We start from the raw sequence: 113692 nt of genomic DNA on the forward strand, positions 1-113692 counted from the left end.
CCGCTCTCCCATGATGGCGATCACCAAACAGAATGTGGATGAGATGAAGAATAAACTCGCCAGGAGGAACTGGAAGAATATCGACTTTACCAGTTACTCCAAGGTCAAGAACCCTTCGATCAAAAAATATGACTTTACCCTGAAGTGACGTATTGCCGTGCAGGTTCTGCCTGCACGGCAACATAGCTCCCCCTGACCTAAACTACAGATAGAGCTTTGAATCAGGATATTCAGCAACATGTGGTTCAGGACACATCTTATTGGCATTGCGTTACTGCTGATGCCAGCAGCAGCTCACTCCCAACCCATTCGTCTGATCCTTAACGACTGGCCCAGTCAGCTGGTGATCAGCCAGATCACGGCTCAGCTCCTGCAAAAACAGGGCTATCAGACTCGCTTTATCCAGGCGCCCACCCTTAAAAACCGAGCGAATGATCAGCAGTGGGGACTCCTTAAATATGATGGGGCCGATTTGCAGATGGAGCTCTGGGAAAGCTCTATGGGAGATAAGTACAGGAAACTGTTACAAAACGGGATGATTCAGTGCCTGGGAGATTATCAAGCCAGGAGCCGGGAAGACTGGTGGTATCCCATCCATGTCGAGAAGCTCTGCCCGGGCCTGCCGGACTGGCGCGCTCTTCGTGACTGCTGGAAGATATTCGTACAGCCTGATACGGCCCCCCTGGGACGCTATCTCGCTGGCCACTGGGAGCAACAGGACATGGCGCGGATCCGGGCGCTTAAGATGAAGTTCAAAGTGGTCCGAGTTGATGAGGATATTTTATGGCAAACACTGAAACATGCCGTAGCCAAAAAACAGGCGATCGTTCTATATAACTGGACCCCAAATTGGACGAGTGCAGCCTACCCCGGAAAGTTTATTGAGTTTCCTCCCTGGCACCCCGAGTGTAAAACCGATCCGAATAGGGGCATCAACCCTGAGGTCACCCATGATTGTGGAGAGGTTTCTCAGGGCTGGATCAAGAAGGTAGCCAATGCCAGGCTTACCCAGCGAGCGCCCTGTGCCATCGAGCTCTTACAAAAAATCGACTTCACCTCTGAGCAGATCGCTCAGATGTCCCGCCGGGTTGTACTGGACAAACTGGATGTGCAAGAGAGTGCCAATCTATGGCTACGTGAACATGCTGCGCTTTGGAAGCATTGGCTCGCTACGAGCTGTAGCCCTTCCCAGATTAAACGCCAGCCGGAGCCATCTTCCCCAGGAAACGGTTCATCGCTGTCCCCTGGTGACTCAAGGAGAAGCATGTGAAACTCACCCTCTACACCGCCATAGCTCTGCTACTGTTCAGCTCCACAAACCTGCACTCCAAAATAAGAGAGGTCTCGGCTGCGGTGGGAGAGTGGCCTCCCTATATCAGCTGTCAGGACGATCAGCCCAGGGGGACTCTCATCGATACGGTCACGGCAGCCTACCGGGAGGTTGGCGTCACACTGCTTGCAAAATGTTTCCCCTGGGCCAGAGCCTTTAACCTGACCCGGGAGGGGATCTATGATGTTACTTTTCCCTGGTATAAGAATGACGAACGGGAGCAGCACTTCCTCTTTGGCAGCCGGGTCTCGCTCGTCAACGAAACCCTGTTTCACCTTAAGCGACGCAGCTTCCCCGAGCTTGCTGAGACAATCACGGTCGATAAGCTTAAAAACTACAAGATTGCCGGCACCATAGGCTATAGCTATGGACCACTGATGGCGGAATTTGATAAGGCATTTGGTCTGGAGCGCGCCATCTCAGATACAAATAACTTCAAGAAACTGCTGCGCGATCGCATTGATCTGTTCGTGATGGACTTTCAGGTTGGCTACCACCTTTTAGCCAAATTGCCCTATTCCCAGCGGGTGCAGATCACCAATATTCAGCAAACCGTCTACAACAATGAGCAATACCTGCTGGTCGGTAAAAAAAATCCGGAGGCTGCACAGATCATCACCCTATTCAACCGAGGCATGGGGATCATACGCAGCAACGGCACTGAGGAAGAGATCTTCGAACGTTATATGCTTCCGAGTATCCGGGTAATGGAGACGGCCCCATAACAAAAAGCTTCGGAGCTAGAGCAACTCGTGATTCTCAGGTGTAGTATCAAACTCAAAATGTGGTCGGCGTGACTGGAATCGAACCAGCGACCCCTTCGTCCCGAACGAAGTGCGCTACCAGACTGCGCCACACGCCGTGATGAGAGCACCATACTCAAAGGAGCCTTTATCCTCAACCACAGAGCCGGCAGGCTGTGATCTGTCGCACAGGCCCTGGCTCTGTTGATGCCACAGAACCTGAGCTTGTGCCTGGATGCAAGTCACCACCAGAGCGATTGCATTGTGTTAAACAGATTGTTTATATTTTCAGGACTGCCGTTGCTTAAGGCCATGCTAAAATAGCCTATACGCCTATCGATTCCAGCCTGCTCATGAGGCTGATCGTTGCGGCCTTGTGCTTATAAACTCAATAAGGATACCCACTCCATGTCTGTAGAGAATAAAGTTCAGGAAACCTGTGATGCATGTGGCGCCTTCGCTGAAATTGGCACCGTCATCGGAGAGGGAGATGATATTCTCGAGCTCTCGCTCAGTGGAGATAACGAGCAGCAGCTCAAAGAGCAGTTTGCCAAGTGTGTCGCCCTGGCAAAAGAGATCTATGCCGATGCCAAGGTGGAACAATCCATTAGCAGCGAAAATGGCACTGTGACTCTCAAGGGTAAGATCCAGTTCGGATGCACTGCAGAGAAGATGATCTTCGAGATGCGTGCCCGTAGCCTGTAATCACAAGTGACTTACTAAAGCAAAGACCGGCTCAGCCGGTCTTTGATCTTTCTATCCGCCCAGCGGCGGCCACTCCCCTTAGTTAAGCCTTTTTCGCTTTAAGCTTTTTATGGGTGTGGGGTTTATAGGCGCTCTTTTTATACAAGCCCTTTTTATGATGTTTGACCTGATGACTGGCCGCTACATGATGGGTTGTTGAAGGCTGGACGGAACTTGCTTGTGCAAACACCGCATTTGAAACCACTAGAGAAGCACCAATCAGAGATAGCGCAAACCATTTTTTCATATCGTTTCCCTCTTTTCGAAGATAATGACTACTGAGATAAGGATGCTCGGTAAAGATATCTGCTCCCCTGTGCCGTAAAAGGCCGGATGGCAGGCTTCAGATACTAGGGGCAGGGTGAGTCAACTCTCTTCACAGAGATTTGCTGAGTTAGAGTCGCCAATCAGAGACGAGCTATAAGAAAGCGCTCCTGAATATAAAAAACGCAAACCGGAGTGAACCGACAGAGAGTACAATGGGGAGTGGCAGGACAGTTAATCCAGAAAAGAGCGGAGCCGACACTCAGCCAGCCCCGCAGGTATCGCTTTAGAACTTGCTGAAGTAATCCAGGCCCATCGCCTTTTTCACATCCGCCAGTACGTTTCCGGATACTTCACGCGCCTTCTCGGTTCCCTGCTTGAGAATCGCCATCAGATGCGCAGGATCCTGCATCGCCTCTTCCCGACGTGCACGGATCGGCTCCAACATGGTCTGCAGGCAGTCATTGAGGATCCGCTTGCACTTCATATCTCCCAGGCCACCGCGCTGATAGTGCGCCTTAAGCTCTGCGACATAATCCTGATCCGGATGGAAAGCATCCAGATAGGTAAAGACCACATTACCCTCGATCTTACCCGGATCTTCAACCCGCAAGTGCTCAGGATCGGTATACATGCTCATCACCGACTGCTTGATCTCATCGGCTGATGCAGCCAGTTGGATCGCATTGCCCAGCGATTTAGACATCTTGGCCGAGCCATCGGCTCCGGGGAGACGGCTCACCTTGCTCAGCACTGGCTTACACTCGGTCAGCACATCACGCCCGGCCAGGCTGTTGAACTTACGAACGATTTCATTGGTCTGCTCAAGCATCGGCAGCTGATCATCTCCCACAGGAACATACTCAGCACGAAACGCCGTAATATCTGCGGCCTGGCTTACAGGATAGGTCAAAAAGCCCGCTGGCAGGCTACGCTCAAATCCTTTTTGCTTGATCTCTGCCTTCACGGTTGGATTGCGCTCCAGACGAGAGATGGTCACCCAGTTCATGTAATACATGGTCAGCTCAGGCAAAGCTGGTAACTCTGATTGCAGACAGAAGGTGGTTTTCTCTGGATCCAGACCGACCGCCAGGTAGTCAGCCATTACCTCCAGCACGCTCTGAGTAACCTTGTCCGGATTATGTCCGTTGTCGGTCAGAGCCTGGAGATCAGCGATCAGGATATATTGACGATAATCGTCCTGCATCTGAACGCGCTGCATCAGGGAGCCGACATAGTGCCCCAGGTGCAGGCGACCTGTTGGACGATCTCCGGTAAGAATAACGGGTTTAGCTGACATTTTATTCTCCAAAATTTTCTGTGAGCCGAAATTTTGAGGCGGGTAAAAAGAAGCCGCCATAATCCCGGCGGCTACTTTCTATCAGATACGATAAGGCACGCCGCGTTAAGAGCAGCGCCACCAAAACAGGTTAAAAGCGGTATCAAATAGCTTCATGGTCGAAATTCTAACCTGTTTGCCAAGCAAGGTGCAATTTTTCGGGGCCCTTTTCTCTGTCCCGGGTAAATTTAAGCCCCAATCTAACATCTCATTTCGGAGCATTTGACCTGTGTGGCAAGCTCAGCCTAAAAGTTGTCAGAGATATCATCCAAGCCCGTGCCAGCATAAGCGCTGGCATCGGGCATACAGGGAGGTATTCACTGGGCGGCCTTGAATGATATCCAGGCAACCAACAATCGGGTTGAAACAATGTACTAGCCCCGGGCCAAGCCCGGGCTATTTATCCAGAGGAACCACCAGAAGATCGCAGGGAACCGTGTTCATCAACTGGCGAGCCGAAGAGGTTAGCAGGCTCCAGAAGCTCTGGCGGTGGCCACAAACCATCAGATCCACTTCATAGTTCTCCACCGCCTGGCAGATCCGCTCACAGAGATCGCCACACACCACCAGCTTCTTATTGATCGGAAACTCAATCTGCGCAAGAAACTCTTCGAGTTTCCCCATGCTCTCTTCAATCACCTGGTTCTGGACATTATCGATATCAATATCGATCATCTCGGTGTAGAGATCTTTGAGATCTACGTCCACATGGATAATCGACAGCTTGGCCTGATTAGCCTTGGCCCTGTCGATCGCCTTATCGATCACTTTGCGATTATCTTCAGCCAGGTCGATCGCAACCAATATATGCTGATAATGATGCCCTTCCATCACTCTCTCCTCTTGAGATCTTTTGATGATGCTGTCTATAAATGTGCTCCGACAACAGGATAATTACAATTTATTTTGGCTCTGTTGGCTGCTCACTCTTCCCCGGGTAGTTACGCAACCAGGCCTTGAGTTCATGGGAGGGGGTTGATGAGCTCGAAGATACAGCGAATGCAGCCCACTCGGTTGCCATCGCCAGGGATTGCTTCATCTCCAGCTTCTGTGCCAGAGCATGGATCAGGCCACCGGCAAATGCATCTCCCGCCCCCGTGGTATCGACCACAGAAACCGGCCGGGCATCCACCCTGATCTTCTGCTCTGCATTGATCGCCTCGGCTCCCCGCTCCCCATAGGTTATCACCAGCCACTCCAGCTTATCACCACCGATGCTGCGGGCCTGCTGCCAGGGATCATCACTCAGGTCGAGATCGCAGTGCGATGCAATCAGGATGTGGGCCGGCCGCAGCTCAGCTGTCCCTGAGGGATATTGGGCTATCACCCGGCAGCATGATTGCATTTTTTGCATATACTCTTTGAGCTCATTGCCCTGCCAGTTGACGTAGAGATAGTCGACCCCCTGCTCAGGTAACCTATGAGGAAGGTCCGGGCGCCGCTGCTGGCGTAGTATGGTTCGCTCACCACTGACATCCAGCAGGATCAATAGCTCACCGGTCTCACCAGTGAAACACTCGACATACTCGGTATCCAGCCCCACTCCCCGGGTCTGCTCAAGCAGCCACTGACCTGTCTCATCGGAACCGACTCTGGCCGCGACCTGAACCCTGTGTCCCGCCCACAGCAAGCCGGTCCCGGTATTCGCAGCACCTCCCCCCAGGCGGCGCCCCTGATCTCTGTAAGTGATCCGTCCTCCGCTATGCAGTTCATGGTTGAGCGATAGCACATGATCGCAATTGAGATTTGCCAGGAGCAGGATGTTGGCCATAGTTTTCTCCGTCTGCTACAACTTCTGTTTCTGTGAAATTAGGGCTTACACAGCTGGGGATCCATAAATATGAGCCAATCGAAACTAAAAGCAAGATCCAGCTCACAAGGGAGGCCCTTCATCAGAGATGATAGGTTTAGTTCAGATCCGGCCCCGTCCTCAGCGGGCGAGTCACCTCATCCACCAGGTAGACGATCGAAGCATACTCAACACCGCTGTAACGGGAGAGGCCGATCTCACAGCTACGGCTATTGGATACCCCCGACGGCACTGCTGCGGTACCTGCTGCTTAAGGTGGCGCAACGCTGATTCATTGAGCTCAGGCCGATTAAAGCCCTTATCGCCCCCCCAGCCACAGCAATCGATCCCCGAAGGCTCAATCACCTCAGAGGCACACATCCGGGTTAACTCACGCATCAGTTCGGCCAGCCCCTTGCGTCGGCTGGAGCAGGTGACATGTAGCATCACAGGCTCTGGGATCGGCGTGAACTCCAGCCTCGGAACCAGATAATGATAGATAAAGGAGAAGGGCTCATAGATCTTCAATGGGAGCTCCCCGGATTGTGCCAGGGAGCTCTTTAGACTACAGGGGCTGGTGTCCATATAGATAGGATACTCCCCCTGGTTACTCGCTTTGAGCAGCGCCTGTTGCAGCTGGTTCTGTTTGTGTTCCGACTGCTCGGGGAACCCCTTAGACCCATAGGGCATGCCACAGCACAGCTCTTGCACCCCTTCGGGAAAGATCACCTCAAATCCGGCCTTGTTCAGCAGGGCCAGGGTCTTATCAATCAGCGGCTCCAGGGATGAACCCTTGGCTGGCCCCATGGTTCGGGAGACACAGCTTGGCAGATACACAACCTTGTCCTTCCCGCTGTGAGCCTGAGGACCAGGGTCGAAGCGAGCAGCCTTTGGCATCTCGGGCAACCACTGACCAAGGCGATCACCGCTCAGGTAGCGAGCCCCCCGGCTTAACTTTTCCATCCCCCTGTTACCGAGCGCCGACTGAAGCAAAGAGGCTCCACTCAGGGCACCTCTCACCCCTGAGCTCACCGTCGCAAAATGATCCGCCGTCCAGCTGGCGATCTTCAAAGAGACAGATCCATGCTGCCGGGCCTTGAGCTTTTTCATCAGTTCGGCGGTATTGATCCCCATCGGGCAACGGTCGGCACACAAGCCAGGCATGGCACAGGTCTCTATGGCCTGGTACTGATAACTCTTTTCAAGCTCTCGCAGACGTTCAAGATCGCTCTCATCCCGGTGCAACTGCTGAATCTCTCGCCACAGGGTGATGCGTTGGCGCGGCGTCATCGACAGATCCCGGGAGGGGCAGACCGCCTCACAAAAACCACACTCAATGCACTTATCCACCAACTCATCGGCAAGCGGCATCGCCTTGAGCTGTTTAAGATGAACCCCCTGATCACGACTGAGAACCACATCGGGATTCAAAATCCCCCTGGGATCGAGCAACTGCTTGAGCTGCCACATCAGTTGATAGCCGCGCGCCCCCCATTCCAGTTCCACAAATGGAGCCATATTGCGCCCGGTTCCATGCTCAGCCTTAAGGGAGCCCCGATATTTAACCGCCACCAGCTGAGAAACCGCCTCAAGAAAACCACTATAACGCTCGGTCTGCTTCGCAGAATCAAAGGACTGGAAAAATACGAAATGCAGGTTTCCCTCCAGGGCGTGACCATAGATCACCGCCTCCGGATAGCCATGGGTGACAAACAGTTGCTGCAGATCGAGCACTGCACTTCCGAGCTTTTCAACGGGCACCGCAATATCCTCAATGATCACTGTGCTACCCTCGGGACGCATCGCACCTATGGCGGGGAAGACACCCTTACGGATCTTCCACAACAGTCCATACTCAGCGGGATCATCGGTAAATGGAACCGAGGCCACCCGGGATAAGCCATCCAGGGCTAAATCGATCTGCCGGATCTGCTCAGCCAGTTGTGACTCACTGCCCGCCCGGGTTTCGACCAACAGGGCTCCACACTCATCGCCCAGCTCCCGGATAAGCTCCGGCACCGAGGGGAGCTCCTCGATCGAGCGCAGCGCCGGCCGATCCAATAGCTCTACCGCAGCCACCGGCGCCGATTTCAAAGCAACAACGGCCTCACAAGTTGTCTGAATGTCCTTAAAAAAGATCAGTGAAGAGGCCTTATGAGGGTGTTCCTCGACCGTGTGATAGGTCACCTCACTAATAAAGCCAAGGGTTCCTTCTGAACCCACCATCAGGTGAGTCAGGATATCGATGGGATCCTCAAAATCGATCAGGGCATTGAGGCTGTAGCCCGTGGTATTTTTAAGGCGATACTTATGGCGAATCAGCTCACAGAGCTCACCATCCTGACGGGTCTTTTCAGCCAGCTGTTGTAGCTCATTAAGGAGCTCACCGTGGGACTGCCTGAATGCCCCCACACTCTGAGGGTCGCCGCTATCGAGCCTGCTACCATCGGCCAGTAACAGCGTCATAGCCGCCAGAGTCTGGTAACTGTTTTGTGCCGTCCCGCAACACATACCCGATGCGTTATTTGCTACGATCCCACCTATCTTACACGCCTCAATTGAAGCTGGGTCAGGTCCGATTTTACGCCCCAAAGGAGCCAGGATACGGTTGACCTCCGCTCCTATCAGCCCGGGCTGAACCGAGATCCTCTGTCCCCCATCTTTAATCTCAAAGTCTCGCCATTCATCACCCAGGGTCAGCAAAACCGAGTCCGTCACAGCCTGACCGCTCAAGCTGGTCCCGGCTGCCCGAAAGGTTAACGGAATATTCATCTGATCCGCCAAGCGTAAAACTTCAGCCACCTGTTGCTCCCGGGTGGTTTTCACCACCAACTGAGGAACCATCCGGTAACAGCTGGCATCTGTGCCATAGGCCATCCGGAGGGAGAGATCGGTAATTAAGGCGCTTTCTGGCAAAAATGAGGCTAAGGCGAGCCGAAACTTTTCATATCGGGAGGAGCTTTCCATGACAATACCCAGTGTGAATCAAAACCTCTCCACTCTACCGAATCTTCCAACAGAATGCACCGATTCTTGGTGTAATAGGTACACCCTTGGCAAATTTTGCGAGCCGCCCGGTGGTTTCACCTCCCGCTCCGGGGATCTGTGCTTTACTTGTCTATGCACAAAACAGTCGACTCACTTCAAAAGAAGCCAGGGAGCCAGGATGGCGATCAACTTATCTCAAAAAACACACTTAAGGCTCATCCCCCCGGCCTGGCTACTGGTCGCCATTGGCCTGCTGTTTAATATCATCTCGGCCCTGCTGACCAATTTTTTTATTGATGGGATGCAGGGCAAAATCAGTGGCATTGAGGTTGAAAAATCCGCTAATCAGAACCTGATCTCCCTGACCTGGCAAAGGGTTGAAACCCTCGAGCGAAAACGGGAGATGTTGATCCTGCTGCTACAGACTCCTGAGCTGACACCGGAAATCAGCTCTCAGATAAAACAGAGCATGCAGCCATGGGTCGGGGAGGTTTCTCTCCCGAAACTTGCGGTGTCACAATTAGGAAATTGGATGAGTCTTATCTCAAAACTGCAACAGCAGGAGAGAGAGCGCATCGATGAGCTCTATCTGAAGAACCTGCAGCTGGACGGTACCCTGCAGCACCTCAATGAGGAAACATCACAGATGAGAAACCTGGCTCTTTTCCTACAGATTATCGGCTTAGGCCTGATCCTGGCCCGCGATCTGAGCCGGGGAGGTTCGGCTCAGAGAAACGAGCGCTGAGCCTTGTAAAAAATTACTGATGCAGGTACCCATACTGACGCAGCATACGAATGGCACTACTGCGCTGTTTCATCACTCTGCGCTCTGAGGTTGGCAAGGTCACCCGGGTAAGCTTTTCCAGCTGACCCGCCAGAGCATCGGTCTGCTCTACTTTTTTGTTCAACTGCTGGAGTTGCTGCCGAAGATGTAGTGCGTAATAACGACTCAATATCTCGGGTTGAGTACCTATCTCATTAGCGATAGTTGCAAAAGACTTCCCCTCATCCAGCATTTGCTCTATCTGTCTGATATATCCCTGTAAGGCCGAGCTCACATCCTGATTCATTCCCTTCTCCTTGTCTGTCTGAATCACTGAGATACTATCGTTATCCTACTTTTCGAGTCATTGCAATCAGAAACGTTCAAAAAAAACACAGCAATTAGCAAAAATAACCCTTTGTTTCTGGATGAAACCCTTTTCTGCTGTTTTTAACTCTATTTCACCCGGACTCCCCCTCAGACAATCAACATAAAGCTTGCAGAAATATTCGTCCTAAATTTGATGAACCTCTAATTATTAAACGATGCCTAAAGTTCGCCAGCCTGAAATTAATCAATCGATGAGTGTACTTACTATCAATAAGCTAGGCTTATTTACTGACAGCCGAGGCAGAAAAGGGTTCCATTGCCGAACTATATGTAAAAAATCTAATACAAAATATAAGAAAATTTTGCACCAGCCATATATATCAGCACTTTCATAAGGGTTACTATTTCGAAGCTTTACGCTGACAGAACGATAAATTTTTGTTAACTCTAAATACCTGAATTCAGATGGATGGTTATAACAATGGTAACATCTCTGTTAATTTTGATTATTTTTGTGCTGTTTAGTTTATTTATTTTCAGGCTGCAACAGCAGAAGATTCGCTTATCCCGCCAGGTTCTTTTTGGCTTACTTATCGGTGTGATCTTTGGCTTTGTCCTGCAGTGGACCCTTGGTCATCAAAATGCCGGAATGGCCAAGGCCATGGAGTGGCTCGATATTGTTGGAGGTGGCTATGTTCACCTGTTAAAGATGGTGATGATTCCTCTGGTCACTGTTTCCATCATGTCGGCGGTGGCTCGCCTGGAGCACGCTCAATCCCTTGGGAAAATTAGCATTAGCATCCTGGCAATCCTGATGATCACCGTGTCTATCGCGGCCTTTTTAGGAGTCGCCTCGGTACATATCTTTGGGCTATCTGCAGCAAACCTGATCAACCATGACAACATGGATGCATTAAACGCCTCTTTGCAGGGACATGTTTCTGAGGTGAAGGGACTCACGATTCCCCAGATGCTGCTGGAGGTGATCCCAACCAATATTGTCAGCGATCTGGCCGGAAGCCGCTCGGTTTCAGTGATTGGGGTTGTTATTTTCTCTGCATTTTCCGGAGTCGCGGCTCTCAAGCTACGCCAGGAGAAACCCGAAATTGGCGACAAGATCCTTAGCTTCATCGAGATGGCCCAACACTGGGTGATGCGCCTGGTGAAAATGGTGATCAACCTCACCCCCTATGGCGTCATGGCCCTGATCATCAAGGTGATGGTTCATTACAACCCCAAGGATCTGCTGAACCTGGTCGGTTTTATTGTCGCTTGCTACGCAGCCATCATCGCCATGTTTATCATCCATGGGCTGATCCTGGTACTTTCGGGAACTAACCCGGTCCGCTACCTGAAAACCGTGTGGCCCCTGCTGACATTTGCCTTTGTTTCCCGCAGCAGTGCCGCCTCGATCCCCCTGAATATTGAAACTCAGATGAAGCTTGGTAACTCGGAAGCCGTTGCCAACTTCTCATCCTCCTTTGGTGCAACCATAGGCCAAAATGCCTGTGCCGGTATCTATCCTGCGATGATCGTTGCCATGACGGCTCCGCTGATGGGAGTTGACCCCTTTAGCCTGCACTTTCTGCTGATGCTGTTACCTATTATCGCGCTGGGCTCACTGGGTGTTGCCGGTGTCGGTGGTGGCGGTACCTTTGCCTCGCTGATCGTACTTTCGGCCCTCAACTTCCCGGTGGCCCTGGTTGCTCTGATGATAGCCATTGAGCCTCTGGTAGATATGGGACGAACGGCTCTGAATGTCAACGGCGCCGTGGTGGCCGGAACACTAACCTCCAAGTTACTTGGCGAACAGGTCGCGACCGAAGCACCTGTTGAGGAGCTGGCTGAGCTCTGATCAGCCTAATGGCCAGAACGGCAGGAGCTCTCCTGCTGTATCTGGCCAATCCCCGTCAAATGCCCCTGGTTGATCCTTCGTAGATCGGATACCCTGCACGGACTCATTTAACCGCGCCCTTTTGTGACACTGTATGAACCGCTTGCTCAGCTACATCAAAGCCATTCACCAGCCAACCCTTTCACTCCATGTTCTTCGCCAAGATAGCTCTACCAACAGCTACCTGGATGATGAGATCAGGGTTCATGAGCAGCAGACACTCTATTACTTTGAAAATGGTGTGGTCATTCGCTACCTGGTGGAGCGAGATGACCAACCCAGTGAACAGATCTGTGAAGAGTGCTGGATTAGCTATGAGGTGGTAGAACCGGCGCAATTGAGTATCACTCCCACCTGTAAGAGGTTTCACAACCGCTGCCAGGAAAAGTACTGGCTCAAGATCCAGGGAATTGTTACTGATTGCACAGAGGCCGCTGCCGAAGCGACTCAGTAGCTAGCTTTCAGGGCTGGCACTCGTTCCCCCCTTCCAGGCACAGAAAATCATACCTCCCCTCACTCGCTTAAGAAAAAGAGTCAATTGGACACAGTGTGGATTGAACTCTACATTTGTAAAAAGCACACAATCCGGCTCATCACTTATGTCAGATATCAAATGGGATGTTCATAATAGGGTCTCACCCGATGAAGTCACCAGAAAGCTTCCCCAGAAGATGCTGTGGCTAACCACAGATAACCGGGCGCTAACCTATATCATTAAGCCTCTGCGCTCATATCAGGAACCCGAGAGCTCCTCCATCATTCACCAGGGTGTGGTCCAGGATATTCTCAGCAGAAATCACCAAATAAAACTCATCCCCAACCACTTTGGAGAAAGTGTCTCTTTTGGTACCCAACACATCATGGCAACCATAGAGCTATTTCACCAGCCACAATCTTTTAAAGTCTGCCCCATGTGCTCCCAAACCTGGAACAACCGTGATGTTTTTTTACAGGATCCGGCACTCACTCTCAATGGCTACCAGGCTGACCTGGAGCAGCTCGATGAGGGCCTTTTTTTATTTACTCACGATAAAGATGGCTGTCACTCAACCATGGCTGTTGAGGTCAGGGATTTCAAAGATCTCTATACGGGAGAAAACTACCAAAAATCCAGATCCGAGATCGCCGATTGCCCCGGCTACTGTGATGATAAGCATGAGCTGAGAGGTTGCGATCACCCCTGTGAAGCGGCTTTTGCCAGAGAACTGATCTCGATTATTCAGGACGCCCCCAAAAAAATTGAGTAGCCCTTAGGCTATCTAAATCAACAGGCCCTACAGGGTCATATGCTAAATTTGTTCATAGATGAGCTCAGGGACATCCTGTGGTATTAAACTGAAAGTCTCAAGGAGGATTCAGTGTGCCTTGCTCCATCACTAATGCCAAAGCCTCTTCAACTATTGCTGCTATCCTTGGGCTTGTTTTTTAGTACGCTCATTCATTCTGCACCCCAAATCACTTTCATTGCTGAAAACTACAGACCCCTGAGCTATCTGGAACAAGGCAAGCTCGAAGGGCCGAGTGCAGATATAGTGCGGATGCTAAAAGCCAGTCATGACAATAACCAGCCAATCCAGGTCTACCCCTGGGCCAGAGCATATAAGAAAACCCTGAATACCCCGGGGACGGCTCTATTCTCTACCACCCGCACCCAAGAGAGGGAGCATGAGTTTAAATGGGTCGGCCCCCTGGCTGAAAAACATTTTGAGCTTTACGCCCTCAGGTCCTCCCGGCTTAAAATTCACTCCCTGAAAGACGCCAAGCAATACCTGATTGGTGTTGAAAGGGGAACCATCAATCAACAACTCCTCAATGCAAGAGGGTTACATCTATTAGATGAAGCCGTTTACCCGAAGCAAAATCTGAAAAAGCTTGTGCTAGGCAGGATTGATCTCTGGTGCGTCGCCAGAAGTACTTTTAGGGAAACTCTGGCACAGCTGAAGCTAAACTCCAGCGAGTTTGAAGCTGTTTTTACTGTAAAAACAGCTAAGTTATATATAGCTTTTAATAAACAGACTCCGGACCCGGTGATACAGAGCTGGCAAGCAAGCTTTGATGAGCTATACCGCAGCGGGACGGTAAAAGCTATCTTTCATCAGCACGGTCAGCTAGCCCTCTATCCATCACTCAAAGGTCCAAGGGGCGACCGGCCCAATGTCAGAAAGGCTCCCCCTGAGTAGAGGCCAGAGTGATCCTAAATCAGAGTAAATCCTGAAGATATCCCTTTACTCTGGAGAGTAGCCACTCAGAGATCTCTCCCTGTTTATGGGTTGGCGACTGCATAATGATGTAATCACTCCATTCGATACTGCGCCTGTGCCTGAGCACCCTGAGCTCCTCCTTACGCAGCAAAGGATTGACCAATGGGGCTGGCAGGTGTGCCCAGCCCATCCCCTCCAGCACCATATCCCGCATCAGCTCAAAACTACTGATCCCTATCTGCCGGGCACTGGGAACGGATAGGGAACGTAGCCCCTCTTCATCAAAGAAGGCTTCGCTGATGTGGGGATAGCGATCGAGATCATCCTGGCGAACCTGAGTCAGCCGGGTCAGAGGATGCTCCCGGGAGGTAACCATCAAAGAGCGGATCTGACTGAGAACAGAGATCTCCAGATTGGCAACCGGCTCATTTGCAGTCCGGATCCCAAATGCCAGATCAACGGCACCTGTGGTCACATACTCCTGGAGTTCTGCGGAAGCTGCCAGGGCAAACACCAGGTTCAACTCGGGATAGAGACGTTTCATCTCAATAATAGTGTTACGCCAAAAATACTCGGGAAGCGCATCATCACGGACGATTCGCAGTGACGACTCAACCCCCTGCAAATGGTGGGAACACTTGAGATCGATATGGTTGGCAAGCTCCAGGATCCGCTCACAATCATCCAATATATCCTGGGCCATCTGGGTCAAATGGGTTCGATTTCCGGTTCTCTCAAACAGGATAACTCCCAGCCTGTCTTCCAATGCACTGATACTCATACTCACAGCACTGCGGCTTCGTCCCAGCTGTATGGCCGCCTTGGCGATAGAACCCTGGCGACAGGTCACTACAAAGTCTTCCAACTGATTGAGCCTCATCATCCCTCCTGGTCAAAAAAAAACCTCAGCATCAATATAGTTGACGCTGAGTGACTTAGAGTTATACATCGGATCCCCCTATGATGAAAGGTAACAGGCAATGACAAGAGGAAGAGGTGAGCTATGTTGATCCCATGGATTTTCTTGATTCTGGCCATAATTACCGAGGTTGCAGGAACCTCCTTCATGAAGCTAACCAGTGCCTCAGGCGGGACAGCAAACGAAGGGTACCTGCTTATGTGGTCGATGATCGGTATCTCCTACTTTTTTCTGTCACTCGCAGTAAAAAAAATCTCCATCGGTGTGGCCTACGCCATCTGGGAGGGGTTAGGCATCGCACTCATCACCCTGATGTCGGTTGTGGTCTTTAAGGAGCACCTGAATACCCAGGCGATCATCGGGCTGGGCATGGCAGTCATAGGTATAGTCATGGTTAACGCTGGTGAGAGCCACGAAGGCAGCAGCTAATTATAAGTTCAGGATGGAGGCTTTATGCAATTTTTTGATATCTACTTTGGTTACGTTGTTCTCGCTGCTGTACTGGATATTATTGCCAACCTGGCCCTGCACAAGTCCCGGGGATTTAAGAATAAAGGCTGGGGTGCATTCGCCATCATTCTGGTTCTGGCCGCTTTTACCCTGCTGGCTCAGGCCGTCAAGGGGATGGATCTTGCCATCGCTTATGCCAGCTGGGGAGCCATAGGTATTCTGGGAACCGCAATGGGCGGGCAGTTCTTTTTTAAGCAACGCCTCAAGCCGATTGGCTGGGCCGGGATAGTGATGGTGATCGCAGCAGTTTTTGTTCTAAAGACCGCCTAATCTATACAAACCCCTCACCGGAACCGGTTGAGGGGTACCTCACTAATGAACGAGCCGCAGCAACTGAGCCATGACAACTCCAACTCACTTTCCGAGCAGCTATTTGTAATGATCACCATAGGCGATGGGCGTAATGTGTGCTATAGCTATGTCGGGGCAGGCTCTCCTACGATCCGGCTAACCTAATACTTCGATGATCTTAAAGATTTATATCACTATTAAACAAGCCATGAGATCTCAAGCTCAGGAGTAAAATTACTGTTGCGCAAACGTATATCTAGGCTTGCGTTTGAGCCCATCATAAATCACTTTTGCTTGTGAATACCAGTATGCCTTATGATCTGGCTCTTGCAACAGATCAATACTGAAATCCCCACCATAGATATGCCTGATTAATCGATGATACTTTTCACTCTTTCCTTCATTACTATTCCGTATTTGCCTAAAATCATCAAGACTTAATCCATCGATTGATTCAAAAGCATAGCGGCGGTGGTCATTTCTAATTAAGCTTAGGGCAGTCTTTGTTTGTTGAAGTTTATTAAGTGGAATATCTTGTTTGAATTTTTTACCTCGAACACACAGGGCTATCTTAGTTGCTGCTTCGAAAACAAGTTTCAATCCATCATCACTGATTATTTTATGCCTCTCACCAGGTTTTCTCCTAATGTTTTCAGCCAGACAAGAACGTAGTTCAATTAATGCTGATACTTTTTTACTACTCTCAAATCGCTTCATACAAGAGGAAGCGCTATTTATCATATCATTTATAAATAACTGCATTTCATGAATTTTTCTAGTTTGCTCATTTAATTTTTTCCGTTGATAATCATCAATCTCAATGAATAGACTTTCCCGAATGGATTCGTAACCTCTTGGCTTGGCAAATGAACCTCTACTTTCAGAAGCAGGAATCAGCCTTTGGCTTTCTAAAAGATGATCATATTTTAAATCATCATGAGGCCATTTCTTGACAAAGGAACCACTATTTCTAGGAATATGGATACTCCTGTTTTTTGTTTTTAGTTTATATCTACTAAGGCTATTAAGATGAAGCTGATACTCTTTCTCAAAACCTTCCATGATATCCATTGGGATTATTGCTCTGGAATTAAAACTATCCTTATTTAGGTTAGTATGTTTATACTCTTTCTCCCCGTTAAAACAAACTCCTGCAGTATAGCACTCTTCAACTCCAAGCTCTTCTGCTCTCAAAATATGAGCTGTTAACTCTGACAAAGGCGTTGCAGCATAGATCCAAGGATCAACAATGACTGCATTATCTAGACCTTGATATGAACGGCTTAAGGTATGCATTGAGCTCGATACAGGTACATCTCTAAGACTAGAATTGACGACTCGTTGATTTAAAGTTCCACTTTGATGTAAAAGCAGAAATGAATGATTGAATATAGATTCAGGATCGCCATGGTAAGTATAAAGATTTGTTATATAGAGATTCTCTGTCAACTCAAAACTATAGGAGTCTGCAATTTCGTAGCATATCATGCAAAGTTCACCACAACACCCAACGCTATGCTCTAAGGCCATCGCTATCTTTTGCGGCCTTTGAACGGTGCTTTTTCTTAATTCATCAAGATGCTGAAACTTTTCATGATACATATATGTATTTCGCTTACTTCGAAGAAGTTGGCGTTCTGAAACCATATTAACTGAGTATTTAATATGCAATCTTGCTACAGTGGTAAGAGCCGAGCCAATTGCCAGAAGCTCGTTGACATCCATCATTTTGATTTCATTTTTATAATAATAACAAAATTTGAAAGGCTAAATTTTTGTCTCAGCCAAACATAACACGTTATCCATTCACCTTGCAGATATACTTTCATTAATTATCATATTTTAACAATACAATTAAATGTTGAGATAAAAATTAAAAACATGACCTATAATCTAAAGCTATCCGGTGAAGTGCTCTTGTAATAGTTTGGTACCAAATAAAAAGCATCTCAACTCGGTTGAGCCCCGTTGCTAAATAACTGTTCCAAATAGTAGATCACTGGGGTAACTGTTGAATTGTGAATAAGCAGACCCTCTGCTCCTATCTGAACCATTCGGCACAAATAGACGGGGCTTAACTCCCCGTGAGCGAGCACGGAGGCGAACAGTAGAGGATTCAGGTCGAATCACATGGATGTGATGAGAGCTTAGCCGTAACAAGGATGTTGCGTCTAAGCGGAGCCTTAATCATCAGGAGAGCCGAGGGTTAAGTGAGATCTGGGGCGCGAGGGGATTGCAAAGGGGAAAGGCGTTTGCCCCTTTGCCTGCCGCCGGCCGGCACTTGCAGCGAAGCTGTAAACAGCCGTGCGCAGCACAATGAAAAGTTCGCTATTGGTTATATAGCGAACCTGGAAAATCAGGCCTTAGGCCTGGAGGAGGCCCCCTCCTCCAACCCCATCAGGCATCTGCACTGGTTTTTTTAATCAGCAAAATACTCAGTCCTGCCACAAACATCAGGCTGCCCATAATAAACAACACATCGTTATAGGCCATGATGGCAGCGTTTGTCTGCATGCTGTTATACAGCACAGCGGTCGCCTGCTGTTTGGCGGTGAAAGCAGGTGAACCTCGCTCCATCAAAAGGGTCGCGGTATCTCGCAAATAGTGCCAAGCGTGCTCACTCACCGCAGGCAGGGAGGCGGTGATATCGTGGTAGTGCTCACGGGTGCGATTTTGCAATGCGGTGGTAATTGCCGCGATTCCCACCGCCCCACCGAGACTTCTCAGGACATTGGTCAGGGTTGAGACATCCGGGATCTCTTTTTTTGGCATACCATAGGTAACCACCAGGGAGAGAGGCACCATGATAAAAGGCATCGCCAGTGCCCGAACGATCAGGGAGGGGATCAACTGGTGACCGCCAAAATTGGGGTCCATGTGCACATCCATCAAGAAGCTTCCCCCCAACACAAAAAAGCCAAAACAAACCAGGTGCCTGGGATCAAAGATCTTGGTTAACTTGGGTAGAAAAGGCTGTACAAAGAGCTGCGGAAAGCCCATCCACATCAACACCATGCCGATCTCAAGTGCGTTGTAGTTGTAGATCTGGGTCATATACATGGGGAACACAAAGATCGCCCCAAACAGTGCAGCACCCAGCAGGAAGAAGGCGATGCAATTGAGGGTAAAGTTACGCTCTCGAAATAACCTCAGGTTTACCAGGGGTTGGGGTGCCTTAGCTCGTTGATCACAAACAATATGATGCCAACCGCTGAAATGATAGAGAGGATCACTATCATCTGTGAGCCAAACCAGTCGTGACGATTTCCCTCCTCCAGGACTACCTCCAGACATCCCAGGCCAACCGCCATGGTCAGGATCCCGAAATAATCGGCGCCCCTGAGTAAGTCTTTTTTGATCGACTCATGCTCCAGGCCAAAGCCAACCATCAGCATCATCAACAGCACGGGTGGAATATTGATATAGAAGATGTAGTGCCAGGAGAAGTTATCGGTCAGCCAGCCTCCGAGGGTCGGGCCAATGGAGGGCGCAAAAGTCGCGGTGATCCCAAACAGGGCCATCCCCAAAGCCCTTTGATTATCTGGCAGCCGGGTCACTATCATAGAGAAGGCGATCGGGATCAGTCCCCCTCCAGCAAGTCCCTGGATACCGCGAAACAGGATCATAGAATTAAGATCCCAGGCCATGGAGCAGAGAATCGAGGAGAGAGCAAAACAGACGCTCAGGGTTTGCAGCACCCTGCGGGTTCCCAGAGCCTTACACAGCCAACCACTCAGCGGGATCACCACCATCTCGGCAACCAGGTAAGCTGTGCTGATCCAGGATCCCTCATCCAGGGTCGCAGAGAGGGCCCCCTGGATCTCTTTGAGGGAGGCGTTGGTGATCTGAATATCCAGGATGGCGACAAAGGCACCGATGATCGCCCCCATCACAGCCAGCCAGTTACGCCTAAGCTCCTCCGGGCTCATTTCGTTCTGTGAAACCATTTTTAACCCCGGGTATCGACGGTCACTTCAGCCGAGAGGCCGGGTCGTAACTCAGAACGAATCCCCGCGGCATCATCGATCAGGATCTTGACCGGAACCCGCTGCACTATCTTGGTGAAATTTCCGGTCGCATTCTCTGCGGGTAGCAAAGCAAACTGAGAGCCGGTTGCCGGTGAGAGGCTATCGATATGCCCGTGCAGGGTGACACCAGACAGGGCATCTATTTTAATTTTGACCTTTTGACCCACCCGCATCTGACCAACTTGCGTCTCTTTGAAGTTTGCCACCAGCCAGATCTTATTGGTCGGTACCAGGCTTAGTAGTGGTTGCCCCACCTCGGCCAGCATCCCCTTACGCAGACTACGCTGGCCGATAATCCCATCAACCGGTGCATGGATCTCGGTAAAAGAGAGATTAAGCTTGGCCTGAGAAACGGCAGCCTCGCTCTTATCGATATTGGCAGTGGCTTCAGCCAGCTGAGTATCCAGCACCTGCAGTTTATCTTTGGCAGCATGAAGTGAAGCCTGGGCCTGCTGCAGACCTGCATTGGTCACCTTGAGATCGGATTGAGCCTGATCCAGGGTATTTTGCGAGACATAGTGCTTCTTACTCAGGCTCTGCTGGCGTACCAGCTCCTTGTAGCTCTGATCGCGCTTCGCCAGGGCCGATTTCACCTCGGCCTCCGCCTGATGGATCAAGGCCATCTGCAGCGTCTTGGTCGCTTTGAGATTGCTTAGCTGAGCCTGGGTCAGAGCCAGGTTGGCGGTTGCCTCATTGAGCTGCTCCCGATACTGGCGCGGATCGATCTGAGCCAGTAGCTGACCCGCCTTGACCTTCTGGTTATCCGTGACATCCGAGCGCATCACGGTACCCGATACCTGAGCACTGATGGTAGTGATGTTACCGTGCAGATAGGCATTGTCTGTCGATTGCATATAGCGGCCATAGCTAAACCAATAAGTCGTTGCTGCAACCACCAGCAGCACCACGATAGCCGCAATCAGTGCGATCCTGTTCTTCGATTTCATAAAAACTCCGGATAGATCGGAAGCTGAATGCACCAAGGTGGCTCTTCCCGTGAGTCGGCATCCAGAAACAGAAAAAAACAATACTCAAAAAAAGAGAGACAGTGATGACTTCTACTGAGTATAGAGAATGAAACTGCATTCTACTCCTGAGCCATTTGCTGATCATTAGCAAAATGAACAAATGTTCATTTCCTGGCAGGAAACAAAAATGCGGAGGATCCCGGGTAGCTGTTGTATTCCCCCCGCTAAAACGCTATCCTCGCTGGGTGCGACCTGCTACTGAAAGGTTGCAGGGGTTAAATGGAGGTTATTAGGATGTCGAAAGCGGGCAATGAGTGGATGCCATTTTATCGGGCCGTTCATATCTTGGAGGCCAATGCACTCAAAGAGGCGCTTGAACTTGAGCAGATCCAGGTACGGATAGAAAAAGGGGCTAATCCCGAAGAGGGAACCCTGTCACCGGAAGAGTTCATTGAGATACTGCTGCTGATCCGCGAACAGGACAAGAAAAAGGCCACCATGGTCATCGAAAGTTACCAGCAGCGTCAGGGCATCGGTTGGTATTGCTCCTGCTGTGGGGAATTTAACCGCCCACACTTCGAAGTTTGCTGGCGTTGTAAGCATGAACCCGGTGAAGCTGCCGATTAACCGATCTGGTCAGCCTAACCAGAACAGATAAAACAAGGGGAAACAGATGAGTCAATCTATTCACGGCCATGATGTCATTGCGATGATTCGGGAATCACACAGAAGCTATCCTCGTGAGGAGCTGATCGCACTGGTCGAACAGGAGTTCGGAGAGGACACCCGTTTCCACACCTGTAAATTACAGGATCTGACAGCTACTCAACTGATCGATTTTTTAATTGAACGTAAAAAGCTTCAATCCAGCCCCGCTGGCCTGTCTATCGATCCCGAGCAGATCTGTAATCACGACCATTAATTGTTAAGTGGTGAGTCAGCTCACCACCTGCTTTAAACCTGAAAAGAGCTTAGCCAAGCTCTTTTACTCTAGATTGATGAGGTAAACCAACTGTGGAGATCACATCCGCTGCGGTGATGCTGTTTCTGATCATGGATCCTCTGGGAAATCTTCCGGTATTCATGTCGATATTGCGTCATGTCGATCCCAAGCGCCGCCGTCAGGTCATGATCCGGGAGTCCCTGTTTGCTCTGGTGATCATGATGATTTTCCTGTTTGCCGGGCAAAGTATTCTTGATTTTCTGCACCTTGGGCAGGTCGCGGTCAATATCTCAGGTGGCCTGATCCTGTTCCTGATCGCCCTTAAGATGATCTTTCCGACCCCAGGAGGAGTAACCGGTGCAGTGGCAGGTGAAGAGCCTTTTCTGGTACCGATCGCTATCCCACTGCTGGCTGGCCCCTCGCTGTTAGCAACGCTGCTATTGTTAGCCCATCAACATCCGGGTCACCTCGGCCCTCTGGCACTGGCGCTGCTTTTGGCCTGGCTGGCTTGCTCCGCCATTTTGATGTTCCAGGAGTTGTTCAATCGCCTGCTTGGTGAGAAGGGCCTGACCGCCGTCGAGCGCTTGATGGGAATGTTACTGATCATGATGGCGGTTCAGATGCTGCTGGATGGCTTTTCTCAATATATCGCAACCCTGCCAGCAAGCTAATCCACTGACCATCGGGGAGCATCGCTCCCCTGCTAACTCCGTTATCCATCCCCCAATGAGAGCTGCTCCCGGAGCTTCAACAATATTCCCCTGATGATGGCTAAAAATTATGCTTGCAATCGGCTGAAACAAGCCATAAGATGAGAATGATTATCATTTACCTCCATGGCACATTTTGCGCGACTCGTCCTGAGACGCGCTTTTTTTTACCCGGTGCACCGACTCAGGACATTGTCAGCAACCAGGTCACTGCCAATATAATCCCGATAATCAGTACTAAGCGCAGCAGTGCCTTGACGTTCATTATGATATTCCCTGGCTATCTCATCTTAAGGATAGCCAAGGGGGTTAGCCCCGTAGGAGTTTCATCCCGGGTTAACAACCCGGGGTCGACTGCAGGCAAGCCTCCAGCACGCCATCCCCCAACTCGAGCTGAGAGTCCAGATCCCTCAGAGCGGTGCGAACCCCCTCCTCGATCACCGGGTGATAGAATGGCATTTGTAACATCTGGGAAACCGTCATCTGCTGCTGGTGAGCCCAGGCTAACAGGTGAGCCAGGTGCTCTGCACTCGGTCCTATCATCTCGGCTCCCAGGAAGCGTCCGGTTCCCTGCTCAGCGTAAAGGTGCAGTATCCCCTTATTACGCAACATCACCCGTGAGCGCCCCTGATCATTGAAAGAAACAGCCCCGGTAGCAAAACAGCCACAGCTTCCCAACCGCTCCGTCAGCTCCCGATAGGTTTCGCCGACCATGGCGATCTGTGGATCTGAAAAGACCACGGAGATCTTAGAGCGGCGCAACCCCGGCATAATCCTGGTCGTGCGGCCGGCATTATCTCCGGCAATCCGTCCCTGATCGGCCGCCTCATGCAGCAGTGGTAACTGATTACTGGCATCTCCGGCCACAAAGATATGGGGAACACTGGTTTGCATCGTCTTGGGATCCGCGAACGGCACTCCCCGCTCATCAAGCTCAATCTTGATATTCTCAAGCCCCAGTTTGTCCACATTGGGTCTGCGGCCGGTCGCTGCCAGCAGATAGTCGACCCACAGCTCTCTGGGCTCTCCCTGTTTATCCTGGTACTTGATATAAACCTGGTCACCTTCACGCTGAACCCACTCAACCCTGGCGTTGGCATCCAGATAGAACTCCTGGTTAAACAGCTCATCGGCACTCGCCATCACCTTAGGATCGGTCAGTGGACCAACCTGACCCCCCATGCCAAACATGGTGACCTTGACTCCCAGGCGATTGAGCGCCTGGCCCAATTCAAGGCCAATCACTCCCGGGCCAAATACTGCAACCGACTCCGGCAAATTATCCCAGTCAAACAACTGATCATTCACCACCAGGCGATCACCGAGCTGATTCCAACTCTCGGGCCAGCTTGGCCTGGATCCAGTCGCGATTACCACTCGGCGGGCTTCAACCAAGGTATGCTGATCAACCTGCAATCGATGAGAATCCAGAAAACGTGCATAGCCAGTGAGTTTATCCTCGGCGGGAATATTGTTGACCCCATCCACAACAAAGCCGACAAAACGGTCTCGCTCACTCTTAACCCGCTGCATCACCTCGGCACCATCCACCCGGATCTCACCCTGAGGATGGATCCCGAATTGAGGAGCCTTTGAGAGTTCATGGGCTGACTCTGCGGCTGCTATCAACAGCTTAGATGGCATACAGCCAACCCGGGCGCAGGTGGTTCCATAGGGACCGCCCTCAATCATGACGACGCTATCCGTATGGGATTTCGCAGCCCGATAAGCGGCCAACCCTGCGGTACCCCCACCAATCACGGCAACATCAACGCTTCGTTTTTTCATAGATCCCCCAATCGATTGCAGTGGCGGGTTTTATCCCGCCTTTATCAGTTATCCCAGATAAGTTTCGAGCTCTTCACTGCCACCAATATGCTTGCCACCAACAAACACCTGGGGCACGGTGGTCCTGCCACTAATCGCTCTGAGGCTGGTGGTGGTTGCATCCTTACCCAGCACGACCTCTTCAAACGCCAGCCCTTTGGACTTGAGCATCTCTTTGGCCTTGGCACAGAAAGGGCATCCGGGCTTAGTAAAGAGTGCGATAGACTCCTGCATCTTATGCTCAGGAGCGATGTGGTTTAGCATGGTATCTGCATCTGAAACCTTGAACGGGTCGCCCGGCTCCTGAGGCTCAATAAACATCTTCTCGACGATTCCATTTTTCACCAGCATGCTGTAGCGCCAACTGCGGGGACCAAAGCCCAGATCTTCTTTGTCTACCAGCATCCCCATCCCCTTAGTAAACTCACCATTACCATCCGGGATAAAGCGGATATTCTCTGCCTCCTGATCCTCTTTCCAGGCATTCATCACAAAGGTATCGTTTACTGACACACAGAGGATGTCATCGACACCATACTCGGCAAATACCGATGCCAGCTCGTTGTAACGAGGCAGGTGGCTTGAGGAGCAGGTTGGAGTAAATGCACCAGGCAGACTGAACAGAACGACCGTCTTATTGGCAAACAGCTCATCTGTGGTCACATCGACCCAGGCATCTCCCTGGCGGGTATGAAATATCACCTGAGGAACGGCCTGGCCTTCTTTATTATCAAACATAATCTTCTCCTTACTCTTGGTTCTTGATTGCGCTGCTTATGCTACATCTGCGTTGTTGATGGAACCATTATTGATCCCAAATTTTGATTTGAAAAATCGTTTAATGCTATTGTTCTGATAGTTATTACCTATTAACAAAGGTGCTTCCGATGAATTTCAGGGATCTTGAGTATCTGGTGGCCCTGGCAAAACACAAGCATTTTCGACACGCAGCCGAAGCCTGTCACGTCAGTCAGCCCACCCTGAGTGGTCAACTACGTAAGTTGGAGCAGGAGCTGGGGGTATCCCTGGTGGAACGTTCGAGCCGCAAAGTGCTATTTACCGAGATGGGGATGCAGCTGGTCCAACAGGCACAGCAGGTCTTGCTGGAGGCAAAAAAATTCAGTGAAATGGCCAGCGCCCAGCACGATGAGATGTCAGGCCCACTCCGAGTGGGGCTGATCCCGACCGTCGGCCCCTACCTGTTACCCAGGATCGTGATCCTGCTGCGAGAGCGCTTTCCACAGCTGGAACTATTTCTCTATGAGGCTCAAACTCACCAGCTGGTAGAGCAGCTGGCAAGCGCTGAGCTGGACTGCCTGATCCTGGCATCAGTTAAAGAGACACAGCACTTTTCCGAGCTGTCCCTATACCGGGAACCTATGCTGCTTGCCCTTCCCAGCCAACACCCTCTGGCAAAATATCCCCCTAAAAACCTGAGTGAATTGGCGGGAGAGTCTCTATTGATGCTCTCTGATGGACACTGTCTTCGCGATCAGGCTCTGGGATTTTGCTTTTCAGCCGGTGCAGGTGAAGATAGTAGCTTTCAGGCCACCAGCCTGGAGACTCTGCGCAACATGGTTGCCGCCGGGGGAGGGATGACTCTGCTTCCTGAGCTGGCGATTTCACAGCATCCCCAGCCCGGGATAGAGTATCTAAGGCTAGAGGATCCTCAGCCTTTTCGCGAGATCGTTCTCGCCTACCGTCCGGGCTCGGCATTGAAGCAGAGGTATCAGCAGCTGGCCCGGGTGATAGGGAGTCATATCCAGCCACAACTATGCTCTGCAGGAAAAGGTAAAGATGGCTGAAGCAAACAGCTAACGGCTCACAGAGAGGGAAGGCCGTTTTCTACATCCGGCATGGGTTGGAGAAGCGATTGCAATAGCCGGGGTTTGGGTGTTTAATCAACAACAGAGTTAAGGACTACAACAGGGCAGGGAACACATGGCAACCTCTGAAAATAATCCAGATCTTTCAAAAATGTCTATCAGTGACATCATCAAGCTACTGACTAACGCCTATGGCAGCGGGGATATGGAACAGGTAAAACTGGCTCAACATGAACTGGTCGAACGGGGCGCTCTTTCTCCCAATGATATTATCGGTGTGAAAAAGCCAAAGAATATTGAAAAAGATTCAGAAAAGCTCGAAAAACTACTGGCGAAAGTTGAAGCCATGCTTGAGAAGAAATAAATAAGACTCAGCCATGAAGGGAGCTCCCCTTTGTGGCTGAGTGAATCCATTATTTTTCAGTGTTCTCCCTGGTACCCTTTGTCTCGCAGGGCCACAGATGATAAATATTATCGGGCACCAGCACATGCCAACGCTCACACAGCTTATGACTCCTGGCCTCGTGACTATTATTGACCTCGTTAAATGTCACATAAGAACCGATAGGCATCATCACGCCCATCTTATCGCGAATATCATGAGTCAACTTATCAATATTCACTCCATTATGGAACATCACAAAGATAACGATCACCACAAAGAGTGCCGCAATAAAACTCACCCCGAGCACCTTAAAAAATGACATACAATCAACCTCCGCTGTTAAATTAATATCCTGTGTTCGGATGTATAGACAGATCCGAAAATCGAATAACTCACAGACTTCCTGTCCCGATGAAACAGTTTATTTCACTTAAGTTAATAAGGTTATTCGAGCATTAGATATAACTTGCACGCAACAGCGAATGACCGAGTCATCCTGCATGGTAGATATCTGCAGAGAATATACTACGCCAACAGTTCACGGTCTGCTTTAGAAAACAGAAGATGATTGCAACTTATCGTAAAATAATCGCTTCCTTTGAAGCTACAGCGAAAGCTGAACCAGCCGCTCAGCAAGCGCCTCGCTAAAAGATTGAAGTTAATTCTATTTATAGGGATAAGACCAAAATAATATCTGGCAATCGAACGGATTATTTTAACTTCAATCGCAGAGTTTCCCCCTAAGGCCACCAAATGAAACCTCCTCCCCCGATGGATTGCATCGGGTTATCAAAAGCTGCCACAATACAGCCCCTGAAAATAAAGAGTTCAGTGCCTCTATTGGGTATGTAGGTCATTCAATGCAAAAAACTAAATTAACACTTGTTACCTCGGGTATCGTCTATATTGAGTGGGTTGAGTATGCCCTGTATATGTATCTTGGTACGACCATCAGCCACTTTATCTTCCCCGAGGATCTCGGCCAATACTCTTTGCTCCTCACCTACGGGATCTTTGCCATCGCCTATCTTAGCCGGCCGGTGGGTGGTTTACTCTTTGGCCTGATGGCGGATCGTAAGGGGCGCCGAAAGCCCCTGATCTATAGCTCGCTGCTGGTCGGGCTCGCAACCATCGGAATAGGCTTGCTCCCGGGCTATGCCACCATAGGAATAGCCTCTCCAATCCTGTTACTGGTGTGCCGGCTGATTCAAAGTATCGCCGTCTCCGGTGAGTTTAATAACTCCTCCATCTTTCTGATTGAGCACGCGGCGCGGTATAAAACCCTGGCTGGCAGCTGGGTTGGTACCGCCTCCTCGGCGGGGATGTTCAGCGGTGGACTCATCGCCTACCTGCTAAGCCTTTCCAGTTACCCTCACAGCTGGCGATTTGCATTTATTCTGGTCGGAGTTGCTTCACTCATTATCATGCTGATGCGAAAATCTCTCGAAGAAACGCCTGATTATATCCACTATCGTCAGCAAGCCAGGGCCGTGCAGCCCCCCTCTTTTCGCAAGCTTGCTTATCACCACCGGGAAGGGCTACTACGAATCGCCATCATTGCCGCGTTTCTCAGCATCTATATCTATACCTGTAACGTCTATTTTGTCAGTTACATGATTGCCGGACTGGGCTACTCCATCAGCTTTGCCACCGGGCATATGATGCTGGTTCAGGGACTGGTGACTGTGTTGATCCCACTGTTTGCACTGCTTGCGGACCGGTTGGGCTACGCCAGGGTGTTACGCAGATCAATCCCGGTGATCGCCCTGATGGCGCTCATCCAGTTTTATGGAGCCAAGACTCACTCCTATCCACTGATCCTGACGGGGCTTGCTCTGTATATCCTGGCTAACGCCGCGATCTCGGCAACCATTTTCCGTTATATGTTTGAGGCGCTCCCGGTTGAGATCCGCTGCAGTGGCAGTAGCCTGGTATATAGCCTGGCAGCCGCCATCTTCGGCGGTACGGCTCCGCTATTGGCAGCAACCCTGATCGACAATGGATGGAGCATGGCTCCGGCCTGGTATGTGTTAGGATTTGCCCTCTTGAGCTACCTGTCGGTCAAGGGGCTGCTTGGTAAGCTACTGTTTACTCAGGAAAACTACCGCCCATCCTCCAGTCGCTAACCCTTTCGCTTGCGTTGATGGCGATTCGAAGCCGCCTGGGGAGGCTTTTGGGGGTCGGGACGCATCTTAATCCAGAGGTGACGAAGCGCAGCCAGAGGATGCCTGAGCAGCATCCGCGGGCCCGCGTAGCCCATGACTTGCCGGACCTCTTCACGCATCCCCTTCCTGTAGCAATGAATCGGGCACTTACCACAGGTCGGTTTTTGCTGGCCATAGGGGCAACGATCCAGCCGCTGCTGAGCGTAGTAAAGCAGGGCCTGGCAGCGGCAGCAGGGCTCCCCGCTCCAGGGCTTATGATGATCCCGACAATAGAGAGTCACCATCTGGCACAGGGTGCGGTACTCGGTGAGCAACCGCCCCCTGAGAAGCATCTTATCTGGCTGAAGCTCCACCTTACTCAAGCTATGCCCCTACTCTTAGTTGCAGATTACAGATGAAGCTCCAGCCACTCCAGCTGCTTAGCCACGACCCTGTCCAGCGCCTCTCCCCGGTAGAGATCATAGTGGCGGGCTCCGGGTTCGATATAGAGCATCTTGGGTTCATTCGCCTTGGCAAACAAAGCCTCGGATTCACTCAGGGGATTCACCCCATCAAGCTCTGCAGCCACGATCAGCAGGGGCTGCTGCATTTTCTGAAGACTCAGCTCCGGCTTGTGATTCAAGGTCTCCCATACGGTCAAAAACGGGATCTTGATGGTCAGAGCCGGGAAATCATCCTTGTGGCTCTCAAAAAACTCCAGGGATTGCTCATCACCCAACACCTTGGCGATAGGAACCATCATCTCTTTGCCGGTCTTTAATTTTTTGGCTCGCATCTTCTCCAGGGTGGCCAGGAATTTTTGTTTTTCCTCCTCGCCCATCTGACCTGTGATCACCCGCTCTCCATCGGCGAATGTAAGCTGAGCCAGCACGCATTTGATCCGCGAATCCTCTGCAGCCGCCACGATCGCATTTGCTCCGCCAAAAGAGCTTCCCCATAGCACGACCCGCTGTGGATCGACTCCGGGCTGAGCCAGTAGCCAGTCCGTTGCGGCATGGATATCCTGGACCTGCATCTCGGGGACCAGGCGTCCGGACTCCCCCTCACTCTCACCAAACCCCCGATAATCAAAGGTCAGAACCAGGTAACCCGCCTGGGAAAATTTCTCGGCATAAGCGGGTAGAAGGAGCTCCTTCACGCCACAAAAACCGTGACACAAGATAATCGCTGCCAGCGGCTGCTCCCGGTTTTGGGGCTGATACAGGTGTCCGGCGATGCGTTGCCCTTTGGATTCAAAGGTAATAGTTTGAGGCTGCATAGTGTGTCCTTGATTGCAGATTGAGCATAAAGCAGACCTGAACCATACCCAGCAGCGACAAATATCGCAATAGCCTCAGTCGAACCTACGTCATCCCAGCCTAAATCCCAGGGAGATAACCCTGAGCGCATAAAAACCACCTGAGTTGTAAGGCCACATGAAGCAAAAGCCGAGACAACAGAGCAATAAAGCACCACTCCCTCTACCATATCTCCTACAAACTCATTACAATGGCGCCCTCATTTGGGAGCCACTATCTATGTCCGTTAGCCAGACCCTACCCCTCGGCCGTTCGGGGTACTACCTTAAACTCTTTACTCTCTACTCCATTGTCTTTCTGGGATCCGCCGGTTTCTTTGTCACGATCCCAGCTTATGTAGAGCTCTTCATGGGACACTCCCAGGCATTGATCCACACCCAGATGCCTCTGGAGCAGCGTCGCGAGTTGTTCGGTATCGTCATGTCGCTGGCCCCTTTTATCTCTATGTTCTTTGCCCCGCTGATGGCTCGCTTTTCCGACAGGTTCGGTCGTAAGCCTCTGATGGCGATCTGCCTGGTCATTGCCGCGATCGGCTTTGCCCTGCCGGTTTTTGCTATCGCGGCAGGCTCGATCATCCTGCTGTTTATCGGCAATATGCTCAACAGCCTGGGCTCTGCAAGCCAACCTATGGCCCAGGCCGTCCTGGCAGAGGGCAGTGATGGTAAACACAAGGCCACCCTGATGAGCCTGGTCGCAGTGGTGATGACAGCGGCCATGTCGATCGGTCCTGCCATAGGCAGTAAGCTCACCGAGATCTATGGCGCCACGGCTCCCTTCTATGCCTGCCTGCTATTGGCCCTTGTTAATCTGAGCCTGCTGTGGAGTATTTCATCTGCACCGGTGGCCAGCTCACAGTCTGAGAGTATCTGGTCTCTGACTCGCCCCCTGGCACGGAGTAAATCAGCATTGCTACCAAGCCTTGGCCTGGTGTTTATCTGCCAATTCTGCTGGAGCCTCTATTTTCAGAGTATCGCCTTCATCCTCCCTGAAAAATGGCATCTTGCAGTCAGTGGCAGCTTCTATCAGGGCCTGATGACAGCAATCGGCATCATCATGATCCTATCCCTGCTGTTGCTCCCTCAATACCTGATGACTCGCTGGTCGCTAATCTCATGTCTGAGGGCCGCACTCTGGGTCTGTGGAGTGGGCATGCTGCTGTTAGCTGTGAGCCCAACTCCCTGGCTGCACGCCTTGGCCATGCTGCCCACCGCAATATCGGCAGCGATCCTATTTCCTCTGTATATCACCCGACTTTCGGATTCAGCCTCGCAACAGGATCAGGGGTGGGCCATGGCGCTAGCCAGTGCGGCGATCGGCCTGGCATGGACCTTGAGTGGCTATCTGACGGCTATCTTGGCTAATATATATCTGTTACTGCCGCTTCTATTAGCCGCCCTCGGGCTATTTGCGGCCAACCTGTTAACCCGGGAGTCCAGATGAACCCTAGTGCCAGCTTTATCCAACAACTCTCTTCACTTAGCTGTGCCCCGATCATACCCGCCGAGCTGCAGTTTGGCCCGGCACTGATCCTTGATCTCTCACCCCAGAGCCCGATGTGGCAGCAGCTAGCAGATCCTGCACAGTTCGAAACCTATGTCGCACAGCAGATGCAACAGCAGCAGACACAGCTGTGCATCGGCCGCTACAATGAACAGCGCCTGATCTATCAGGACAAGCCCCAGTTTTCTGACAGCAGTGACAGGACATTGCATATCGGCCTTGATCTGGGAGTCCCTGCCGGCACTGCGGTGATGAGCCCACTGGATGCAGAGGTGCACGGCTTTGCCAGGCACCAGCAAGATGGCGACTATGGGCCGGTAATCATCCTAAAACACAAGTTGCCAGATCTCTGTTTCTATACCCTGTATGGTCACCTCTCCTCCTGCAGCCTTGAAAATATCTCTCGGGGAAAACAGATCCGTGCAGGCGAAAGATTCGCAGCGATTGGGGATCGTCACGAAAACGGCGGCTGGGCCCCTCACCTTCACCTGCAGATTATTCGGGATCTTGAGGATTACCAGGGCGACTATCCCGGAGTCGTCGCTCCGAAAGAAGCTGATTTTTATCTGGCTAACTGCCCGGATCCAAACCTATTGGTCAGGCGTCAGGATCTGTAAGCCTGCTTCCCGGGGAGTAATCCCCGCCCCCGAGTGTCAGCTCGCTCACAGTTTCACAACAACACCTCCGAGTTTCGATAGAAACCACCATTTAGCAAAGCTTTATCTGTTTATCTCTCTTACCATGAACACTGGATAATTTTTCCCCGGGGCAGCTCAGTATGGAGGCCTAGGGGCTCAATGGTTGTGACGATATGGATATTGATATTTTCAGCTGGTGCGCCAATAGAAAGATCCGGGGCTACTGCCGGGCCGTTATCATCTTGACTCTGCTAATCGGGGTTAGCCATAGCTTCCTCTCCCCCCTCAGGAGCCCGGTTCGACTCAGTACAATAGAAGGTTTTTTTTATAGCGACTGGCCCTTTGTTCTGATAGCTGCCGTTGTTGTCAGCCTGGTTACCCTGATTAGTTATATGGTCTATGAAGGAGAGGAATAATTCTGATTTGAGTGCATTCAGCCAGGAAGCAACCCCTGTTATTCATTAAGCTGTGATCGTTCAGATGGGCCAGGCCTCAACAGCCTGCCCCTTTCGATTATGTTTTTATTCGCAAATGCAAAATATATCTAAGCTGACGAATCCAGCGGTCGGCCACCAGAAGCTCATCAACTCCATTTGGAAAGTATTCCGCTTCAAGACCAATATCCCTAAGCAGATATCGATTACCTAAGGGTAATTGAGCTACCCTACCCTGCCGGGCCCTGGATACTCGTTGTGCTCGCCGTAAGTCGGCTCGAACAAAAAAAGCAGCGAGTTGAAGGTAGATTGAATGGCGCATCATATTTCTCCGTTTATATAGATACTTGGGAAATAAGCGGCCAAATAATATGAGATGAGATGATTTTGAAATTTCTCTTAAGGCCGCTATATTCCGCAGCCTTAAAGGATACGGATTAATTAGTCAGAGGTTTTCATCCCCAGGTTTCGAATTGCATAATCGTGTCGAACAGGCTTATGCATATCAAAACTTATGGATACGTAAACGTCATAAGATACAGAAATAGTATTTCTCATTTTACGCCTCCAGAATAACTAACTAATCCAAGTGAAATTAATCTTGTGAACTTAAGCTCACGGTCACATTGTAATCAAACGAGACTATTAATCAACCACTAATTATAAAAAGTACTAGTGGATTGCTTCTATATAGCTCAAAGAGCTCATAAGGAAATAAAATATAATTTTATTTGTTTCTATATGATTGGCTCATATTATTTTTACTTCGAGAAAGTGCCAGATATCAGGAATTAACAACGGAATTGAAAGGCCAGGATCACTGGCCTTAAACAGATAGGCTGTTTATTGAGGACTAAAAAAAGCTCGCTTGAGCGCCAGCTCTATACCCCGCACCTCGGCCAGTCCCTTGAGACGCCCTATCGCAGAGTATCCGGGGTTGGTCTTCTTATGCAGATCATCAAGCATCTGGTGGCCATGATCCGGGCGCATCGGGATCAACCGCACGTCTCCCTTCTGCTGACGCAGCTGCTCCTGCCTGAGTAGCTCCATCACCACCTGATACATATCGACATCTCCGGTCAGGTGCGAGGCCTCATGAAAGCTCCCCGGGGTTTGCTCACGCTGAGTGGAGCGAAGATGGGCAAAATAGATACGATCACCGAAACGGTGGATCATCTCGGGAAGCTCATTGTCCGCTCTTACCCCGTAAGATCCGGTACACATGGTGATACCGTTCGCCGGACTATCGATCTCTTCCAGTAACCAGGCGATATCATCTGCGGTTGAAACGATTCTGGGTAAGCCAAGAATCGGACGGGGTGGATCATCAGGGTGCACCGCCATCCTGACCCCAACCTCCTCACAAACAGGGATGATCTTCGTCAAAAAGGCACGCATATTCTCACGTAGTCTGGCTTTATCGATCCCCTGATAGCGATCCAGCTGGCCCTGAAACTTACTCAAGGTATACCCCTCTTCTGCGCCCGGCAAACCGGCAATAATATTCGCCGTCAGGATCGAAATATCCCTATCGCTCATCTGCTCATAGTAGCTGCGGGCCTGGTCCTGCTCCTGTGAACTATAATCCTGCTCAGCCCCAGGCCGTTTAAGGATATATAGCTCAAAAGCGGCGAAGGCAACCTGATCGAAGCGAAGAGCTCTTGAGCCGTCCGGGAGCTGATATCCAAGGTCGGTACGGGTCCAATCCAGCACCGGCATAAAGTTATAGCAAACCGTATCTATCCCACACTCGGCAAGATTGCGGATGCTCTGCTGGTAATTGGCGATCCATTTAGCCCAGTCACCACTGCGGGTCTTGATCTCCTCGTGTACCGGGACACTTTCGACCACAGACCACACCATCCCCTTGGCTTCAATCAATGCCTTGCGGGCTTTAATCTCATCAAGCGGCCAGATCTCGCCATTGGCGATATGGTGCAGGGCGGTCACTACCCCGGTTGCTCCAGCCTGGCGAATATCATCCAAAGAGACCGGATCATCCGGTCCATACCAACGCCATGTTTGTTCCATATTCCCCTCAAATTACTCGTAATAACTATGATTTATCGGAAAGCCTGACCGGGGAGTCATTAAACAGGAAGCCATCAAAGTCCGGAGCCTCAATATTGGAAAAGCGCATCATATTACGCTTCACATTCTCAAGATGCTGCCACATGGCATGTTTTGCCTTGGCAGGATCCTTACGCTGTAAAGCCTGCAGGATCAGCTCATGCTCCTCGATGGTGTGCCAATAGTCCTTCTCCTCGAAATGATCATGCAAGCGAACCCACATCCGGCTGTCTTCACGCATCTCCCAGAGCTCACGTACCAACTGCTCCAGGACTGTATTCTGGGTTGCCTTGGCAATAAGGATATGGAACTCCCCATCTGCATCGACTGCATCCTGGTAAACACCATCCCTCAGAGCCTGTTTGGCACGCTCAAGCAACTCACGCATCTGGTTGATGTCATTCTTGGTCACCTGGGCGGCAGCAAACTCACTGACATTTGCCTCAAGCAGCTGGCGAGCCTGAAGCATCTCAAAGGGGCCGGGATCAAAGTCACTGCGCTTAACTTTTCCTGATGAAGGCTCCGCCAACACATAGACTCCCGAGCCCTTACGCACTTCAATCAACTGCTCCAGCTCAAGCATAATCAGGGCTTCACGTACCACGGTACGACTGACCCCAAAACGCTCTGCGATATCCCTTTCCGGCGGCAGTCGACTGCCGACCGGATACAGTCCCCTGGCTAACTCCTGATAAAGTTCCAGGCCAATTTGTTGATAGAGCCGTTTAGGCTGTGTCGTCCGTTGTTGCATAGCATCATCTGATCATTTGATCGGGTGGTGGGATGATACAACAGCCCAAGTAGATCTCTCAACAATTGGCATACCAAAATAACCTGAACAGGATCCAACATATCTCCCTCCCTGGTGTAACAATCCTGTTCCTCTTTGATTAAAACAGCATTAACGCATATCCCAACACTATGCCCACCACAGCAAAATCCGGATCGCCAAAAGTTGTTCCATGGAATCCCATATTCTTTAACAGCGGTATCAGCAGGGCCGGTAGCAAAGTCAGCAAGATACCGTTGATAAATGCCCCGATCATCGCGCCACGCCGACCTCCGGTCGCATTACCATAGATAGCCGATGCCGCCCCGGTATAGAAGTGCGCAACCAGGCCAGGAATGATCACCGCCAGCCCGGCAAATGGCAGAATAAACATGGTGATCAACCCCCCGATGAAGCTGGCAATGAATCCAACAATCACGGCATTGGGAGACAGATCAAACAGAGCTGCCACATCCACCGCAGGGACACTGCCCGGGACTATCTTCTGCGCGATCCCCTTATAGGCAGGCACAATCTCATTGATAAACATCTTTACACCGGTCAGCACGATAAACAGTCCACCGGTGAAAGTGACTGCTTGTATGATGCTGAACAGCAACAGATCCGTACCTCCAGCCAAATGACGGGCAAATTCAGAGTCCGCCTTGAAGGTCACAATCAGAAACAGTACCAGCATGGTGATGGTAACCGAGACCATGGAGTCTTTGAGGAACATCAGCTTTTGAGGCATCTGCACCGTTTCGATCGAGTGATCCGGACTACCTACCCAGCGACCTACCATAGAGGCAATGAAATAGGATAGCGTCCCCGAGTGACCAATGGTGTACTCATCGCTGCCGATGATCCTGCGGCTGGGCTTTCTGAGAATAAAGGGAGCAATCGACATATAGAGACCGAGTATGATTGCCCCTATGATCACCATCCACAGGGATGAGATTCCGTGGCTGAACATGATGCAGGCCAAGACACAGGACATATAAACCAGAATGTGGCCCGACAGATATATATAACGAAGCCTGGTGAAGCGGGCGATCAGGATATTCATCATCATGCCGAACAGGACAATGAGAGCCGTCACCGAGCCGACCTTGGCAAGTGCCAGCCCCACCACGGCCTCATTACTTGGAATGATGCCCTCAATATGAAAACCGTTGGTAAAGAGTTGTCCGAAAATATCCAGATTGTGGCCAATGATTCCCCCGCCAAGGCGTAGCACCACAAACCCCATGATGGTCTTAATGGTGCCGGAGATCACTTCGGTCCAGGGCTTTTTCTGGATGCAGAGCCCGATAAAGGCCACGATTCCCAGCAGGATCGGGGGATTTCGAAAAATATCAGTAACTATGGTTAAAGCGTTCATGATTGAGTAAGACCCACATTGGTATAACATGTTACAGTTTTGGTGCACCTATATTCCGGTTATGCGTACTAAACTTCCAGTATTGATACTGCTGTTATGGGATCCGACTCACAATAAAAGGATTGAATGATTGTTTTAGTGACAAAGATCACATCAAATATGCGAGTAAACGTATGATTTCAGCAAAACATCAAATTGGCATACCAATAGGTGATTCATGACCCAGAATTTATCGACCACTGCTTTGCCTGAAGAGGTTCAGCAAGGACACTACTCCCGAGACAAGTTACGCCCCCGCATCGTGCACCTGGGATTTGGGGCCTTTCATCGCGCTCATCAGGCCCTGGTATTGGATCGCCTGCTGGAATCGGAGCAGGAGTGTGACTGGGGGTACTGCGAAGTGAACCTGTTTGGAGGCGAGCAGCTGATCCGGGATCTCCGGGCTCAGGATCACAGATACAGCGTGATGGAAATGGGGGCAGAGCAGAACACGACCCGTATCATAGGTAGTGTCTGTGCTTCACTTCACCCGGCTCTTGATGGCAGCGAGGCCATCCTGGAGCAGCTGGCCAGTGCGCAAACAGCGATCGTCTCTATGACTATCACCGAAAAGGGCTACTGCCTGAGCAGCGAGACTCACAAGCTTGATACAGCTAACCCCCTGATCGTGAGCGATCTGGAGCATCCGGGCTCTCCTCAATCCGCAGTCGGATACATAGTTGAATCGCTGCGGCGCCGACGGGAGCGCGCCCTCGGGGGCTTCACCCTGATGTCCTGTGATAATCTTCCGCAAAATGGAGTTCTGACCCGGCAGATGGTGCTCGACTACGCGGCTAAACTCGATACCAAGCTGGCGGGCTGGATTGACAAAGAGGTCAGCTTTCCCTCAACCATGGTGGATCGCATAGTGCCGGCCATCACAGAGGAATCCCTTGAACGCCTCACAGAAGCCCTGGGGGTCAATGATCCATGCGGGATCGCCTGCGAGCCCTTCCTGCAGTGGGTGATTGAAGATCGGTTTGTCGCGGGTCGACCTCAATGGGAGAAGGCGGGAGCTCAACTGGTTGAGAATGTTCTTCCCTTTGAGGAGATGAAACTTCGGATGCTCAATGGCAGCCACTCTTTTCTCGCTTATCTTGGCTACCTTGGTGGCTATCAGACGATTGCTGAAACCATGACGGATAGCAGCTATAAAGATGCGGCCTACCACTTGATGCTCAATGAACAGGCCCCCACCCTGACCCTGCCAGAGGGAGTCAGCTCCCGGGATTATGCCGATCGGCTGATCGAACGCTACTCTAATCCGGCGCTCAAGCACAGAACCTGGCAGATCGCGATGGATGGGAGCCAGAAACTGCCACAACGAATGCTGGAGAGTGTGCAGTGTCATCTTGAACGGGGCACAGAGTATCCCTGTCTGGCCTTAGGGATCGCGGGCTGGATGTTTTATGTCAGCGGCAGGGATGAGCTGGGCCAGCCGATAGATGTTCGCGATCCTCTCGCGGCTGAGCTCAAAACGATCTGCGATCGCTGTGGCCGCGACGCCATAGTTGTCCGGGAGCTTGTCAAACTCTCGGGAGTATTCCCAGCCACCCTTGCCAGTAATGCTGAGTTTATCCAAGCCATAACTGAGAGTTACCAGCAGCTCCTTGAGCGGGGGGCTCGCGGCGCTATCGCACAGCTCATCTCACATAAGGAGGGAGCATTATGAGACAGTTCATGGATGATGACTTCCTGCTGATGAGTGATACCGCGCGCCAGCTCTACCATGAGCACGCCAAGCCGCAACCGATCTACGACTATCACTGCCACCTGAACCCACAGCTGATCGCTGAAGATCACCAATTCAGTAACCTGGGGGAGATCTGGCTGGCTGGAGATCATTACAAGTGGCGGGCAATGCGCAGTGCCGGGATAGACGAGCAGCTGATCACAGGAAATAGCAGTGATAAGGCCAAGTATGATGCCTGGGCCAGGACGGTGCCTCAATGTATCGGCAACCCTCTCTACCACTGGACCCACCTTGAACTGAAGCGGCCTTTTGGGATCCGCGATACCCTGTTTGGCCCTCAGACTGCGGATCTCATCTGGCAACAATGCAACGAGATGCTGCAAACTCCCGAGTTCAGTGCACGGGGCATTATCAGCCAGATGAATGTTCGAATGATAGGAACGACAGATGATCCCATAGATTCTTTGCAGTATCACCGCATGATTGCCGATGATAACAGCATAGATGTCGATGTCGCACCCAGCTGGCGTCCGGATCGAGCCTTCAAGATCGAACAGGATGGCTTCAGCGATTACCTCAGGAGCCTGGGAGAGGTTTGTGATCTTGAGATCACAGATTTTGAATCCCTGACCCGGGCACTATCCAAACGCCTGGCCCATTTTGCACAACATGGCTGCCGCAGCGCCGATCACGGTATCGATCGGCTCAGGTTTGCTCAATGTGAAGATGAGAAGGTGCTCAACCGGATTATTCAAAAACGCCTGGGCGGAGAGACACTCTGTGAACTGGAGATCGCCCAATACAGTACTGCGGTACTGATCTGGCTGGGGCGTGAGTACCATAGGCTGGGCTGGGTGATGCAGCTACACCTGGGAGCACTGCGTAACAATAACAGTCGTATGCATCAAAAACTGGGACCGGACTGCGGATTCGATTCGATCAATGACAGAGCCATAGCCGAGCCCCTGTCGGCCCTGCTCAATACGATCGATTACGATGATAAGCTCCCTAAGACCATCCTCTACTGTCTCAATCCCAGGGATAATGAGGTATTAGCCACCATGATAGGAAATTTCCAGGGAGGCGGGATCCCGGGCAAGATTCAGTTTGGCTCGGGCTGGTGGTTCAACGATCAAAAAGATGGCATGGAGCGCCAGATGGAGCAGCTGGCACAACTCGGATTACTCAGCCGCTTTGTTGGCATGTTGACCGACTCCAGAAGCTTTCTCTCCTATACCCGTCACGAGTATTTCCGCCGGATCCTGTGTAACAAGTTAGGAAACTGGGTTGAGCAGGGAGAAGCCCCCAATGATCTAACCCTGCTTGGCAAGATGGTTGAAGATATAAGCTACAACAATGCCCTTAACTATTTTCGCCTGCCGGGAGAGACTCGATGACCCGGGTATCCCTGATGGGTGAATGCATGATTGAGCTTAATGGCACCCCATTCGCTGCCATGAATCAGACTTTTGGCGGAGATAGCTTCAATACGGCTCTATATCTGAGCAGACTGGCTCCCGATCTTGAGGTTGAGTACGTTACCGCCCTGGGAGAGGATGCGATCAGTGACGGAATGATTGAGCGCTGGCAGACAGAAGGGATCGATACCCGGAGTGTGCTGCGCGATCCACAACATCAACCCGGACTGTACCTGATTGAACTGGACCCTCAGGGGGAGCGCACCTTTCTCTACTGGCGAAGCGATTCTGCGGCCCGCTACCTGCTGCGTCATCCTGAATACCCCAGGGTGAAACAATTCATGAAAAGCAGCGATATCCTGTATCTGAGTGGTATTTCTGTGGCAATCCTCCCCGAAGATGATCGCCAACAGTTGCTGGAGGATCTGGAGGAGCTGTCCCGTAGTGGGGTCAAGCTGGTGTTTGACAGCAACTACCGTCCAGCCCTGTGGCAAGACCCGGCTAAGGCTCGGGATTGCTACCAGAGGCTCCTCTCTATCTGCAGCCTGGCGCTGGTGACCGATGATGATGAACAGCTCCTGTGGGGTGATGATGACGCCCAACAGATCATCTCGCGAATACATCAACAGGGTTGCCCTCAGATCATTCTCAAGCAGGGAGCTCAGGGCTGCATCTATAGTCACCAATCAGAGCAACAACATATTCCCACCCTCGAGATCGCCAACCCGGTGGATACCACTGCCGCAGGTGACTCATTTAATGCCGGATTTTTAGCGGGCTGGGCCCATGGACTTTCCCCCGCTGAGTGCTGCAAAAAGGGGCACGCTCTGGCAAAAGAGGTGATTAATCAGCGAGGTGCAATTATTCCACCGGCTAAGATGCAGCACCTCTGCCCGACTCAAGATTAAAGGAAACAAGATGAAACAATTAACCGAACAGCTGGCTGAGCTCAAAGTGATCCCGGTGATCGCCGTTGAGAATGCACAAGATATTATCCCCCTCGGAAAAGCGCTGGCAGACAATGGCTTGCCCGCGGCCGAGATCACCTTTCGCTCCGAGGCCGCCGCTGAAGCGATCCGATTACTCAGGGAATCTCAGCCCCGGATGTTGATTGGTGCCGGAACTGTACTCACGCCACAGCAAGTCCAGGCAGCCAGGGATGCCGGTGCCAGCTTCATCGTGAGCCCAGGGTTTAACCCCACGACCGTCAGAGCCTGTCAGGAGCTGGGGATTGATATCATCCCGGGAGTAAACAACCCATCGGCGATCGAGGCAGCCCTGGAGATGGGACTGACAACGCTGAAATTCTTTCCCGCCGAAGCCTCGGGGGGGATCAAGATGATCCAGGCGTTGAGTGCTCCCTATACCCAGGTCCGCTTCATGCCGACAGGTGGGATCAAGGCTGAGAATATCCAGGACTACCTGGCTCTCCCCAATGTAGTCGCCTGTGGTGGCACCTGGATGGTAGATAAGAAGCTGATCCAGGCACAAGCCTGGGATGAGATCGGCCGGATGACTCGCGAAGCAGTGAGCCTTATCAACGGATAACAATCGGGAAGCTAGCCGTGGATCCATTCATTAAAATCCATCCAAAAGATAACCTTGTTGTCGCACTCACAGAGTTAGAGCCCGGAGAGACACTGCTGATCGAAAAGCACTCTGTGACGGTCAAACAGCCGCTGGCTCCGGGTTCCAAGTTCGCGATAAAGCAGATTGAGCCAGGCTCCCAGGTGATTAAATATGGCGAGCCGATCGGCCTGGCAACCCAGGCGATCGGGATAGGGGAGTGGATTCATACTCATAACCTGAAAACGGCCCTCACCGATACCCATGAGTATCACTATCAGCCAGAGTTTGCCTTTGAGCCAAGTCCTGTTGCAGGACGAGAGATCCAGGCCTATCTCAGGGACAATGGTGATATCGCGCTGCGCAATGAGCTGTGGGTGATCCCAACTGTGGCCTGTGTTAACGGGATCGCCCGCCAGATCATCGAGCGCTTCAAAAAGCAGCAGGCGCTCAACGCGATCGATGGTATTGAGCTGCTGGCTCACCCCTATGGCTGTTCGCAGCTTGGAGAGGATCACCAGAATACCCGCCGGATACTGACCAGCATGGCACATCATCCCCATGCCGGAGCAGTTCTGATCATCGGCCTTGGCTGTGAAAATAATCAGCTTAGCGAGCTCAAGCCTCTGCTCAGTGATATTGACCCCGGACGGATCCGCTATCTGGAGGCTCAGGAGATTGAAGATGAGCTGGAGGCGGGCTGCCAACTACTGACCGAACTGTTCGATAAGATGTCCCGGGATCGCCGCCAGACTGTTGCGGCCTCTCGACTTAAGATTGGCTTGGAGTGTGGTGGATCTGATGGTTTTTCCGGGATCACCGCCAACCCCCTGTTAGGGCTGCTCTCGGACTACCTGCTGACTCAGGGGGCCAGCGTGGTGCTGACCGAGGTTCCGGAGATGTTTGGCGCTGAGCACCTGCTGTTCAACCGCTGCCGCACTCCCGAGATTTTTCAGCAGGCGTTGGGCCTCATCGAAGATTTCAAGGACTACTATCGGGCCCACCAACAACCGATCTATGAGAACCCCTCGCCGGGCAATAAGAAGGGAGGGATCAGCACCCTGGAGGAGAAATCCCTGGGATGCACCCAGAAGGCGGGAGCCGGACTCATCGATGGGGTGCTCAGATATGGCGAGCGACTCCAACGCCCGGGCCTGCACCTTCTCGAAGCCCCGGGCAATGATGCGGTCGCTACCAGCGCCCTGATTGCTGCAGGCTGTCACCTGGTTCTGTTTACCACAGGAAGGGGCACCCCCTATGGTGGCTTTGCCCCGACCCTGAAAATATCCAGTAACAGTGCCATAGCTCACAAAAAGCCCCACTGGATCGATCTGGATGCCGGGGTGATGCTCGATGGAACCAAGCCGGAACAGCTCCTTGAGTCCCTGCTGGATCTATTGTGTGAAACAGCCTCAGGCAAGCTATGTTGCAACGAGAGAAACCAGTTTAAAGAGCTTGCCATCTTCAAGTCCGGAGTCACCCTTTAACTAAGCTCTGTTGACGTTTCAATTTTGAACCTGTTGCCCCTGAAAATGCTCTGTTCGTGACGCGAATTATGCGGTTTAGTTGCTCTAAATAAGTGATGAGCAACAATGAACAGGGCTTTTTCAGGCGCAACCCGAAGGGCAGTGGTCATTTTTCCACCCAACTACGTTATCAGATGCTCATGTAGAACAACTACACCACACATCTTCTGCCTTGCTGGATGAAAAAATTGCCAACTGCAGAACCAAATCTGAAACGTCAACAGAGCCTAAAGCTCTCTCCTGATAGGGCCAGAAGCAGGAGATCTCACCAACTCCTATACTTTTATCAGGATCGCTTTATCGGGACTAGCTCATGAGAGCAACCCTGGCTGCACTGTTGATTCTGATATTCTCTGTGCCTCTGGCTGCAACTCAGCAGATCAGGGTGGTCTCGGAGCAGTGGGAAGATTTTGTTGAGACCGGAGGGTATGGCTATTACATGGATACCCTTCGCCGAATCTATCCGGAAGAACAGTATCAACTCACTCTCAGGATCATGCCTTATCTGCGTGCCATCGATATGGTGGCGCAGCAGCAGGCAGACATAGTTCTGGGGCTTTCCGATGGTGATGAGCCTCCGGAGGTGCTCCTCAGCCACTATCCGGTCGAGGAGGAGCGCTTTGATCTCGTGCTCTCACCCAAGTTTGCCCCTCACTGGCAGGGACTGGAATCTCTTAAGGGTAAAAGAGTCATGGCTAAGGTTGGCTATGATATGGACACTTACCTGGATTTTAAGGCCGACTATCGTGAGAGCAATGATATTCCCAAAATGATCGCCCTGCTCAAGCGCAACCGGGTGGATGCTGTGTTTGGTTATGTCTCAGACTTCAACCGCCTGCCAGAATTCGAGCTGGGGCCAAAGCTGGAGGTTAAAGAGGATGTGCTTAAGGAGAAGACCTTCTTTGGGTTTAGCTCCACCCCCAAAGGGACGGAGCTACGTGAGCTGTTTGATCAAAGGCTCAAACAGCTGATCCTATCCGGTGATCTCAAGAGCATCATGGAAGACAATATCGAGGATAGCTTCGAGTATCCAAGCTACGAGGAGTACCCGGAACTCAACCCAAGTGAGCCTAAAAACCATAGCTCAGATTGATCGAGTTAAATACCTCGTCGTTGCTCTGCCCCTCCGGCACCCGATCGGTGTAGATATACTGGGTACTCAAGACCAGCGCCAGGTTGCCTATCAGGGTGTTTTTGAGATTAAACTCGGCGGTCGATACGGTATTTTTCTCACCCGCATCCGTCATCAGGTTTGCTCCGATCTCCAGGGTGTCACTAAATTTATGATCCCCCTTGAGACCGGCGTGCCCTATCATCTCACTCTCACGCTCCCCCGAGCTGCCATCGCTGGCTTTTTGCTCCTCAGAGAATCGGTAACCCGGGCCTATATCAAAAGTAAGGCTACTGGCATCCGTCTTGACGATTCGAACGCCATAGCCTGCTGAGCCCGTCACTTTCTGGCGAAATGCACCATAGAGATCGTGATCATACTGAAGCCTGCCAAACAGGTATTGGCGCTCGGTCAGGTTGTAATTGTTGACGTTAGTCAACGTGTACTTGTTGGTACTGCTGTCACCGGAAGACTTGGTATAGAAGGTTTGAAAATCCAGGTTACTCCCCACCTCCTCGCCCTGGTAGCCAAACTTTAAGCGGGTATTAAGGGAGGTGGAGGTGGAATCACTCTTGGAGTAGAAATAACCCAACTGGGCGCTCCCCGAATAGGGAGAGTCTTTAGCTTTCTCTGCCGCTTGTACGCAGCTTGCTACAGCCATTAATGGCAATAGAATCATCAGGGACTTCATAGATAGATCTCACTTGTCTCTCTCCCCATTCCGGGGCTTGCATCGTTGATCCGAAGTCCGACTATAGCCGAGAGAAACGTCAACCAATGACCTGTCATATTTGCACAAAACCATCGATTTTACGCTTACTACGAAAGATAAACTGCTCAGAACCTGTCTCTATAAGTATCCCTCTTTTCGGTAGAGCCAATCATGTGCAGCACTCCTAAGGGGCATTCTCAGATTCGGCGAACAAACCCGGACAGCTCCAGCCTTTTCTCAAAGATGACACCCGACTCCAGGATCCGCTTTGCCGAGCTAGCCAACGCCGCCGATGAAAGACGCAGGCATAGAGCCAACCACGCCTCTCTCTCCCATCTGGAAGCCAAAACCAGGTCCGGTACTCGCCTAAGCTTGTGGCTGAAAAAAATTATCGATTGGCTAAAATAGCCGGAAACATCACCATCCGGCTTCCTAAATATGTGGTTCCTATATCTCGTCCGCTGTGCCAATAACACCCTCTATACAGGGATCACCACAGATGTAGAGCGGCGCTTTGCCGAGCACCAGGCTCAGGGAGGACGCTGCGCTAAATACCTCAGGGGAAAACAGCCCCTCACCCTGGCGTTTCATACCCGGATAGGCAGCAAGAGTGCAGCCCTCAAGGCAGAGTTCAGACTCAAGGCGCTCAGCAAGCGGCAAAAAGAGGCCCTGCTCCGCTCCCCCGAGAAACTGATTGAGTTTCTGGCTCTCTCCCCTCAGGCAAACCCCCTTTTGTGATCTCAATCCCAGTTAACGGAAAATAATGTAACCGGTTACAGCAACCGGTTACATTTACCCTAAAACCTCCCTATACTCCTTAAAAAGCGAGCACCGGAGTAGTTGGTGCTTTCATCGAAACGCAAGTCGGTCACAGTAGAGCAAGGATGGAACACAGATGAACAAAATATTTCTTTGTTGCGCCGCGGGTATGTCCACCAGCATGGTTGTCGATAAGATGAAAACCGCTGCGAAGGAGAAAAATATCGAGGTCGATATCATCGCCGTGGGTTTAGAGGAGTTCGATGCCACCCTGCCCGACTATGATCTCTGCCTGCTGGGTCCGCAGGTTCGCTACAAGCATCAGGATTTTGCGACCCGGGCGGCGGCGTATAACAAACAGGTAAAAGTCATTAACGCCATGGATTACGGAATGATGAATGGCGAAAAAATTCTTGGGGATGCACTCAAGGCTCTTATCGATTAGGGAGGCGATATGTCAGCTTTTACCGACTCTGCCTTCAGCTTTATTGAGCAGAAAATCACTCCCATTGCCGGAGCCGCGGCATCCCATAAGCATATCATGGCGATCCGCGATGGCTTTATCTCGGCCATGCCCTTTATGATCGTTGGCTCTTTCCTGCTGGTGTTTGCCTTTCCGCCCTTTTCGGCAGAGAGTCAGTGGGGCTTTGCCCGCTGGTGGCTCTCTGCTGCCCACCAGTATCAGGATGAGATCCTCACTCCCTTTCATATGACCATGGGGATCATGTCCCTGTATATCACGGCAGCGATCGCCTACAACCTAGCCCAAAGCTATAAACTTGAGCCCTTCATGCCAGCCATGCTATCCCTGATGGCTTTTCTGCTGATCGCATCCCCGATGAAAGAGGGGGTGCTCTCGGCAGCCTACATGGGAGGAACGGGGATCTTCTGCGCGCTGCTGATCAGTATCTACTGCACCGAGCTGATCCGATTTTTAAAAATCAAAGAGATAGGGATCAGGCTACCGCAGCAGGTTCCGGCCAAGATCAAGCAATCCTTTGATCTGCTGCTACCGATTCTGATCGTGGTGGTCACCCTTTATCCGCTGAACCTGCTGCTCCAGCACAGCCTGGGAATGGGGATGCCAGCGCTTATCATGACGCTGTTTCAGCCCCTGGTGTCTGCCGCAGACTCTTTGCCAGCGATCCTGCTGGCCGTGGCCCTGGCACACATCCTGTGGTTTGCGGGGATCCATGGAGCCGTCATTGTCAGCGGTATGCTGCAGGCGTTCTGGCTGACCAATCTGGCTGCCAACCAGGCAGCACTGGCGGCCGGGGCCCCTCCTCCTCACATCTTTATGGAGGCATTCTGGACCTTCTTTATCGTCATCGGTGGCTCAGGCGCTACCCTGGGACTGGTGTTGCTGTTTATCCGTAGCCGCTCGGCTCACCTGAGGGCCATCGGCAGGCTCAGCGTGATCCCTTCTGTATTTAACATCAATGAACCTGTGATCTTTGGGACGCCAATCGTGATGAACCCGACCTTTTTCATCCCTTTTGTCGGCGCCCCTCTGGTCAATGGCACCCTCGCCTACTTCGCGGTCAAGATGGGACTGGTGGGTCATATCGTCTCTGTGGTGCCCTGGACAGCCCCGGCTCCTATTGGTGCGGCCTGGGGAGTCGGTTGGGGGGGCACTGCAGTGCTACTGGTCGCTGTGCTGCTCGCACTCTCGACCCTGATCTATTACCCATTTTTTAAAGTCTATGAAAAACAGCTGCTCGAACAGGAAAGAGCGCAGGAGGCCTGAGTATGCAAATCGAAGAAGAGCTGGAGCAGACGGTGATGGAGCTCATCATCAATGCCGGCGAGGCAAAATCCTGTGCCATGCAGGCACTTGGAGCAGCAAAACAGGGTGACTGGAGCCAGGTCGATGAACTACTGACTCAATCCACAGTCGCCAGCAAGCGAGCTCACGGGGTCCAGACCGAGCTTATTGGCATGGATCAGGGACAGGGAAAGATCCCGGTCAATATGATTCTAATCCATGCCCAGGATCACATCATGACCTCCATGCTCGCCCGGGAGCTGATTGATGAGCTGATCATCCTTTACCGAAAACTTGAAACAACCAACCACAGGATCACAGATGCAGCCATTTCCGAATAATTTTCTCTGGGGGGCTGCCACCGCAGCCTACCAGGTTGAAGGGGCTCACGATGTCGATGGCAAGGGCCCCTCTATCTGGGATATCTACTCCCACCAGCCTGGGACCACCTACCAGGGGACCAATGGCGATGTCGCGGCCGATCACTATCACAGGATGGAAGAGGATGTCGCACTGATGGCTGAGCTGGGAATGAGCAGCTACCGCTTCTCGATCGCCTGGGCCCGCATCTTTCCCGAGGGACGAGGCAAGGTGAATGCTGCAGGCGTCGACTTTTATAACCGGCTCATCGATACCTTGCTCAGCTATAATATCCAGCCGATGATCACCCTCTACCACTGGGATCTGCCACAGAGGCTACAGGATGAGGGGGGCTGGGAGTCCCGCGCCACGGCAGAAGCCTTTGCCGAATATGCGATGACCTGTTTTCTGGCGTTTAGCGACAGGGTTTCTTTGTGGTCTACCTTCAATGAAACCGTGGTCTTTATTGGCCATGGCTATATCACAGGACTTCATCCTCCCGGTGTTAACAGCCCGGCGCGAGCCCTCCAGGCCTGCCACCATGTGTTTGTGGCCCATGCAAAAGCGGTGGCAGCATTTCGTCAGATGCAGTGCGATGGCAACATCCGAGGCAAGGGGATGATTGGCTTCGTTAATGTGCTGCAGCCCCATACCCCGGCTTCGACAATGAGTGAGGACCAGAAGGCTACCCGGATTGCCGATGGTATCTACACTCATTGGCTCTACGATCCTGTGTTAAAGGGTGAGTATCCCAAAGAGTTACTGGAGATAGCCCAGTTAACCCTGGGGGCCCCGGAGTTTGTGAAGGGAGATGAGAAGCTTCTCAAAGAGAATATCTGTGATTTTATCGGTCTTAACTACTACAAGCGGGAGATGGTCGCTGCCAACCCTCAGCAAAGCACCTTTGAGATGAACACCTCGGGCCAAAGCAATTCGGCGGGAGAATTTGGCTTTAAGGATCTGTTCAAGTTTGTGCGTAATCCCGAGGGAGAGTACACGGATTGGGATTGGGAGATCTATCCACAGGGACTGACCGAAGGGATCATGCAGATCAAAGCACGCTATGGGGATATCCCTATCTACATCACAGAGAATGGCCTGGGCTATAAAGACCCCATCATTGATGGCAAAATCATCGATGATGCGCGCATCGACTATCTCAGTCGCCACCTGCAGGCCATCGCAGACGCGATAGCCCAGGGCGCCGATGTTCGGGGTTTCTACCCCTGGTCATTTATCGATCTGCTCAGCTGGCTCAACGGCTACCAGAAGCAGTACGGCTTTGTATATATTGATCGCCACGACTATCTAAAACGCAAAAAGAAGAAAAGCTTTGATTGGTACCAGAGAGTCATCCAATCTAACGGCACAATACTCTAAATCAGCCCAGCTTACAGCCGGCACTTGATGAGAACAATGGCAACAATAAACGATATCAGTAAATTAGTGGGTGTCTCCAAGGCAACCGTCTCCAGAGCCATCAATGGCACCGGGCAGGTCAAGGAGTCTACCCGCAACGCAATCTTTGAGGCGATGGCTGAGCTTGGATTCAGACCCAACACCCTGGCCAGGGCCCTGGCAACCAATAGCTCCAATAGCATCGGTCTGGTGCTATCTGATTTTGATGGCAGCTATTTCGGGGCTCTTCTCAAACAGGCAGCCAAGGCCACCGGAGATGCCGGAAAACAGCTGATTGTCACCGATGGGCATAACGATGTTCAAAGAGAGATTGAGGCGATTCACTCCCTGGTGGCACGCCGCTGTGATGCCATTATCCTCTATAGCCGCTCGATGACGGTTCAGGATTTTTGCGATCTCAAGCAGGAAGTCCCGGTGCCGATCGTTGTGATCAATCGCCAGCTCCCGGCAGAGGCGGGTCATAGCGTCTGCTTTGATCAGCGGGATGCTGCCTACCAGGCTGTGTCTGAGCTACTCGAGCATGGACATCACCAGATCGCCTGTATCAGCTGCCCTCTTGAAACAACCACGGGTCAGTTGCGCTTAGAGGGGTACCAGGAAGCGTTGCAGGATAAGGCGATGACGGCAAATCCTCAGTTGATGGTGGAGGGTCATTACAGTCCGGACAGTGGCTATCAGGCTTGCCAGGAGCTGCTCTCTCGTGGGAAGGGATTTTCGGCCCTGTTTGCCTGCAGTGATGATATGGCCATAGGGGCGATTCGAGCCCTCAATGAGGCGGGATTAGGGGTTCCACAGGATGTTTCCGTAATAGGGATAGATAATGTGCCGCTCAGTGGTTTTGTTACACCTCCGCTATCAACCATTAATATTCCGGTCTATGAGATCACGGACAGCGCAATGAAGATTGCGCTGCAGCTCGCCGACGGCCAGCAGGTTGAAGCTGGCAGCCGAATGTTTTGTGGAGAGCTAATTAAACGGGAGTCGATAATACAAGCTACTGATTCTGAAGATTAGCCACGAAATAACTGTTCCAAATAGTAGATCACTTGGGGCAGCTGTTGAATTGTGAATGAGCAGACCCTCTGCGTCAGGGGTGAAATGGTTTTAAGCCATTGAACGAGAGGTATGGATGCCGAACTGGGAAAGGCTATCAGGGATGATAGCCGATGTGGTGGAGCTTCCATGGATGGATTCATAGCGTGTCTGCTAGCACACATCAACAGATGTAGCAGTAATAGGATCAGCTATTTAGATACTTAAAAATTACAGCCCTCTTTTAAAATGCTGCCTTTGGCGGCAGGAGCTTGCTGTATCCAAAAACTTAGATTCCGGGGAGGAATAAATAACCCAGCTGAATATCCCTATCGCAATTAAATATCAATCTGGCTTTTGAATGTCGTTTATTTTCATTTGGATCAAAGGAGGATCAACTGTGAAATATCGTCTGAAAAAATCATCTCTTATCTTTTCAGGAATCATTGCCGGCCTGGCAGCAACAGCGGCGCAGGCGCAGCTGGTCGATGGTTCTGAATTTGCCTCACTACTAAAGTCACCCAATAAGTGTATCAATGGCACTTGCCCTGCCGGTGCATACTTTGTCAAAAGTAGTGATGGTGCTGATGTTCTCAATAAACTGGGAACCAAGATCGGCGGCCCTCAGGATGGCTCACGTCCAGGGTTAACCAGTCAATGGTCTGATAAGCGTTATGCCATTTTGATTGAGGGCTCATCTGCACCATATACCATGGCAAAACCCTTTAAGATTGGCTACTACACCCAGATTCTGGGCGTCGGAACCAGCAAGAATAGCACCACGGTCGCTCCGGGAATCAACGTCCTAAATGAGTGCGATACCACTGCATATACCAAGTCATGCAAAACCGTAGGTGCACTCAATAACTTCTGGCGAGGAATGGAAAATCTCACCATAGATTCAAGCAACCTGAAAAATCCTGATGGCATAACTCCAGCCGGAACTCTACGCTTTGCAGTATCACAAGCTTCACCCATCCGTAATGTCGACTTCAAAGGCAAAGATCTGCTGATGTGTGATTGGAATGTTGGCCAGATTAATGAGAATCCAGATCATAGCTGGCCCTGTGGCTTTGCCAGCGGTGGATTTATGGCAAACAGCCATATAGATAAAGAGCTACAGACAGGATCTCAACAACAATTCTATGTTACAGATACCAGCTTTAGTAATTGGAAAGCCGGGAACTGGAATATGGTCTCCCACAATAACCAGGGACCTCTAACCATAGCTGGTGAAGATGGCTCCACCCAAAATAGCTGGGGTGATTTCCCATTCACCGACATCAAAGATACCCTGACCATTCCCGACAAACCACGACTGGTTTACACCCAGGGCGACTGGAGAGTCGATCGGGGTGATGGCAGCACATCATTGTCGGTGAAAGACTCCTTCGTGGTCATCTCCCCACAGAGTTCAACCACAGAGCAAAATACCCAGGTTGATGCCCAAAAGGTTAGCTCTGAACTTAGCCAGGGCAAGAGCCTCATCGTTATGCCCGGTGTTTATGATATCAATGGCACCATCAAGGTTCCGGCCAATACCACTGTGCTTGGTATCGGAGTACCCTCCCTGGTGTGTAACAGTGGTCAGTGTATTGATGTTGAGGGGGAACAAGGCGTTCGCCTGGCTGGCATCACCCTGGAGGCTGGTACAGCACGCCCTTCGAGCGATCCTGTGAATACCCTGCTCAAAGTGGGTGGGGACACCCTCAATAGCAATGATAACAGTATGAACCCGGACGTACTGCAAGATGTTTACTGTCGAATAGCCAGAACGACGACGGCCATGACAGGAAACCCGGCAGCCAATAGCTGTGTCACAGTCAATGCCAACAACACCATAGGGCAGAATCTGTGGCTATGGCGTGCTGACCATGATGCCCAGAGCGGCACCAGTGCGGATCCCGAAAATAACCTGGTGGGCTGGGATACAGATCAGGCGGAGTATGGTCTGATTGTTAATGGTAAAGATGTGGTGATGAATGGCCTGGCGGTCGAGCACTTCCAAAACTATCAGACGGTGTGGAACGGCCAGGGCGGGCAAATCAACTTTTACCAATCTGAGATGCCCTATCTAATGCCGATCAATGGTGGTAGTAGTGCTCAGGTGAAATGCTCACTGCCGGGCCAAGCCAGCTCAGTCACCAAGCAGGTGTGCCCATCATTGATTGTTACCGATAAGGCGAGCGGTTTTGTGGGTAAGGGGCTTGGTGTCTACAGCTACTTCCCCAATGCTCAGGGGCAAACAACCATCCATGCGCCAACCGCCATCGAGGTCAAAGCGACAGGAGGGGTCAGCATTGAGCATGTAATGACCCGCTGGTTAAATGGCGATAAGCAAAGTGGTATCGATAGCATACTGACCGATGCCAGTGGGAATACGTATCCAGTAAACAGCGCGGTCAATGGAACAACCCTGGGCTATGCCCTGAATTCATTCAGTAGCTAAGCTTTGATTAGCCAGCTCCCCGGCCTGATTCCGGGGAGCGAACAGGTTCCCGAGCTCAAAAACGGTAAGCGACTCCCAGGGTGAGCATCTGAACCGAGGCTACCTTATCGTAGTCACTCAAATTTGTTATATTGCCCTTAAACTGGGGAGCCTTATGACCAAACACCTGGCTAAACTGCAGGTTAGCGCTCCAGTTAGAGGTGAAGTCATAGCCTACCCCAAGAGCAACCTTGGGCAGAATCTTATGCTGGGTATCATCAATCACATTAAAGCCATCCGCATTAGCATTAAGCTTCTGGGTTACATAGGCTGCACCGGCCTTACCAAAGATATTCCAGCCACTGCTGAAACTGTATTTACCTACTCCCAATAGATCAAAATAGTTCCCCTTATATTGGGCATTAAGAGGGATACTATCGTAGTTATATGTGTTATCTGCATAGGTGTAATACCCCATCTCAGCGCCATACTGAAAAGGCGTATCCCCCGCCAGGATCCCGATATTAATCCCTCCGGCAACCCCACCAATACTATCTGAGCTCTGATTAAGTCCATCTATGGGCTTGTCATTAGTCTGCATTCCTCCCCAACCAAGATTGACACCTACGTAGGGGGTTAACTGTGCCATTGCACTACCACAAGCTAAGGCACTGGCAACTGCTGCAACAACTACTAATTTTTTCATCATCACTGTCCTATCTGTTACTGCGTAAAAGACCGATGTTGGCTCTTTAACATCCAACACCTGGATTTATCTGAAATATCAAAGAGATTTAATACCGAAAAAAACCTATATTTATCTCCCCCGAGCAAAGGGGGTCAGTCCACTCAAAATAATGGATAAGATAAAGAATGATTACTCGCTTTATCCCAGTCGAAACATCTATTTTTAGTAGAATCCTGTAGGTATGAGAGCAGCTAAAACGATCGCACATCTCCCCTCCTGGGATATGGGTATATTCCCCAAAGCCTTGGAGCGATATTGAGTAGCCCGGCGGGAAAAAGCAGGGTATAAAGATCCCACGCTAACCGAAAATCCAGGAGCAGAGGATGCTTGCTGTTTGCCTCATCGATTGTGATAGCTCTAAAACCCCGCAGATCCGCACTATCCTTGAGCGACAAGGCAACAAGGTCGAAACCATAAGGCTCAGGGATGCCAACTCAACCAGCTTTGAGCGCTTTTCTGCCTGCATCATCTCAGGTGGCCCACATCTGGTGACCGACCCTCAGCAAGGATCGCTTTTGTACTCTCAGTTCTCCTTCATCGACCCCCTTAAAGTACCAACTCTTGGGATCTGCCTGGGACACCAGGCGATCGCACTGCGCTGCGGGGCACAGGCGTATCGTGGAGCTGAGCGCCGCGAAGCTGAAATCATAAAGCTATGCGACTCTCATCCCCTGTTTAATGGGATACCCGAGAACTTTTCAGCAACAGCTGATCACTGTGAGGGGGTAACTCTGCCCGAAGGTTTCAGAAAACTTGCCAGCTCTCGCTTCTACGAGGTGGAGGCAATGGCATGTGAGAAGAGACCCCTGGTGAGTGTGCAGTTCCATCCCGAGGTCTCCGGAGAGCTTGGTGAGCATATCCTGCAGAATTTTTGTAACTTCGCCAAAGCTTCGCAACCAATGACATAATTGTCCGGCTACGGCCAGAGGGGGTTACCTGCCGGCACCGGCATATACAGTGCAACAGTAAAAAAGCGATCCGCAGAATAAAAAGATTAACCACACAGCAGCTCGTGATGGACGGTTTTAGGTCTATGATTCCCGGCTAAATCCAGATAACGTCTTAGCTCCCCCTCATACACCACCCCATCTCGAAGACCGTTGACGATAAAACGGATCAGTTGCGCCTGGTGATTTGCTCGCTGAGCACCATAGATGTATGGAGATGCCCCGGCTGCATCAAGTTCATCGGCAAGCTCCAGCAGTGCATTGAGCTGTTGTTGGATATCCATATCCCTCTCCTGGTTAAGAGGCAAAGCCTCCTGCTTTGCCATTAATTATCAGTAACAACTATCTGTGACCAAAAAAGCTACACCTTCCATCTCAAACTCTCAACAACCAGAGCATTTTTGCCCGAAAAATGTTCAATAAGTAACAGTAAAGGGAGTTTACGACAGTAAAAACCTCAAAAAATTCAAAATAAATTGCTCAATAAATAGCCCCCACAGATTGCTCTAACCTCCTGTATATAAATAATTTTCTGCAAGTGTCTGCTTTTGGCGACATGATTGGCAAAGATCAATGCGACAGCTACAGGCTTAGGCTCTGCCTATTCTCGTCCCCAAGCTGCTCTCGGGCAGACAAAACGATAACAGCAAGATAAACACTGACTATTAACCAATTTTTAAGGCTGGTACAGATTATGAAAAAATTGCTTATTGCTTCTATGGTGGCAGCAACGGTCGCAGCATCAGGTGCCGCATTTGCTCAGGACACTAGTAACTCAGGTGCTCAGGATACCAATACATCAGGCTCTTCAATTAAGCCGATGGGCCCCTATGTCAAGGGTGAGTTGGGTTGGGCAGATCAAGACTCAAGTGGGGATAACATGCTCAGTGGCAGAACCAACAGTGATTTAGGTGGCCGAGTCGCAGCAGGTTATAACTTCGACCTGAACCCAAAAGTCTCTGTCGCGCCGGAAATTGGTTACGGCTACTATGGTAAAGGCTCGAAAGATGGCACAGATGCAAAATATCATGCTCTGGATCTTAGCGGCGTAGGCACCTACCACCTGAATGAAAAAATCGATCTCTTCGGCAAGGCAGGCATGGCCTATAAGAGTGTAGACTTCGAGCATGGCAGCTGGACGGAGACAAGTGATGACTACAATGGCTGGACACCTCTGGTGGGAGTGGGTGCCGGCTATAATCTAACTCCACAGCTTCAGGCTCAGGTGACCTATACCCATATGTTTGAGCATCAGAGCTATGCGCTGGATAGTGTGATGGCGGGCCTGAAATATAACTTCTAAGCCCAGTTAAGATTTCCCAGCCCCATGCAATATACCTCTCGTTTGCTTGGGGCTTTTTAGTCCTATCATATTAATACACTCCTCACTTGGTGTGTTGTCATTTCTATATCCATTTAATAACTCTATTACACTATCGGCCATTTGCTCAAATCGCTTAATTAATTACTGACTTGTTCTCATAGTCACACCAATAAACAATCAAAACTCACAAACAAAAAGAATAATAAATAAGATTACTTATCAAAAAGCATAAATTGAAACATTGTGCTGAGTAAAACATATATTAATCTTCCTGCTGCTGAGGCGTTTTCTTCAGAGAGCACCTTGATAGGATGCCTTCAAATCATTATTGCCACAGCAAAATAATTACATTAACTCATTTACCATCATAAACATGATGATGGTGCATTATTGAAAATAGGTTTTATTATGAAAAAAATATTAATTGCTTCGGTTATTGCGGCTATGGCAGCCTCCTCAGGTGCAGCGTTTGCACAGAACTCTACGGCATCAAATAGCTCGTTCACTCCCGTTGGCCCCTATGTTAAAGGCGAAATGGGGTGGGTTAATCAAGATATAACCGGCAATGCGCCAAATTACTCTAAAGAACACCTTGGAGGAAGGATTGCGGCGGGTTACACCTTTGATATTAACCGGCAGTTCTCAGTCGCTCCAGAAATTGGCTACGGCTACTATGGTAAAGAATCATTTTCAGGCATGACTCCGTATGGGCACGTATCAGGAGATGCAAAGTTCCATGCCTTTGATATGAGTGGCGTCGGAACCTACCATGTTAACGAGAAAATTGATCTGTTCGGTAAAGCTGGCTTTGCCTACAAGACAATTGATGTTTCAGTTAATGATATTAAAGTGAGCTCAGATGATAATGATGGCTGGACCCCTCTGATGGGAGTAGGCGCTGGCTATAACCTGACCCCACAGCTACAGGCACAAGTCACCTATACCCATATGTTTGAACACCAGGACTATGCACTGGATAGCGTGATGGCGGGCCTTAAGTACACATTTTAAAAATGCCCTATGATTTCCCAGCCCCATGCAACCTCAGATTTGAATGGGGCTTTTTATGCTACGGAATCTCAGCTAACAGGCTGAGCTATTTTGGAGTGTTCCCGAGCTACTGCTGCCACTCAGAACGAAGCAGAGAGTAAACCTGGTGATCCACATACTCACCATTGAGTTTTTCATGGCTGCGCAGGGTACCATCATAGTGAAAGCCCAGGCGCTGGGGGATCACCTGGCTCTTGTGATTACCGGAAGCACAGCGGATCTCCAGCTTATTGAGCCCGAGTGTGTCAAAAGCATAGGCCAGCACGGTCGCCACCGAGCGGGTCATGATCCCCTGTCCCTCGAATCCCTCTGCCAGCCAGTAGCCAACCTCGGCGCGACAGTGTTGTAAGTCGATTAGGTTGATCCCAACCAGCCCGGCAACCTTCTCATCAGACAGGATGATAAACTGAGCCCCCTTGCCGGCGCGCTCCTGCTCAAGGCTTAACTCGATGAAACCCTCGGTATCCTTAAGCTCTGTCGACTGATCGACCCAGGGAAGCCACTGCCGCAAGTGCTGGCGATCGTTATCGACCAAAGCATAGACTTCCTGCGCATGTCCGGTTTGTAGTGGCTCCAACCTCAACTGCGGATCAATCACCAAACTCACCATCTTGTCCTCCCCTGGATCACTGTAGGCCCTCTAGTTTAAGGGCAAGCCTGACTAAAGTCCTGTAAAAAATAGTTAACAGCGATCTGCTGCACAAAACCAAACTTCTTCACTGTTTTCCCATCCCTGAGCCCTGCTCCGGTCTAGATTTTAATCAAACAGTTAAGTTATAACAGAAATGCAACAGCCGTTTGGCAAGGAGCCACGCCGTGCAAGAGCTGATTAATCGCAGTGATACCATCTGGATCAACGCCTCTATAGCCACAATGGAGCCAGCCCCTATCCCCTATGGGCTGATGGAGGATTGCGCCATCGGCATTTATCAGGGAAAGATCAATGCCATTTTGCCAATGAGCGAGTTTGAGGCAACCCGCTACACAGGAAAACTCTGTGATGCCGAAGGCCGGCTCATCACCCCGGGTCTCATCGACTGCCACACTCACCTGGTCTTCGCTGGCTCCCGGGCAACTGAGTTTGAGCAGCGCCTGCAGGGCCTTTCCTATACTCAGATCATCGAACAGGGAGGAGGGATCCACAGCACGGTTCGGGCCACCCGCCAAGCCAGTGAACAGGAGCTCTACGAGCTGGCACTTCCCCGGCTACAGCACCTGATGAACCAGGGGGTGACGACACTTGAGATAAAATCCGGTTATGGCCTGACCGAGCCCGACGAGCTCAAGATGCTACGGGTTGCCCGTAGGCTGGCTGAAGAAAATCCGATTCGGATCTCCACCAGCCTGCTGGCGGCTCATGTGGTGCCGCTGGAATACAGCTCCCAACCTCAGCACTATGTGGATTGGATCTGTGATGAGCTGATCCCGGTGGTTGCCGAGATGGAGCTTGCCGATTCGCTGGATCTGTTTTGTGAAAGCATCGCTTTTGATGCCGAGCAGACCCGCCAGCTCTTTGCGGCGGCACAGATCGAAGGGCTGGCACTTAAGGGACATATGGAGCAGCTCTCCAACCTTGGAGGAAGCCGCATCGCCGCAGAGTTTCAGGCACTATCTGTGGATCATCTCGAGTTTCTCAGCGAACAGGATATCTCGGCTCTCGCTGCAAGCGGAACCGTGGCGACCCTGCTGCCGATCGCCAGCTACTTCCTGCAACAGCAACAAAAACCTCCGGTAGAGGCGCTGCGCCGCGCCAAAATCCCGATCGCGGTCGCCAGTGACTTCAACCCGGGTACCGCGCCCATTTTATCGCTGCGGATGGCAATGAATATAGGGTGCATTAACTATGGATTGACCCCTGAGGAGGCATTGACCGGGGTCACCTACAACGCAGCCAAGGCCCTGGGGCTGGAGCACCTGACCGGAAGCCTGTCTCCCAATCTGGCGGCGGATCTGGTGATCTGGGAGTGTGAACACCCGGCAGAGCTCAGCTATCAGATTGGCCCGGATCTGGTCTATAAACGGATCTTCGGGGGAGTTGAGAGCCATGACTGACAATTTTGTGTGGCAGGGACGAATCGATCAAGCCGATGGCCCCAAGGCTTTGCGCTGGCATCAGCGGATCACGCCCTGGACTGCCGATGCCCCACCGGGCTTTACCCTGCTAGGTTTTTGCTGTGATGAGGGGGTAAGGCGCAACCAGGGCCGACCAGGGGCCGCCGGGGGACCGAATGCTCTGCGCCAGGTGCTCGCATCTCAGCCCTGGCACCAGGAGCCTCCCATCTATGATGCCGGAAACATTGAGTGTCACGATGGCGATCTGGCCCTGGCACAACAGCAGTTGGGTGAGCGAGTTTCACTTTTGCTTAAGCAACAGCATCGCCCCCTGGTCATAGGTGGAGGCCACGAGGTCGCTTTGGGTAGCTGGCTTGGGCTTAGCCAGGCGCTGGCAGGACAGCAGATCGGGATCATCAACTTCGATGCACATTTCGACCTGCGCTCCGATGCCGAAGGTGCCAGCTCAGGAACTCCCTTCTATCAAATCGCCCAACACTGCCAACAAAGACAGCGCCCCTTTCACTACCTGTGCCTTGGGATCTCACAAAGCTCTAATACCCAGGCCCTATTTCTTCGTGCTGCCCAGTTGGGAGCTCACTATGTACTGGATGAAGCGATCGACTGGGACTCTCTTAATCAACTTCAAGCTGAAATTATCCATTTTATCGACTCTGTCGATAGCCTCTATCTCAGCATAGATCTTGATGTATTCCCCGCTGCCATCGCTCCGGGCGTCAGTGCCCCCGCTTGCCGTGGCGTCGAGCTGGCCCTGATTGAGAAACTACTGTCTCCTATCCTTTCAAGCCCTAAGCTGTGCCTTAGCGAAATAGCAGAGCTTAATCCTCTTTATGATCCGCAACAGCAAACGACTCGTCTTGCGGCTCGCCTTATCCACCTAATCACCCGCTCGCCAGGAATTGTCCATGAAACCATCTGATCGAAACGACCCTGACCGCATCATCCAAGCCCCGACAGGCCAACAGATCTCAGCCAAAAGCTGGTTAACCGAGGCTCCTCTGAGAATGTTGATGAATAACTTGGATCCCCAGGTTGCAGAAAATCCATCGGAGCTGGTGGTCTATGGTGGCATAGGACGTGCCGCCCGTAATTGGCCCTGTTTCGACAAGATTATTGAAACCCTCAGGACCCTGGAGGAGGATGAAACACTACTGATCCAATCCGGTAAGCCGGTCGGTGTATTCAAGACCCATCCAGACTCCCCCAGGGTACTGATAGCCAACTCCAACCTGGTCCCCCACTGGGCCAACTGGGAACATTTCAACGAGCTGGATCGTAAAGGGTTGATGATGTACGGGCAGATGACGGCCGGCTCCTGGATCTATATCGGCTCACAGGGCATAGTTCAGGGCACCTGTGAAACCTTTAATGCGGTCGCCAGGCAGCACTTTAACTCGGACGCCAGTGGCCGCTGGATCCTCACCGCCGGATTAGGAGGTATGGGTGGAGCACAGCCCCTGGCTGCGGTGATGGCTGGTTTCTCCATGCTGGCAATTGAGTGCGATGAAAGCCGTATCGATAAGCGATTACAGACAGGCTACCTGGATCACAAGTGCCTGAAGCTTGAGGATGCCCTTGAGCTCATCGAAAACGCCTGCCGCCAGCGCCAGGCGATCTCGGTCGGTCTGTTGGGGAATGCCGCCGAGATCCTCCCCCTTCTGGTGGAACGTCAGATCATTCCCGATGCCCTGACCGATCAGACCAGCGCCCATGATCCACTCAATGGCTACCTGCCAGCCGGCTGGTCCCTTGAAAAGGCAAAAGAGCTCAGGCAAGCCGATCCTGAGCAGGTTCTTGAGAAGGCAACGCATTCGATCGCCATCCATGTCAAAGCGATGCTCGCCATGCAAAAACTTGGGGCAAGAACCTTTGATTACGGCAACAATATCCGGCAGGTTGCCTATGATTCAGGTATTTTGAATGCCTTTGATTTTCCCGGATTCGTTCCCGCCTATATTCGCCCCCTGTTCTGTGAAGGGATAGGCCCGTTTCGCTGGGTCGCCCTTTCCGGAAGCGCCGAGGATATCTATCGTACCGATGCCAAGGTGAAGGAGCTGATCCCGGAGGATAAGCACCTGCATCAATGGTTAGATATGGCCCGTGAGCGCATCCAGTTTCAGGGGCTTCCGGCACGGATCTGCTGGCTTGGCCTCAAAAATAGAGCCAGGATCGCCCTGGCTTTCAATCAAATGGTTGCCAGCGGCGAGCTCAAGGCTCCAATCGTGATCGGGCGGGATCACCTGGATTCAGGCTCAGTCGCCAGCCCCAATCGCGAAACCGAAGGGATGCTTGATGGCTCGGATGCGGTCTCGGACTGGGCCATGCTTAACGCCCTGCTCAGCACGGCTGGTGGCGCAACCTGGGTCTCACTGCATCATGGAGGCGGCGTCGGCATGGGCTTTTCCCAACATGCCGGGGTCGTGATTGTCGCCGATGGCAGCGAACAGGCCGCCCGCAGAATCGAGCGCGTACTGTGGAATGACCCGGCCAGCGGGGTGATGCGCCACGCCGATGCCGGCTACCCAATTGCCATCGATTGTGCCAAAAGGCATGGGCTTAAGCTTCCGATGCAGGAGTGATAATGCCAACATTGACGATAAGACCAGGTAAACTCACCCTCGGCGAACTCAGGGCCATCTATCAAGAGCCACAGCAGATCTCAGTCGCTAGCGAAGCGCAGCAGCAGATCAGAGCTTCAGCCGAGCTTATCTCCCGGCAGCTCAAAAAAAATAAACCCGTCTACGGCATCAATACCGGATTTGGACTGTTGGCGAATACCCGCATCGATACAGAGCATCAGCACCAGCTGCAGCACAACCTGATACTCTCACACGCCTGTGGCATAGGAACTCCTATTCGCGAACCGATCGTCCGCCTCATTATGGTTTTGAAGATCAACTCCCTGGCCCGGGGCTTTTCCGGAGTGCGCCCGGTACTGATCGAGCGGCTGATCCAGCTGGTGAACCATGAGATCTATCCACGGATCCCGGAAAAAGGCTCGGTGGGTGCCAGCGGCGACCTGGCCCCCTTGCCTATCTGGCGCTATTACTGCTGGGCCAGGGGGAGGCAACTTACCAGGACAAACAGATTAGCGGTGCCGAGGTCCTTACCCTGCTTAAGCTAGACCCTCTTGAGCTGGAACCCAAAGAGGGACTCGCTCTGCTCAACGGTACCCAGGTCAGCACAGCCCTGGCGTTGGCTGGCTTATTTGAGTGTGAAGATCTCTTTGCTGATGCCATGGTAACAGGAGCCATGAGCCTGGAGGCCCTTCAGGGAAACTACACCCCCTTCGATCCCCGCATCCATGAGGTTCGGGGACAGTCGGGACAGTCCGACGCTGCCCGCTGTTTTCGGGAGCTGCTTGCGGGCCCAAGTTTAATAAATCAGGCTCATCACAATAGCTTTCGGGTGCAGGATCCCTATTCATTGCGCTGCCAGCCCCAGGTAATGGGAGCCTGTCTGGATCAGATCCGCCATGCTGCCACTATTTTTGAGTGCGAGGCCAATGCAGTCTCCGATAACCCCCTGGTTTTCAGTGATCAGCAGGAGATCCTCTCCGGGGGCAACTTCCATGCAGAGCCGGTGGCGATGGCTGCAGATAATCTGGCACTGGCGATCGCCGAAATCGGGGCTTTGGCAGAGCGACGGGTCGCCCTGCTGGTCGATCCCAACCTATCGTCACTTCCCGCCTTTTTGGTTAAACAGGGAGGAGTGAATTCGGGATTCATGGTAGCTCAGATCACCTGTGCCGCCCTTGCCTGTGAAAACAAGGGACTGTCTCACCCAGCCAGTGTCGATAGTCTCCCGACCTCAGCCAATCAGGAAGATCATGTCTCGATGGCCACCTTTGCAGCCCGCAGGTTAAACGAGATGCTGGAAAACAGCCTCGCCATCATCGCCATCGAGTACCTGGCAGCGGCCCAGGGGCTGGATCTCCGTCTGCCCCTGACCGGAGCCCCCAAGGTGGAAGGTGCCAGGCAACGGCTCAGAGAGCGGGTTCCAGGCTATGAGAAGGATCGCTTATTTGATTTGGATATCAAGGAGGCGCTGGCCCTGTTAAAGGAGCAGTGTCTTGTAAAGATTATCTCACCCGGAGTGCTTCCCTCCCGTTAAGCGACCAAAAGAAGCGCAGATAAAAGATCAAAAAAGGGATGGCTCTGCCATCCCTGTGCGCTGTGATATCAGATAAGTAGATATAAGATCCAGATCAAACTCAGGAGGAAGGTGCAGGTCACAACGACGACTGCCCATACCGACCAGAGGCGCTGCACCCGATTAAAGTGCTCCAGGTCCTCCCATTTGCGGTTGCGCCAGGCCCACTCCCGCCCCTTGAATCCGAGAATGATCATAAAAATAATACCAACGTAGGGAACCAGGGAGAGCAAGCCGATCCAGGTTTGATTGCCGATTGCCCACACCCAGTTGAGCAAAAAAGCTCCCCATGACCATCCCTTGATCTGCCGGGGTACCGGATGCCCCCTGCCTCGCCCTGAGTTATTTTCTTCAAGTGAAAACGGTGGTTTTGCGGTTTTAATGCCGCTACTCATAACATTTCCCCTGTAGTACCAAGTCAGCAATTCCAGGGAAGGAATCACCCGACACTCTCCATCGTTTCAGACAGTGCCATTCGACAATCTATCAATTCACCCAGGTTTAATGAAGTATTTTGTCGCAAACCACTCTCCAGGACTCCCTTTGCGATCGGCTGTGGCTCTATGAAAGATCTCTAAGATGACGGTTCCAGAAGTGCCTCAAACCCCTCTGCGACCTTACCTGGCACAAACTCCTCAACCCTGTATTCGGCCACCCCGGCAACGGCGAAAGGGTCCCGGGCCAATACCGCATCCAATACACTCCTGCTCTCGGCCCTGGCCAGTATCATCCCGCCACTTCTGGGCACCTTGCGTCCGGATGCAACAAAATAACCTGCCCAGTATTGCTGCTCCAGGTACTCGACATGAGCCTCCAGCAAGTTATCGACCTCGGACAGGGGTTTGATATAGGCTCTGTTGACGTTTCAGATTTGGTTCTGCAGTTGGCAATTTTTTCATCCAGCAAGGCAGAAGATGTGTGGTGTAGTTGTTCTACATGAATATCTGATAACGTAGTTGGGTGGAAAAATGACCTCTGCCCTTCGGGTTGCGCCTGAAAAAGCCCTGCTCATTGTTGCTCATCACTTATTTAGAGCAACTAAACCGCGTAATTCGCGTCGCGAACAGAGCATTTTCAGGGGCAACAGGTTCAAAATTGAAACGTCAACAGAGCCTAGTGCAATGACACGACAAACATAATGCTCCTTTTAAGTTTCAGCGAATTGATGTCAGGGGTATGAAATAGCTATATCTCTATAATGCAGTCTATGGTGTTGTGCCGTGAGCTTAAAAAGCGGCTTGTCTAGCTGACGCCCAGCCTCGGCAATACTCGATAAACTGCCGCAGCTGCATTGAGTGATGCTTACTGTGATGCCACACCATGAAAAACTGCCGGCTGAACTCCTGGTCGAGATGAATATGGCTTAGCCGTCCGGCTTGCAGAGAGCGGCGCGCCGCCAGCTCAGAAATGAAGGTGATCCCAAGTCCCTGCTCAACCGAGCGGATCACCGCCTCGGGACTATTCAAAATGAGGCTTCCCTGTTTCGAACTCAACCTGGCTCCAATAGAAACCTCAAATTGCTCACGACTTGCGGATTCATTCTCACGCAACACCCAGCTCTGACCCGCGAGCTGTTCCACCTCATGGGTTTGGCCGTTCGCCAGAGGATGATCCGGATGGACAACCACCAGCATCTTGTCACTGAGCCAGGGCTCATAGCTCAATTCAGACTCACTGACTCCCCCTTCGATGATCGCCAGGTCCATCTCAAAGTTACACAGATGGTGACACAGCTGGCGGCTATTGGTGATAGACAGATTAGTGACCTCACCACACTCCCGGCCAAAATCGGCTAACAGAGCTGGCATCAGGTAGTTTCCTATGGTCTGGCTGAAACCCAGCCTGAGATCAAAATGATGGAGTGCCTGAGGCTGGAATAACCCTTCAATATCGCCGGCCCGGACCAGCAGCTCCTCGGCGTGGGGTTGCAGCCTTCGCCCATCACTATTGAGTATCAACCTGGGATGCACGCGATCAAACAGCTTGGTATCCAGTTGTTTTTCCAGCTCCTGCAGGGCTAGTGAGACACTGGCCTTACTCAGATGCAGTGATTCGGCCGCGATCCCAAGGTTGCCGCTACGGGCGATAGCACAAAAGGCCCTTAACTGTTTGAGCGTGATCCTCACTTGTTTCGTTTCTCATGACAAAAATACACATATGTTTAATAACACAAAATAACCCATGCCTCACCTTGGGATCTGTACGATTTTCATCGAGCTGTTCAGTTCCCCTTCAAGCTGATCACTTTATCATCAGCCGATGTTCGTCAGCGGTCTAAATTTTTTTCATATTATTCTACGTTTGGGGAACTTATTGGATGTTTATTACTCTAATTCAGCACGAATGCAGCACTCCCTGCTGAGTCAGCTGTTAACTTATTGATTAATAACTCCGCATCTATAGCGTCAACTCACTTTAACAACCCGTCCTGGTTGATCTTCGTAAATTTCTCATTATATTTTGGACAGGACGTTATTGAGATTAATTCTCAATTATAAGGGCTGGGTATTCCCCCCGAACAAAAAGTGTGCTAGACTGCGGCGGCGTTACAACTAAGAGGTAATGAATGGGTACACAATTGCAGCAGCAGATGACACTAGTTCCTCATGGCGGCCTGGATGGTTACATTCAGGGGGTGAACCGTATTCCGGTTCTGAGTGCACCTGAGGAGAAGAGTCTGGCTGAACGCTTGCAAACAGAAGGCGATTTGGAAGCAGCACGCCAGCTTGTTATGTCTCATTTACGTTTCGTCGTTCATATCGCGAAGGGCTACTCTGGTTATGGCCTGCCTCAGGCAGATCTCATCCAGGAGGGCAACATTGGGTTAATGAAGGCGGTTAAGCGCTTCGATCCTAGTGTTGGCGTTCGCCTGGTCTCTTTTGCCGTACACTGGATTAAAGCCGAAATTCATGAATACGTACTGCGTAACTGGCGGATGGTTAAAGTGGCCACCACCAAGGCGCAGCGCAAGCTATTTTTCAATTTAAGAAAAGCCAAGAAGCGTCTGGGCTGGTTTAATCAGGATGAGATCGAGCAGGTTGCATCGGATCTGGGAGTCTCCCCCCATGAGGTGGTCGAGATGGAGTCCCGGATGAGCGCCCACGACCAGGCTTTTGATCTGTCCTCTGACGACGATGAAGGGAACAGCAACTTTGCACCGGCTCTCTACCTGGAAGACAAGTCTTCAGACGTTGCACTCCAGCATGAGCAATCAGACTGGGAGCGTAATGCTTCACAGCAGCTGTCCCGCGCGATGTCAGGCCTGGATGAGCGTAGTCAGCATATCATCAGCTCACGCTGGATCGATGAGCAGAAGGCTACGCTCCAGGAGCTGGCTGACCACTACGGCGTCTCCGCAGAGCGGGTTCGTCAGCTGGAAAAAAATGCCATGAAAAAGCTCAAGCTCGCGATGGCAGCATAACCACTTTTTACTACTCCAATAAACCCGCTGCCCTTGTTCAGCGGGTTTTTTTGTGTCAGTCATGAGAAGAGAGATTGCAAGATGGGAAGTCTTCAAAAACTGCTAAAGCGCAACAAAGTTAAAGCCGCATATAAGGCATGTCGTGATCCTGAATATTTTAGTCGCCATGCCAATGTGCATAAGCCGACCTATCTGTGGATCGGCTGTGTGGATAGCCGGGTCGCAGCAGAGCGGATCATGGATGTTGAGCCGGGAGAGATATTGACGTTTCGCAACATTGCGAACCAGTGCCAGCCCGGAGAGTCCAGTATTGAGTCGGTCATTGAGCTTGCCCTGGAGAAGTTCGGTATCGACCAGATCCTGGTCTGCGGCCACTACGACTGTGGTGGGATCACCCAGGCTGTCTGCGGCCATGGCGACTCCCCCCTCAACAGCTGGGTTGATCCGATCCGCGACCTGCATAGTCAGTTTGCCAAAGAGCTTGATTCTCTGGAAAAAGAGAACAAGATCAACACCATGTCACGTATCAATGTGGCAGCCCAGGTCGCTCACCTAGCATCTCACCCAGTGGTGAAGCAGTGCTGGGAGCAGGGCCGCAAGCTGGAGGTTCACGGTGTGATGTTTGATACTGGTACTGGCGACCTGCTCGATCTGGAGATCTCACAATCGGCCCCCAGTACGCTAGAGGATAGCGCCCTGCTTGAAAAGCTGGCCACTCAAGCCATTGCAGAGCCTGCAAGAGCATAACTGCCGATATGACTCACCTGCTGTCATGCCTCTATGGCAGCAGGCGTACATTAAGGGATTGATGGCGGGTAAAGTTGCGCCGGGCCGTCGCCGGCCAGGGCGTAGCGTAACAGTAGCGGCATCCATGCAGACAGCTATGATAACTCCCAATATCAACACTCTTTACACATCCGCACTCGGGACGCTGCCCGGGATCCTTGCGGACCTTGATAGTACGACCACTCACCTTCTCCAGTAATCTCCCATCGATACAGCATCCGGGTGCAATCCCAACCTCCTCAAGGGGAAGCGTCTCAGCGCAGCTACTGATCCTCAGGCCATGGGATGTTGCAATCGCCTCAAGAGAGGCGGCAAACTCCAGGGCTCTATCCCGGGATTGGTGAAGATCCTCTATCTCCAGATTGAGCTTAGCAAGCTGCTGGCTGACCCTGGGATAGAGATCGACAAAACTCACCATCACCTGCCGGCAATGCTCAGCCAGCCCCTTGGCGATCCGCTCAAATGTTCGAAGATGATAATCCAGCGGGGTCATGGAACTTAGCAGGATGGGATCGTAACGCCAGATCACCCGCTCAGGCCCCAGCAATTCACTCAGGGCGATGAAGTTTTTAAGGGCCTGATCCAGAGGTGGGGTGTGCTTCTCAATCTCTTTGGGGTAGTCGAGAATAGTAACCTGAAAGTAATAGCTATAGCCCTGCCGCTCCATCCAGGGAAGATGGCGCAGCAGGGGACGAGGGTTACGGGTCCAGAAGACGATGCCATCGAGCTCCTCGGGTTTAAGCGAGATGCGCCTGACTTGATGGGCGTTAAAAGGGTTGACGGTTTCAACATAGCCCAGCTCAAGTCTGTTTATTAGCCAGGGCGAGTAAAATGCTGGTATATCGGTACGCCGGCTGGCGCTAACTATCATCCCAGCGTCTACCCAGCTTGATCGGTGTCTCCTGATTCTCCTTGGGAGCAAAGGCATCAAATGCTTTACCCACATGATGACAGAACACATCGATCAGCTCCCGATCCGAGTCGGTTAGCTCCATGTTGGCGATCCCCTTCACATACAGGATGTGCTCAGAGCCTTTCGGTGACTGGAAATAGGCCAGGTAATGATCGCCACGAAACATCAGCTTTTTCTTTTCGCGAACCTCTTCAAGCTCCCTGTTGAACTCATCGGGAAGCTCGGTGTGGGTGTGATTGGTATACTGACTGAACTCACCGATCCCCACCAGAACCTCCTTAGAGAGGTATTCATCATCGAGCTTATCGTTCTCAATTTTGTAATAGAGTGCGTCATTACCCAGGTGCAGCAGGGCGGTTAGCTGCTCAAGTACATGAGTGGCAAACTCACGAATCGCCTGGTTGTGATAGAGCTCATGGGTTGAGCGCAGGATCTTCTCCAGGTTCTTCTTGGTATATTCGATGGCGAGGATATCCCGGTAGCTACGCAGTGCTGTGTGGATGGCGACCCGGAGTTTTTTAGTGGTTAGCTCAGTCTTCTCTTTGTAGTCATTGATATCATAGTTGATTACCGTCTCAAGCTCCGGAGCCTGACCGGGCTGGCCGGTTCTGAGCATGATCCGCACTGTCCTGTTTTTCAGATCCTCACGAACAAACTCGGCGACATCCAATCCCTCGTGATCCGTCTCCATCACCACATCCAGCAGGATCAGGGCGATATCCGGATTATCCCTGATAAGCTCCCGGGCCTCTTTGCCTGAAAATGCATTGACTAACTGGACACCACGCCCGAAAAAAGTCAGCCCTTTGACCACCATAGAGGTCAGGGAGTGAATATCCTCTTCATCATCGACTACGGCTATCTTCCAGGGCTTGGTTCCCTCTGATTCAAGATAGTTATCACTGCTATCATCCTCCAGAGGAAGCATCTCTCCCTCGTCATCATCAAGAAGAATAATATCGCCATCATCATTCATAGCATCAGTCCCTCTGAATCTTCCATATCCCCAAGCCACCCCTGGCCGGCGGGCATGATTTCTCAGACAAAAGCCCGCCTCTTCCAATGAGTATAATTGTTAATCAGACTTCTGTGGAACATCCTCCATTGCAGCCGAAGGTGCTCCCGCGCTGTTTTCAGCCTTCTCCTGCTCCTCCTCATCCTCCTGAAGCAGCTCACGCAACATCTCCCGATACTGGATACTATTGCTGATATAGAGCAACTCATCCTGATAGATGGGAGCTTGCTCCCTGAGAAACTCTTCATCGTGTCGCTTAAACAGGCGTGCGGCTCGCGAGGCTCGGTTTTTACTGAATCCCAGCTCCAGCAAGGCCATGGCTCCAAGGTCAGCGGCGGAGGAGAAGGTTTCACGGATCACCCGGGTTACTCCAAGATTAAGCAGCTGATAAGCATGACCACGATCTTTAGCCCGGACCATAAGTTTGAGGTGGGGGTAGTGTTTTTGTGCGAGCTGCACCAGACGCAGAGAACGTACCGGCTCATCGACCGCAATTACCATCAATTTGGCGTGTTCGGCACCCGCCGCCTGCAGGAGATCAAGGCGGGTCACATCTCCATAGAATACCTTGTATTTGAAGCGGCGCAGCATCTCGATCTGGCAGGCATCCTGTTCAAGAACCGTGGTGCCAACTCCATGGCCATGGAGTAATCGTCCGACCACCTGACCAAAGCGTCCAAATCCGGCAATAATCACGGGATTGTGAAGATTCTCCATGCGATCCGATCCGGTAGATTCAGGCTCAGTCGCAAAGCAAGGCTCAACCAGCCGCTCATAACCAATCAGCAAAATGGGAGTGATCAGCATCGACAAAGCAACCACCACGGTAAAGAGCTCCACCCAATGCCGGGGAAGCACATAGCTGCTCCCGGCAAAGGCGAAGAGTACAAAAGCAAACTCCCCCCCCTGAGCCAGAGATAGGGAAAAACGCCATTTTTGAGCTCCACTCATCCGCAAGACGCGACCGATCACTTGCAGAACCAGGATCTTAATCACCACCAGGGCGGCCACCAGTGAGAGCACAGTGCCCAGACTGCTGTAAAAGAGCTCAAAATTGATGTTGGCACCAACCGAGATAAAGAACAGCCCCAGTAATAACCCTTTGAAAGGCTCGATATCCGCCTCAAGTTCATGACGGTATTCACTCTCGGCCAATACCACCCCGGAGAGAAACGCCCCCAGGGCGGGAGAGAGCCCGATAGCATGCGCCGCCAGGGAGACACCAATTACCAACAGCAGGGCCGCCGCTACAAAAATCTCCCGCATATTTGAGGCAGCAATGAAGCGAAACAGGGGACGGATCAGGTAGTGGCCGGTCAGGAAGATCCCACCGAGTAACAGGGCAATCAAACCGCCCTGCTGCCAACCACTGATGTGGGTATTCACCAAAGGAACATCCGTCTTCGCCATCGCTAGCAGAGGCAGTATCGCCATCATGGGGATGATGGCGATATCCTGGAACAGTAACACCGCAAAACCGGACTCACCGGCCTCGGTCTTCATCCAGCCTTTTTCATTAAAGATCTGCAATACCATGGCGGTCGAGGAGATAGAGAGGATCATGGCGATAGCAAGGCTTTGTTGCCATACAATATCAAACAGGGCAGAGCTTAGAGCAAAGAAGACCAGGGTAGTTAATCCAACCTGCAGACCACCGGCTCCCAGAATCGGCCCCTTAAGCCGCCACAGCAAGCTGGGTTTGAGTTCAAGGCCGATGAGAAACAACATCATCACCACCCCAAATTCAGCAAACTGCATCACCGCCTGAGAGTTATCAACCAACCCTAAAATGAAAGGCCCGATGCAGATCCCTGCGATCAGATAACCCAGAACTGAGCCCAACCCAAGCTTGCGGGCCACCGGAACCGACACAACGGCGCAGGCAAGATAGGTAAAGGCATCACTCATTAACTCAATTTTCACTCACACCTCCAAGGGGCCAGATCCATTCAGGTTTATCATCATCCCCAGTCACGATGAAAAACCTTGTGCCTCACGGTTCACTCCGCGATCAAAGCCCGCAACTAAGAGAGTCCAACGAGATAAAACAACTCTCAGCCATCTCCGGCATTAGAGATGAAACACAACTTTAACATGGGAGAACTCCGACAAGGAGCTTCGACTGCAGCATGCTACTGATTGTTATCACAAATTGAAAACTTGTCTGTGAGAGGCCGAGAAACTATAGCAATAGCTTCAATGCTCCTGGCTTAGAGACTCCGGGCAATGGCTGTCCCACTGGCCTCCTTGACAGCTCATCTGTGCTGACTAGAATGAAAGCTCACTTAACAACCAGGGTTTGCTCCATGGGCCAGGATAAGAAAAAGCGCTTGCTGAGTGGTTATCAGCAATGGTGTCTGTTTTCGGTGTTTATCGGATTTTTCCAACAAATGGGGATCTTGCAGCATCAGGGGTGGCAACAATACCTGCTCTATGCCGTTGGGACAGCCATCTGGTATATGGTGATTGGCGGCGGGATCTGCTGGGTGGTACGTCGCTTTAATGCAAGGCGGGCTTCGGTTCAGATGGCAAGCAAGGCTCAGACGGAACAAAAATCCCAGGCCAGTGAAAAAGCCCAGAGCTAATCAGCTCTTGATACAGATCGGAGCGGCTCAAAAACCACAGGGCCTGTTCCGACCTGAGACTCCCCAAGATTCCTCTCTTACGACAGCGCCTTATCAGCGCCAGGCTATCCATTAAGCGTACCGCTCAGATATGCAGCGTAGCGCGCAAAAACCTAACTCCGACGGTCATTATTTAAACAAAGTTGAGTTCTTTGCTTGTTGGAATCAAATTAGCGTGTATAATTCGATCAGCTTGAAAATTTGGCTATAGTTATGTGCACAACCACGAAGCTTACTAGAAGTACCTCGTCCTGTATCTCATAATGTATACCAAAATTTTAAAGCTGATTTTTAATACATTTGTTAGTACAGGATATAGTAATGTCTACAGTTACCGGTAAAGTTAAGTTTTTCAACGAGTCCAAGGGCTTTGGTTTCATCGAGCAAGAGAACGGCCCAGACGTATTCGTTCACTTCAGCGCTATCCAGGGTTCAGGTTTCAAAACTCTGGCTGAAGGTCAGGAAGTTGAGTTCACCATCACTCAAGGTCAGAAAGGCCCTCAGGCTGAGAACGTAATCGCTAAGTAATAGCCAACAACGTTTTCCTATAAGCCGTGCCTATCCAGGCACGGCTTATTTATTTCCCCTTCAAAAACCTCTGCCTCAAGGCCTTATCCAGCCTCTCAATCGCATAACGCAGCATGACCCTGGGCATCTGCTGATGATGGTCCCCCAGAAACGCCAGCAGACAATCCAGATCCCGCTTACCAATCTCTCTGAGCATCCAGCCCGTAGCCTTGTGAATCAGATCCTGTTTATCCTCAAGCATCAGTTTGGCGATCCTGAGAGTATCGGTGAAGTCATCCCGGCGTATGAAGTAGAAGGTTGCGATAATCGCCATCCGCCGCTCCCATAGAGAGTCGGATTGGGCCAGCTGATACAGAGGCTGACGATCCAAGTTAAACAGCTGAGCCCCCAGGATATGAGGTGCTGAGCTATCAACCAGATCCCAGCTGTTGATCCCCCGGGTGTTCTCAAGATAGAGCTGATAAAGAGATAGCCGTTGCTCCTCACTGCCCCGCTGATATTGATCCACCATCACCAGGAGCGCAAGCAATCGACATTCATGAAAAGAGGACTCCAGTAATAAACAGAGATCCTCAAGGGTGAGCTCCCGATATTGCTTCACCTCACGCCGCAGGACCGGGACCCGGATCCCCAAAAACCTATCTCCCTCACCATACTCCCCCGGGCCTGTTTTAAAAAAACCTAATGCGTGGCTGGCAATCTGTGGATCTGCCAGCTCCTGTAATCTTTGGTGAACCCGCTCAACCCGTCCCATCTTTGTCCCCTCTCCAGAGCTCCCGACATAAGTCCAGACTCTATTGCTGCCGCCTGAATCTGACACCCGATCATTGTAACTCACTGCCATTTAAGCGAGTTCCGGCTCTTATAAATGCCATTCACTCCCGAGTGACAATAGACCCTGTAAGATGTGCGACAAATTGAAAAGTTCTGGTTAGAATAGCGCCCTAGCTACACCCTACACAATCAAGAGGAGCCTCAGATGTCTATCGAGCGCCAGGAAACCGGACAACGTATGAGCCGGATTGTTACCCATAACAACACCATCTATCTATGTGGCCAGGTTGCCAAAGATGCGAGTAAAGATATCACAGAGCAAACCGCCACCATGCTGGAAAAAGTGGATGCTCTGCTGGAGCAGGCTGGAAGCGACAGAGAGCATCTGCTGTCTGCAACCATCTATATCAAGGATATGAAACTATTTGCCGAGATGAATGCGGTCTGGGATAACTGGGTTCCTGAAGGACATGCACCTGCGCGTGCTTGTGTTGAAGCATCCATGGCTCGCCCTGAACTGCTGGTAGAGATCTCTGTGGTCGCCGCGGTTAAATAATCTTAGTGACTCTGTTGACGCTTCAGGCTGAGCCTTGGGGAAGGTCAACAGAGTTTATCCTCAGGCAGGTTACACATCTCGCTCTACAGAGATGACCCTTATCTTATGCTCACTCTCTTTTTTTGCCGGAAGCTTGCTGCGTAAGACCTGCAACGGGTTGGTATGAGAGCTCATCTCCCCTGCTGAAACCAATAGCTTCAATGAGTTTTCATCATAGCTGTAGGCATCGGCAGACAGATGATTGCCAGTTGCAGAGTGAATCACCACCACCAGCTCAGAGTGACCATCCCCGTTCAGATCAACAAACTCGGCTCTGGCGATAAAACCATCCCTGGGTTGAATCAGCCCAGAGATATATTGATTGGGCTCTGCGATTGAGGACTCACCATCGTAGAGGCGGACCGAATAGCTTCCACCACTTCGAGGCTCAAACTCTCCCTCGGCGATCGACAGGATCTGCTCGGTATCCGGTGATTTTAGCTTCTGTACAAAGCCATCGTTCAAGACAACAGCACCTGCGATATGGCTCAGCAACAGCCAGCTCAAACCAACCAAGCTAATAAGCGCCTTCATGCAACTCCTTTGTGTAACCAGATACCGGGGCCAGGAATTATCCGCTATTCGCAGCCGGCACTCAATCCGTTAATCAGGATTTGCCGATGAATTAGTTGCCGCAAACAACTCAAACAGATCGCAGATTTCTTAAACACCAGCTATCACTTTTACAATCCCGCTTTAGATTTTTTACATCGTTCCCTGGGGGAAATTATTGCCCGACAGAACAGATCTGGTGTACCCTGCGCGAGCTTGCTTGAAAATTCAACGAATTTAGGTTTCCCAATGAAGAAAATTAGTTATCTCATATTAGGTGGGATCATTGCCGCCACCCTTTCCGGCTGCGCGTCCCATAAGATTGCAGTAATTCCCGGCTCTTTAGATGTTATCCCTATGACTCCAACCGAGATCGCTTCCGGCCAATGTAAGTGGGTTGGGACAGATACCATCCAAAAAGAGCAGCCAGCTAATGTCTATCGTAAGCTCAGAAATGACACTTACCAAAGAGGTGGCAACCGCTATCGGGTCACCAGCATTCTCTCTACCCAGGGCTCACTACCGACAGGCCTTGTCGCCGAACTTTACCAGTGCCCGGTTGCTTCGACCGATAGTGGCAATACAACAGATTCAGACACTAGCTCAGGTACTCAAACCGGCAATGCGCTTATCCAATATATTCCGGGAGCAGAAAGTGTCCAGCCCGTGCGTTTTCGCGCCGATCAGCACTGTAAAATCGTAGGCAGCAGTGTGGTGCGCGATGATAACCCTAAGAACATGGAAGTGAAACTGGCTAATGAGAGCTATATGCTGGGTGGTAATCGCTACCACATCACTAAGATCCTCAAGACAAAAGATGCCCAGCCAGTATCGGTGATATCAGATGTATACCGCTGCAAACTATCCGACATGAACATGGAATAAACTCTGAGTTAACCCTCAAACATAAAAAAACCACCTCCAATCGGAGGTGGTTTTTTATTGATGCCGGTATGCCGAGAGTCAACTCCCCTTTTGGGAGAAACGCTCTAGCTGGCAACCAGCACCAGAGAGGAGCGAGCCGGGATGGTGAGCTGTAGTTCTCCATTGACCACCTCAAACTTTTCGCCACTCTCAACATCCGTAAAGCGATCGAAGGGCCTGAGGCAGTGCCACAGCGGCAGAATCATAGTCCTGGCCTTGGTTGCGTGTCGATTAATCGCCGTGATCACCTGATCGCTCTCCAACACCCTGGCATACACATAGCTATGATGCCCGGCATACAGGGTCAGGAGGTCGCCTCGCCGCAAAGCCGGATGAATTCGACGTAGCCGGCTCATTCTACGGTAATGCTCATGCAACAGGTGATTCCAGTCAGAGCTGGCCCAGGGGAAGCAGCGGCGACAATCGGGATCTTCCCCTCCCGTCATCCCAACTTCATCCCCATAATAGATACAAGGCACACCAATATAGGTGAACAGCATACTCACCGCGGCCTTCATCAGTGCCAGATCTTCTCCCAGCAGGGTGAAGAAACGGGCCGTATCATGGCTATCCAACAGGTTAAACTGGGCCAGCTGATTGGCAAAGGGGATGCGATTTCTTGCCTCCAGCAGCCAGGTCGAAAGCTTGCCCGCATCCAGCTCAATCGGATCACCATTGAGATCTTTACCGGTAAAAAAAGCACGCAGTGGGTGGGCAAAGCCGAAGTAATTCATCGCCCCATCCTCCTGCTCTCCCTGGAGCCAGGGAGTAGCCTCAAAGAAGTGCTCCCCAAGCAGGTAAGCATCTGGCTTCTCCTGCTTGACGCTTTGGCGGATCTCTTTGACATGATGGGCATTATTCTCGGCGGAGCCCTTCTCCCCCAGCATGTGGATCACATCCAGTCGCCAGCCATCAATAGAGAATGGTGGACGTAGCCAGTGACGCAGCACCGCCTTGTCGCCACGGTAGATGACATCACACAACTCCTCATTGGCATAGTTCAGCTTAGGGAGATGCTGCATCCCCTTCCAGGCAACATAGTTATTATTGCTATCGAAGCTGTAAAAATCCCGGTAGGGGGAGTCCGGATTGCCAAACGCTCCCTCCTCACCAAAATGGTTAAACCAGGGGTGCTCATCCGAAGTATGGTTGACTACGGCATCCAGAATAAGCTTCATCCCACGGCCATGGATACTCTTACTCAATGACTCCAGCTGAGCATTCCCCCCCAACAAGGGGTCTACCTGGTAATAGTCAACCGTATCGTACTTGTGATTGCTCGGAGAGCAGAAGATCGGGTTGATATAGAGTGCGCTCACCCCTAAAGACTGCAGGTAGGATAGCTTCTTTTCAATCCCTGCCAGATCCCCCCAAAAAGCTCGGCCGAGGCCTTACCACCATGATCATCCGAAGGCAGCTCACCCCACTCGCGAAAAGTCGGTCGATGAGATCCAAGCCGATGACCATAGGGTTCATAGCCCATGGCATCACGGGCCTGGCTGTTGTGAAAGCGATCCGGGAAAATCTGGTAGAAAATCTGATCCTGCACCCAGGAGGGAGGAGTGCTGCGGCTATTATAGCGAAACAGCTGATCGCAGGAAGGAGGAGTGTTAGATACGCCACTGCCGTGTAGCCACCATTGCTGCTCTCCCTCAACCAGCTTGAAGGCATAGTTAATGTGGCTGTCATGGAAGAGTGCCAGTGGCAAAGCAAGGCTCCAGATCGTCAACTGCTGACGCTGCTCCTGCTGGCTCATGGGCAATAATTGCTGCTCATGATCCGGAGATAAAACCAGGCTCACCGAGGAGTAGCTCCTGGATGAATCACAAACCAGTGTCAGCTTTAGCTGTTGATCATCAACCGCCAACCAGGGGCTGACCCGAGGATGGAACAGGTATGGAGGTGTTGTCATGTTATGGATGTACCTTCTAGCTTGTCAGCATCTCGGCAAGTGCATTGCCCTGCTGATGCAGCTCTTCTAACTGTGGTGCCAATGTTTCAGGATCGACACCCAGGTGTTCGGCCAGTGGTTTAGGAAAGCGTTTCACGATAAGCTCAGCCGGAACGCCGGCATCCCAGGCAAAAGAGACAAATACAGAGAGCCGGATTAAGACAGCCTCTGAGCTCACCTCTTCGTGCTGGAGTGGATTCAACTGCTTCGCAATCGCGTCAATGAAGGTTTGAGACAGGCTCCATTGCCGCGCCAGTTCGGCTCCGACCTGGCTGTAGTCAAATCCAAGCAGCTCTCTTTGGGCCTCAACTCTGCTGGCCCCCTGCTCCATGCTGATAGAGATCAGACCCGCCTCTTCGGGGAGAGCAGATTGAATCAACAGCTCTCCGATATCATGCAGCAGGGCGCAGGTAAAAGCGGTTTCCGGCTCAATCTGCACAGCACTGCTCTGAGCGGCCAGAGTCCGGGCTATGGTTGCGACCTGAAAAGTATCTGTCCAGAATTTCTGAATATTAAAATCTGAGCTTATCTTAAAGCCACCCGACAGGCTCGCAGCGACAACCAGGGAGCGTAAGCGGGCAAATCCGATCCGGATCACCGCCTGCTCGACTGAAGCAACCTCTTTGCCACGGCGATAGGCTGCCGAGTTGGCCATACGAAGTACTTTGGCACTGATCACCTGATCCATAGCGATTTTTTCAGCAATTTTTCCGATATCACTATTCTCGTCATTAAAGCTGTCCATTAACTCATGCATCAGCTTAGGAATGACGGGTAGCTCTTTGATTTTCTGAAAAACTTGCAGGACATCCATTTAGCAGACCTTACAAAGTATCGCTCATATAGTTCTTAGTGTAATCGCTTCGGTTACAAGCTGACCATTTCACAGTGATTAAATTGGGGGCATTCTAACAAAAAAGCGATCTCAGAGTGAGACAAAATGCTCAGGCTTGAGCCGTGATTCCCCCTGCCAGCGGTAGCAAACCAGCTGGTTATCGGCGCTGTAATCAAGGCAGGCAATATAGGGGGTCATCAGTCTTGGGGGCCCGCTTAACCAGTAGTGACCGATAAACAGGGGCCTTGTGTCATCATAACCGCATAGTGAGGCTTTGATTGGGGTATTGGGGATCTGAAGTTGCTGACCGCTTGGAACCAAAGCCACGTCGCGATAGCTCGGATGATTGTTCATCCACCAGCGGACTCTGATATCCCGTCGCGGGTTACTGTACTTGTCCTGAAAGAAGCAGCCCTCTGGGAGCATCAGCTCCGGCCCCTTCAGCAGAGATTCGATCGCCTGCCACTCGGCACTCCCCCGGTGGGCAGAAGCCAGCAAAAATGCCTGATTGAGATGATAGCCGTTGGACAGCAGGGGCCGAACAAGAGCCAGGCTTGCAGGATGCCAGCAGGCATGGATCACCCTTAGTTTTCCATTATCGATAAACAGAGGTCTTCGCAGCAGCCAGTCGATAATTTCCCGGTATGCTTTAGGGTCTGCCGCATACTCACTCAGGAATGCACTGTGCTGGCGATTGTTCTTATCGTTATGCGGACGCAGGAAGTGACCATGGCGGTTTGGGTCCTCGGTTGCGTAACAGATGGCATTGTATTCATGATTTCCCAGGACCAGTTGAGCCGCTCCCTGATCAACCATGGCGCGCACCAGCTCAATGGTTTTACGCTGTGCCTTGCCCTGATCAATCAGATCACCGGCAAAGATAAGCTGCCGCTCAGGGTGGCGAAAGCATCCGTTACTCTGCCGGTATCCCAACTTGTGCAGCAACAGGCACAGCTGTTCATAACGACCATGGACATCACCGATCAGATCAAAACCACTATTCATCTGCATCTCCCGACCAGGGACGGATCGGCACCACACTCAGGGCACTCTTGTAGGAGCCATCCACCAGCTTGGTGCTATAGGTCAGGTACACCAGGGCGTGACGTTTTTTGTCAAAAAACCGCACAACTTTCTGATGCTTAAACACCAGGGAGGTGCGCACGCTAAATACTTTCTCCCCCTGTTCAAGGGGCTTTTGATAGTGAATTTTTCCAAGCTGCTTACAGGCAATTGAGGCATGAGCCCTGTCTTCGGCGATGCCAAGAGCTCCTTTGACCCCACCGGTCACCGGTCTTGACAGGTAGCAGCTGATCCCGGAGATATCCGGATCGTCAAAAACCTCAATCACTATCTTCTGATTGGGACCAAACAGTTTAAACGCCGTATCCACTGAGCCGATCCGCTCGGCCTTATTTGCCAAACTCACCGGGCTCCAGGCGAACGCTATCGCAACCAATAAAACAGACAGGCGTTTAAACATCTTAGTGTCCTTCTCTGAGGTGAATTACCCCGCTTTGGGCATCATGTGCATCTGGGCAATCTCATGGGCACTCTGGCAGTCGATGCACAGCACCGAATCCGGGCGGGCACGCAACCGCTTGAAAGAGATCTCCTCGCCACAAGAATCACAATAACCGAAATCGTCACTCTCTACACGACGCAGTGCCAGCTTTAGCTCCACCAGGTGACCCTTATCATGCTGAATACGATTGAGCTCCAGACGACGGGTCTCCTCAACACTGGCACGATCCACCTCATCAAACAGCTCATTGGTATCCGTGGACACCGCATCCTGACTATGGGCACTGAGACGCTCTTCAATATCCTGGATCTGAGTGACGATCTGTTCTCTGATCTGCTCCCGCTGAGCCGTTGTCAGTACTTCACACATAGTAACTTCCTTAAAATAACAACTTTTGATTCGATACGAGTACGCAAGGACTCCTATATGGGGACAGTTGATCCCGCTATAAAGCCCTTTGCCCAGAGTTTTTGTGATTCATCGCGACAAGTTGCAAAAAGTTGAGTAAATTACTCAGGAAAATGACCATAGAATTTGGCTTGCAGGTTTCATCCAGCGCTATAATGGGCCAACACCAAACAAGTGACGAAATACAGATGGCATATCAGGATCTGCGAGACTTCCTCAGGCAACTGGAAGAGCTTGGCCAGTTAAAACGCATCACCCAGCCAGTCGATCCCAATCTTGAGATCACTGAGATTTGCGACAGAACCCTCAAGTCAAAGGGGCCGGCCCTGCTTTTTGAAAATCCCAAGGGATCAACCATTCCACTGTTGGGTAATCTGTTTGGCACTCCGGAACGAGTCGCGATGGCGATGGGGCGCGAAGATCTGGCCGGACTAAGAGAGGTCGGTCAGTGGCTCTCCTACCTTAAAGAGCCGGAGCCCCCCAAAGGCCTCAAGGAGCTGTTTGCCAAGTGGCCTATTTTCAAACAGATCCTGAATATGCCTCTCAAGCGGGTCAAACATGCCCCTTGCCAGGAGCTGATCTTAACCGGTGATGAGGTCGATCTGACCCGGTTACCGATCCAAACCTGCTGGCCGGGGGATGTCGCTCCCCTGGTCACCTGGGGATTGACGATCACCAAGGGACCCTATCGCAAGCGGCAGAACCTTGGAATCTATCGTCAGCAGCTGCTGGGGAAAAATAAGCTGATCATGCGCTGGCTATCCCACCGGGGTGGCGCTCTGGACTTCAGAGAGTGGTGTGAAAACCATCCGGGCGAGCGCTTCCCGGTCGCTGTGGCTCTGGGGGCCGATCCCGCAACCATCCTGGGGGCCGTGACTCCTGTCCCCGATACCCTGTCTGAATACGCCTTTGCCGGTTTGCTCCGGGGAGGAAGAACCGAGGTCACCAGCTGCCTCTCCTGCGATCTGGATGTCCCGGCCCGGGCCGAGGTGATTCTGGAGGGCTATATTGATCCGACAGAGGAGGCTGCAGAAGGCCCCTATGGGGATCACACCGGCTATTACAATGAAGTCGAGACCTTTCCGGTGTTTACCGTCACCCACATGACGATGCGCAAAGATCCCATCTATCACTCCACCTATACGGGAAGGCCACCGGATGAACCCGCAATCTTAGGAGTTGCCCTCAACGAGGTATTTATTCCGATCCTGCAAAAGCAGTTCCCGGAGATCACCGATTTTTACCTCCCTCCGGAAGGATGTTCCTACCGGATGGCGGTTGTGACTATGAAAAAGAGCTACCCGGGTCATGCTAAACGCGTCATGATGGGAGTCTGGTCGTTCTTACGTCAATTTATGTACACCAAGTTTGTCATCGTCTGTGATGATGATGTGAATGCCAGGGACTGGAACGATGTGATCTGGGCGATCACCACCCGCATGGATCCGGCTCGGGATACCACCCTGATCGAGAATACTCCGATCGATTATCTTGATTTTGCCTCCCCCATCTCAGGGCTGGGCTCTAAGATGGGGCTGGATGCCACCAACAAGTGGCCGGGAGAGACCAATCGGGAGTGGGGTACCAGTATCGTCATGGATGAGGAGGTTAAGCAGCGTGTGGATGCCCTGTGGGATGAGCTGAATATTTTTGATAACTAGCGTCACTCAGCAAGTGACGACAGGTCATCCCGAGCGTTGAACATGCATCAAACCCGAATGATCCCCTGTTAATTTAACCGGCAGATGCCAGATATCTGCCTCCTGGAGAAACCATATGCAGCAGTACCAATGCAAAGTAACAGTGCTGGAGCCCTATGATGAGAGCACCTGGCATGTTTGTCTGACTCCCGCAGAGCCCGTCGAATTCAGGGCGGGCCAATACCTTCAGGTGGTCATGGGTGATAAGGATAAGCGACCCTTTTCTATCGCCAATGCTCCGGGCCTGGCTGGTACTCTGGAACTGCAGATAGGTGCTCCCGAAGGGAATAGCTACGCCTCGCAGGTTATAGAGAAGATGCAGCAGCAAAAAGAGGTGGTAATTGAGGCCGGACTGGGAACGGCTCACCTTCAATCCAGCTCTGAGAGCCCGATCATTCTGGTGGCAGGAGGAACCGGATTTGCCTACTGCCGGGCCATTGCAGAGCAGCTGTTAGCCAATGGCCATGAGCAGGAGATCCTGCTCTACTGGGGCGTTCATACTCCGGAAAAGCTCTACGATATGCCAGCTATTGAGCGCTATCAGCAACTTACGGGCTTTAAGTTTATCCCTGTCATTGATAACCAGGCCTGTGAATGGGATGGGGCAAGAGGAACCGTGCTGGATAAGCTATTTGCTGATGAGCTACAACTCGACCAATACGATATCTATGTTGCGGGTCGTTTTGAGATGGCAAAGGCACTCAGAGAAAAAATGGCTCAGCTTGGAATCGGCTCTGAGCGCCTTTATGGAGATGCTTTCTCGTTTATCTAAACCCCGGGAGATGACGTTTCACCTTGCTAACCAAGCCTGAAACGTCATCAAGGTCTACTTTTCCCGACTGACAAAACAGGGAAGGGTCCGACTGTGCAGATGCTCAAATACCAGGGAGGTTTCGATATCTGCAACCTCATCACGGGTACTAAACTGATCAAAAACAAAATTACGCAGGTGATCGGTGTCAGACACACAGATATGCACCAGGATATCTCTCTGTCCACCGATCTGGTAGAGGTTGATCACCTCTGGAAGTCCCACAACCGCATCGGTAAAGTTGTCGACGATATCGCGATTATGCTGCTTTAAGCTGATCGCAACCATCGCCTGAAAATGCCCGCCGAGTGCCTTGTAGTCCACATCGGAATAAGCGCCTTTCAACACATTATCATTTTGTAAGCGACGGACTCGCTCCAAACAGGTTGAGGGAGCAACGCCGACTTTAGCAGCAAGGTCTTTATTGGTGATGCCTGCATCCTGAAACAGGTGTGCCAATATATCCAGGTCCAGTTGATCTAATGCTTTCATTACCCCTCCGCTTGATTACCTTTGGCTAACCATTCAATACGCTAAGTCTCCAGAGCCACAATTCACTTTACCCGCAACCTCCATGGATGAACAGTGGTTTTTTGTCGCATACCCAACATTATCATTACCAAGTCGTCACAAATCCGTATATTCAGCGAGTCTGAGCCTGGGTTTACCCCGGGTAACACAGGGTATCCACCCCCATTAAAACCTCATATAATCAATAGGTTAAGGTGTTCCAATAATCATATAAAAAAATCATAGAAGAGTTTTATTCTGTTACCTTAAGGCATCGAAACTTTACAAATTGAAAAGGGTAGACACCAGAATCCTGGCAGGAAAAAATGAATTTTTTTTAGGTTATTGTGCATAACAAGTGCATAAATACCCCCCACGAAACCGACTCGCCGGCCAGTCCTCTTTGGATGTTAGCCAGTAAATGAACAAGAGATTCATGAAAATCGTGTCATTTTTTTGATAATTAAGGCGTCAGGTATTGTCGCAACGAACCATAAAGCAGCACAGGAGAGACCCATACGAGAATGACGCATGAACAAGCAAACACTCAAAGTCTTGCTGGTGATATCATTGGAAGGCGCGGGTTTATCAGGGGACTTTCTGGCAGATCCTATATTTTCTAAGATCTGCCGGAAAAAGTAGAATGGCAGGGAGCCAAAGACTGAGCCAAAACAAAAACGCTATGAACAAGTTAGATAAAACGCAGCGATAGAAAAAGGCACAGCACTATACTTCATCAAGGATGCTAAAAGCGGTAAAACACTTCAAGTGGCATATTATCAGCCATGCCATGAGATAATACATACTCGACCAGTTCACTACGCCTGGAGCACCCGGTACGCTTGTTGAGGCGGTTGATCCGCTTCTTTACCGCATCGACTGAAACATCCAGTAGATTAGCAACATCACGGTTGTTATAGCCACAAAAAACCAAAAACAGCGTCGTTAATTCCGAGTCAGTAAAATCTCCGACTTGCCGGCCAATAGAGATACTATTGAATCCAAATTTATCATGCAGCCGCCGAATGAACTCTAATTGCAGGCTATTTTCATCAACCTTCTGGGAGCTGGTATAAGTCCCGATAATCTCTGAGAGCTTATTACGCACAACCTCTTTATGGGTTAGCATAAAGACTTGATCTCCATCGGCATTTTTGAATAATTCAAAAACCCGGTAGCTCTGCCCGTTGAGAATGTCTTTCTCATGCCTGATATATAGCTCAGAGAGCTCAGCCCACGGCATCTCATCATCGCGACGACCAATAACATCTTCTAATCGATTGAACCCTGAGGCCTTAATAAAATTGTTATTGCAAGCGAGAAATCGATGCTCAGTATCTTTGAGGAGGTGAATCCCGGTATTATATGGGATCAGTTCACCCTTAAATCGTCCATATTCCATGGAATGCTTACTCCGGTGATCGATCGGATTTTATATTTTGGGTTGTTTTCTTATACGCCGATCAATCTCCACCCTCAATCTCTGTAATTCTGAGCTTATTGAATAGAGAGGCAAAGTAGCACCCGGGCTGATAATTAAATTGAGCTTGCATACAGCGGATATTCAGAATTAATCAAAGAATATTTATGCAGTTATTCACCGCCCACCATGGATTGCCATATGAAGCCATACCACACCCGATGATCCGGGAGTCACCAGACAGAATGTTCCAATACTTATAGGCTTTGTCCCCAATTATATGACTAGCAATCAGCCTGAAGGCTGGTATAAAAACAGAAAAACAAGCTAAAACTCAACAGGATTAACTATGAGACTGGTAGGGAAAAAAGCGTTTATTACCGGCGCAACCTCTGGCATTGGGTTAGCGATAGCCATACGCTTTGCCGAAGAGGGAGCCGATGTGGCAATCAATGGTCGTGATCGCGACAAGTTAACCCGGATCAATCGCGAATACTTTAACGGAAAAGCCCTGGAGGTGGTCGCCGATCTGAGTTCAGTTCAGGATATCCGCGATGCATTCCAGCAGATCCGTCAGCAGTTTGGCAGACTGGACACACTGGTGGTCAATGCAGGAGTCTATCAACTCAAGTCTGCATGCGATATCACAGAGAAAGAGTTCGACTCAATGTTTGAGCTGAATGTGAAGGGAGCATTTTTTACCATGCAGCAATCTCTTCCTCTACTCAATGAGAGCGCTTCGGTCATAACCATCTCTTCGGTTGCGGCGCAGCTCGCCAGCTGGAACCAGACCGCCTATAACGCATCGAAGGCAGCGCTAAGCTCCCTGACAAAGAGTTTTGCCTGCGGCCTGGCCCACAAAAAAATTCGGGTCAACTCCATCTCACCAGGCCTGACAGATACCCCGATTTGGGAAAAGGTAGACTATAGGGCACAGGCGGAACAGGCAGCCGAGCGATCTCCACTAGGACGTCAATGCACCCCACAAGAGGTTACCGCCTCCGCAGTGTTTCTCGCCAGTGATGAATCCGCCTTTATGACGACCAGTGATCTGCTTATGGATGGTGGCAGAGCTCATATTCAGGACCCTGCAGGCTGGGGGAGCAGAAATTGTCCTAAAAAATCCTATTCCCCCTCTTGAGCTGTCTATAACTGACACCTTTATTCTGGGGAGAATCAGTCGAGGAGCACCTTAATGGCATCGATCAAAACCTTATGTCAGCAGCATGAAATCAGCCGGGCTACCCTGCTCTACTATGAAGATCAAGGGTTATTAACCCCCGCCCGGCGACCCAATGGCTACAGATGGTATGACTCTCTCCAGCAGCAAAAGCTTGAACGGATCAGGGCTCTGCGAGCTCTTGGCTTCAGCCTAGAAAGCATAGCTCCCTTGATTAAACAGGAGCTGCCACTTGATCTATGTCTCCTGCAAAGCCAGATAGAGAAGCTAACCCTTGAGATAGCTTCTCTATCTCAGCAGCGCGCCTCACTGATAGAACTGCTAACTCAACAACAAGAGGAACCTCAGAAGATGATCAGTGAGAAAAAATGGCAAGCGATCCTTGGATCTATGGGCCTTAGCAAAACGCAAATCGAAACCTGGCTTGAGTTATTCTCCCCCCGACTCAAAGAGGATGCCGAAGAGATGCAGCCTCCAAAGCTCACCAAGCAGCAACTTGAGGAGCTCCATCAGCTACACAGTATCCTCTCTCAGAATCATGCTCACTCCAATCAGCTTGGTTTAAGTGAACATGAGCTCTCCGAGATCCACAGCTTGCATGAGAAAATCACTCAGCAGCACCAGAGCTGGCAGGATTAACCAGGGCAGGCTCAAAAATACATTCAATAGCCCATGGGTAGCTCCCGGGCTATTTTTCTTTATTCCCCCTAAGCTCAGGAGGCCTTCGGGAACAGAGCCTCTGGATGCTCTTCTGGTTGAGCCTCCAGCGTCCTAATCGGTTTTGCCGGAACTCCAACACAGACGGTGTTCGCGGGCAGATCCCGTGAAACTACACTGCCAGCCCCAACCACCACATTATCCCCAATCGTCACTCCCGGACAGACGGTGGCATTAGCCCCCAACCAAACATTATCTCCAATCTGGATCGGCTGAGCGAACTCATCACCGGCTGCTCTTGATACAGGATCAAGTGGATGAGCGGCTGTCGCGATCACTACTCCGGGAGCCAGTAAGCAGTTATCCCCAATGGTGACCGGTGCACAGTCTAAAATGGTGCAACCATGGTTGGCATAAAACCCCTTACCTGCTTTGATGTTATAACCGTAATCACAGTTAAAAGGGGACTCTATCCAGCCATCCTGCGAAGAGCCGAGCAACTCATCGACTATCTCTTGTCTTGCTTCCCTGTCAGTCGGGCAGGTTTGGTTGAGCTTAAAACACAGAGCCTTTGCTCGTTGCCTCTCATGAATTAATGCCTGATCCCAGGGCTGATAGATAAGGCCCTCAATCATCTTCTGCTTCTCTGTCACCGACTCACTCCTTAAACATCCATATCCAGGCTTTGTTGCGGTTTCCAATACTAAACCGCAACAGAATCGAAAGCTTTTGGATTATTCAAAGAGGCCAGGGTTCAGCCGGAAAGTTTGAGGTTGATCGCAAAATCAACCTCAAATAATGCACCTAGCCCAGGCCAGGCAGGGAGCAACGGGAGGCAGGTTAGCGCGGCTCGATATCGCGGATATGCCGTCGCACAGTGAAAAAGGAGGCTACCAGGCTGAGGATGATTCCGGAGCCGATCAGCCATAGGCTCTCACGCAGACTGAGCCCCAGCAGGTGAAACTGACTTTGGTAGAGGCTGGCGAGATCCTGAACCCTGTCCGCAAGAATCACTGTGGCGATATTGGTCAGGATCCAGGCCAATAGCCCGCCTATGGTTCCGTACCAAAAGCCCTTAAACAAAAAGGGACTCATAATGAAGCGATCACTGGCACCAACCAGCTTTAACACCTCAATCTCTTCACGGTGCGAGAGAATATTCAAACGCATGGTGTTGGCAACGATCAGGATTAGGGTGAGCAGCAACAGCAGCTCCACGATCAAGATGATCCGCTCAATGACACTCAGGATCCCATGCAGCCTTTGCAACCACTGAACATCGAGGCGCCCCTCATCCACCTGCTGAGTATTGGCAACCAGGCGATCTCTTAGTTTGTCCGCTGCAGTGGCGGAGCGATGTTGAGCATCCGGGAACACCAATAGCACAGCCGGCAACGGGTTATCATCCAGATAACTCAGGGCCTTACCTAGCCCGGATTGTTGACGAAAGTCGCTGAGCGCCTGCTGTTTAGAGATAAATTCAACCCGCTCGACACCGGGCAGCTGTTTAACCTCGCTAACAAAAGAGTCCGTTTGCTGATCCGTCAGATCTTTTTGCAAAAACAGGGTGATCTGAGTCGGCGTTTGCCACTGCTGTGCCACTGAGGTCGCATTTTTTACTATCAGATGAAAGCAAGCGGGTAGGCAAAGGCTGACTCCCAGCACAGCTATGGTCATCAATGAGGTCACCGGCGTTTGCCATAGCTCAGCCAGCCCCTGGGAGAGTTGAGATCTGAAGCGCTGAAAAAATCCTGAACTCTTTTTAGCTTTCATGACTCTCCTCCTATCGGCTGACCATCATCGAGCACACCATCATGCAGAGCCAGGGTGCGATGCCTTAACCTGCTGATCAGCCCAAGATCATGGGTTGCGATCAGGATCGCCGTCCCATGATCGCTCAGAGACTCAAAGAGCCGCAAAATATCCATAGATAACTCAGGATCCAGGTTTCCGGTCGGCTCATCTGCCAGCAACAAGGGTGGACGATTGACTATGGCCCGCGCGATTCCAACCCGCTGCTGCTCCCCACCAGAGAGCATGATCGGCAGATAGCTCTCTTTGCCCGAAAGTCCCACCTTATCAAGGGCAGCAAGGGCACGCTTTTCAGCCTGAGACTCACTATAGCCCTCGATGAGAAGCGGCAATGCAACATTGGCAAACACGCTTCTGTCCATCAACAGTCGGCCATCCTGAAAGATAATCCCCATCTTGCGGCGCAGGGCGGGAACGTGGCGGCGTCCGAGGCGGGTTACATCCTTACTATCAAAGTAAAGCTTACCTCCGGTGGGCCGCTCCATCATGCAGATGAGTTTCAAAAGAGTGCTTTTGCCAGCTCCGGAATGACCAGTCAGAAAGGCCATCTCCCCGGCTTGCAGATGGAAGCTCACCTGGCGTAACGCCTGGTGGCCTCCTGAATATACCTTGCTTACCTGCTCAAAACGGAGCATAACTTCCCTTTATGATTCAGATTCGTCCTGGCTAAACAAAGCCTCGATAAAGTCATTGGCGTTGAAGGTCCGAAGATCATCGATACGCTCCCCCACCCCAATGTAGCGGAGCGGGATATTAAATTGATCCGCGATCCCAAAGATCACCCCACCTTTGGCTGTGCCATCCAGTTTGGTCAGGGTGATCCCGGTAAGACCTACGGCCTCATTAAATAGCTTGGCCTGGCTAATCGCATTCTGACCGGTTCCGGCATCCAGGGTCAGCATCACCTCATGAGGCGCCTTGTCATCGAGCTTTTTCATCACCCGAACAACCTTCTTCAGCTCTTCCATCAAGTGATCTTTGTTTTGCAGACGCCCCGCAGTATCGGCGATCAGGACATCAACCCCTCTGGATTTAGCAGCCTGGATAGCATCAAAGATAACCGATGCACTATCTGCTCCTGTGTGTTGAGCCACAACAGGGATCTCGTTTCTTTCACCCCAAACCTGGAGCTGCTCAACCGCCGCGGCGCGGAATGTATCTCCGGCGGCCAGCATCACAGATTTACCCTGCTCCTGGAACTGCTTGGCCATCTTGCCTATGGTAGTGGTCTTACCCACGCCATTGACTCCCACCATCAGGATCACATAGGGACCATCCTCGATCTCAACCTCAAGGGGTTGCTCAACTTTCTCGAGCATCCCACTCATCTCCTCTTTCATCAGCTCATAGAGTGCCTCACCATCCTTGAGCTGGCGACGAGATGCATGGTCGGTCAGGTTATCAATCAATGACATGGTGGTCTCAACCCCCACATCCGCCATCAGCAGCTGAGTTTCCAGCTCTTCAAACAGCTCATCATCGATCTTCTTACCACGGAACAGGCCAAAGAAACCGGAGCCTATGTTGCTACGGGTGCGGGTCAACCCCTGTTTTAGGCGAGCAAAAAGGCCCTTACGTTTTGGCTTTTCCTGAGACCCCTTCTCTTGCTCGGCGGCCAAACGTGCCTCTTCCGCGGCCTTAGCCTCGGCGGCGAGGCGTGCCTCTTCCGCGGCCTTAGCCTCGGCGGCGAGACGTGCCTCTTCCGCGGCCTTAGCCTCGGCGGCGAGACGTGCTTCCTCTGCAGCTTTGGCCTCGGCGGCGAGACGTGCCTCTTCGGCAGCTTTAGCCTCGGCGGCAAGACGTGCCTCTTCCGCGGCCTGAGCCTCGGCGGCGAGACGTGCTTCTTCCGCGGCCTTAGCCTCGGCGGCGAGACGTGCTTGTTCCGCGGCCTTAGCCTCGGCGGCGAGCCGTGCCTCTTCCGCGGCTTTAGCCTCGGCAGCTAAACGCTCCTCTTCGGCAGCCTGAGCCTCTTCTGCAGCCTTAGCCTCGGCGGCGAGACGCGCCTCTTCCGCGGCCTTAGCCTCGGCGGCCAGGCGTGCCTCTTCGGCAGCTTTAGCCTCGGCGGCGAGTCGCGCTTCTTCGGCGGCCTTGGCCTCGGCGGCGAAGCGTGCCTCTTCCGCAGCCTTAGCCTCGGCGGCGAGACGCGCCTCTTCCGCGGCCTTAGCCTCGGCGGCTAGGCGTGCCTCTTCGGCGGCCTGGGCCTCGGCGGCGAGTCGCGCTTCTTCGGCGGCCTGGGCCTCGGCGGCGAGTCGCGCTTCTTCGGCGGCCTTGGCCTCGGCGGCGAAGCGTGCCTCTTCCGCAGCCTTAGCCTCAGCGGCCAGGCGTGCCTCTTCGGCAGCTTTAGCCTCGGCGGCGAGGCGTGCCTCTTCCGCGGCCTGAGCCTCGGCAGCAAGACGAGCCTCTTCCGCAGCCTTAGCCTCGGCGGCAAGGCGTGCCTCTTCCGCGGCTTTAGCCTCGGCGGCCAGCCGTGCCTCTTCTGCAGCCTTAGCCTCGGCAGCAAGACGAGCCTCTTCGGCGGCCTTAGCCTCGGCGGCGAGCCGCGCCTCTTCCGCGGCCTTAGCCTCGGCGGCCAGGCGTGCCTCTTCCGCAGCCTTAGCCTCGGCGGCGAGACGTGCCTCTTCCGCCGCTTGCGCTTCGGCGGCGAGGCGTGCCTCTTCGGCGGCCTGAACCTCGGCAGCGAGTCGCGCCTCTTCCGCGGCCTTGGCCTCGGCGGCGAGACGTGCTTCTTCGGCAGCTTGAGCCTCGGCGGCTAACCTTGCCTCCTCGACGCTATCAGAGCTCTGCTCTGCCTCTTCAGGCAAGATTTCGGATTGGGATGAATGATCAACCGGCTCATCGGATTGCTGTTTCTTTTTCTTATCGCGACCAAACCAGGAAAAAAAACCTTTTTTTGCCATCTAAACGTACTCTGCTGATGCGGTGACTGATAGAATAGCCGCCCTGTTTTTGTTGGCGGCATAATCACCAGGATTCGAGTTTAAAACCGCCATATACTATCACTTTCTGGTCAGACTAAAAATCAGCATGGCAAGCAGAAGCAAGCGGGGGCATCCCCAGCAAAAATCATCACAACGCCCAGCAGGGCAGATCCGGATCATCGCGGGTCGCTGGCGGGGTCGTAAGCTCCCGGTCGCTAATTCAGAGGGGCTAAGGCCCACGACCGACAGAGTCAAAGAGACACTGTTTAACTGGCTTGCACCCCATATCGTTGATAGTCGCTGCCTGGATCTCTTCGCAGGCAGTGGCAGTCTGGGGTTTGAAGCACTCTCCAGAGGAGCAGATGAGACAGTTTTTCTGGAGAAGGAGGCTAAAATAGCCAATATCCTGCAGCAAAACCTACAACAGCTTTCGGCCGACAACGGCAAAGTGGAGCAGACCGATAGCCTGCAGTACCTGAAAAACCCGGGTCAACCGTTTGGTATCGTCTTTATCGACCCGCCATTTCGAAAAGATCTGTTGAGTGAGTGCTGTGAGCTGCTGGAGCAGAATCACTGGCTGGCTGAAGGTGCCCTCATCTATATCGAGCGAGAGCAGGAGCTTTGCGCTCCGAGGCTTCCTCAGAGCTGGGAGCTACTCAAGGATAAAACCGCAGGTCAGGTTAGCTACCAGCTTTACCAAAGGAGAGTGAACTCATGAAGCCCGCAATCCTCCTGATAAAGTTCGTCATCCTTCTGTTCTGGGTCGGGGTTGGCTACAGCTTTTTTCACCCCCTGCCGCTCAAGATGAAGATCCTGCTGTATGGATTTACCCTGGTGATCCTGATGATGCACCTGCTGCTGGCTCTTTATCTGTCGATGAGTAAGCCCCGCTCCCTAGAGCTCAAGGCGAAACACTATTGGTTGGTGATCGTTTTTGGCTCGGTCCAGCTATGGCAGATGAAAGATACTCTGATGAGCGCCTGGAAGAGTGAGCTCCCTCCCTCTAAACGTCGTGACTGATTTCGCTATAGGTCAAACTGCTGCTATCCCGAGTATCTGCGGATAGCAGCAAAGTAACAACTCATTCAACTCCCAAATTAGACCTACCTAAATAAAAATTCATTAATTGATTCTGGCCTGTATAATGCGCCACTCATTTCCCAGGTTATATTTTAAATACTGGGTCTGAAATCAGAATATTTCTTCTCGCTTATCTTTATCATGGAGACACCAATGAGACTAAAGCTTATCGCTCTTTTTGCAGGCTTACTTGTCAGTTTTTCATCACTTGCCAGTGTTGATCATTATAATGTGCAACTTTATTTCGGCCTGTCGAAGCCTGCAGGTGGCGCTGTCTCTCTTGATGAGTGGAACACTTTCCAACAGGAGCAAATTGCAACTGTATTCGAAGGGTTTAACGTGAGTGATACCGTGGGCTATTACCTTGGAAAACCTGAGCGTTCTAAAGTGGTCACCATTGTAACTGATGGTTCAGACCTAAATAAAATTGAAGCGATTGCAAAAGAGTATGATCGAGAGTTTGGTCAGGACTCTGTGATGATGGTTGAAACAAAGATAACCAAATGGGACTTTATCTCTAACAACTAACCATTTGGCTTTACGCCCACAAAGAAAACGGATCATCACAATTCAGCTAAAAAAACAGGTGCTGTGATGATCCGTTTTTAAACCGCTTTCCAGACTGCTGAATCACTCTTCCATCTATTTAGTGAGCTTGAATGCCTGTTTCAGGCGCTGAATAAACAGCTCATCTCTACAGATACTCTTACCCGGACTATCTGAAATTTTTGCCACCGGCCCCCCATTACACTCGGTCAGCTTCAGCACTATATTCATCGGCTTTACCGATGGCAGATCGCAACTGAGCTGGGTTCCAATGCCAAAACTGGTATTGATTCGGCCATGAAAATAACGAGACAGCTCAATGGCCCGGTCCAGGGTCAGGCTATCGGAGAACACCAGTAGCTTACTCATGGGATCGATACCCAGCTCCTGATAGTGAGCTATCGCTTTTTCGCCCCAGATCACCGGGTCTCCGGAATCGTGCCGTAGCCCTTGGTAACGCTTGGCTAAACAGAGATCGAAGTCCGCCAGAAATGCATCCATACTGATGCAATCGGTCAAAGCAATTCCAAGCTTGGCCGGATACTCCTCGAGCCATACCTCAAGGGCTCTGCGCTGGCTATCTTCCAGCCTGGAACACAGTTGCTGATGGGCCTGGAACCATTCATGAGCCTGTGTGCCAACTCCGGCGACCTCAAGCTCCATCGCTTGTTGCAGGTTACTGGTTCCACGATAACTATGGGGAAGCTCGGCGAGCAGGTATCGATTGATGGCGCGCTGTACCTCAAGAGAAAAGCGTCGGCGGGTTCCAAACTCAATCAGATCAAATTCAGCCAGCTGCTGCTGTGAATAGCTTGCCTTTACCGCCCGAATCTTGTTTTCCAGCTGCTGCAGCGCCTGCTCAACTCCTAATTCAGGATAGAGATGGCGGTTACGGATCTCACATAACACAGCCAGCAGCGGAGTCTCCCATAAGATAACCTGATGCCATGGTCCCTGGATGCGGATCGCAAGCTTCCCCTGCTCCTCTGCCACCTCCACTAATCGGGAGTCGAAAGAGAGCCGGGATAGATGCTCAAGATAATCCTCACTAAAGACAGCCAATGATCTCAGATACTCAAGCTCATGGGTCGACAAGCGCAGAGACTCGAACAACTTTAATTGCTCAATCAGCTCGTCTTTATACTCTAAGAGAGGCTCTTCATCACGACAATGAAACTCTGCCGTCACTTCAACCTCAGGATAGTGGTGCCAGACCGCCTGATGCATATAGAGCTTATAGGCATCTGTGTCCAGAAGGCTTTGAATGATGGGAGTTGAGTTCATACCGCTCTCTCTGGCTCGACAGCAAGTCCGAGGTAACGTTTCACCTGACAGAGATCTTCAGCCAGATGGATGCCTTTTTCGTGCATCTGTTGCTTTGCCTGCTCTGTAGTTTCAGGGGCGATGCCGCGACAAGCAGACAGGTTGACGATCACTTCAAACCCGGCATCGGCTAACTGCAAGGCCGTCACCTTCACACAGTAATCTGTAGCCAGCCCCCCAACAATCACCTGCAAGATCCCGTGTTGACGCAAAAACTCAATCATCCCGGTTGAGCGTTGCTCTGCCAGATCATGGTAACAGGCTCCGTAGGGGTGCATATCCGGCTCTACCCCTTTCCATACAAAAAAATCATAATCACTGGGGTGTGGCAAACCATCCAGCAGTTCAAAGCCATAGCTTCCAGCCACACAATGACTGGGCCAGGTTAGATCTGTGTGGGGGTAGTCTAACGGCCTAAGCATATCCTTCACATCATTGACCTGCCACAGGGCGTTTGCCGGGTGCGCATCTTTACTGGCGACCCGGTAATGAGCAAGGCTCGCCTGCTCGTTAAGGGCATCAACGATCTCTGTTCCTCCTGGAACAGGTAGTTCTTTGGGACACAAAAGAGTGAAGCCCTTTTGCGCATCAACATCAAAACTAGCAATCATGGATTTTCGTCCGTTATCAACACTTGAGCTCATAGTGAACGTAACCAGCTAAAGCGCCTTACAAACGGGCGCCAAATGGTAACAGAACATGCGGTATTATAGCCTGTTCGCACATCACTCAGCTATAAAGGCTCAATCGGATAGGTATTTAGTCTGTCAGCAGACCTTATCAAAACAGGGACAAAAAGAACAATCTGGAAGCGAAACTGAAAACCTGACAACACTTCCCCAACATAGCTAACAGCCGGTTTACCGGAAACTCCCCACCCGGGAAGGCAAACTCTAAAAAACCTCTAGTTTACTGAAATCATTAAAAAATAAGGAATATCATAATTATTTATCTCACTGTATTAATCGAAATCCTGGCTAAACCAGGCAATTAAAATAAAAAAACAAAGCTTTTATTAAAGTTCACCCTGTCATAGATCGATTGACTATCCATAAAAAATTATAACTGTATAGTGCTCGCCAAATATCAAATAAGAAGGCTCTGGCTCCGGTTTATTTGATCAATATCTCTATGGCCCTGTAAATACCAAGAGCCAAATGTATCTTGTAGATGGTTTTTATATTATGAAGAAGTTTATATCCTTTATCGCTTTGACTGCCCTCTTTAGCACTGGTGCTTTTGCCGGAGTAACACAACCCGGTTCTTTTCCTGTCATCCCAAAAAGTGCGAGCTTTAATCTACAGAATGACTCATCCCATGCCATCATAGAGCAAACCCTGACCTCTTTGCCTGATGCCCGGGGAGAAGTTAAATTTGATAGTAAAACTACAGAGCGCGAACTCCCTCAAACTATTTATCATGGGAATAACTTCGGCATCATGGGAAGCATTAAGGCTTCAACGGGGCAGGATTATGGCGCTATGATGTCAGTGTCTATCGATCAGCAAAATTATTATCTCTTTTTTAAAGTGATCAAGCATGAACTGACATCTTCCTATGAGTGTGGTTTTAGCGGCACAGCCCCCAGGGAATCAAAGCCGACTGCTCCCAGATACTTCATCCGGAATCAGGCATTGAAGAGATGTATAAAATAATCCTATCTGATAAATAGGCTCTACAAATAAGAGGGAGGGCTATTGAGCCACTCCCTCTTTTATTACAGAGAAACCCGATTAAGCCTGTTGTGGCTTCGCCTCTTCCACGGCCTGTTCATCCTGCTCCCTGCTATTGTGATGGCTCGACTCATGTCGCGCCGTCAGGGCAATCAGGAGAATTGCTATCACACAGCCCCCACCAGCAGCATGAAGCCACCGTGCCAGCCGAAGAAATCCACCGTATAGCCCAGAACTATATTGGCCACTACGGCTCCTCCGAGATAACCGAACAGTCCGGTTAACCCGGCCGCGGTTCCCGCCGCCTTCTTAGGTACCAACTCCAGGGAGTGCAAGCCGATCAGCATCACAGGACCGTAGATCAAAAAGCCGATTGCCACCAGAGCCATCATGTCGATCGCCGAGTGTCCCGGAGGGTTGAGCCAGTAAACCAGCAGAGCAATCAGCACCAATACCATGAACAGGATCCCTGCCGGAGCGCGGCGCCCCTTGAACCAGCGGTCACTGATCCAACCACACAGCAGGGTTCCGGGGATCCCGGCCCACTCGTAGAGGAAGTAGGCCCAGGAGCTTTTATCAACCGAGAAGTGCTTAGCCTCAGAGAGATAGGTGGGAGCCCAGTCCAGTACCCCATAACGGATGAAATAGACGAAGGCATTGGCAATAGCGATGTACCAGAGCAACTTATTATTCAATACATACTTGAAGAAGATCTCCTTGGCAGAGAACTCCTTTTCATGCTCATCGCTATAGTCGGCGGGGTAATCATTTCGAAACTCTTCAATGGCTGGCAAACCACAGGATTGTGGCGTATCGCGCATCATGAAGAAGACCAATACCGCCACCGCGGCGGCGCAGGCAGCCGGGACATAGAAGGCACTGTTCCAGTCGTTGAACCAGCCCATCCCTAGGATAAACAAAGGCCCGATCAGACCACCACCCACATTGTGCGCGACATTCCAGGTTGAGACGATACGGCCACGTTCATTTCCCGAATACCAGTGCACCATGGTTCTGCCACAGGCGGGCCAGCCCATCCCCTGGAGCCAGCCATTGATAAACAGCAGAATAAACATGATGGCTACTCCACTGGTAGCCCAGGGGAAGAAGCCAAAGATCAGCATCACCGCGGCTGAGGCGAGCAAGCCTGCCGACAGGAAAAAGCGCGGATTACTTCGATCCGACACATTTCCCATGAAAAATTTACTCAAGCCATAAGCGATAGAAACAGCTGAGAGCGCAATTCCAAGCTCACCCCGACTAAAACCTTTCTCTTCGATCAGAAACGGGATCGCCAGTGAAAAGTTTTTCCGAACCAGGTAATAGCCGGCATAACCAATAAAAATTCCCAAAAAAACCTGCCAGCGCAAACGCTTATACTCGGATCCAATTCGATCCTCTGGCAGACTCTCCCTGTGCGGCGCAGGTTTAAAAACTCCAAACATATTGCTTCCTTCATGTGAAAACACAAGGTTAAGTAATGAACACTTAAGGTTGTTATTATCGCTCGAACAGCAACGCATGATGTTCGATTGAGATCTTGAGCCCGCCAATTATGTTCGAAAGAGAACACCTTGGCGAAAACTGATTGTTAAGAATGTGATCCCCGGCGATACGCAACGCACATTTTCAGTTACAAGGATAACAATCAAGCATTCTCCGGGCATCTCAATGCACCCGATACGGTTTCCCCTCGCCCATGGCTCATTTACAATGAGCGGCTCAACTTCGCGAAACGCCTTTAAAAAATGAGCCAACCTTATCGTACTATCACCTTCTATCAACGCTTTGAGAAAGACATACTGACCGGTAAGAAGACCATCACCATCCGCGATCAAGCGGAAGCAAATTACCGGGAGGGGAGCTGCTGGATGTTTTAACTCATGGAGAGGAGCGCTGGTTCTGCCGCCTAGAAGTAAACCGGGTCAAGCCGATACAGTTCAGTGAGTTAAATCAGCAGCACGCCGAGCAGGAAAATATGAGCCTGGATGAGCTAAAGGCTGTGATCCGGGAAATCTATCCCGGAACCCAGCAGCTCTATGTCATTAGCTTCAGCTTGATAGTTTAGCTGCCAGCGGCTTTTGCCTTAGCAGGTGGCGCCATAGATCATCAGCAAAGGCTCTATGGGCCTGGCTACTCGGGTGCTTGAGATTATAAAAAATATGCTGATCACACCCGGGTCGCTCGGGCTCTTCAGGTTTCTGATGGCAGGGGATAAGACCCTGAGAAAACTCCAGAGACGCCCCATCTATGGTTTCATAGCTCCCATTGACCGCCAAGTCATTTAAAAATGACGTTGGATTATAGAAGGTGATCGCCTGATCACTAAAGAGTGTCTCCCACCATAAACGAAACTGCAGCCAACGGTTATAGGCACTTGAAATCTGGCTCAGCATCGACAGGGCCGAGGCATTGTTATTCACCAGCTTATGGATGGCGGGGATCAGCGAGAAGTCCGGCAGACCAAGCACCAACATATTGGAGTAGGGCACTCCGGCGCGATGCAGGACTTTGATATTTAACAATGTATTATCAATCGGGTGTGACAGGCCCTGGGTCAAAAGAATTTTCAGGCGATTTTCAGACAGCAATTTCCCGAGGTTGTTGAGAATATCGTTACCTCCGGCGAGCATTACGACCAGGCTGGATTTGATGTATTCGGGATCCTTTCCATGCTGCTGAATGAACTGCTGAACCTGAAGCCCCACACTGGGTACACAAGGCTGCACCTCTCCCCGGGAATCAGCAAAGAGTCCCGGCTGCCGGCATTCATTATCCCGAGATGGAAAGTAGGGCTTGCCACTGTTATCACTCAGGTAATGTCGACCGGTTTCGGCACTGGCCCAGGCATAGTTAAGGTGAATACCCGGGTGAATAGCTTTGGAGCTCACCTGCAACGATCTGGCCTGCCCCCCTTGCCTGGAGTCTTCAAAAATACGGGTAAAATACTCGGTCCAAATGCGCCGCTCTCCGGTTGCGCTTCGGTTGGTGATCGGTGCCCCCTGGTGAGGGCCACCCGACTTCACCCAGAAGTTATTTCCTGAATCACTCAGGCTATCCCCAAAAAAAATCAGGTGGCGGATCTGTGCCTGGACAGTGAAACTTAGCAGTAGAGTAAAGAGGATCAGGACGACTGTCTTAAACAGAGAAAAGCCGACTGTTTTGCCACTGAACCTATTCATGGATGTGCCCTCTTCGGACAAACTTTTTGCTCACCACACTTCAGCCCTCCCTGCCTCTTGCTATGGTCTATCCCCAGGAGCTGAGATACTATTAACAACTCAGTATACAATTAAGGAGCGACGATGAACCCGAATTCCTCACGCCTGATCAAATTTTTCTCTGTGATGCTACTGCCCCTATGCTCTTTGTTCGCTCTTGGGGCGCAGGCTGCACCTACTCAGCCAGCCATCAGTGATCCGGCAAAACCGATCCTAGTCACTCCGGGGCAGAAACAGTTCTCCATTAATCTCAAGAGCAACCCAAGCACAGGTTATGTGTGGATCATCAAAAGCTATGATCACAACCTGCTGGAGATAAAGGGACAAGCTTTCCAAGCTGGCTCAAAAGATCTTGTTGGTGCTCCGGGTATCACCACATTTACTTTTAAAATAGACGATGATGCCTTTAAAGCCTCTCAGATGAGCCACATTGATTTTATCTATGCCCGCCCGTGGGAGATGGAGTCACTGACCGATAGCAAGTCTGAAACCAGCTTTACCCTAATCACTCAGGCCCAGGATAAGTCACATAAGCAAGACAAGCAGCAGTAACGCTCAACTTAAAACAAACAAGCCCGCAGTGATAGCGGGCTTGATGGTAGAGATGGACAGAGCCTAAGGAAGCAGGCTCTGTCCGGTTAGCAGTGGTGCAGCATCGAACTTCTCTGCATCCATCATGGAAGCTACTCTCTGTAGCGTACTCAAAATCATTGAAGCCTCCCAATCCTGAAGCTTAGAAAACTCTTCGACAAAGTTTTCCTGCATCAGTGACGGGGACTCTTCAAAAAACTGCAAACTCTTATCGGTCGCCACCAGCATCAACTTACGGCGATCCTGGCAGCTACGCTCGCGGACCACATACCCCCGACTCTCCAGCTTATCGATAATCGGTTTTACTGTCGCCGGGCTCAGGTTGATCGCACGGGATATCTCACTGAGAGTGAGCCCCTGATTGTGACAGATCTCTTTTATCACCAGCATCTGGGGTATGGTCAAGCCATATCGCATTGTCAACTGCCTGGAGTGCTGATCGATCGAGCGGATAATCCGTCTGAGAAGACGCAACACCTGATCGCAGCTTTCTACCTGCTGATTCATGATCACCATTGACTCACTTAAAATTGGTACCCAATTCTACCCAACCCCCGACGTAATACGCCAGCAAATAAAGCACTCCTGAGAGCAGTTTTTCTAAGCCTGCATCTCACAATGCAGGCTGAACTTAATGCTCGGCAGCCAAAGCCGCGCCCTGATGGGTTGCGTAACGCCGGCCCGGCAAACAAAAAGCGGTCGCCAGGGCGCAAACAAGCATCAGCCAGAATAGGCTCTCGATGCTCATGGTTCCGCGGCTTGCGAATTCAGCCGCCAGGAAAGGGCTGATCCCGGACAAGGCCGATCCGATTCCAAAGGCACTACAGCAACCACTGGCCCGGATTTCAGGGGGAAACAGCTCACCAAAGAAGGGGGGCACTGCTCCCTGAATCCAGGAGATCATCAAACAGAACAGGCTAAGCGCCAACAGCAGAGAGCCAGGCGTTGCATCATGAAGTAGTTGCATCGCCGGACTTAACACCAGCATCCCAAACAACACTCCGAGCACCAGCACCTTGCGCCGCCCCCACAGATCCGATGCCCAGCCAAATAGAGGGATGAGAATGCAGGCACCAAGCAGTGACCATGAGTTCAACTCCAGGGCCTCCACCAGGGTCACCCCACTGTACTGCACCATATAGTTCACTAAATAGGTAAACACCAGATAGTAGATGGAGCCACAGGAGAAGCTCAGTAACACAACCAGAGCCAGGGAGCTCTTATATTGCGACAAGAGTTCCTTCAGAGGTGTTTTTTGTGACTTTGCAGGGGGCTCAGCCTCCTGTTGCAGTGAACGAATGCTCCAGCGTTGTAGCAACAGCAACACACCACCGAGTAAAAATGGTAAACGCCAGATAAAGCCCTTCCAGCTCTCCGGACTCAGAGATAGGGTCAGGTAACTGACCACGGATGCCAGCAGGAAGCCCAGGATAGAAACCGCAAAGGTGATCCCCATATAGAAACCGGTCCGGGTCAGGGCCCGATCTTCGGCGGTAATCACAATAAGATTACCAAACTGTCCCCCGGCTGAGATCCCCTGAAGGATCCTAAGCACCACCAGCAACAATGGAGCCATGACACCTATGGTCTGATATCCGGGAAGAAACGCGGCCAAAATTGAGGAAATTCCCATCAGGGCAATCGCAAGGTTCATCGCAAAATAACGGCCAATCCGATCCCCGAGATAACCAAACACGATCCCGCCGAGCGGCCGGGCTAATGAACCGATGGCAAAGGTGCCAAAGGCATAGATCAAGCCGGTTGTGGGATCGGAGCGCTCAAAGAAGACCACTGCTATGGTCGAGGCAAAATAACCGTAAAGACAAAAATCGTACCACTCCAGGGCATTTCCCAGGGATAGGCGTAACACCCGGGAGCATCGGTTCCATGCAGACAAAACAGCATCCTGTCAAAAAGTTTTTTTGCATACTAAACAACTAGGTGATAGAGGGTCAATCGATAACTGACAAAAAACCCAGCAAAATGGAATGCAAGGGAGTCACATTCGTGATGTAGATCAATTTCCTATAGATATGCACACTGATAGTCTGTTTGCGTGCTAATCAAATTGCTGCAACTGATATTTTTGCTCAAGGTTTTTTAGCCAGGCCTTGTCCCGGTTGACCTCATTCAAAGCCTCCTGGAACCTCCCGACAACTTCATCAGAGACCTGCAGGTTAAAGGCATAGCAAAGATCGCCTGAGCTCAGGCGGAGCTTGACCTCATAATCTTCAATATTCTGCCCCGTTTGTTTGAGGATTTTCAGTGCTGTCAGCTCATCCTCGGCCACCAGCTCCACCCGGCCTCGCACCAACATCATGACCGACTTGTGATAGGATTTTGCCGGAAAGATATTTTCGACCGGGACATCGTGATCCAGCAGGGTTTGCTCACCCAGTGCGCTGCGTACCGCTGCAAACCTGTATTTAGCTGCATCCTGTACCGAATTAAGCTTGATCCCATCCCCTTTCTTGCCCAGAAAAATCACATTCATCTCATAGATAGGGCAGGCCCATTTGAAGTGAACTTCACGGGATGGGATACGGGTGGTTGAAAACAGGACAGTGTTGTTCTTATGAATGGTCAGAGAGAATCCCCGGGCCCAGGGATAGATCTTGATAGGGTTGGGCTTTATTTCTAACTGCTGCCAGACCCTGTTCAGCAGCTCGACCGCATAGCCTTTCACCTCTCCATCATTAGGGTCGGTATAGTTAAAGGGCGCATAGTTCTCTGAAAGATACTCCAACTTATCCAAGCCTGCCGAATATGAACAATAGCTCAGGCCTAAACAGATGAAGCACAAAAAACGACAACAACTGCTCATACTTTTAACCCCTATGCTCCTGAACCCATCGCAGCAAAAGACTGAGCCACCATCAGTCACTGCGCCTTGCTCTGTGACTCCACCCCTTCCATGGTGTACTTTGAGAGTATTCTGCTAATTTTTCCGGAGCTCTTGATGTCAGAAACAGCTTGCATATATTGGGCTGCGACCTTCTCATCTACAAACTCCCTGGATAAGCCGATATGGTAAAAAAGGCTGCGCTGTGAGCCGGCATATCTTATGTTTGAGATCGCCATTTTTGAAATTAATGCATAGCCAACATCCCGGTTGGAGTAGACGGCATCTAGTTTACCTGCCGCCAGTCTTAAAAAAGCAAATTCATCATGGGGATACACCTCAACCTTAAATTTGTTCTCTTTATTCAATCGCTCCAAAGAGAGGGATGTGTTGGATGGGCCATAAACCCCGACCCTGAGGCCACTCATATCTGTGTCGTTTGTATAGTTAAAGCTGCTGGATTTTTTCACAAAAAAACCATACTCGGTTTTGATGATTGGTTGTGAGATATACAGGAGCTTTTCCCTGAGCTTGTTTTTACCAATCAAAAATAAACCATCACTCAGGCCTGAATAAACCCGGCTTTGAGCCTTGGGCCAGTCCATGACGTAGATCTCGCACTTTATATCGGCCTTCATGCAGGCCGCATTGACTATATCCACAGCCGGTCCTGCTGGTTTATCCCCGATCTCATAGCTAAAGGGCGCAAAATTCTGGGTTACAAAGCTCAGCTTGTCACTCCAGACAGAAAATGATGCTAAAGAGACAGATAAACAGAGGGCAATCCTTTTACAATCCATTGTCTTTACTCCATTTCTTGTTCTTTAATCCATCTATCCAGCCAAGATTCACGGCGAACTATTTCGCCAGGGCTTCATCCATGGTGTATCCGGATAAGATATTTCGGATCACCCCCTTCTCCTTCATCAGGACTATGGTTGCAAAAAACTCCCGGGCCAGATTCTCGTCTGTATGCTTCTTAGATATCCCGATATAGTAATCAAGGGTCCTGTGCCTTCCGGCATACTTGATATTGTTTAGCCCCAGCTTGGCGATCAGCGCCTCGCCAACATTCTTATTGGAATACACTGCATCCACCCGGCCAACCGCTAACTTTTTAAATGGAAACTCATCATGGGGAGTGATATCCAGCTTTACGTTTTTCATGTCCTTGGTTAGCTTGATTAAGGATCTGGAGGTGTTTGATGGGCCATAGGCACCTATGGTTAACCCGCTAAGATCAGTTTTCTCTGTCATCACCAGCTTGCTGTCTTCTTTCACAAACAAGCCATACTCGGTGCTTAATATGGGCTCAGAAAAGTAAAGCCTGGCCGCCCTTTTCTCTGTCCACCCAATCGGGAACATGCCATTGATCACCCCAAAATAAACATACTTTTGAGCGCGTGGCCATGGCAGCAGCTTGAGATCACAACTGATTTTTGAGAGTTCACAGGCAGAGCGAACAATCTCAGGCATGGGGCCATGGATCTCGCCACCAATCTCAAAGCTAAATGGAGCAAATTGCTGAGTTGCAAAGCTGAGCTCTTTGGCTGTTAATTTCAGAGGTAAAAACGCAATCAAAACCATCCAGGTCAAAATCTTCAGCATACCGGCTCCCTGCCTGATGCATTCATATTCCACCTATCTCTAATTATGGCGAACTTAGAGCTGTTGTGGGTAAATAACACGCCCTGGATTTACACCATTAAAATCAATCAATTAACAGCATGGTGACCTCAACCAAAGTCACTCAAGACTCTATCAGCCCCCATCGACACCAGCCTCACCAACTATGCCTTTTCAAAACTTAAATCTGAGATTTTGCTCGAAGACGCCCTGCACCCTTGTTAATACAATGAGTCAGGAGACCAGTGGAGGGACGGGTAGAGAGAGGAACAAGCAGATGAGCCCCCTGTGTAACCGATGTAACAAGCATCTCACCGCTCAATGTGGCAATAGCCCCTGCCTCATCAAGATTGCACGGGCTCAAAAATCTCTGGCGCAACACCAGATGAAGTTAAAACAGGCCAGGCTTGAAAAGGATCTTAGTGCCATCAACCGCCACCAGTCCGCCATCATTCGCCTGCAGCAGAAGATTCGGAGCCTGGATTAACTTAATGGATCATTGACGATCTTTCTGCCAGGCCCGGAATGAGCCATATATCGGCTGTAAATTGTCTTGGCGCCTATCCTCTTTTAGGCAAAGATGTCTGACAGAGCCTGAAAGATGAAGAGTCAGCACTATGGATACAGCTGAAATCACCCTGCTTGATGGAGGTATGGGTCGGGAGCTTAAAGCGATGGGAGCCCCGTTTGGTCAACCCGAGTGGTCAGCCCTGGCTCTGATGCAATCGCCTCAGAGCGTAAGCCTTGCCCATCAGCGTTTTATTGAAGCCGGAGCCGAGGTGATCACCACCAACAGTTACGCGGTTTGCCCCTTTCATATTGGAGATAGCTGCTGGCAGCAACGCGGATTTGAACTGGCGTCCCTTGCCGGAGAACTTGCCCGCAAGGCAGCAGATGAGGCAGCCAATGTCCGGGTGGCAGGCTCTCTGCCCCCGTGCTTGGTTCCTATCGGCCGGATCTCTTCAATCCACAGCAAGCCACTCCCCTGCTATCGAAACTTATCCGCGCCCTGTCGCCCCATGTGGATATCTGGCTGGCTGAAACTCAATCCAGCCTTGAAGAGGCTCGGCTGATCCAGCGACTGTTAGCCGATGACCCCAGGCCGCTGTGGATATCTTTGACTCTCAGTGATGATCCTCTCTCTCCCGGCAAGCTAAGATCCAACGAACCACTAGCTCAGGTGGTCGCTAAGCTCAATGAAAACTCTCTTGATGCCTTGCTCTTTAACTGCTCGGCGGCCGAGGTGATGGAGGATGCCCTGCATATTGCCAGTCAGGCTCTGGGAGAGGATTCACCGGTTCGGCTTGGCACCTATGCAAACAGCTTCACCCCGATCACCGAGCAACATCAGGCAAATCAGGAGCTCACTCCCCTGAGAGAAGATCTCACACCCGAGGCTTATCTTGAGTTTGCCCGCTCATGGGTCAAGGCAGGGGCCAGCATTATCGGGGGCTGCTGTGGGATCTCTCCCCTGCATATCCAAAAACTCAGGGAGCTACAGCATTCCCTCCCTTAGACAGGAGGCTGACAACCATTTATCACAAAGGCAAACCGACTTAGTTCCGTCAACCCGCTTCAGGGGGCGTTTGCAAACTCTGTTCTGTAGTCTGACCAGTACTCAGGGAGAATAGCTACGTCCAGCCAGCGCTCGGTAAAGCTTCGATAATGTGCCGTCGGCCGCTCACTGAGTAGCACCCGATTGATGGCCGCTATAATTCTCTTCCCTTGCGGGGTTCGTGAGCAGGCGATGTGAGAAAAAGAGTAGTTCCCGGTCTCCCTGAGAGGCAGGAAGCGAAACGCCTGGGGCATCTGCATCGACTCAGAAAGAAAACCAAGCTCCAGAGGATACCCCAGGGCATAATCGATGCGCCTGCGACTCATCATCTTGAGCAGTCGCTCTGAGGAGTTGAGAGTTGAGATCCCGTAGAGGTTATCCTGCTTCTGGTACTTGCTGAGCAGAGTATCGATTCCTGAGCCATAGGAGCGAGTCTCATCAAAGCCAAGCCTGAGCTCACCCTGCTCAATCAGTTTTCCCAAACTTACCGGCGACTCACCAAACTGGCTCACCTCTTGGCGCCGAACCCAAATACCATTGGGCGGCACAAACACGCTGGGTAGAGAGAAATAGAGATAGCTCTGGCGGTCTGCTGTTTTCTTAAATGCAGCAACACAGACATTTGGCTTTTGCTTTAACCAGCGAATCGCGAGCTCTCCACTTAAGATCTCATGCTGCTGCTGAAATTCGGGAAGCTTGTGCTTCATCAGGGCAATAATATTATCGGTGATCCCCTGCCCCTGCCAGGGGCCAGATTCAATATGATGAAAGGGTGGCAATATGATATCCACCCACTGGATTATAGGTTTTTCCCGGGGTCCGGAGATACTCGCTCCAGGCAGAAATAGGGCTCCCACCAGTAGCAACAGAGTTAAACGTTGCACCTTGCATATCCCGTCTATTAACCCTGCTGTTAAGTATAAATGCCTCTCATCTATCTGTTAGCCAAATCCGGGAGGCTCTTCGTTTAAACTAATGTCATCGCCGGATTCAGCTTGTGGAGGACAGAGCAGAGGCAACAGAGGAAGACTGAATCTCTCCGTTAGGTTTGGCCCGATATAAGATCTCAAAAAAATGAGTCCCGGGATATTTTGCAATCATCAACTCCCGGCTGAGATAGATGGGCTTCAGATCCAATGCAGACTCATTGTTAACCATCGACAGCAGGTTCATGTAATGCTTAGCCTGGTGAATATTATTAATCACACTGGCTGTTAACTGCCGGGTTTGAAGATGGCGTATCGATATTTCACTATCGACGGAAAGCTTTCCCTGCACGCTGAAAGATGCAAAGTCATTCATTCCAGGCTCTTTAAGGTAGATGTGTCCATTAACCGCGCCTTGGTTCGTCTGAATATCCACAACCCGGGTAACCCTGTCATCTTGATGAAGAAGCTCCATGTTAGAGATGTAGCGCCCCTGCATCACAATCCCGTCCCGCGCGTAACCACGGCAGACAAGATATATTCCAAGGCTTAGCATCAGCACAAGCAGCAACCAGGCCGGGTGCACACTCAATAACTTGCTCAATTTACTTTCAGATCTCATCTTCCCACCTCTTTGCGCTCAGCTAAATTGATATCCGAGTCACCTTTATCGAACCTGAGGTGGCGGGTCTTTCCTGTCGACAGGGAGGATACATCCAACAGGTATTCATTCTTTAATGAGGAGATCACAACAATCGCATCAGAGTCGATATTTTGCAGCTCACGGATCATCGGCGGGGTTAGCCGGGTGCTCTTTTTATAGAAAAGCACAACTTTTTTTCCTGCATGCTCCAACTCTCGCTGCTGATAGGCTGAATCCACAAGACCCACTGGCTTTAATCGATGGATAGCTCCCCAGTATAAGGCGTGTCCGGCCAGAGCAAGCAAAGTCACACTGATAACAAGGCAAAGCAGGTTAAATCTCCTACGCCAATGATTAACCAGCCCGGGAGACAAAGGTGGCTCAGCTGAGATCTCCCGGGCTTGCTCATCCTCCTGAATGATTTTTGAGGCCTGAATCCGGTAACCCACTCTTGGGACACTGATGATGACCTCAGCCTCCGGAGCCAGTAATTTGATCTTGTTTCTGACACTTGCGATGATTTTAGTCAGGGATGCATCCGTCACCACCACCCCCGACCACACATGCTCAATAATCTGCGCCTTGGTTACGGGATGACCAGCCTGATCAATCAGACACTGTATCAGGCGGCCCTCTTTATAACTCAGCTCAGCCTCTTCACCGGCCGGTATAAAAAGGATACTCCTGGAACCATCAAAAAATAGCTCATCTGCCAGTTGCCAGATGGTTTGCTTATTGAAATCACTCATAGGACATAACTTAGATAGTGCTCGAACCCACCGATTAAAACGTCACCATATTGCATTGAACCAGCCTACTCATTGCTGAACCACTCCCAGGTTCTTTGGCTCCTTCTGCCAGGCCCATTTCACCAAAGCAAAATCAATATCGATTTTTATCCTCCGCTTTCCATGCTTTTTCTCGGATTTTTCCCTCCCTTAATAAGCTTGCGTTGGATGATAATCAGCCTGCCTATTTAAAGAGATGCCGGTAAGTATTTGAGATTAATCAATTCAGGCTCTGTTGACATAACAGAGCCTGAACCTGTCTGAGATGCAAGATAAAAAAGCGGTGTGATGACAGGGATTCCGGCTGCAACGGTTTGCAGCAACACTCAGATGACTGAGATGAAAAACCTCATTTGAATATCTCATCAGGTTCTCTCTTTGTAAATTTTGACCTTAGCCCAGACTGCAATATCTTTAGGTACCCCATGCCAAATCATGATCACAGCTTTGATAGCAAATTTAAAATCGCCTATCTCCACCCAAGAAACCTGGGAGCCTGGTTAGGCATTATGTTGTTATTTATTCTATCACTGCTGCCGGTTCCTGTTCGGGAGTTTCTGGCACAGCTGCTGGCCCCCCTGGTGGTTAAACTTGCCAAAAAGCAGGTCCGTATCGCGAAACAAAACCTCAAGTACTGCTTTTCTAACAAGAGTGATTCTGAGATCGATGCCCTGGTACAGGATTGTGTCCGGGTGGGCATCAAGGGAATGCTTAATCTGGGTGAGCTATCCTTTCGCTCTAAAAAGTACCTTGCCTCCAGATTCGTGGTGAAGGGTACGGAACATCTACAGCCTTTTGCTGAGAGCAAACAGCCGGTGATCATCATGACCCCACATACCTGGGTGGTGGATGCCGGTCTCTGGTTTTCTCTGAACGGCATGCCATGCTGCACCATGGTGCATGCGGCTCACAACCCTGTCTATGACTGGTATCTCAACCGCCAGCGGGTACGCTTTGGTGGCAGTGTGTTTGAGCGAAACACCGGCATCAAACATGTGATCCGCTCCATCAAGTCCGGCAACAACTTCTATTACATGCCGGATCAGGACAGAGGCGCAGAGGTCTCGGAGTTTGTCCCCTTCTTTGACAGCACCAAGGCCACTCTCACCTCTTTATCCAAGCTTGCAAGGCTCACCAAGTGCCCCGTGGTTCCGGCATTTTGTGGCTATAACGAAGAGTTACGCAAGTATGAGATCCGGATCCTTCCTCCATTTGAAGGCTTTCCATCGGGAAACGATTATCTCGACGCTCTGGCAATGAACCAGACCCTGGAGCAGATGCTGGGCCGGGATCTCAAGCAGTATATGTGGTTCCTTAAGCTGTTTAAGACCCGGCCGGAAAACGGAACCAATCCCTATGAATCTCCACAGCTGGAAAATCCGCTTCACTCTCCGGGGAGTATGGATCTGAGTTGAGAACTCCCCCTATCCAACGCAACAATCAAAGCCAAAACTGGATCCCTATGAACCCCCAACACTTGTTGTGTTAAAAAATTAGCCTGGGCCCTGAGGTAACAATGAGCCGAAGTTCTTCCTGAGAATTGTCTGACGAATCGCCTCGATACGCCCGCTATCGTGCATCTGTTGCAGCTGCCTGGTGATCTCCGGCAGCAAGGCTCTGTGCTTCTGATTGAGGTAATGGTAAAGCTTCATTTTCACCAGGGGTGGTTCAAGCATCTTGATATTTGAATCTGGCTGCCTGGCAAGGTGATCCAGGGCCTCCATTCGCCCCACAAGGATGAGATCGATCTTGCCGCTCTTTAGATCATGAAGCAGCTTTTTGTCTGACAAGTAGCTGGTTATATACATCCCGCGGGTTGCCTGCTCTGCAAGCTTAATACCGGATTTATAGCCGATCCGGTAAGTTCTGAGACTTTGCCAGCCATCAACCTTAAATAGCATCCCGTTGGTAACGACCATCATCTCGATATAGTTCACAGCAACCGGTACCCGTAGCAGGTTGGGATACTGCTGCTCGACCCCTTGGATGCGATTCAGCTCACCATCCACCACCCCTGAGTTCGCCATGGCCAAGGTCTTAGGCGGAGGCAAGATTTGTAATCGAACCTCTATTCCCAAGGGGGCGTAAGCCTCCCTGAGAACCTCTGCAGAAATTTTGGAAACCAGGTAAGGCACAGCAGCCAGGGTCAACTCCTGTTTGGCCCAGGCCCCAAAGGTCACCAGCAATAACAAGGCACAAAAGAATAGCTTCAGCATGGGACTTCCCTGCTCCACTCCCTGATACAGGGCTCTACTCCTAATCTTGGGTTCAATCCCTCCTTTAGGCAACCACATTAACCCGCCCCCTAAAACACTTTTCTTTTTCATCCAACTGGCAGTTCAGGGAGAGAGTTATCGGACAGCAGAAAGCGAAATTTAGATATCTTCTCCCATTTTCTAAGATTTTCATCCAGGAATACCTAAATCTTAGAAAATGGGAATCAGGTTGAGTTAAGTGTGAAGATGAAAGCCAACCAAGAGGTGTAGTGTTGTTATTGTCTACTTCAGCCTTAGGATCCAGATAGCATGAAAACACCCCAAATTACCTTTATCGGTGCCGGCTCAACCATCTTCGTGAAAAATATCCTCGGTGATGTTTTCCATAAACCCGCTCTCAAAGACGCGAATATCGCCCTGATGGATATCGATGAGGTACGCCTTGAGGAGTCCCAGATCGTAGTGAGCAAGTTGATGGAATCCTGTGGTGCAACCGGCCGCATCAGCTGTCATCTGGATCAGCAAGAGGCGTTGCGTGGTGCAGACTTTGTGGTGGTCGCCTTTCAGATCGGCGGTTATGAGCCCTGCACCCTGACCGACTTCGAGGTCTGTAAGAGGCATGGCCTGGAGCAGACTATCGCCGATACCCTGGGGCCGGGAGGGATCATGCGCTCACTACGCACCATCCCCCACCTCTGGCAGATCTGCGAAGATATGAGCCAGGTATGCCCCAACGCCACCATGCTCAACTACGTCAACCCGATGGCGATGAACACCTGGGCCATGTATGAAAAGTATCCTCAGATCAAACAGGTTGGCCTGTGCCACTCGGTACAAGGGACCGCGGAAGAGCTGGCCCGGGATCTGGACCTGAATCCGGCAGATCTCCGCTATACCTGTGCCGGAATCAATCATATGGCCTACTACCTGACCCTGGAAAAGAGAAACCAGCAGGGGGAGTATGTAGATATCTATCCGGATCTTTGGGCAGCCTTTGACAAGGGCCTGGCTCCCAAACCCGGTATCCACGGCAACCCTCGCTGTGAAAACCTGGTGCGCTATGAGATGTTCAAAAAGCTGGGGTATTTCGTGACCGAATCTTCGGAGCACTTTGCCGAGTACACCCCCTATTTCATCAAGCCCAACCGCCCGGATTTGATCGAAAGATACAGGGTGCCACTGGATGAATATCCTAAACGCTGCGTCGAGCAGATCGCGAACTGGAAAAAAGACTTAGAGGAGTTCAGGGACGCCGAACGTATCGAGGTAAAAGAGTCCCAAGAATACGCCAGCACCATAATGAATTCGATCTGGACCAACACCCCAAGCGTTATTTACGGTAACGTAAAAAACCAGGGACTCATCGATAACCTACCTCAGGGTTGTTGTGTCGAGGTCCCCTGCCTGGTCGATGCCAACGGTATTCAGCCAACCCAAGTTGGCAAGCTGCCCAGCCACTTGGCGGCGCTGATGCAGACCAACATCAACGTCCAGACCCTGTTGACGGAGGCGATCCTGACCGAAAACCGCGAGCGTATCTATCATGCCGCCATGCTGGATCCTCACACGGCTGCGGTACTGGGTATTGAGGAGATCTATGCGCTGGTCGATGAGCTGATCTCGGCCCATGAGGGCTGGCTGCCCGATTGGGTTGAACAAAAATCATAGCAGCTAAGCAAACCACCCCTGCCACGCCCCTCTGAAGGGGCGTGGCAGGGGTGATGGGCCTACCTTGGGTTGCGGGTCCGCTCACGGACACTCCTCCCCGATTGCTGGTATAGTTTGGTGGGCCAAAAGCAGGTGTTTTCGATGGGGCAAACAAAAGGGGGCCAGATGAAACAGCAAGATGATGCTCTGATGATGACTCCACCGCAGGATGATTCAGCAGCCAATATTTCAGTCAGCCCTCTTTCTCTCTATTCCACGCATGAGCAGATTGATATCGAGCTAAGGGCTCCTCACGAGATGCCAGCTTACCACTGGCACGGGCAGGTTGAGATCAACCTCCCCATCGGCGGTGACGTTGAGTATATAGTCAATGGCAACAGGGTGAGCATCAGGGCAGGCCACATTGGTCTCTTCTGGGCCTGTGTACCCCATCGCCTCACAGACCCGGGCTGCAGCCACAACATGGGAATCATCAATGTCCCGGTTCACCAGTTTTTGGGATGGCCCCTGAGTCGCGAGCTGGTGAATCAAATAACCCATGGTGCCGTTCTGCAATCAAACTCGGCAAATCTGGTCAGTGAGTTTGAACTGAAGCGCTGGAAACTCGAGCTACAGCACCCCTGCGAGAGTCGGCGCCTGCTCGCCCGGGATGAGATCAGTTTGATGCTCAAGAGAGTCTGCCTTGATGGCTGGTCTCAAATGCTCGGAGGAGGAAGTGACAAGCCAATCAAGCAGGGTGCGTCCAGGCATTCACAATTTTATGTCGGACAGATGCTGGAGTTCATCGCGGCTCATCACGATACCCCATTGACCATGACCCAGATCGCTGAGCATGTGGGTCTGCATGCCAATTACGCCATGGGTATCTTTCGCAAGGTGATGCAGATGACGATCAAGCAGTACATCACCAGCATGCGGATCAATCACGCCCGGGCCCTGCTCAGTGATACTGAAAGAGGCATCATGGATATAGCACTCACCGTTGGATTTAACTCCAGCAGCCGCTTCTATCAAACCTTTCAACGCTACCTGGGGATGCCGCCCAACCAATACCGTATGCTGCTCAGAGAGGAGCATAACTGAGCTCTCAGGGGAAACAGAGCTTTATGATCCGGGGGCCAGATAGTTATCCTGGATTCGGGAAAGCTCGCCACTTGAGCGAATAGTTTCAAAGCCTTTTTCTATAAGCTTCCGGATAGCCGGGAGCTTGGGGGAGTCCTTCGCAACTATGACATTAAATTTTTTCACCATGATCGGGGTCGGCAGGTTGGTGATGGTCGCTCTTTGATAGGCTGGGAACTGGCTTAAAACATAGTAGCCAACATGGAATGACAGGGGGAAGAAATCGATCCGCCCCCGCAGCAGCTTTTTGAAGTTTTGCTTATCCGTTGGAACCCACCCCACTTTATTTGCCGCATCAAGGGCATCAAACAAGGCACCATAATGGTAGCCCAAGGTTCCCCCCAACCGATAGCGACTCAGACTTTCAAAGGTTACGGGTACCGCCTCCATGTTTTTTCGATAAAACAGCACGGTATCGGTTTGAACCGGCATGGGGATAAACGCCAGTCTCTTTGCTCTTTCATCACTGTGGACATAGGGGAAGCTAATATCAATAACCCCGGTCTCAACCAGCCGCTCTACTCTGGCCCAGGGGTAGCAGCTTATCTCTAACTCAACGCCCTGGCTTTTTAAGGCTACACCTACTATTTCAGTCGCAAGATTAGCTGGAAGGTTTAGTTCATCTGACTCGCATTGAGTATAGGGAGGGTAGTCACCAATGGCGGCCCGCAGGGTTTTGATTGATTCTGCCCCATTCAGAGAAAAACTTGAGCACAGCAGCAAGGCCAGAGCTAACTGTTTCATTGGATGAACACCACTAAGACTCATACATCCAAGTGTAGCCTGCATGGAAAATCATCTATCTATAATCTATATGTAAATTAGCCCCTCGTTGAGGGGCCTT

At 51.1% G+C, this 113692-nt stretch carries 116 protein-coding genes, 1 tRNA gene and 4 pseudogenes (1 of these 121 only partly in view); 63 read left to right on the top strand and 58 right to left on the bottom strand.

The annotated features are described in order from the left end of the window. From DB847_RS22655 to DB847_RS22665, 3 genes are all read left to right on the top strand, one after another. A protein-coding gene (locus DB847_RS22655) for an ABC transporter substrate-binding protein (RefSeq protein ID WP_108652697.1) crosses the window boundary here: on the top strand, positions 1 to 148 show its end. 935 nt of this gene lie to the left of the window's left edge; the window shows 148 of its 1083 coding nt (coding positions 936–1083); its start codon lies beyond the left edge, outside the window; its stop codon occupies positions 146 to 148. A gap of 90 nt (positions 149 to 238) precedes the next feature. Then, complete coding sequence (locus DB847_RS22660) at positions 239 to 1270, top strand: ABC transporter substrate-binding protein (RefSeq protein WP_108652698.1); 1032 nt, start codon at positions 239 to 241, stop codon at positions 1268 to 1270. After that, positions 1267 to 2055 (top strand): substrate-binding periplasmic protein, encoded by a 789-nt coding sequence (locus DB847_RS22665; RefSeq protein ID WP_108652699.1) that lies wholly within the window; start codon positions 1267 to 1269, stop codon positions 2053 to 2055. Before DB847_RS22660 ends, DB847_RS22665 begins: the two co-directional genes overlap by 4 nt. A gap of 60 nt (positions 2056 to 2115) precedes the next feature. On the opposite strand, the gene DB847_RS22670 is transcribed toward DB847_RS22665, so the two are convergent. Both DB847_RS22670 and DB847_RS24610 read right to left on the bottom strand, forming a co-directional pair. After that, positions 2116 to 2192 (bottom strand) — tRNA-Pro (locus tag DB847_RS22670). Further along, positions 2170 to 2322 carry a hypothetical protein gene (locus tag DB847_RS24610; protein WP_159084806.1) on the bottom strand — a complete coding sequence of 51 codons (153 nt, stop codon included), beginning with the start codon at positions 2320 to 2322 and terminating at the stop codon, positions 2170 to 2172. The genes DB847_RS22670 and DB847_RS24610 overlap by 23 nt, the downstream gene beginning before the upstream one ends. Positions 2323 to 2481: 159 nt before the next feature. Between DB847_RS24610 and DB847_RS22675 the strand changes: the two genes are divergently transcribed. Continuing rightward, positions 2482 to 2778 carry a DUF406 family protein gene (locus DB847_RS22675; protein ID WP_108652700.1) on the top strand — a complete coding sequence of 99 codons (297 nt, stop codon included), beginning with the start codon at positions 2482 to 2484 and terminating at the stop codon, positions 2776 to 2778. 82 nt (positions 2779 to 2860) lie between these two features. Here DB847_RS22675 and DB847_RS22680 read toward each other — a convergent pair whose 3' ends face one another. From DB847_RS22680 to DB847_RS22700, 5 genes are all read right to left on the bottom strand, one after another. Next, positions 2861 to 3064, bottom strand: a complete 204-nt coding sequence (locus DB847_RS22680; RefSeq protein ID WP_108652701.1) for a hypothetical protein — start codon at positions 3062 to 3064, stop codon at positions 2861 to 2863. A 303-nt stretch (positions 3065 to 3367) separates the two neighbouring features. Then, complete coding sequence (gene trpS / locus DB847_RS22685; protein WP_108652702.1) at positions 3368 to 4381, bottom strand: tryptophan--tRNA ligase; 1014 nt, start codon at positions 4379 to 4381, stop codon at positions 3368 to 3370. Positions 4382 to 4816: 435 nt separating this feature from the next. Further along, positions 4817 to 5251 carry a universal stress protein gene (locus DB847_RS22690; protein ID WP_108652703.1) on the bottom strand — a complete coding sequence of 145 codons (435 nt, stop codon included), beginning with the start codon at positions 5249 to 5251 and terminating at the stop codon, positions 4817 to 4819. Between the two features lie 70 nt (positions 5252 to 5321). Continuing rightward, positions 5322 to 6191: a PfkB family carbohydrate kinase gene (locus DB847_RS22695; RefSeq protein WP_108652704.1), complete on the bottom strand. Its 870-nt coding sequence runs from the start codon at positions 6189 to 6191 to the stop codon at positions 5322 to 5324. A 171-nt stretch (positions 6192 to 6362) separates the two neighbouring features. Next, entirely contained in the window at positions 6363 to 9176 is a 2814-nt protein-coding gene (locus DB847_RS22700) for an FAD-binding and (Fe-S)-binding domain-containing protein (RefSeq protein ID WP_325049113.1), read from the bottom strand. A 199-nt stretch (positions 9177 to 9375) separates the two neighbouring features. Between DB847_RS22700 and DB847_RS22705 the strand changes: the two genes are divergently transcribed. Continuing rightward, the gene (locus tag DB847_RS22705; RefSeq protein WP_108652705.1) at positions 9376 to 9942 is read left to right on the top strand and encodes a hypothetical protein; all 567 of its coding nucleotides are present in this window, start codon (positions 9376 to 9378) and stop codon (positions 9940 to 9942) included. A 13-nt stretch (positions 9943 to 9955) separates the two neighbouring features. On the opposite strand, the gene DB847_RS22710 is transcribed toward DB847_RS22705, so the two are convergent. Further along, positions 9956 to 10267, bottom strand: a complete 312-nt coding sequence (locus tag DB847_RS22710; RefSeq protein ID WP_108652706.1) for a hypothetical protein — start codon at positions 10265 to 10267, stop codon at positions 9956 to 9958. A 504-nt stretch (positions 10268 to 10771) separates the two neighbouring features. On the opposite strand from DB847_RS22710, the gene DB847_RS22715 reads away from it, so the two are divergent. The 4 genes from DB847_RS22715 (at position 10772) to DB847_RS22730 (ending at position 14364) form a co-directional block, all read left to right on the top strand. Further along, entirely contained in the window at positions 10772 to 12145 is a 1374-nt protein-coding gene (locus DB847_RS22715; protein ID WP_199911668.1) for a cation:dicarboxylate symporter family transporter, read from the top strand. Positions 12146 to 12278: 133 nt separating this feature from the next. Continuing rightward, on the top strand, positions 12279 to 12638 hold the full coding sequence (locus DB847_RS22720; RefSeq protein WP_108652708.1) for a hypothetical protein: 360 nt from the start codon (positions 12279 to 12281) through the stop codon (positions 12636 to 12638). A 145-nt stretch (positions 12639 to 12783) separates the two neighbouring features. Then, the gene (locus DB847_RS22725) at positions 12784 to 13431 is read left to right on the top strand and encodes a hypothetical protein (RefSeq protein WP_108652709.1); all 648 of its coding nucleotides are present in this window, start codon (positions 12784 to 12786) and stop codon (positions 13429 to 13431) included. A gap of 132 nt (positions 13432 to 13563) precedes the next feature. Then, positions 13564 to 14364 carry a substrate-binding periplasmic protein gene (locus DB847_RS22730; RefSeq protein WP_108652710.1) on the top strand — a complete coding sequence of 267 codons (801 nt, stop codon included), beginning with the start codon at positions 13564 to 13566 and terminating at the stop codon, positions 14362 to 14364. 19 nt (positions 14365 to 14383) lie between these two features. On the opposite strand, the gene DB847_RS22735 is transcribed toward DB847_RS22730, so the two are convergent. Next, positions 14384 to 15265, bottom strand: a complete 882-nt coding sequence (locus DB847_RS22735; RefSeq protein ID WP_159084808.1) for a LysR family transcriptional regulator — start codon at positions 15263 to 15265, stop codon at positions 14384 to 14386. 186 nt (positions 15266 to 15451) lie between these two features. On the opposite strand from DB847_RS22735, the gene DB847_RS22740 reads away from it, so the two are divergent. Genes DB847_RS22740 through DB847_RS24615 form a run of 3 tightly spaced genes read left to right on the top strand, consistent with a single transcriptional unit; the run spans position 15452 to position 16270 of the window. Then, positions 15452 to 15733, top strand: coding sequence for an SMR family transporter (locus DB847_RS22740; protein WP_325049116.1), 282 nt, complete (start codon positions 15452 to 15454; stop codon positions 15731 to 15733). Positions 15734 to 15757: 24 nt separating this feature from the next. Beyond that, positions 15758 to 16084, top strand: a complete 327-nt coding sequence (locus DB847_RS22745) for an SMR family transporter (RefSeq protein WP_108652713.1) — start codon at positions 15758 to 15760, stop codon at positions 16082 to 16084. 45 nt (positions 16085 to 16129) lie between these two features. After that, the gene (locus DB847_RS24615) at positions 16130 to 16270 is read left to right on the top strand and encodes a hypothetical protein (RefSeq protein ID WP_159084809.1); all 141 of its coding nucleotides are present in this window, start codon (positions 16130 to 16132) and stop codon (positions 16268 to 16270) included. Between the two features lie 69 nt (positions 16271 to 16339). Here the strand turns inward: DB847_RS24615 and DB847_RS22750 are convergent, their stop codons facing one another. The 3 genes and pseudogenes from DB847_RS22750 to DB847_RS22760 form a co-directional block, all read right to left on the bottom strand. Continuing rightward, positions 16340 to 17833: a hypothetical protein gene (locus DB847_RS22750; protein WP_108652714.1), complete on the bottom strand. Its 1494-nt coding sequence runs from the start codon at positions 17831 to 17833 to the stop codon at positions 16340 to 16342. Positions 17834 to 18502: 669 nt separating this feature from the next. After that, positions 18503 to 19995, bottom strand: a pseudogene (locus DB847_RS22755) (DHA2 family efflux MFS transporter permease subunit). A 59-nt stretch (positions 19996 to 20054) separates the two neighbouring features. Further along, entirely contained in the window at positions 20055 to 21080 is a 1026-nt protein-coding gene (locus DB847_RS22760; RefSeq protein WP_108652715.1) for an HlyD family secretion protein, read from the bottom strand. 315 nt (positions 21081 to 21395) lie between these two features. Here DB847_RS22760 and DB847_RS22765 point away from each other — a divergent pair, with 315 nt between their 5' ends. The 3 genes from DB847_RS22765 to DB847_RS22775 all read left to right on the top strand — a co-directional run bounded on the left by DB847_RS22765 (position 21396) and on the right by DB847_RS22775 (position 22715). Then, entirely contained in the window at positions 21396 to 21728 is a 333-nt protein-coding gene (locus tag DB847_RS22765; RefSeq protein ID WP_108652716.1) for a bL32 family ribosomal protein, read from the top strand. Positions 21729 to 21774: 46 nt separating this feature from the next. Next, positions 21775 to 22023, top strand: coding sequence for a YecH family metal-binding protein (locus DB847_RS22770; protein WP_108652717.1), 249 nt, complete (start codon positions 21775 to 21777; stop codon positions 22021 to 22023). A gap of 116 nt (positions 22024 to 22139) precedes the next feature. Then, a complete protein-coding gene (locus DB847_RS22775) occupies positions 22140 to 22715 on the top strand; it encodes a YhgN family NAAT transporter (RefSeq protein WP_234418652.1) in 576 nt (191 codons plus the stop codon). A gap of 375 nt (positions 22716 to 23090) precedes the next feature. On the opposite strand, the gene DB847_RS22780 is transcribed toward DB847_RS22775, so the two are convergent. Further along, entirely contained in the window at positions 23091 to 24542 is a 1452-nt protein-coding gene (locus DB847_RS22780; RefSeq protein ID WP_108652719.1) for a dihydrolipoyl dehydrogenase, read from the bottom strand. A 48-nt stretch (positions 24543 to 24590) separates the two neighbouring features. After that, positions 24591 to 25319 carry a glutathione peroxidase gene (locus DB847_RS26795; RefSeq protein ID WP_108652720.1) on the bottom strand — a complete coding sequence of 243 codons (729 nt, stop codon included), beginning with the start codon at positions 25317 to 25319 and terminating at the stop codon, positions 24591 to 24593. Between the two features lie 149 nt (positions 25320 to 25468). Here DB847_RS26795 and oxyR point away from each other — a divergent pair, with 149 nt between their 5' ends. Both oxyR and DB847_RS22795 read left to right on the top strand, forming a co-directional pair. Beyond that, positions 25469 to 26386, top strand: a complete 918-nt coding sequence (oxyR, locus tag DB847_RS22790) for a DNA-binding transcriptional regulator OxyR (RefSeq protein ID WP_108652721.1) — start codon at positions 25469 to 25471, stop codon at positions 26384 to 26386. Positions 26387 to 26522: 136 nt separating this feature from the next. After that, positions 26523 to 26771, top strand: a complete 249-nt coding sequence (locus tag DB847_RS22795) for a hypothetical protein (protein WP_108652722.1) — start codon at positions 26523 to 26525, stop codon at positions 26769 to 26771. Between the two features lie 49 nt (positions 26772 to 26820). Here the strand turns inward: DB847_RS22795 and DB847_RS22800 are convergent, their stop codons facing one another. Continuing rightward, on the bottom strand, positions 26821 to 27114 hold the full coding sequence (locus tag DB847_RS22800; RefSeq protein WP_108652723.1) for a hypothetical protein: 294 nt from the start codon (positions 27112 to 27114) through the stop codon (positions 26821 to 26823). Positions 27115 to 27652: 538 nt separating this feature from the next. Between DB847_RS22800 and DB847_RS22805 the strand changes: the two genes are divergently transcribed. After that, entirely contained in the window at positions 27653 to 28918 is a 1266-nt protein-coding gene (locus tag DB847_RS22805; protein WP_108652724.1) for an MFS transporter, read from the top strand. On the opposite strand, the gene DB847_RS22810 is transcribed toward DB847_RS22805, so the two are convergent. Continuing rightward, positions 28915 to 29310, bottom strand: coding sequence for a nitrous oxide-stimulated promoter family protein (locus tag DB847_RS22810; protein ID WP_234418654.1), 396 nt, complete (start codon positions 29308 to 29310; stop codon positions 28915 to 28917). The genes DB847_RS22805 and DB847_RS22810 overlap by 4 nt on opposite strands. A 35-nt stretch (positions 29311 to 29345) precedes the next feature. Next, entirely contained in the window at positions 29346 to 30215 is an 870-nt protein-coding gene (gene uilS, locus DB847_RS22815; protein ID WP_108652725.1) for a UilS family quorum-quenching N-acyl-homoserine lactonase, read from the bottom strand. A 259-nt stretch (positions 30216 to 30474) separates the two neighbouring features. Between uilS and DB847_RS22820 the strand changes: the two genes are divergently transcribed. From DB847_RS22820 to DB847_RS22830, 3 genes are all read left to right on the top strand, one after another. Continuing rightward, positions 30475 to 31695 carry an MFS transporter gene (locus tag DB847_RS22820; RefSeq protein WP_108652726.1) on the top strand — a complete coding sequence of 407 codons (1221 nt, stop codon included), beginning with the start codon at positions 30475 to 30477 and terminating at the stop codon, positions 31693 to 31695. After that, entirely contained in the window at positions 31692 to 32372 is a 681-nt protein-coding gene (locus tag DB847_RS22825) for a peptidoglycan DD-metalloendopeptidase family protein (protein ID WP_108652727.1), read from the top strand. Before DB847_RS22820 ends, DB847_RS22825 begins: the two co-directional genes overlap by 4 nt. A 194-nt stretch (positions 32373 to 32566) precedes the next feature. Beyond that, a complete protein-coding gene (locus DB847_RS22830; protein WP_108652728.1) occupies positions 32567 to 32809 on the top strand; it encodes a hypothetical protein in 243 nt (80 codons plus the stop codon). A gap of 861 nt (positions 32810 to 33670) precedes the next feature. Here the strand turns inward: DB847_RS22830 and uxuA are convergent. The 3 genes from uxuA to DB847_RS22850 form a co-directional block, all read right to left on the bottom strand. Further along, positions 33671 to 34858 (bottom strand): mannonate dehydratase, encoded by a 1188-nt coding sequence (gene uxuA, locus DB847_RS22840; RefSeq protein ID WP_108652730.1) that lies wholly within the window; start codon positions 34856 to 34858, stop codon positions 33671 to 33673. 25 nt (positions 34859 to 34883) lie between these two features. Then, complete coding sequence (locus tag DB847_RS22845) at positions 34884 to 35648, bottom strand: FCD domain-containing protein (protein WP_108652731.1); 765 nt, start codon at positions 35646 to 35648, stop codon at positions 34884 to 34886. 139 nt (positions 35649 to 35787) lie between these two features. After that, positions 35788 to 37047, bottom strand: a complete 1260-nt coding sequence (locus tag DB847_RS22850) for a PTS ascorbate transporter subunit IIC (RefSeq protein ID WP_108652732.1) — start codon at positions 37045 to 37047, stop codon at positions 35788 to 35790. 217 nt (positions 37048 to 37264) lie between these two features. Here DB847_RS22850 and DB847_RS22855 point away from each other — a divergent pair, with 217 nt between their 5' ends. The 6 genes from DB847_RS22855 (at position 37265) to DB847_RS22880 (ending at position 44382) form a co-directional block, all read left to right on the top strand. Beyond that, complete coding sequence (locus tag DB847_RS22855) at positions 37265 to 38758, top strand: mannitol dehydrogenase family protein (protein WP_108652733.1); 1494 nt, start codon at positions 37265 to 37267, stop codon at positions 38756 to 38758. Beyond that, positions 38755 to 40176: a glucuronate isomerase gene (uxaC, locus tag DB847_RS22860; protein WP_108652734.1), complete on the top strand. Its 1422-nt coding sequence runs from the start codon at positions 38755 to 38757 to the stop codon at positions 40174 to 40176. Before DB847_RS22855 ends, uxaC begins: the two co-directional genes overlap by 4 nt. Continuing rightward, positions 40173 to 41105, top strand: a complete 933-nt coding sequence (locus tag DB847_RS22865; RefSeq protein ID WP_108652735.1) for a sugar kinase — start codon at positions 40173 to 40175, stop codon at positions 41103 to 41105. The genes uxaC and DB847_RS22865 overlap by 4 nt, the downstream gene beginning before the upstream one ends. 10 nt (positions 41106 to 41115) lie before the next feature. Next, the gene (locus tag DB847_RS22870) at positions 41116 to 41745 is read left to right on the top strand and encodes a bifunctional 4-hydroxy-2-oxoglutarate aldolase/2-dehydro-3-deoxy-phosphogluconate aldolase (protein ID WP_108652736.1); all 630 of its coding nucleotides are present in this window, start codon (positions 41116 to 41118) and stop codon (positions 41743 to 41745) included. A 17-nt stretch (positions 41746 to 41762) separates the two neighbouring features. Then, positions 41763 to 43250: a UxaA family hydrolase gene (locus DB847_RS22875; RefSeq protein WP_108652737.1), complete on the top strand. Its 1488-nt coding sequence runs from the start codon at positions 41763 to 41765 to the stop codon at positions 43248 to 43250. A gap of 352 nt (positions 43251 to 43602) precedes the next feature. Next, a complete protein-coding gene (locus tag DB847_RS22880) occupies positions 43603 to 44382 on the top strand; it encodes a substrate-binding periplasmic protein (RefSeq protein ID WP_108652738.1) in 780 nt (259 codons plus the stop codon). Here DB847_RS22880 and DB847_RS22885 read toward each other — a convergent pair. Next, on the bottom strand, positions 44360 to 45091 hold the full coding sequence (locus tag DB847_RS22885) for a DUF481 domain-containing protein (protein WP_108652739.1): 732 nt from the start codon (positions 45089 to 45091) through the stop codon (positions 44360 to 44362). The genes DB847_RS22880 and DB847_RS22885 overlap by 23 nt on opposite strands. 459 nt (positions 45092 to 45550) lie before the next feature. On the opposite strand from DB847_RS22885, the gene DB847_RS22890 reads away from it, so the two are divergent. From DB847_RS22890 to DB847_RS22920, 7 genes are all read left to right on the top strand, one after another. Next, positions 45551 to 45850 carry a GIY-YIG nuclease family protein gene (locus DB847_RS22890; RefSeq protein ID WP_108652740.1) on the top strand — a complete coding sequence of 100 codons (300 nt, stop codon included), beginning with the start codon at positions 45551 to 45553 and terminating at the stop codon, positions 45848 to 45850. 157 nt (positions 45851 to 46007) lie between these two features. Then, on the top strand, positions 46008 to 46316 hold the full coding sequence (locus DB847_RS22895; RefSeq protein WP_108652741.1) for a PTS sugar transporter subunit IIB: 309 nt from the start codon (positions 46008 to 46010) through the stop codon (positions 46314 to 46316). Between the two features lie 9 nt (positions 46317 to 46325). Continuing rightward, the gene (locus tag DB847_RS22900; protein WP_108652742.1) at positions 46326 to 47618 is read left to right on the top strand and encodes a PTS sugar transporter subunit IIC; all 1293 of its coding nucleotides are present in this window, start codon (positions 46326 to 46328) and stop codon (positions 47616 to 47618) included. Between the two features lie 2 nt (positions 47619 to 47620). Then, complete coding sequence (locus tag DB847_RS22905) at positions 47621 to 47977, top strand: PTS lactose/cellobiose transporter subunit IIA (RefSeq protein ID WP_108652743.1); 357 nt, start codon at positions 47621 to 47623, stop codon at positions 47975 to 47977. Further along, positions 47958 to 49376 carry a GH1 family beta-glucosidase gene (locus DB847_RS22910; RefSeq protein ID WP_108652744.1) on the top strand — a complete coding sequence of 473 codons (1419 nt, stop codon included), beginning with the start codon at positions 47958 to 47960 and terminating at the stop codon, positions 49374 to 49376. Before DB847_RS22905 ends, DB847_RS22910 begins: the two co-directional genes overlap by 20 nt. A 36-nt stretch (positions 49377 to 49412) precedes the next feature. After that, positions 49413 to 50429, top strand: coding sequence for a LacI family DNA-binding transcriptional regulator (locus tag DB847_RS22915; RefSeq protein ID WP_108652745.1), 1017 nt, complete (start codon positions 49413 to 49415; stop codon positions 50427 to 50429). A gap of 418 nt (positions 50430 to 50847) precedes the next feature. Then, entirely contained in the window at positions 50848 to 52896 is a 2049-nt protein-coding gene (locus DB847_RS22920) for a glycosyl hydrolase family 28-related protein (RefSeq protein WP_108652746.1), read from the top strand. 55 nt (positions 52897 to 52951) lie between these two features. Here the strand turns inward: DB847_RS22920 and DB847_RS22925 are convergent, their stop codons facing one another. Then, complete coding sequence (locus DB847_RS22925) at positions 52952 to 53581, bottom strand: outer membrane protein (RefSeq protein ID WP_159084810.1); 630 nt, start codon at positions 53579 to 53581, stop codon at positions 52952 to 52954. A 365-nt stretch (positions 53582 to 53946) separates the two neighbouring features. Here DB847_RS22925 and DB847_RS22930 point away from each other — a divergent pair, with 365 nt between their 5' ends. Beyond that, positions 53947 to 54531: a type 1 glutamine amidotransferase gene (locus DB847_RS22930; RefSeq protein WP_108652748.1), complete on the top strand. Its 585-nt coding sequence runs from the start codon at positions 53947 to 53949 to the stop codon at positions 54529 to 54531. 86 nt (positions 54532 to 54617) lie between these two features. On the opposite strand, the gene DB847_RS22935 is transcribed toward DB847_RS22930, so the two are convergent. Beyond that, positions 54618 to 54854, bottom strand: coding sequence for a hypothetical protein (locus DB847_RS22935; protein ID WP_159084811.1), 237 nt, complete (start codon positions 54852 to 54854; stop codon positions 54618 to 54620). 410 nt (positions 54855 to 55264) lie between these two features. Between DB847_RS22935 and DB847_RS22940 the strand changes: the two genes are divergently transcribed. Further along, entirely contained in the window at positions 55265 to 55873 is a 609-nt protein-coding gene (locus DB847_RS22940; protein ID WP_108652750.1) for an outer membrane beta-barrel protein, read from the top strand. A gap of 429 nt (positions 55874 to 56302) precedes the next feature. Next, positions 56303 to 56905, top strand: coding sequence for an outer membrane beta-barrel protein (locus DB847_RS22945; RefSeq protein WP_108652751.1), 603 nt, complete (start codon positions 56303 to 56305; stop codon positions 56903 to 56905). A gap of 106 nt (positions 56906 to 57011) precedes the next feature. Here the strand turns inward: DB847_RS22945 and DB847_RS22950 are convergent, their stop codons facing one another. Next, positions 57012 to 57554 (bottom strand): GNAT family N-acetyltransferase, encoded by a 543-nt coding sequence (locus DB847_RS22950; protein WP_108652752.1) that lies wholly within the window; start codon positions 57552 to 57554, stop codon positions 57012 to 57014. A 263-nt stretch (positions 57555 to 57817) separates the two neighbouring features. On the opposite strand from DB847_RS22950, the gene hutI reads away from it, so the two are divergent. The 4 genes and pseudogenes from hutI (at position 57818) to hutH (ending at position 63130) form a co-directional block, all read left to right on the top strand. Further along, on the top strand, positions 57818 to 58996 hold the full coding sequence (gene hutI, locus DB847_RS22955) for an imidazolonepropionase (protein ID WP_199911893.1): 1179 nt from the start codon (positions 57818 to 57820) through the stop codon (positions 58994 to 58996). After that, a complete protein-coding gene (gene hutG, locus DB847_RS22960) occupies positions 58989 to 59936 on the top strand; it encodes a formimidoylglutamase (protein ID WP_108652753.1) in 948 nt (315 codons plus the stop codon). Before hutI ends, hutG begins: the two co-directional genes overlap by 8 nt. Further along, entirely contained in the window at positions 59917 to 61596 is a 1680-nt protein-coding gene (gene hutU / locus DB847_RS22965) for a urocanate hydratase (RefSeq protein WP_199911669.1), read from the top strand. Before hutG ends, hutU begins: the two co-directional genes overlap by 20 nt. Before the next feature lie 2 nt (positions 61597 to 61598). Then, positions 61599 to 63130, top strand: a pseudogene (gene hutH, locus DB847_RS22970) (histidine ammonia-lyase). A gap of 68 nt (positions 63131 to 63198) precedes the next feature. Here the strand turns inward: hutH and DB847_RS22975 are convergent. The 3 genes from DB847_RS22975 to DB847_RS22985 form a co-directional block, all read right to left on the bottom strand. Beyond that, positions 63199 to 63612: a hypothetical protein gene (locus DB847_RS22975; protein WP_159084812.1), complete on the bottom strand. Its 414-nt coding sequence runs from the start codon at positions 63610 to 63612 to the stop codon at positions 63199 to 63201. Positions 63613 to 63743: 131 nt separating this feature from the next. Next, positions 63744 to 63989 (bottom strand): YciI family protein, encoded by a 246-nt coding sequence (locus tag DB847_RS22980; RefSeq protein WP_234418463.1) that lies wholly within the window; start codon positions 63987 to 63989, stop codon positions 63744 to 63746. 406 nt (positions 63990 to 64395) lie between these two features. Further along, complete coding sequence (locus tag DB847_RS22985) at positions 64396 to 65295, bottom strand: LysR substrate-binding domain-containing protein (protein WP_108652757.1); 900 nt, start codon at positions 65293 to 65295, stop codon at positions 64396 to 64398. Positions 65296 to 65735: 440 nt separating this feature from the next. On the opposite strand from DB847_RS22985, the gene rpoH reads away from it, so the two are divergent. Next, positions 65736 to 66590, top strand: coding sequence for an RNA polymerase sigma factor RpoH (gene rpoH / locus DB847_RS22990; protein WP_108652758.1), 855 nt, complete (start codon positions 65736 to 65738; stop codon positions 66588 to 66590). An 81-nt stretch (positions 66591 to 66671) separates the two neighbouring features. Beyond that, positions 66672 to 67337 carry a carbonic anhydrase gene (locus tag DB847_RS22995; protein WP_108652759.1) on the top strand — a complete coding sequence of 222 codons (666 nt, stop codon included), beginning with the start codon at positions 66672 to 66674 and terminating at the stop codon, positions 67335 to 67337. 31 nt (positions 67338 to 67368) lie between these two features. On the opposite strand, the gene DB847_RS23000 is transcribed toward DB847_RS22995, so the two are convergent. The 3 genes from DB847_RS23000 to DB847_RS23010 all read right to left on the bottom strand — a co-directional run bounded on the left by DB847_RS23000 (position 67369) and on the right by DB847_RS23010 (position 71212). Further along, a complete protein-coding gene (locus DB847_RS23000; protein ID WP_159084813.1) occupies positions 67369 to 68247 on the bottom strand; it encodes a DUF1848 domain-containing protein in 879 nt (292 codons plus the stop codon). After that, positions 68237 to 69265: a DUF3369 domain-containing protein gene (locus DB847_RS23005; RefSeq protein ID WP_108652761.1), complete on the bottom strand. Its 1029-nt coding sequence runs from the start codon at positions 69263 to 69265 to the stop codon at positions 68237 to 68239. Before DB847_RS23005 ends, DB847_RS23000 begins: the two co-directional genes overlap by 11 nt. Before the next feature lie 99 nt (positions 69266 to 69364). Next, the gene (locus DB847_RS23010) at positions 69365 to 71212 is read right to left on the bottom strand and encodes a monovalent cation:proton antiporter-2 (CPA2) family protein (RefSeq protein WP_407644471.1); all 1848 of its coding nucleotides are present in this window, start codon (positions 71210 to 71212) and stop codon (positions 69365 to 69367) included. Between the two features lie 398 nt (positions 71213 to 71610). On the opposite strand from DB847_RS23010, the gene DB847_RS23015 reads away from it, so the two are divergent. Together DB847_RS23015 and DB847_RS23020 are read left to right on the top strand one after the other, a co-directional pair. Then, entirely contained in the window at positions 71611 to 71889 is a 279-nt protein-coding gene (locus tag DB847_RS23015) for a hypothetical protein (RefSeq protein WP_108652763.1), read from the top strand. A 360-nt stretch (positions 71890 to 72249) separates the two neighbouring features. Beyond that, positions 72250 to 72456: a cold-shock protein gene (locus DB847_RS23020; RefSeq protein WP_108652764.1), complete on the top strand. Its 207-nt coding sequence runs from the start codon at positions 72250 to 72252 to the stop codon at positions 72454 to 72456. 49 nt (positions 72457 to 72505) lie between these two features. Here DB847_RS23020 and DB847_RS23025 read toward each other — a convergent pair whose 3' ends face one another. Continuing rightward, the gene (locus DB847_RS23025) at positions 72506 to 73210 is read right to left on the bottom strand and encodes a DNA alkylation repair protein (RefSeq protein WP_108653075.1); all 705 of its coding nucleotides are present in this window, start codon (positions 73208 to 73210) and stop codon (positions 72506 to 72508) included. 225 nt (positions 73211 to 73435) lie between these two features. Between DB847_RS23025 and DB847_RS23030 the strand changes: the two genes are divergently transcribed. Further along, entirely contained in the window at positions 73436 to 73786 is a 351-nt protein-coding gene (locus DB847_RS23030; RefSeq protein ID WP_108652765.1) for a RidA family protein, read from the top strand. 69 nt (positions 73787 to 73855) lie between these two features. Here DB847_RS23030 and DB847_RS23035 read toward each other — a convergent pair whose 3' ends face one another. Further along, the gene (locus DB847_RS23035) at positions 73856 to 74359 is read right to left on the bottom strand and encodes a PliI family lysozyme inhibitor of I-type lysozyme (RefSeq protein ID WP_108652766.1); all 504 of its coding nucleotides are present in this window, start codon (positions 74357 to 74359) and stop codon (positions 73856 to 73858) included. A 267-nt stretch (positions 74360 to 74626) separates the two neighbouring features. Between DB847_RS23035 and DB847_RS23040 the strand changes: the two genes are divergently transcribed. Then, a complete protein-coding gene (locus DB847_RS23040; RefSeq protein ID WP_108652767.1) occupies positions 74627 to 75262 on the top strand; it encodes a hypothetical protein in 636 nt (211 codons plus the stop codon). Positions 75263 to 75366: 104 nt separating this feature from the next. Here the strand turns inward: DB847_RS23040 and malZ are convergent, their stop codons facing one another. The 6 genes from malZ to DB847_RS23065 form a co-directional block, all read right to left on the bottom strand. After that, entirely contained in the window at positions 75367 to 76620 is a 1254-nt protein-coding gene (gene malZ / locus DB847_RS23045; protein ID WP_234418464.1) for a maltodextrin glucosidase, read from the bottom strand. Positions 76621 to 76622: 2 nt separating this feature from the next. Further along, a complete protein-coding gene (locus tag DB847_RS24620; protein WP_159084814.1) occupies positions 76623 to 77213 on the bottom strand; it encodes a hypothetical protein in 591 nt (196 codons plus the stop codon). 16 nt (positions 77214 to 77229) lie between these two features. Beyond that, the gene (locus DB847_RS23050) at positions 77230 to 78066 is read right to left on the bottom strand and encodes an HDOD domain-containing protein (RefSeq protein ID WP_108652768.1); all 837 of its coding nucleotides are present in this window, start codon (positions 78064 to 78066) and stop codon (positions 77230 to 77232) included. Between the two features lie 111 nt (positions 78067 to 78177). Next, the gene (locus DB847_RS23055) at positions 78178 to 79092 is read right to left on the bottom strand and encodes a metallophosphoesterase (RefSeq protein WP_159084815.1); all 915 of its coding nucleotides are present in this window, start codon (positions 79090 to 79092) and stop codon (positions 78178 to 78180) included. Beyond that, on the bottom strand, positions 79085 to 79570 hold the full coding sequence (locus tag DB847_RS23060; RefSeq protein ID WP_108652770.1) for a CreA family protein: 486 nt from the start codon (positions 79568 to 79570) through the stop codon (positions 79085 to 79087). Before DB847_RS23060 ends, DB847_RS23055 begins: the two co-directional genes overlap by 8 nt. A gap of 24 nt (positions 79571 to 79594) precedes the next feature. Beyond that, a complete protein-coding gene (locus tag DB847_RS23065) occupies positions 79595 to 79981 on the bottom strand; it encodes a TraR/DksA family transcriptional regulator (RefSeq protein WP_108652771.1) in 387 nt (128 codons plus the stop codon). 227 nt (positions 79982 to 80208) lie between these two features. Between DB847_RS23065 and ubiD the strand changes: the two genes are divergently transcribed. Next, a complete protein-coding gene (gene ubiD, locus DB847_RS23070; protein ID WP_108653076.1) occupies positions 80209 to 81681 on the top strand; it encodes a 4-hydroxy-3-polyprenylbenzoate decarboxylase in 1473 nt (490 codons plus the stop codon). Positions 81682 to 81796: 115 nt separating this feature from the next. After that, entirely contained in the window at positions 81797 to 82492 is a 696-nt protein-coding gene (gene fre, locus DB847_RS23075) for an NAD(P)H-flavin reductase (RefSeq protein ID WP_108652772.1), read from the top strand. Positions 82493 to 82546: 54 nt separating this feature from the next. Here fre and DB847_RS23080 read toward each other — a convergent pair whose 3' ends face one another. Further along, positions 82547 to 83023 carry an Lrp/AsnC family transcriptional regulator gene (locus tag DB847_RS23080; RefSeq protein WP_108652773.1) on the bottom strand — a complete coding sequence of 159 codons (477 nt, stop codon included), beginning with the start codon at positions 83021 to 83023 and terminating at the stop codon, positions 82547 to 82549. Positions 83024 to 83786: 763 nt separating this feature from the next. Continuing rightward, entirely contained in the window at positions 83787 to 84443 is a 657-nt protein-coding gene (locus DB847_RS23085; RefSeq protein ID WP_108652774.1) for a hypothetical protein, read from the bottom strand. Between the two features lie 367 nt (positions 84444 to 84810). Between DB847_RS23085 and DB847_RS23090 the strand changes: the two genes are divergently transcribed. Continuing rightward, the gene (locus tag DB847_RS23090; protein WP_108652775.1) at positions 84811 to 85602 is read left to right on the top strand and encodes an SDR family NAD(P)-dependent oxidoreductase; all 792 of its coding nucleotides are present in this window, start codon (positions 84811 to 84813) and stop codon (positions 85600 to 85602) included. Between the two features lie 54 nt (positions 85603 to 85656). Continuing rightward, positions 85657 to 86280: a MerR family transcriptional regulator gene (locus DB847_RS23095; protein WP_108652776.1), complete on the top strand. Its 624-nt coding sequence runs from the start codon at positions 85657 to 85659 to the stop codon at positions 86278 to 86280. A 74-nt stretch (positions 86281 to 86354) separates the two neighbouring features. On the opposite strand, the gene DB847_RS23100 is transcribed toward DB847_RS23095, so the two are convergent. The 4 genes from DB847_RS23100 to ftsY form a co-directional block, all read right to left on the bottom strand. After that, positions 86355 to 86951 carry a sugar O-acetyltransferase gene (locus DB847_RS23100; protein ID WP_267897732.1) on the bottom strand — a complete coding sequence of 199 codons (597 nt, stop codon included), beginning with the start codon at positions 86949 to 86951 and terminating at the stop codon, positions 86355 to 86357. Between the two features lie 187 nt (positions 86952 to 87138). Further along, complete coding sequence (ftsX, locus tag DB847_RS23105; RefSeq protein ID WP_108652777.1) at positions 87139 to 88071, bottom strand: permease-like cell division protein FtsX; 933 nt, start codon at positions 88069 to 88071, stop codon at positions 87139 to 87141. Beyond that, entirely contained in the window at positions 88068 to 88745 is a 678-nt protein-coding gene (ftsE, locus tag DB847_RS23110) for a cell division ATP-binding protein FtsE (protein WP_108652778.1), read from the bottom strand. Before ftsE ends, ftsX begins: the two co-directional genes overlap by 4 nt. A gap of 9 nt (positions 88746 to 88754) precedes the next feature. Next, the gene (gene ftsY, locus DB847_RS23115; RefSeq protein WP_108652779.1) at positions 88755 to 91007 is read right to left on the bottom strand and encodes a signal recognition particle-docking protein FtsY; all 2253 of its coding nucleotides are present in this window, start codon (positions 91005 to 91007) and stop codon (positions 88755 to 88757) included. Between the two features lie 106 nt (positions 91008 to 91113). Here ftsY and rsmD point away from each other — a divergent pair, with 106 nt between their 5' ends. The 3 genes from rsmD (at position 91114) to DB847_RS23130 (ending at position 92636) form a co-directional block, all read left to right on the top strand. Next, a complete protein-coding gene (gene rsmD / locus DB847_RS23120; protein ID WP_407644472.1) occupies positions 91114 to 91746 on the top strand; it encodes a 16S rRNA (guanine(966)-N(2))-methyltransferase RsmD in 633 nt (210 codons plus the stop codon). Continuing rightward, on the top strand, positions 91743 to 92048 hold the full coding sequence (locus DB847_RS23125) for a DUF1145 domain-containing protein (RefSeq protein WP_108652781.1): 306 nt from the start codon (positions 91743 to 91745) through the stop codon (positions 92046 to 92048). The genes rsmD and DB847_RS23125 overlap by 4 nt, the downstream gene beginning before the upstream one ends. Before the next feature lie 213 nt (positions 92049 to 92261). Next, positions 92262 to 92636, top strand: a complete 375-nt coding sequence (locus DB847_RS23130; protein ID WP_159084816.1) for a DUF3574 domain-containing protein — start codon at positions 92262 to 92264, stop codon at positions 92634 to 92636. Positions 92637 to 92750: 114 nt separating this feature from the next. Here DB847_RS23130 and pncB read toward each other — a convergent pair whose 3' ends face one another. Together pncB and DB847_RS23140 are read right to left on the bottom strand one after the other, a co-directional pair. After that, a complete protein-coding gene (pncB, locus tag DB847_RS23135) occupies positions 92751 to 93938 on the bottom strand; it encodes a nicotinate phosphoribosyltransferase (RefSeq protein ID WP_108652783.1) in 1188 nt (395 codons plus the stop codon). After that, positions 93935 to 94588 (bottom strand): nicotinamidase, encoded by a 654-nt coding sequence (locus DB847_RS23140; RefSeq protein ID WP_108653078.1) that lies wholly within the window; start codon positions 94586 to 94588, stop codon positions 93935 to 93937. The genes pncB and DB847_RS23140 overlap by 4 nt, the downstream gene beginning before the upstream one ends. A gap of 546 nt (positions 94589 to 95134) precedes the next feature. Here DB847_RS23140 and DB847_RS23145 point away from each other — a divergent pair. Beyond that, complete coding sequence (locus tag DB847_RS23145) at positions 95135 to 95632, top strand: hypothetical protein (RefSeq protein WP_108652784.1); 498 nt, start codon at positions 95135 to 95137, stop codon at positions 95630 to 95632. A 78-nt stretch (positions 95633 to 95710) separates the two neighbouring features. Here DB847_RS23145 and glpT read toward each other — a convergent pair. Then, positions 95711 to 97095: pseudogene (glpT, locus tag DB847_RS23150) on the bottom strand (glycerol-3-phosphate transporter). Between the two features lie 303 nt (positions 97096 to 97398). Here glpT and DB847_RS26800 point away from each other — a divergent pair. Together DB847_RS26800 and DB847_RS26805 are read left to right on the top strand one after the other, a co-directional pair. Next, complete coding sequence (locus tag DB847_RS26800) at positions 97399 to 97530, top strand: ASCH domain-containing protein (RefSeq protein WP_407644430.1); 132 nt, start codon at positions 97399 to 97401, stop codon at positions 97528 to 97530. Beyond that, positions 97518 to 97718, top strand: coding sequence for an ASCH domain-containing protein (locus tag DB847_RS26805; protein WP_407644473.1), 201 nt, complete (start codon positions 97518 to 97520; stop codon positions 97716 to 97718). The genes DB847_RS26800 and DB847_RS26805 overlap by 13 nt, the downstream gene beginning before the upstream one ends. Here the strand turns inward: DB847_RS26805 and DB847_RS23160 are convergent. Continuing rightward, positions 97702 to 98832, bottom strand: a complete 1131-nt coding sequence (locus DB847_RS23160) for an SGNH/GDSL hydrolase family protein (RefSeq protein WP_108652785.1) — start codon at positions 98830 to 98832, stop codon at positions 97702 to 97704. The genes DB847_RS26805 and DB847_RS23160 overlap by 17 nt on opposite strands. 123 nt (positions 98833 to 98955) lie before the next feature. Between DB847_RS23160 and DB847_RS23165 the strand changes: the two genes are divergently transcribed. Next, positions 98956 to 99423 carry a protease inhibitor I42 family protein gene (locus DB847_RS23165; protein WP_108652786.1) on the top strand — a complete coding sequence of 156 codons (468 nt, stop codon included), beginning with the start codon at positions 98956 to 98958 and terminating at the stop codon, positions 99421 to 99423. A 63-nt stretch (positions 99424 to 99486) separates the two neighbouring features. On the opposite strand, the gene DB847_RS23170 is transcribed toward DB847_RS23165, so the two are convergent. The 5 genes from DB847_RS23170 to DB847_RS23190 form a co-directional block, all read right to left on the bottom strand. Next, positions 99487 to 99969, bottom strand: a complete 483-nt coding sequence (locus DB847_RS23170) for a MarR family winged helix-turn-helix transcriptional regulator (protein ID WP_159084817.1) — start codon at positions 99967 to 99969, stop codon at positions 99487 to 99489. 124 nt (positions 99970 to 100093) lie between these two features. Further along, positions 100094 to 101359, bottom strand: coding sequence for an MFS transporter (locus tag DB847_RS23175; protein ID WP_108652788.1), 1266 nt, complete (start codon positions 101357 to 101359; stop codon positions 100094 to 100096). A gap of 162 nt (positions 101360 to 101521) precedes the next feature. Continuing rightward, on the bottom strand, positions 101522 to 102208 hold the full coding sequence (locus tag DB847_RS23180) for a substrate-binding periplasmic protein (RefSeq protein ID WP_159084818.1): 687 nt from the start codon (positions 102206 to 102208) through the stop codon (positions 101522 to 101524). A 134-nt stretch (positions 102209 to 102342) separates the two neighbouring features. Further along, entirely contained in the window at positions 102343 to 103104 is a 762-nt protein-coding gene (locus DB847_RS23185) for a substrate-binding periplasmic protein (RefSeq protein ID WP_108652790.1), read from the bottom strand. A gap of 58 nt (positions 103105 to 103162) precedes the next feature. Beyond that, a complete protein-coding gene (locus DB847_RS23190; protein ID WP_108652791.1) occupies positions 103163 to 103912 on the bottom strand; it encodes a substrate-binding periplasmic protein in 750 nt (249 codons plus the stop codon). Positions 103913 to 104207: 295 nt separating this feature from the next. On the opposite strand from DB847_RS23190, the gene DB847_RS23195 reads away from it, so the two are divergent. Together DB847_RS23195 and DB847_RS23200 are read left to right on the top strand one after the other, a co-directional pair. Continuing rightward, on the top strand, positions 104208 to 104417 hold the full coding sequence (locus DB847_RS23195; protein WP_108652792.1) for a hypothetical protein: 210 nt from the start codon (positions 104208 to 104210) through the stop codon (positions 104415 to 104417). Positions 104418 to 104547: 130 nt separating this feature from the next. Next, positions 104548 to 105446 (top strand): annotated as a pseudogene (locus DB847_RS23200) (homocysteine S-methyltransferase family protein). 59 nt (positions 105447 to 105505) lie between these two features. On the opposite strand, the gene DB847_RS23205 reads toward DB847_RS23200, so the two are convergent. The 3 genes from DB847_RS23205 to DB847_RS23215 form a co-directional block, all read right to left on the bottom strand. Beyond that, the gene (locus DB847_RS23205) at positions 105506 to 106369 is read right to left on the bottom strand and encodes a TIGR02285 family protein (RefSeq protein ID WP_159084819.1); all 864 of its coding nucleotides are present in this window, start codon (positions 106367 to 106369) and stop codon (positions 105506 to 105508) included. Positions 106370 to 106475: 106 nt separating this feature from the next. After that, on the bottom strand, positions 106476 to 107033 hold the full coding sequence (locus DB847_RS23210; protein ID WP_108652794.1) for a hypothetical protein: 558 nt from the start codon (positions 107031 to 107033) through the stop codon (positions 106476 to 106478). Continuing rightward, positions 107030 to 107803 carry a winged helix-turn-helix domain-containing protein gene (locus DB847_RS23215; protein WP_108652795.1) on the bottom strand — a complete coding sequence of 258 codons (774 nt, stop codon included), beginning with the start codon at positions 107801 to 107803 and terminating at the stop codon, positions 107030 to 107032. Before DB847_RS23215 ends, DB847_RS23210 begins: the two co-directional genes overlap by 4 nt. Positions 107804 to 108267: 464 nt before the next feature. On the opposite strand from DB847_RS23215, the gene DB847_RS23220 reads away from it, so the two are divergent. Continuing rightward, complete coding sequence (locus tag DB847_RS23220) at positions 108268 to 109257, top strand: lipid A biosynthesis (KDO)2-(lauroyl)-lipid IVA acyltransferase (RefSeq protein ID WP_108652796.1); 990 nt, start codon at positions 108268 to 108270, stop codon at positions 109255 to 109257. A gap of 78 nt (positions 109258 to 109335) precedes the next feature. Here the strand turns inward: DB847_RS23220 and DB847_RS23225 are convergent, their stop codons facing one another. Then, positions 109336 to 110136, bottom strand: coding sequence for a substrate-binding periplasmic protein (locus tag DB847_RS23225; RefSeq protein ID WP_159084820.1), 801 nt, complete (start codon positions 110134 to 110136; stop codon positions 109336 to 109338). A gap of 231 nt (positions 110137 to 110367) precedes the next feature. On the opposite strand from DB847_RS23225, the gene melA reads away from it, so the two are divergent. Together melA and melR are read left to right on the top strand one after the other, a co-directional pair. Then, on the top strand, positions 110368 to 111726 hold the full coding sequence (gene melA, locus DB847_RS23230) for an alpha-glucosidase/alpha-galactosidase (protein ID WP_108652798.1): 1359 nt from the start codon (positions 110368 to 110370) through the stop codon (positions 111724 to 111726). A gap of 165 nt (positions 111727 to 111891) precedes the next feature. Beyond that, the gene (gene melR / locus DB847_RS23235; RefSeq protein WP_108653079.1) at positions 111892 to 112809 is read left to right on the top strand and encodes a transcriptional regulator MelR; all 918 of its coding nucleotides are present in this window, start codon (positions 111892 to 111894) and stop codon (positions 112807 to 112809) included. Between the two features lie 21 nt (positions 112810 to 112830). On the opposite strand, the gene DB847_RS23240 is transcribed toward melR, so the two are convergent. Next, positions 112831 to 113592 carry a substrate-binding periplasmic protein gene (locus DB847_RS23240; protein WP_159084821.1) on the bottom strand — a complete coding sequence of 254 codons (762 nt, stop codon included), beginning with the start codon at positions 113590 to 113592 and terminating at the stop codon, positions 112831 to 112833. Positions 113593 to 113692 lie beyond the last annotated feature (100 nt).

Origin of the sequence: Dongshaea marina (genome assembly GCF_003072645.1) — a bacterium.
Lineage (GTDB): Bacteria > Pseudomonadota > Gammaproteobacteria > Enterobacterales > Aeromonadaceae > Dongshaea > Dongshaea marina.

Excerpts from the sequence above, each read along its gene's own strand:
- DB847_RS22870 (WP_108652736.1), top strand. The coding sequence starts at position 41,116 with ATGAAACAATTAACCGAACAGCTGGCTGAGCTCAAAGTGATCCCGGTG.
- melA (WP_108652798.1), top strand. The coding sequence starts at position 110,368 with ATGAAAACACCCCAAATTACCTTTATCGGTGCCGGCTCAACCATCTTC.
- DB847_RS22700 (WP_325049113.1), bottom strand. The coding sequence starts at position 9,176 with ATGGAAAGCTCCTCCCGATATGAAAAGTTTCGGCTCGCCTTAGCCTCA.
- DB847_RS23020 (WP_108652764.1), top strand. The coding sequence starts at position 72,250 with ATGTCTACAGTTACCGGTAAAGTTAAGTTTTTCAACGAGTCCAAGGGC.
- DB847_RS22750 (WP_108652714.1), bottom strand. The coding sequence starts at position 17,833 with ATGATGGATGTCAACGAGCTTCTGGCAATTGGCTCGGCTCTTACCACT.
- rpoH (WP_108652758.1), top strand. The coding sequence starts at position 65,736 with ATGGGTACACAATTGCAGCAGCAGATGACACTAGTTCCTCATGGCGGC.
- DB847_RS22705 (WP_108652705.1), top strand. The coding sequence starts at position 9,376 with ATGGCGATCAACTTATCTCAAAAAACACACTTAAGGCTCATCCCCCCG.
- DB847_RS24620 (WP_159084814.1), bottom strand. The coding sequence starts at position 77,213 with ATGACAACACCTCCATACCTGTTCCATCCTCGGGTCAGCCCCTGGTTG.
- DB847_RS22940 (WP_108652750.1), top strand. The coding sequence starts at position 55,265 with ATGAAAAAATTGCTTATTGCTTCTATGGTGGCAGCAACGGTCGCAGCA.
- DB847_RS22795 (WP_108652722.1), top strand. The coding sequence starts at position 26,523 with ATGGCAACCTCTGAAAATAATCCAGATCTTTCAAAAATGTCTATCAGT.
- ubiD (WP_108653076.1), top strand. The coding sequence starts at position 80,209 with ATGGCATATCAGGATCTGCGAGACTTCCTCAGGCAACTGGAAGAGCTT.
- DB847_RS23065 (WP_108652771.1), bottom strand. The coding sequence starts at position 79,981 with ATGTGTGAAGTACTGACAACGGCTCAGCGGGAGCAGATCAGAGAACAG.
- DB847_RS22695 (WP_108652704.1), bottom strand. The coding sequence starts at position 6,191 with ATGGCCAACATCCTGCTCCTGGCAAATCTCAATTGCGATCATGTGCTA.
- ftsX (WP_108652777.1), bottom strand. The coding sequence starts at position 88,071 with ATGAAAGCTAAAAAGAGTTCAGGATTTTTTCAGCGCTTCAGATCTCAA.
- DB847_RS22925 (WP_159084810.1), bottom strand. The coding sequence starts at position 53,581 with ATGAAAAAATTAGTAGTTGTTGCAGCAGTTGCCAGTGCCTTAGCTTGT.
- ftsE (WP_108652778.1), bottom strand. The coding sequence starts at position 88,745 with ATGCTCCGTTTTGAGCAGGTAAGCAAGGTATATTCAGGAGGCCACCAG.
- DB847_RS22945 (WP_108652751.1), top strand. The coding sequence starts at position 56,303 with ATGAAAAAAATATTAATTGCTTCGGTTATTGCGGCTATGGCAGCCTCC.
- DB847_RS23190 (WP_108652791.1), bottom strand. The coding sequence starts at position 103,912 with ATGCTGAAGATTTTGACCTGGATGGTTTTGATTGCGTTTTTACCTCTG.
- hutI (WP_199911893.1), top strand. The coding sequence starts at position 57,818 with ATGGAGCCAGCCCCTATCCCCTATGGGCTGATGGAGGATTGCGCCATC.
- uilS (WP_108652725.1), bottom strand. The coding sequence starts at position 30,215 with ATGCAGCCTCAAACTATTACCTTTGAATCCAAAGGGCAACGCATCGCC.
- DB847_RS22895 (WP_108652741.1), top strand. The coding sequence starts at position 46,008 with ATGAACAAAATATTTCTTTGTTGCGCCGCGGGTATGTCCACCAGCATG.
- DB847_RS26800 (WP_407644430.1), top strand. The coding sequence starts at position 97,399 with ATGAGCCAACCTTATCGTACTATCACCTTCTATCAACGCTTTGAGAAA.
- uxuA (WP_108652730.1), bottom strand. The coding sequence starts at position 34,858 with ATGGAACAAACATGGCGTTGGTATGGACCGGATGATCCGGTCTCTTTG.
- DB847_RS23025 (WP_108653075.1), bottom strand. The coding sequence starts at position 73,210 with ATGGGACGGGTTGAGCGGGTTCACCAAAGATTACAGGAGCTGGCAGAT.
- DB847_RS22830 (WP_108652728.1), top strand. The coding sequence starts at position 32,567 with ATGGATATTGATATTTTCAGCTGGTGCGCCAATAGAAAGATCCGGGGC.
- DB847_RS22675 (WP_108652700.1), top strand. The coding sequence starts at position 2,482 with ATGTCTGTAGAGAATAAAGTTCAGGAAACCTGTGATGCATGTGGCGCC.
- DB847_RS23195 (WP_108652792.1), top strand. The coding sequence starts at position 104,208 with ATGAGCCCCCTGTGTAACCGATGTAACAAGCATCTCACCGCTCAATGT.
- DB847_RS23130 (WP_159084816.1), top strand. The coding sequence starts at position 92,262 with ATGAGACTAAAGCTTATCGCTCTTTTTGCAGGCTTACTTGTCAGTTTT.
- oxyR (WP_108652721.1), top strand. The coding sequence starts at position 25,469 with ATGAATTTCAGGGATCTTGAGTATCTGGTGGCCCTGGCAAAACACAAG.
- DB847_RS23015 (WP_108652763.1), top strand. The coding sequence starts at position 71,611 with ATGGGCCAGGATAAGAAAAAGCGCTTGCTGAGTGGTTATCAGCAATGG.
- DB847_RS23225 (WP_159084820.1), bottom strand. The coding sequence starts at position 110,136 with ATGTGGTTGCCTAAAGGAGGGATTGAACCCAAGATTAGGAGTAGAGCC.
- DB847_RS22865 (WP_108652735.1), top strand. The coding sequence starts at position 40,173 with ATGACCCGGGTATCCCTGATGGGTGAATGCATGATTGAGCTTAATGGC.
- DB847_RS22660 (WP_108652698.1), top strand. The coding sequence starts at position 239 with ATGTGGTTCAGGACACATCTTATTGGCATTGCGTTACTGCTGATGCCA.
- DB847_RS22770 (WP_108652717.1), top strand. The coding sequence starts at position 21,775 with ATGAGTCAATCTATTCACGGCCATGATGTCATTGCGATGATTCGGGAA.
- DB847_RS23090 (WP_108652775.1), top strand. The coding sequence starts at position 84,811 with ATGAGACTGGTAGGGAAAAAAGCGTTTATTACCGGCGCAACCTCTGGC.
- DB847_RS22740 (WP_325049116.1), top strand. The coding sequence starts at position 15,452 with ATGAAGCTAACCAGTGCCTCAGGCGGGACAGCAAACGAAGGGTACCTG.
- uxaC (WP_108652734.1), top strand. The coding sequence starts at position 38,755 with ATGAGACAGTTCATGGATGATGACTTCCTGCTGATGAGTGATACCGCG.
- DB847_RS22910 (WP_108652744.1), top strand. The coding sequence starts at position 47,958 with ATGCAGCCATTTCCGAATAATTTTCTCTGGGGGGCTGCCACCGCAGCC.
- DB847_RS26795 (WP_108652720.1), bottom strand. The coding sequence starts at position 25,319 with ATGTTTGATAATAAAGAAGGCCAGGCCGTTCCTCAGGTGATATTTCAT.
- DB847_RS22935 (WP_159084811.1), bottom strand. The coding sequence starts at position 54,854 with ATGGATATCCAACAACAGCTCAATGCACTGCTGGAGCTTGCCGATGAA.
- DB847_RS22720 (WP_108652708.1), top strand. The coding sequence starts at position 12,279 with ATGAACCGCTTGCTCAGCTACATCAAAGCCATTCACCAGCCAACCCTT.
- ftsY (WP_108652779.1), bottom strand. The coding sequence starts at position 91,007 with ATGGCAAAAAAAGGTTTTTTTTCCTGGTTTGGTCGCGATAAGAAAAAG.
- DB847_RS23080 (WP_108652773.1), bottom strand. The coding sequence starts at position 83,023 with ATGAAAGCATTAGATCAACTGGACCTGGATATATTGGCACACCTGTTT.
- DB847_RS23215 (WP_108652795.1), bottom strand. The coding sequence starts at position 107,803 with ATGAGTGATTTCAATAAGCAAACCATCTGGCAACTGGCAGATGAGCTA.
- hutG (WP_108652753.1), top strand. The coding sequence starts at position 58,989 with ATGACTGACAATTTTGTGTGGCAGGGACGAATCGATCAAGCCGATGGC.
- DB847_RS23140 (WP_108653078.1), bottom strand. The coding sequence starts at position 94,588 with ATGATTGCTAGTTTTGATGTTGATGCGCAAAAGGGCTTCACTCTTTTG.
- DB847_RS22915 (WP_108652745.1), top strand. The coding sequence starts at position 49,413 with ATGGCAACAATAAACGATATCAGTAAATTAGTGGGTGTCTCCAAGGCA.
- DB847_RS22730 (WP_108652710.1), top strand. The coding sequence starts at position 13,564 with ATGCCAAAGCCTCTTCAACTATTGCTGCTATCCTTGGGCTTGTTTTTT.
- pncB (WP_108652783.1), bottom strand. The coding sequence starts at position 93,938 with ATGAACTCAACTCCCATCATTCAAAGCCTTCTGGACACAGATGCCTAT.
- DB847_RS23060 (WP_108652770.1), bottom strand. The coding sequence starts at position 79,570 with ATGTTTAAACGCCTGTCTGTTTTATTGGTTGCGATAGCGTTCGCCTGG.
- melR (WP_108653079.1), top strand. The coding sequence starts at position 111,892 with ATGAAACAGCAAGATGATGCTCTGATGATGACTCCACCGCAGGATGAT.
- DB847_RS22845 (WP_108652731.1), bottom strand. The coding sequence starts at position 35,648 with ATGCAACAACGGACGACACAGCCTAAACGGCTCTATCAACAAATTGGC.
- DB847_RS23240 (WP_159084821.1), bottom strand. The coding sequence starts at position 113,592 with ATGAAACAGTTAGCTCTGGCCTTGCTGCTGTGCTCAAGTTTTTCTCTG.
- DB847_RS22780 (WP_108652719.1), bottom strand. The coding sequence starts at position 24,542 with ATGAAAAAACGAAGCGTTGATGTTGCCGTGATTGGTGGGGGTACCGCA.
- DB847_RS22850 (WP_108652732.1), bottom strand. The coding sequence starts at position 37,047 with ATGAACGCTTTAACCATAGTTACTGATATTTTTCGAAATCCCCCGATC.
- DB847_RS22800 (WP_108652723.1), bottom strand. The coding sequence starts at position 27,114 with ATGTCATTTTTTAAGGTGCTCGGGGTGAGTTTTATTGCGGCACTCTTT.
- DB847_RS24615 (WP_159084809.1), top strand. The coding sequence starts at position 16,130 with ATGAACGAGCCGCAGCAACTGAGCCATGACAACTCCAACTCACTTTCC.
- DB847_RS22745 (WP_108652713.1), top strand. The coding sequence starts at position 15,758 with ATGCAATTTTTTGATATCTACTTTGGTTACGTTGTTCTCGCTGCTGTA.
- DB847_RS22715 (WP_199911668.1), top strand. The coding sequence starts at position 10,772 with ATGGTAACATCTCTGTTAATTTTGATTATTTTTGTGCTGTTTAGTTTA.
- DB847_RS22900 (WP_108652742.1), top strand. The coding sequence starts at position 46,326 with ATGTCAGCTTTTACCGACTCTGCCTTCAGCTTTATTGAGCAGAAAATC.
- DB847_RS22820 (WP_108652726.1), top strand. The coding sequence starts at position 30,475 with ATGTCCGTTAGCCAGACCCTACCCCTCGGCCGTTCGGGGTACTACCTT.
- DB847_RS22725 (WP_108652709.1), top strand. The coding sequence starts at position 12,784 with ATGTCAGATATCAAATGGGATGTTCATAATAGGGTCTCACCCGATGAA.
- DB847_RS23055 (WP_159084815.1), bottom strand. The coding sequence starts at position 79,092 with ATGAATAGTGGTTTTGATCTGATCGGTGATGTCCATGGTCGTTATGAA.
- DB847_RS22710 (WP_108652706.1), bottom strand. The coding sequence starts at position 10,267 with ATGAATCAGGATGTGAGCTCGGCCTTACAGGGATATATCAGACAGATA.
- DB847_RS22805 (WP_108652724.1), top strand. The coding sequence starts at position 27,653 with ATGCAAAAAACTAAATTAACACTTGTTACCTCGGGTATCGTCTATATT.
- DB847_RS22735 (WP_159084808.1), bottom strand. The coding sequence starts at position 15,265 with ATGAGGCTCAATCAGTTGGAAGACTTTGTAGTGACCTGTCGCCAGGGT.
- DB847_RS23030 (WP_108652765.1), top strand. The coding sequence starts at position 73,436 with ATGTCTATCGAGCGCCAGGAAACCGGACAACGTATGAGCCGGATTGTT.
- DB847_RS22885 (WP_108652739.1), bottom strand. The coding sequence starts at position 45,091 with ATGAAGTCCCTGATGATTCTATTGCCATTAATGGCTGTAGCAAGCTGC.
- DB847_RS23050 (WP_108652768.1), bottom strand. The coding sequence starts at position 78,066 with ATGGATGTCCTGCAAGTTTTTCAGAAAATCAAAGAGCTACCCGTCATT.
- DB847_RS22690 (WP_108652703.1), bottom strand. The coding sequence starts at position 5,251 with ATGGAAGGGCATCATTATCAGCATATATTGGTTGCGATCGACCTGGCT.
- DB847_RS23085 (WP_108652774.1), bottom strand. The coding sequence starts at position 84,443 with ATGGAATATGGACGATTTAAGGGTGAACTGATCCCATATAATACCGGG.
- DB847_RS22825 (WP_108652727.1), top strand. The coding sequence starts at position 31,692 with ATGAACCCTAGTGCCAGCTTTATCCAACAACTCTCTTCACTTAGCTGT.
- DB847_RS23160 (WP_108652785.1), bottom strand. The coding sequence starts at position 98,832 with ATGAATAGGTTCAGTGGCAAAACAGTCGGCTTTTCTCTGTTTAAGACA.
- DB847_RS22995 (WP_108652759.1), top strand. The coding sequence starts at position 66,672 with ATGGGAAGTCTTCAAAAACTGCTAAAGCGCAACAAAGTTAAAGCCGCA.
- DB847_RS23145 (WP_108652784.1), top strand. The coding sequence starts at position 95,135 with ATGTATCTTGTAGATGGTTTTTATATTATGAAGAAGTTTATATCCTTT.
- fre (WP_108652772.1), top strand. The coding sequence starts at position 81,797 with ATGCAGCAGTACCAATGCAAAGTAACAGTGCTGGAGCCCTATGATGAG.
- DB847_RS23210 (WP_108652794.1), bottom strand. The coding sequence starts at position 107,033 with ATGAGATCTGAAAGTAAATTGAGCAAGTTATTGAGTGTGCACCCGGCC.
- DB847_RS23040 (WP_108652767.1), top strand. The coding sequence starts at position 74,627 with ATGAAGAAAATTAGTTATCTCATATTAGGTGGGATCATTGCCGCCACC.
- DB847_RS22930 (WP_108652748.1), top strand. The coding sequence starts at position 53,947 with ATGCTTGCTGTTTGCCTCATCGATTGTGATAGCTCTAAAACCCCGCAG.
- DB847_RS22775 (WP_234418652.1), top strand. The coding sequence starts at position 22,140 with ATGCTGTTTCTGATCATGGATCCTCTGGGAAATCTTCCGGTATTCATG.
- DB847_RS22765 (WP_108652716.1), top strand. The coding sequence starts at position 21,396 with ATGTCGAAAGCGGGCAATGAGTGGATGCCATTTTATCGGGCCGTTCAT.
- DB847_RS23220 (WP_108652796.1), top strand. The coding sequence starts at position 108,268 with ATGCCAAATCATGATCACAGCTTTGATAGCAAATTTAAAATCGCCTAT.
- DB847_RS23185 (WP_108652790.1), bottom strand. The coding sequence starts at position 103,104 with ATGGATTGTAAAAGGATTGCCCTCTGTTTATCTGTCTCTTTAGCATCA.
- DB847_RS23005 (WP_108652761.1), bottom strand. The coding sequence starts at position 69,265 with ATGAATGATGATGGCGATATTATTCTTCTTGATGATGACGAGGGAGAG.
- DB847_RS22905 (WP_108652743.1), top strand. The coding sequence starts at position 47,621 with ATGCAAATCGAAGAAGAGCTGGAGCAGACGGTGATGGAGCTCATCATC.
- DB847_RS23095 (WP_108652776.1), top strand. The coding sequence starts at position 85,657 with ATGGCATCGATCAAAACCTTATGTCAGCAGCATGAAATCAGCCGGGCT.
- DB847_RS22855 (WP_108652733.1), top strand. The coding sequence starts at position 37,265 with ATGACCCAGAATTTATCGACCACTGCTTTGCCTGAAGAGGTTCAGCAA.
- DB847_RS22880 (WP_108652738.1), top strand. The coding sequence starts at position 43,603 with ATGAGAGCAACCCTGGCTGCACTGTTGATTCTGATATTCTCTGTGCCT.
- DB847_RS23165 (WP_108652786.1), top strand. The coding sequence starts at position 98,956 with ATGAACCCGAATTCCTCACGCCTGATCAAATTTTTCTCTGTGATGCTA.
- DB847_RS22760 (WP_108652715.1), bottom strand. The coding sequence starts at position 21,080 with ATGAAATCGAAGAACAGGATCGCACTGATTGCGGCTATCGTGGTGCTG.
- DB847_RS22890 (WP_108652740.1), top strand. The coding sequence starts at position 45,551 with ATGTGGTTCCTATATCTCGTCCGCTGTGCCAATAACACCCTCTATACA.
- DB847_RS23170 (WP_159084817.1), bottom strand. The coding sequence starts at position 99,969 with ATGAATCAGCAGGTAGAAAGCTGCGATCAGGTGTTGCGTCTTCTCAGA.
- DB847_RS22680 (WP_108652701.1), bottom strand. The coding sequence starts at position 3,064 with ATGAAAAAATGGTTTGCGCTATCTCTGATTGGTGCTTCTCTAGTGGTT.
- DB847_RS23035 (WP_108652766.1), bottom strand. The coding sequence starts at position 74,359 with ATGAAGGCGCTTATTAGCTTGGTTGGTTTGAGCTGGCTGTTGCTGAGC.
- DB847_RS22950 (WP_108652752.1), bottom strand. The coding sequence starts at position 57,554 with ATGGTGAGTTTGGTGATTGATCCGCAGTTGAGGTTGGAGCCACTACAA.
- DB847_RS23010 (WP_407644471.1), bottom strand. The coding sequence starts at position 71,212 with ATGAGTGATGCCTTTACCTATCTTGCCTGCGCCGTTGTGTCGGTTCCG.
- DB847_RS23125 (WP_108652781.1), top strand. The coding sequence starts at position 91,743 with ATGAAGCCCGCAATCCTCCTGATAAAGTTCGTCATCCTTCTGTTCTGG.
- trpS (WP_108652702.1), bottom strand. The coding sequence starts at position 4,381 with ATGTCAGCTAAACCCGTTATTCTTACCGGAGATCGTCCAACAGGTCGC.
- DB847_RS23000 (WP_159084813.1), bottom strand. The coding sequence starts at position 68,247 with ATGATAGTTAGCGCCAGCCGGCGTACCGATATACCAGCATTTTACTCG.